The 102,646-nt window shown below is 58.8% G+C and carries 89 protein-coding genes and 4 tRNA genes (1 of these 93 running past the window's edge); 38 read left to right on the plus strand and 55 right to left on the minus strand.

Annotated features, from left to right (window positions below; all coding sequences use genetic code 11):
• Positions 1-386, minus strand: the 5' portion of a protein-coding gene (locus BISA_RS10020; RefSeq protein ID WP_161786507.1) for a response regulator transcription factor. It extends 346 nt beyond the left edge of the window; 386 of the gene's 732 nt are visible here — the first part of the coding sequence; the start codon lies at positions 384-386; the stop codon falls past the left edge of the window.
• A gap of 242 nt (positions 387-628) precedes the next feature.
• Here BISA_RS10020 and BISA_RS10025 point away from each other — a divergent pair, with 242 nt between their 5' ends.
• The 6 genes from BISA_RS10025 to BISA_RS10050 all read left to right on the plus strand — a co-directional run bounded on the left by BISA_RS10025 (position 629) and on the right by BISA_RS10050 (position 7,858).
• Positions 629-1,129, plus strand: coding sequence for a YraN family protein (locus BISA_RS10025; RefSeq protein WP_081890109.1), 501 nt, complete (start codon positions 629-631; stop codon positions 1,127-1,129).
• Positions 1,130-1,140: 11 nt separating this feature from the next.
• Positions 1,141-2,679, plus strand: a complete 1,539-nt coding sequence (locus BISA_RS10030) for a YifB family Mg chelatase-like AAA ATPase (protein ID WP_033891771.1) — start codon at positions 1,141-1,143, stop codon at positions 2,677-2,679.
• A complete protein-coding gene (locus BISA_RS10035; protein ID WP_081890110.1) occupies positions 2,676-4,157 on the plus strand; it encodes a DNA-processing protein DprA in 1,482 nt (493 codons plus the stop codon). The genes BISA_RS10030 and BISA_RS10035 overlap by 4 nt, the downstream gene beginning before the upstream one ends.
• A gap of 94 nt (positions 4,158-4,251) precedes the next feature.
• Positions 4,252-6,120 carry an FAD-dependent oxidoreductase gene (locus BISA_RS10040; protein WP_033891773.1) on the plus strand — a complete coding sequence of 623 codons (1,869 nt, stop codon included), beginning with the start codon at positions 4,252-4,254 and terminating at the stop codon, positions 6,118-6,120.
• Positions 6,121-6,194: 74 nt separating this feature from the next.
• Positions 6,195-7,133 (plus strand): succinate dehydrogenase/fumarate reductase iron-sulfur subunit, encoded by a 939-nt coding sequence (locus BISA_RS10045; RefSeq protein WP_033891774.1) that lies wholly within the window; start codon positions 6,195-6,197, stop codon positions 7,131-7,133.
• A 59-nt stretch (positions 7,134-7,192) separates the two neighbouring features.
• The gene (locus tag BISA_RS10050; protein ID WP_033891775.1) at positions 7,193-7,858 is read left to right on the plus strand and encodes an O-methyltransferase; all 666 of its coding nucleotides are present in this window, start codon (positions 7,193-7,195) and stop codon (positions 7,856-7,858) included.
• Between the two features lie 78 nt (positions 7,859-7,936).
• On the opposite strand, the gene BISA_RS10055 is transcribed toward BISA_RS10050, so the two are convergent.
• The 23 genes from BISA_RS10055 to BISA_RS10165 form a co-directional block, all read right to left on the minus strand.
• Positions 7,937-8,707: an LOG family protein gene (locus BISA_RS10055; protein WP_152597231.1), complete on the minus strand. Its 771-nt coding sequence runs from the start codon at positions 8,705-8,707 to the stop codon at positions 7,937-7,939.
• A 2-nt stretch (positions 8,708-8,709) separates the two neighbouring features.
• Entirely contained in the window at positions 8,710-9,993 is a 1,284-nt protein-coding gene (locus tag BISA_RS10060) for a Na+/H+ antiporter NhaA (protein WP_420308742.1), read from the minus strand.
• 112 nt (positions 9,994-10,105) lie between these two features.
• Positions 10,106-11,308: a MalY/PatB family protein gene (locus BISA_RS10065; protein ID WP_033891777.1), complete on the minus strand. Its 1,203-nt coding sequence runs from the start codon at positions 11,306-11,308 to the stop codon at positions 10,106-10,108.
• A 207-nt stretch (positions 11,309-11,515) separates the two neighbouring features.
• Positions 11,516-11,589, minus strand: a tRNA-Arg gene (locus BISA_RS10070).
• 33 nt (positions 11,590-11,622) lie between these two features.
• Positions 11,623-11,696, minus strand: a tRNA-Arg gene (locus BISA_RS10075).
• Between the two features lie 131 nt (positions 11,697-11,827).
• Entirely contained in the window at positions 11,828-13,144 is a 1,317-nt protein-coding gene (clpX, locus tag BISA_RS10080) for an ATP-dependent Clp protease ATP-binding subunit ClpX (protein WP_033891779.1), read from the minus strand.
• A 99-nt stretch (positions 13,145-13,243) separates the two neighbouring features.
• Positions 13,244-13,948, minus strand: a complete 705-nt coding sequence (locus tag BISA_RS10085) for an ATP-dependent Clp protease proteolytic subunit (protein WP_033891780.1) — start codon at positions 13,946-13,948, stop codon at positions 13,244-13,246.
• Between the two features lie 5 nt (positions 13,949-13,953).
• A complete protein-coding gene (locus BISA_RS10090; protein ID WP_152597232.1) occupies positions 13,954-14,571 on the minus strand; it encodes an ATP-dependent Clp protease proteolytic subunit in 618 nt (205 codons plus the stop codon).
• Positions 14,572-14,676: 105 nt separating this feature from the next.
• Positions 14,677-15,054 carry a hypothetical protein gene (locus BISA_RS10095; protein ID WP_033891781.1) on the minus strand — a complete coding sequence of 126 codons (378 nt, stop codon included), beginning with the start codon at positions 15,052-15,054 and terminating at the stop codon, positions 14,677-14,679.
• Between the two features lie 46 nt (positions 15,055-15,100).
• Entirely contained in the window at positions 15,101-16,498 is a 1,398-nt protein-coding gene (locus tag BISA_RS10100) for a chloride channel protein (protein ID WP_033891783.1), read from the minus strand.
• Between the two features lie 138 nt (positions 16,499-16,636).
• A complete protein-coding gene (tig, locus tag BISA_RS10105) occupies positions 16,637-18,022 on the minus strand; it encodes a trigger factor (protein ID WP_033891784.1) in 1,386 nt (461 codons plus the stop codon).
• A 55-nt stretch (positions 18,023-18,077) separates the two neighbouring features.
• A complete protein-coding gene (locus BISA_RS10110; protein ID WP_033891785.1) occupies positions 18,078-19,382 on the minus strand; it encodes an HRDC domain-containing protein in 1,305 nt (434 codons plus the stop codon).
• Positions 19,379-20,032: a DUF3000 family protein gene (locus BISA_RS10115; protein ID WP_033891786.1), complete on the minus strand. Its 654-nt coding sequence runs from the start codon at positions 20,030-20,032 to the stop codon at positions 19,379-19,381. The genes BISA_RS10110 and BISA_RS10115 overlap by 4 nt, the downstream gene beginning before the upstream one ends.
• Before the next feature lie 147 nt (positions 20,033-20,179).
• Complete coding sequence (pflA, locus tag BISA_RS10120) at positions 20,180-21,061, minus strand: pyruvate formate-lyase-activating protein (protein ID WP_033891787.1); 882 nt, start codon at positions 21,059-21,061, stop codon at positions 20,180-20,182.
• 192 nt (positions 21,062-21,253) lie between these two features.
• Positions 21,254-23,629: a formate C-acetyltransferase gene (gene pflB / locus BISA_RS10125; protein ID WP_033891789.1), complete on the minus strand. Its 2,376-nt coding sequence runs from the start codon at positions 23,627-23,629 to the stop codon at positions 21,254-21,256.
• A 277-nt stretch (positions 23,630-23,906) separates the two neighbouring features.
• The gene (locus BISA_RS10130) at positions 23,907-24,107 is read right to left on the minus strand and encodes a hypothetical protein (protein ID WP_033891790.1); all 201 of its coding nucleotides are present in this window, start codon (positions 24,105-24,107) and stop codon (positions 23,907-23,909) included.
• Between the two features lie 124 nt (positions 24,108-24,231).
• Positions 24,232-25,482, minus strand: coding sequence for a M20 family metallopeptidase (locus BISA_RS10135; RefSeq protein ID WP_051917518.1), 1,251 nt, complete (start codon positions 25,480-25,482; stop codon positions 24,232-24,234).
• 130 nt (positions 25,483-25,612) lie between these two features.
• Positions 25,613-26,578 carry a MetQ/NlpA family ABC transporter substrate-binding protein gene (locus BISA_RS10140; protein WP_033891791.1) on the minus strand — a complete coding sequence of 322 codons (966 nt, stop codon included), beginning with the start codon at positions 26,576-26,578 and terminating at the stop codon, positions 25,613-25,615.
• Between the two features lie 244 nt (positions 26,579-26,822).
• The gene (locus BISA_RS10145; RefSeq protein WP_033891793.1) at positions 26,823-28,520 is read right to left on the minus strand and encodes an NAD+ synthase; all 1,698 of its coding nucleotides are present in this window, start codon (positions 28,518-28,520) and stop codon (positions 26,823-26,825) included.
• Between the two features lie 15 nt (positions 28,521-28,535).
• Positions 28,536-29,687 (minus strand): M20 metallopeptidase family protein, encoded by a 1,152-nt coding sequence (locus BISA_RS10150; RefSeq protein WP_033891794.1) that lies wholly within the window; start codon positions 29,685-29,687, stop codon positions 28,536-28,538.
• A 103-nt stretch (positions 29,688-29,790) separates the two neighbouring features.
• Complete coding sequence (locus BISA_RS10155) at positions 29,791-30,477, minus strand: methionine ABC transporter permease (RefSeq protein WP_033891795.1); 687 nt, start codon at positions 30,475-30,477, stop codon at positions 29,791-29,793.
• The gene (locus BISA_RS10160) at positions 30,477-31,658 is read right to left on the minus strand and encodes a methionine ABC transporter ATP-binding protein (RefSeq protein WP_033891796.1); all 1,182 of its coding nucleotides are present in this window, start codon (positions 31,656-31,658) and stop codon (positions 30,477-30,479) included. The genes BISA_RS10155 and BISA_RS10160 overlap by 1 nt, the downstream gene beginning before the upstream one ends.
• 130 nt (positions 31,659-31,788) lie before the next feature.
• The gene (locus BISA_RS10165) at positions 31,789-32,760 is read right to left on the minus strand and encodes a MetQ/NlpA family ABC transporter substrate-binding protein (RefSeq protein ID WP_033891797.1); all 972 of its coding nucleotides are present in this window, start codon (positions 32,758-32,760) and stop codon (positions 31,789-31,791) included.
• Between the two features lie 245 nt (positions 32,761-33,005).
• On the opposite strand from BISA_RS10165, the gene BISA_RS10170 reads away from it, so the two are divergent.
• Positions 33,006-33,812: a Cof-type HAD-IIB family hydrolase gene (locus tag BISA_RS10170; RefSeq protein ID WP_033891866.1), complete on the plus strand. Its 807-nt coding sequence runs from the start codon at positions 33,006-33,008 to the stop codon at positions 33,810-33,812.
• A gap of 67 nt (positions 33,813-33,879) precedes the next feature.
• Here BISA_RS10170 and BISA_RS10175 read toward each other — a convergent pair.
• The 5 genes from BISA_RS10175 to glmU all read right to left on the minus strand — a co-directional run bounded on the left by BISA_RS10175 (position 33,880) and on the right by glmU (position 36,850).
• Positions 33,880-33,952, minus strand: a tRNA-Ala gene (locus tag BISA_RS10175).
• A gap of 69 nt (positions 33,953-34,021) precedes the next feature.
• A tRNA-Ala gene (locus BISA_RS10180) sits at positions 34,022-34,094 on the minus strand.
• 153 nt (positions 34,095-34,247) lie between these two features.
• Positions 34,248-34,949 (minus strand): histidine phosphatase family protein, encoded by a 702-nt coding sequence (locus BISA_RS10185; RefSeq protein ID WP_033891798.1) that lies wholly within the window; start codon positions 34,947-34,949, stop codon positions 34,248-34,250.
• Between the two features lie 104 nt (positions 34,950-35,053).
• Positions 35,054-35,464, minus strand: a complete 411-nt coding sequence (gene rsfS / locus BISA_RS10190) for a ribosome silencing factor (protein WP_033891800.1) — start codon at positions 35,462-35,464, stop codon at positions 35,054-35,056.
• Positions 35,465-35,467: 3 nt separating this feature from the next.
• Positions 35,468-36,850, minus strand: a complete 1,383-nt coding sequence (gene glmU, locus BISA_RS10195) for a bifunctional UDP-N-acetylglucosamine diphosphorylase/glucosamine-1-phosphate N-acetyltransferase GlmU (RefSeq protein ID WP_033891801.1) — start codon at positions 36,848-36,850, stop codon at positions 35,468-35,470.
• 388 nt (positions 36,851-37,238) lie between these two features.
• Between glmU and BISA_RS10200 the strand changes: the two genes are divergently transcribed.
• Positions 37,239-38,597 carry a tyrosine-type recombinase/integrase gene (locus BISA_RS10200; RefSeq protein ID WP_081890111.1) on the plus strand — a complete coding sequence of 453 codons (1,359 nt, stop codon included), beginning with the start codon at positions 37,239-37,241 and terminating at the stop codon, positions 38,595-38,597.
• A gap of 104 nt (positions 38,598-38,701) precedes the next feature.
• Here the strand turns inward: BISA_RS10200 and BISA_RS12320 are convergent, their stop codons facing one another.
• From BISA_RS12320 to BISA_RS10215, 3 genes are read right to left on the minus strand one after another with little or no spacing between them, the layout of a single operon-like run.
• A complete protein-coding gene (locus BISA_RS12320) occupies positions 38,702-39,631 on the minus strand; it encodes a XamI family restriction endonuclease (RefSeq protein ID WP_051917520.1) in 930 nt (309 codons plus the stop codon).
• Between the two features lie 2 nt (positions 39,632-39,633).
• A complete protein-coding gene (locus BISA_RS10210) occupies positions 39,634-41,178 on the minus strand; it encodes a methyltransferase domain-containing protein (protein ID WP_051917521.1) in 1,545 nt (514 codons plus the stop codon).
• Positions 41,175-41,351: a type II toxin-antitoxin system RelB/DinJ family antitoxin gene (locus tag BISA_RS10215; RefSeq protein WP_033891871.1), complete on the minus strand. Its 177-nt coding sequence runs from the start codon at positions 41,349-41,351 to the stop codon at positions 41,175-41,177. Before BISA_RS10215 ends, BISA_RS10210 begins: the two co-directional genes overlap by 4 nt.
• 357 nt (positions 41,352-41,708) lie before the next feature.
• Between BISA_RS10215 and BISA_RS10220 the strand changes: the two genes are divergently transcribed.
• The 12 genes from BISA_RS10220 to BISA_RS10280 all read left to right on the plus strand — a co-directional run bounded on the left by BISA_RS10220 (position 41,709) and on the right by BISA_RS10280 (position 57,765).
• Positions 41,709-43,133 carry an aggregation-promoting factor C-terminal-like domain-containing protein gene (locus BISA_RS10220; RefSeq protein ID WP_237746139.1) on the plus strand — a complete coding sequence of 475 codons (1,425 nt, stop codon included), beginning with the start codon at positions 41,709-41,711 and terminating at the stop codon, positions 43,131-43,133.
• A 348-nt stretch (positions 43,134-43,481) separates the two neighbouring features.
• Entirely contained in the window at positions 43,482-44,132 is a 651-nt protein-coding gene (locus BISA_RS10225; protein WP_156099602.1) for a hypothetical protein, read from the plus strand.
• Between the two features lie 18 nt (positions 44,133-44,150).
• Complete coding sequence (locus BISA_RS10230; protein WP_033891803.1) at positions 44,151-44,480, plus strand: DUF6112 family protein; 330 nt, start codon at positions 44,151-44,153, stop codon at positions 44,478-44,480.
• Positions 44,481-44,601: 121 nt separating this feature from the next.
• Positions 44,602-46,020: a type IV secretion system protein gene (locus BISA_RS10235; protein ID WP_033891804.1), complete on the plus strand. Its 1,419-nt coding sequence runs from the start codon at positions 44,602-44,604 to the stop codon at positions 46,018-46,020.
• Positions 46,021-46,121: 101 nt separating this feature from the next.
• Positions 46,122-47,588 (plus strand): SCO6880 family protein, encoded by a 1,467-nt coding sequence (locus BISA_RS10240; RefSeq protein ID WP_033891805.1) that lies wholly within the window; start codon positions 46,122-46,124, stop codon positions 47,586-47,588.
• A 1-nt stretch (position 47,589) separates the two neighbouring features.
• A complete protein-coding gene (locus tag BISA_RS10245; protein ID WP_033891807.1) occupies positions 47,590-48,360 on the plus strand; it encodes a hypothetical protein in 771 nt (256 codons plus the stop codon).
• 511 nt (positions 48,361-48,871) lie between these two features.
• A complete protein-coding gene (locus tag BISA_RS10255) occupies positions 48,872-49,144 on the plus strand; it encodes a hypothetical protein (RefSeq protein ID WP_033891810.1) in 273 nt (90 codons plus the stop codon).
• A gap of 331 nt (positions 49,145-49,475) precedes the next feature.
• Positions 49,476-49,763 (plus strand): hypothetical protein, encoded by a 288-nt coding sequence (locus BISA_RS10260; protein WP_051917525.1) that lies wholly within the window; start codon positions 49,476-49,478, stop codon positions 49,761-49,763.
• A gap of 176 nt (positions 49,764-49,939) precedes the next feature.
• Positions 49,940-50,272: a hypothetical protein gene (locus BISA_RS10265; RefSeq protein ID WP_033891811.1), complete on the plus strand. Its 333-nt coding sequence runs from the start codon at positions 49,940-49,942 to the stop codon at positions 50,270-50,272.
• Between the two features lie 129 nt (positions 50,273-50,401).
• Positions 50,402-51,394, plus strand: a complete 993-nt coding sequence (locus BISA_RS10270; RefSeq protein ID WP_237746145.1) for a colicin transporter — start codon at positions 50,402-50,404, stop codon at positions 51,392-51,394.
• A gap of 357 nt (positions 51,395-51,751) precedes the next feature.
• The gene (locus tag BISA_RS10275; protein ID WP_081890113.1) at positions 51,752-55,765 is read left to right on the plus strand and encodes an LPXTG cell wall anchor domain-containing protein; all 4,014 of its coding nucleotides are present in this window, start codon (positions 51,752-51,754) and stop codon (positions 55,763-55,765) included.
• A gap of 233 nt (positions 55,766-55,998) precedes the next feature.
• Positions 55,999-57,765 (plus strand): SpaA isopeptide-forming pilin-related protein, encoded by a 1,767-nt coding sequence (locus tag BISA_RS10280; RefSeq protein ID WP_033891814.1) that lies wholly within the window; start codon positions 55,999-56,001, stop codon positions 57,763-57,765.
• A gap of 351 nt (positions 57,766-58,116) precedes the next feature.
• On the opposite strand, the gene BISA_RS12960 is transcribed toward BISA_RS10280, so the two are convergent.
• Positions 58,117-58,497, minus strand: coding sequence for a hypothetical protein (locus BISA_RS12960; protein WP_156099603.1), 381 nt, complete (start codon positions 58,495-58,497; stop codon positions 58,117-58,119).
• Between the two features lie 225 nt (positions 58,498-58,722).
• Between BISA_RS12960 and BISA_RS12660 the strand changes: the two genes are divergently transcribed.
• The 7 genes from BISA_RS12660 (at position 58,723) to BISA_RS10315 (ending at position 71,448) form a co-directional block, all read left to right on the plus strand.
• Positions 58,723-64,023 carry an InlB B-repeat-containing protein gene (locus tag BISA_RS12660; RefSeq protein ID WP_237746140.1) on the plus strand — a complete coding sequence of 1,767 codons (5,301 nt, stop codon included), beginning with the start codon at positions 58,723-58,725 and terminating at the stop codon, positions 64,021-64,023.
• Positions 64,023-64,985 carry a class C sortase gene (locus BISA_RS10290; protein WP_033891815.1) on the plus strand — a complete coding sequence of 321 codons (963 nt, stop codon included), beginning with the start codon at positions 64,023-64,025 and terminating at the stop codon, positions 64,983-64,985. The genes BISA_RS12660 and BISA_RS10290 overlap by 1 nt, the downstream gene beginning before the upstream one ends.
• On the plus strand, positions 64,982-65,917 hold the full coding sequence (locus BISA_RS10295) for a hypothetical protein (RefSeq protein WP_237746141.1): 936 nt from the start codon (positions 64,982-64,984) through the stop codon (positions 65,915-65,917). Before BISA_RS10290 ends, BISA_RS10295 begins: the two co-directional genes overlap by 4 nt.
• Before the next feature lie 19 nt (positions 65,918-65,936).
• The gene (locus tag BISA_RS10300; protein WP_237746142.1) at positions 65,937-66,830 is read left to right on the plus strand and encodes a hypothetical protein; all 894 of its coding nucleotides are present in this window, start codon (positions 65,937-65,939) and stop codon (positions 66,828-66,830) included.
• 314 nt (positions 66,831-67,144) lie between these two features.
• Positions 67,145-67,762, plus strand: coding sequence for a hypothetical protein (locus BISA_RS12070; protein WP_156099604.1), 618 nt, complete (start codon positions 67,145-67,147; stop codon positions 67,760-67,762).
• A 266-nt stretch (positions 67,763-68,028) separates the two neighbouring features.
• Complete coding sequence (locus BISA_RS10310) at positions 68,029-70,989, plus strand: CAP domain-containing protein (RefSeq protein WP_033891816.1); 2,961 nt, start codon at positions 68,029-68,031, stop codon at positions 70,987-70,989.
• Between the two features lie 138 nt (positions 70,990-71,127).
• Positions 71,128-71,448, plus strand: coding sequence for a HigA family addiction module antitoxin (locus BISA_RS10315; protein WP_033891818.1), 321 nt, complete (start codon positions 71,128-71,130; stop codon positions 71,446-71,448).
• Between the two features lie 45 nt (positions 71,449-71,493).
• Here the strand turns inward: BISA_RS10315 and BISA_RS10320 are convergent, their stop codons facing one another.
• Positions 71,494-72,195 carry a hypothetical protein gene (locus BISA_RS10320; RefSeq protein WP_152597235.1) on the minus strand — a complete coding sequence of 234 codons (702 nt, stop codon included), beginning with the start codon at positions 72,193-72,195 and terminating at the stop codon, positions 71,494-71,496.
• 513 nt (positions 72,196-72,708) lie between these two features.
• Between BISA_RS10320 and BISA_RS10325 the strand changes: the two genes are divergently transcribed.
• Positions 72,709-73,401 (plus strand): hypothetical protein, encoded by a 693-nt coding sequence (locus BISA_RS10325; protein WP_051917530.1) that lies wholly within the window; start codon positions 72,709-72,711, stop codon positions 73,399-73,401.
• Here the strand turns inward: BISA_RS10325 and BISA_RS10330 are convergent.
• The 3 genes from BISA_RS10330 to BISA_RS10340 all read right to left on the minus strand — a co-directional run bounded on the left by BISA_RS10330 (position 73,382) and on the right by BISA_RS10340 (position 75,810).
• Positions 73,382-74,470 carry a DNA-methyltransferase gene (locus BISA_RS10330; protein WP_202806967.1) on the minus strand — a complete coding sequence of 363 codons (1,089 nt, stop codon included), beginning with the start codon at positions 74,468-74,470 and terminating at the stop codon, positions 73,382-73,384. The genes BISA_RS10325 and BISA_RS10330 overlap by 20 nt on opposite strands.
• Positions 74,471-74,562: 92 nt before the next feature.
• Entirely contained in the window at positions 74,563-74,739 is a 177-nt protein-coding gene (locus tag BISA_RS10335) for a type II toxin-antitoxin system RelB/DinJ family antitoxin (protein ID WP_033891820.1), read from the minus strand.
• A 54-nt stretch (positions 74,740-74,793) separates the two neighbouring features.
• Positions 74,794-75,810 (minus strand): IS1595 family transposase, encoded by a 1,017-nt coding sequence (locus BISA_RS10340; protein ID WP_033891821.1) that lies wholly within the window; start codon positions 75,808-75,810, stop codon positions 74,794-74,796.
• A 285-nt stretch (positions 75,811-76,095) separates the two neighbouring features.
• On the opposite strand from BISA_RS10340, the gene BISA_RS10345 reads away from it, so the two are divergent.
• Positions 76,096-76,647: a recombinase family protein gene (locus BISA_RS10345; RefSeq protein WP_033891885.1), complete on the plus strand. Its 552-nt coding sequence runs from the start codon at positions 76,096-76,098 to the stop codon at positions 76,645-76,647.
• 158 nt (positions 76,648-76,805) lie between these two features.
• Here the strand turns inward: BISA_RS10345 and BISA_RS10350 are convergent, their stop codons facing one another.
• The 3 genes from BISA_RS10350 to BISA_RS13385 form a co-directional block, all read right to left on the minus strand.
• Positions 76,806-77,972 carry an HNH endonuclease family protein gene (locus tag BISA_RS10350; RefSeq protein WP_051917532.1) on the minus strand — a complete coding sequence of 389 codons (1,167 nt, stop codon included), beginning with the start codon at positions 77,970-77,972 and terminating at the stop codon, positions 76,806-76,808.
• On the minus strand, positions 77,962-79,200 hold the full coding sequence (locus tag BISA_RS10355; RefSeq protein ID WP_051917533.1) for an adenine-specific methyltransferase EcoRI family protein: 1,239 nt from the start codon (positions 79,198-79,200) through the stop codon (positions 77,962-77,964). The genes BISA_RS10350 and BISA_RS10355 overlap by 11 nt, the downstream gene beginning before the upstream one ends.
• 94 nt (positions 79,201-79,294) lie before the next feature.
• The gene (locus BISA_RS13385; protein WP_237746143.1) at positions 79,295-79,684 is read right to left on the minus strand and encodes a hypothetical protein; all 390 of its coding nucleotides are present in this window, start codon (positions 79,682-79,684) and stop codon (positions 79,295-79,297) included.
• Between the two features lie 184 nt (positions 79,685-79,868).
• Here BISA_RS13385 and BISA_RS10365 point away from each other — a divergent pair, with 184 nt between their 5' ends.
• Together BISA_RS10365 and BISA_RS10370 are read left to right on the plus strand one after the other, a co-directional pair.
• Positions 79,869-80,831: a hypothetical protein gene (locus BISA_RS10365; RefSeq protein ID WP_033891822.1), complete on the plus strand. Its 963-nt coding sequence runs from the start codon at positions 79,869-79,871 to the stop codon at positions 80,829-80,831.
• A 60-nt stretch (positions 80,832-80,891) separates the two neighbouring features.
• Positions 80,892-81,752, plus strand: a complete 861-nt coding sequence (locus BISA_RS10370; protein WP_033891824.1) for a hypothetical protein — start codon at positions 80,892-80,894, stop codon at positions 81,750-81,752.
• Positions 81,753-81,908: 156 nt separating this feature from the next.
• Here BISA_RS10370 and BISA_RS12965 read toward each other — a convergent pair whose 3' ends face one another.
• Positions 81,909-82,727, minus strand: a complete 819-nt coding sequence (locus BISA_RS12965; protein WP_156099605.1) for a hypothetical protein — start codon at positions 82,725-82,727, stop codon at positions 81,909-81,911.
• A gap of 801 nt (positions 82,728-83,528) precedes the next feature.
• On the opposite strand from BISA_RS12965, the gene BISA_RS10390 reads away from it, so the two are divergent.
• Genes BISA_RS10390 through BISA_RS10420 form a run of 7 tightly spaced genes read left to right on the plus strand, consistent with a single transcriptional unit; the run spans position 83,529 to position 91,187 of the window.
• Entirely contained in the window at positions 83,529-83,783 is a 255-nt protein-coding gene (locus tag BISA_RS10390) for a hypothetical protein (RefSeq protein WP_033891828.1), read from the plus strand.
• A gap of 58 nt (positions 83,784-83,841) precedes the next feature.
• Positions 83,842-85,512 carry an ATP-binding protein gene (locus BISA_RS10395; protein WP_237746144.1) on the plus strand — a complete coding sequence of 557 codons (1,671 nt, stop codon included), beginning with the start codon at positions 83,842-83,844 and terminating at the stop codon, positions 85,510-85,512.
• A 50-nt stretch (positions 85,513-85,562) separates the two neighbouring features.
• Entirely contained in the window at positions 85,563-87,515 is a 1,953-nt protein-coding gene (locus BISA_RS10400; protein WP_081890114.1) for a type IV secretory system conjugative DNA transfer family protein, read from the plus strand.
• A complete protein-coding gene (locus BISA_RS10405; protein WP_051917534.1) occupies positions 87,512-88,882 on the plus strand; it encodes a hypothetical protein in 1,371 nt (456 codons plus the stop codon). Before BISA_RS10400 ends, BISA_RS10405 begins: the two co-directional genes overlap by 4 nt.
• Positions 88,879-90,009, plus strand: coding sequence for a hypothetical protein (locus tag BISA_RS10410; RefSeq protein WP_033891829.1), 1,131 nt, complete (start codon positions 88,879-88,881; stop codon positions 90,007-90,009). The genes BISA_RS10405 and BISA_RS10410 overlap by 4 nt, the downstream gene beginning before the upstream one ends.
• Before the next feature lie 21 nt (positions 90,010-90,030).
• A complete protein-coding gene (locus BISA_RS10415) occupies positions 90,031-90,819 on the plus strand; it encodes a hypothetical protein (RefSeq protein ID WP_033891830.1) in 789 nt (262 codons plus the stop codon).
• Positions 90,819-91,187 carry a hypothetical protein gene (locus BISA_RS10420; protein WP_051917535.1) on the plus strand — a complete coding sequence of 123 codons (369 nt, stop codon included), beginning with the start codon at positions 90,819-90,821 and terminating at the stop codon, positions 91,185-91,187. Before BISA_RS10415 ends, BISA_RS10420 begins: the two co-directional genes overlap by 1 nt.
• 125 nt (positions 91,188-91,312) lie before the next feature.
• Here BISA_RS10420 and BISA_RS10425 read toward each other — a convergent pair whose 3' ends face one another.
• From BISA_RS10425 to BISA_RS13115, 14 genes are all read right to left on the minus strand, one after another.
• Positions 91,313-91,633 (minus strand): hypothetical protein, encoded by a 321-nt coding sequence (locus BISA_RS10425; protein ID WP_033891831.1) that lies wholly within the window; start codon positions 91,631-91,633, stop codon positions 91,313-91,315.
• Complete coding sequence (mobF, locus tag BISA_RS10430) at positions 91,576-95,793, minus strand: MobF family relaxase (RefSeq protein ID WP_051917536.1); 4,218 nt, start codon at positions 95,791-95,793, stop codon at positions 91,576-91,578. Before mobF ends, BISA_RS10425 begins: the two co-directional genes overlap by 58 nt.
• A gap of 22 nt (positions 95,794-95,815) precedes the next feature.
• Positions 95,816-96,583, minus strand: coding sequence for a hypothetical protein (locus BISA_RS12970; RefSeq protein ID WP_152597237.1), 768 nt, complete (start codon positions 96,581-96,583; stop codon positions 95,816-95,818).
• Positions 96,580-97,260: a hypothetical protein gene (locus BISA_RS10440; RefSeq protein ID WP_033891834.1), complete on the minus strand. Its 681-nt coding sequence runs from the start codon at positions 97,258-97,260 to the stop codon at positions 96,580-96,582. The genes BISA_RS12970 and BISA_RS10440 overlap by 4 nt, the downstream gene beginning before the upstream one ends.
• A gap of 151 nt (positions 97,261-97,411) precedes the next feature.
• Positions 97,412-98,077, minus strand: a complete 666-nt coding sequence (locus tag BISA_RS12975; protein WP_152597238.1) for a hypothetical protein — start codon at positions 98,075-98,077, stop codon at positions 97,412-97,414.
• Between the two features lie 49 nt (positions 98,078-98,126).
• Positions 98,127-98,294: a hypothetical protein gene (locus tag BISA_RS12980; RefSeq protein WP_156099606.1), complete on the minus strand. Its 168-nt coding sequence runs from the start codon at positions 98,292-98,294 to the stop codon at positions 98,127-98,129.
• 365 nt (positions 98,295-98,659) lie between these two features.
• Positions 98,660-99,181: a single-stranded DNA-binding protein gene (ssb, locus tag BISA_RS10450; RefSeq protein ID WP_033891837.1), complete on the minus strand. Its 522-nt coding sequence runs from the start codon at positions 99,179-99,181 to the stop codon at positions 98,660-98,662.
• Positions 99,182-99,273: 92 nt separating this feature from the next.
• Positions 99,274-99,759, minus strand: a complete 486-nt coding sequence (locus tag BISA_RS10455) for a hypothetical protein (RefSeq protein WP_033891838.1) — start codon at positions 99,757-99,759, stop codon at positions 99,274-99,276.
• Positions 99,760-99,911: 152 nt separating this feature from the next.
• Positions 99,912-100,325, minus strand: a complete 414-nt coding sequence (locus tag BISA_RS10460) for a DUF3846 domain-containing protein (protein ID WP_051917537.1) — start codon at positions 100,323-100,325, stop codon at positions 99,912-99,914.
• A gap of 361 nt (positions 100,326-100,686) precedes the next feature.
• On the minus strand, positions 100,687-100,854 hold the full coding sequence (locus BISA_RS12985) for a hypothetical protein (RefSeq protein WP_156099607.1): 168 nt from the start codon (positions 100,852-100,854) through the stop codon (positions 100,687-100,689).
• Between the two features lie 14 nt (positions 100,855-100,868).
• A complete protein-coding gene (locus BISA_RS10465) occupies positions 100,869-101,294 on the minus strand; it encodes a hypothetical protein (protein ID WP_033891839.1) in 426 nt (141 codons plus the stop codon).
• Positions 101,240-101,968, minus strand: coding sequence for a hypothetical protein (locus BISA_RS12990; RefSeq protein ID WP_156099608.1), 729 nt, complete (start codon positions 101,966-101,968; stop codon positions 101,240-101,242). Before BISA_RS12990 ends, BISA_RS10465 begins: the two co-directional genes overlap by 55 nt.
• A 42-nt stretch (positions 101,969-102,010) precedes the next feature.
• Positions 102,011-102,367 (minus strand): hypothetical protein, encoded by a 357-nt coding sequence (locus tag BISA_RS10475; RefSeq protein WP_033891842.1) that lies wholly within the window; start codon positions 102,365-102,367, stop codon positions 102,011-102,013.
• The coding region (locus BISA_RS13115) for a hypothetical protein (protein WP_162178592.1) at positions 102,364-102,646 on the minus strand (283 nt) is incomplete at its 5' end. The genes BISA_RS10475 and BISA_RS13115, both read right to left, overlap by 4 nt.

Below are 102,646 nucleotides of genomic sequence, written 5' to 3' on the forward strand. Positions count from 1 at the left end.
GCTTCGGCGGCTTTGCTGGAATATACGGCGAGTGAGAACGAGGTGACGGCCAGTATCATGACGCGGGCGGTTTTGATGCGAATGGTTTTGCAGACCACAAGACCGGAAAGCTCGTCCATCGACATGTCCGTCAGCAACACGTTGGGGCTTTGCCTCGGGTCGAGGCAACGGGTGACCGCTTCCCTGCCGGATGTGGTTTTCCAGAGGATACGAGCCTCGAGCATCAATTCGCTGATGGACCGTTCGAGGAATGCCAAAGAGAATGCGTCATTGTCCACTAGACCGATGGTGACGATGGGGCGTACGGATTGCTTCTGCTCCTCGTGCACGTCTGCCTGCAGGCCCGTCTGTATGCCCGTCTGATTGGTTGCTGTTGCATCGCTCATGATGATTTCCCCATCCTCCGGCTTCGCTGCCGACCCCTTATGAGCCACGCTAGCATTGTTGAGCATGCAACATGACCGTTTGTTGTCATCTCACGGATTACATAGCTGCTAAGGGTCTTAACAAACGGTGGATAACCCGTATTCCATCCACACGTTATCCACAACACTCCAAACTGCGTCATAGTATCCACATTTGCCGGTTGCGCTTGTGCAGCGAATGCTTCAGCCTTCACAGTGGATACATGAGCATTTCCATATCACCGCAGATTACGGAAGCCGGCATAGCCGCCGAGCCGCACTACCAACAACCCATGTTGGATTCACCTCTTCATGGTGAAGAACAGCCATTACATCACCTTGCCGTTGCCATGGCTGATTCCGCCCTGTCACCCAAACAATTCGGCAAGCTCGGCGAACAATATGCCACAGCTTGGCTTGAACAGCAAGGATGGCATACGTTAAGCCGCAACTGGCATACCCGGTATGGCGAACTGGACATCGTGATGATGACGCCGGATCGCACCATTGTGTTCGTGGAGGTGAAATCACGGCGCAATGTGCATTACGGCATACCACAGGAGGCGGTGACACGAGCCAAACAGACGAATCTTCGCAGAGCCGCCTGCGAATGGCTAATCGATTCGCGCAATCGCATACCCCATTCGGGAATTCGTTTTGATGTCATCACCATCGTATTGAGCATGGGCTCTCCCACGGTTCATCACATTGCAGGAGCGTTCTGAAAGGAATCACCATGCCTATAGGAAGCACACTGTCAGTGGGGCTGATTGGTTTAAAGGCCTTCATCATCCAAGTGCAGGCATTCGTCAGCCCAGGGTTGCCGTACTTTTCCATTATCGGACTGCCGGATACGTCATTGTCTGAAGCGCGTGAGCGCGTGAAATCCGCATGCCAGGCGAGTGGGTTTTCGTGGCCGCAAATCCGAGTCACCGTGAATATGAGCCCTGCTTCAGTGCCGAAACGTGGCTCCTCACATGATCTGGCCATAGCAGCCAGTGTGTTGTGCGCGTCGAATGCCATCAGCCACGATTGTTTGGAAGACACTATTGTGCTCGGTGAAGTGAATCTCGATGGTTCAGTACTGCCGATCCATGGTTTGCTGCCCATCATGCTGCATGCTAAGGAACGCGGCATCCATAAGCTCATCGTCCCCTATCGCAATCTCGATGAAGCCGAGATGATGGAAGGCTTGGATGTTATCGGCGTGCAGCATGTTGGCGAGCTTATCGAGCTCTTGGGTGGTAATGCCACGTATCGAATACCGGATCTCCCTCAAAACGGTGAAGAAGCCATTGCGGACTCATTACAGATTGCAGACGCGCAATCCTGCGGCGATATGAGTGAAGTGTTAGGCCAGGAATACGCCAAATGGGCGTTGCAGGTAGCGGCGGCAGGCGGTCATAATCTCATCATGACTGGTCCTCCCGGAGCCGGGAAAACCATGCTGGCTTCACGCATGCCCGGCATCATGTGCCCTTTGAGCGAGGACGAGCAACTGGAAGTCGCGTCGATTCGCTCGTTATGCGGCACATTACCCCACTACGGCATCACGGATGTACCGCCTTTTGAAGCGCCGCATCACACTGCCACCACGGCAGCATTGGTGGGAGGTGGCAGTGGCTTAGCCACACCCGGTGCCATTACTCGAGCGCATCGTGGCATTCTCTTCCTCGATGAGGCTCCGGAATTCAGTGCTCGAGCCTTGCAAACCATGCGCGAACCTTTGGAATCCGGATATATAGCATTATCTCGTTCAAAAGGCAGCACGTATTATCCGGCTTCATTTCAACTCATCATGGCCGCGAACCCATGCCCGTGCGGATATTATTACGGCACCGGCGAGCGCTGTACGTGCAAGGAAAAGGACCGTATGCGATATTTCTCCAGACTATCCGGCCCGATTCTCGATCGCGTTGACATTCAACTCTGCGTACCACCCGTCTCGCGTATCGCACAGCAGCATGAACCTCAGGGAGAAACAAGCCAAACTATCCGCAACCGTGTGATTCAAGCTCGGCAAACAGCAATGCGCCGGTTCAAACAGTTCGGCTGGACGTGCAATGCGCAGGCATCGGGAAAATGGCTGCATGCCAATACTTCACTGAAAGCCATGGAATTGGTGAATGCGGCGTTATCGAATCATCAACTCACCTTACGCGGCGCAGACCGAGCTATGAGACTCGCATGGACGCTTGCCGATCTGGATGGAAGAACCAGCCCTACTGAACAGGATGTTCATCAAGGCATTGAATTGAGAACGAGGATGTCATGAGCGAACAACACACTGCAACGATGCCGATACTGTCACGCGATGCCATATTCCGAGCGGCGCTCACGTTCTGCCTTGATGGAGCTGACGCGTCAATGTATGCCTTGTTCAAAAGTGCCAATAGCGCGGAAACCATATGGCGTGTGCTAGCTGAATCTCATCCCAGCAAGCCATCCAATATATGCGCTTCGGCAATGAATGAGCTGGAACGCATGTTTGCCGAAGGACTGGTTCGATGGGGCCGCAAGCCTACTGCAGGCATGATGAAAACATTTCGAACCGCAGTGGCGAATTGGCATAACCGCATGCAGGACTTGCCCGATATGAATCCGCTGGCACTTGCCGACTGGTTTACTGTGGATGGAACCCAATGGATCGTCACGCCAGGCAGTCCCTGCTGGCCCAGCCAATTGGAAGATCTGGCCATTCGATCCGATTGGGCGCCACCATTATGTTTATGGGGCAAAGGCGACCCGCGAGCACTCACCAGCTGCTCCAAACCCTTAGGAATCGTCGGCTCCCGCGACGTAACCGAATACGGTAGATATGTTGCTCATACTCTGGCGGAACAAGCCGCGGCTTCCGGCCATCTCGTGGTTTCGGGAGGAGCCATGGGCACTGATGCGGCAGCCCATTGGGGCGCGCTCAACGCAGTCCATGGGCGCAACCAACTCACCGTCGGACGAACGGTCGCAGTATTCGCCGGAGGCCTCAACCATATGGGTCCGATGCGCAACCGCACATTGTTCGAACGAATCGAAGCCCAGTCAGGCGCGTTAATCAGCGAACTCTGCCCGAATGTGGTGCCTGAAGCAAGACGTTTCCTCTTGCGCAATCGAATTATCGCCGCGCTCTCATCAACACTGGTGGTGGCTCAAGCCCGGTTACGCTCCGGCGCCTTGAATACGGCAGGATGGGCATGCGAACTCATGCGCGAAGTCTATGCCGCACCAGGAGATATCAATCAGCCAGTCAACGCTGGATGCAACAAAATCATCAGCGAACAGAAAGCCGTACTGCTCTGTGCGGCCACCGCCATCGAAGACATATGCCATGAAGCACATCCTCCCATCATGGCTTACGGTGAGTCTGAAGCATCTGCGCAACAAACAACCGAATCATCACGCGCAGCATCATCGACTGCCGGCTTCAGTCATTCGGCGCATACGGAAAACACCACGTATCCATCACAAATGCCAGATTTACGAGCTCCATCGGAAACGAACCGCGTACTCCGACGCGCACCAATACGAATCAGTGATCTGCCGGAAACGCAACGGATGATGGTGTCGCTGATTCGCGAATGCAACAAACGCCATCTTGTTACCACGCCCGACGCATTGCTGCGAGTGGCGCGAACCATCGCAGCTGACGACATTCCCGATATCGCAACCGTATTGGAACTACTGGGAACAATGGAACTCAACGGTATTGTGGAAAGGAAGGCCGATGCCATGGTCTTAAGCGAATTCGTCGCCTGATACTCCTCGCCACACGCCACTTTCCACACGCGCATTGCATGGAAGTAGATCATCCCCACCTGAGCTGTTCGCCGGGTGTGCGAGAATCAAACCCATGAGTCCGAAACGTTTGGAAGATATGTATGATGCGGTGATCATCGGTGCTGGAGCAGCCGGCCTGTCCGCGGCATTAGGGTTGCTGCGCTCCCCCGAAATCACTGATTTGCAGGAGCAAGGCGTAGAGCCAAAAATCCTTGTGGTATCCAAATTGCAGCCGTTGCGCTCGCACACCGGATCTGCGGAAGGTGGCATTGCGGCCAGCCTCGGCAATATTGAATCCGATGATTGGCATTGGCATTATTACGACACGATTAAGGGTGGCGATTGGCTGGTCGATCAGGATGCGGCCAAGCTGCTTGCCGAGTACGCGCCGGAAACCGTTATCAATTTGGAACGTCAGGGTGTGGCCTTCTCTCGTACTGAGGACGGTCATATCGCGCAGCGCCGTTTTGGCGGTCATACGCGTGATTTCGGTGGTGAGCCGGTTAAGCGTGCCGCCTATGCGGCCGACCGCATTGGCCATCAGATTCTGCATACCCTGTGGCAGCAGTGTGTGGCGCAAGGTGTCGAGTTCGCTGAAGAATGGTATGTGACCGATCTGGTGCTCAGTGAGGAAGGAACCAAGGCGGCCGGCATTGTGGCGTTTGACACGCATTCCGGCAAGATCCAGGCTATTCATGCGCGCAATGTGCTGATTGCCACAGGTGGCGCTGGTCGACTGTTCCACACCACTTCCAATTCTTGGGATTTGACTGGCGATGGTATGGCGCTGGCCCTCACCGCTGGTTTGCAGCTTGAAGACATCGAGTTTGTGCAGTTCCACCCCACTGGCCTTGCTCACACGGGTATTCTGCTCTCTGAAGCAGCCCGAGCCGAGGGCGGCATTCTGAGGAATGCAGACGGCGAAGCGTTTATGGAACGCTATGCGCCTGAACATAAGGATTTGGCGGCTCGCGATGTGGTGTCTCGTTCCATCATGGCGGAAATCGATGCCGGTCGCGGTGTGGCTGATCCGAAGGATCCGAATGGTCCGAAGGATTGCGTCTGGCTGGATATGACGGGCATCGACCCGGAACGTATGAAGCAGGTTCTTCCTCAGGTGGTGGAGACCATCGAGCAATACGCGAATCTTGACCCCACCAAGGATTTGGTGCCGATCAAGCCAACCGCGCATTACACCATGGGTGGCTTGCCCATCACGACGGATGGTGAAGTGTACCGTTGGGATGGCGAACACCGTTCTGTGGTCGATGGCCTGTTTGCAGCCGGTGAATGTTCGTGTGTTTCCGTGCATGGTGCCAACCGATTGGGCGGCAATTCCCTGCTTGACGCGTGTCTTTTTGGTACTCGTGCCGGCCGCGCATTGGCTGACCATATTGCGCACAACCCGGTCGACTCCCCCATGTCGGATGATTCTCTTGATGATGATCTGATTGCCGCAGTTGATCAGGCGGCGCATGCACGCACTGACGAGCTCAATACCCTGCTGCAAGGCTCTGATGATGCGGCATCATCGGCTGCCGAAGACGATGTGAATGCCTACGCATTGATGTCTCAGCTTGGCTCGGTTATGGAGCGCGCTCTGGCGGTGCGTTGCAGTGCTGAAACCATTGCAACGGCGCGCGAACAGTTGGAGGAAACCATTACACCTGCGGCTGAATCGCTGGTCGCTCATGACAAAACGGCTGCCTTCAACCAGGAGGTCACGGCCATTTGGGAAACCCGTCATCTCATCGAATTGGCGGAAGCCGTGTTGACCGCTTCCGATGCACGTCAAGAATCTCGCGGTTCGATGCGCAGGCTTGATTTCCCTGAACGTGATGATGAGCATTTCCTGGCTCATTCGATGGTGGACCGTTCCAACGCGGTTACGTTCAAGCCGGTAGTGATTACTGACTACCCGCCAAAGAAGCGCGAATACTGAGCCGCCTAGGGCTTGTGGCACAATAGGTTGGCTGATTAGTCAGATAATGACGCACTGTTTCATGGAGGACAAGCATGGTTGAGGCGAACAACACAACGGTTACCTTGCAGGTGCATCGTTTTACGCCGCGTCCCGAGCGCGCGGAACGTGCGCGCGGAGGCAGCCCGTTCGCCCGTAAGAGTTCCCCGTTCGGCGGCGGCTCAGATAATGCTGCACGCCGCCGCCCGCGCGGCAAGCAATGGGTGCAGGAATATACGATTCCTGCCCGCCCGGAAGATACGGTTCTCGACTGTCTGCTGACCATTAAGCGAACGGTTGACCCCACGCTTGCTTTCCGCTATTCCTGCGGTCATGGCATGTGCGGTTCGGATGCAGTGGCCATTAACGGCACTCCTACCCTATTGTGTACGGCTTCCATTCGCGATTGGGCCAAGCAGCCCGGTGCAATAGCTCAGGTGGATGACGAAGGTTTCCGCCATATCGGCACTGACGAGGATGCCGATACTGGCGAGGAAGCTTCATCGGCGGATGCCAATTCGCTGGGCGTTATCGAACTCGCTCCTCTGCCTGGATTCCCGCCACAGCGCGATCTTATCGCCGATATCGACCCGATGCTCAATCAGATTCGCAAACTCACCCCGTATCTTCAAGCCGATGGCGTACTGGCCACCACTGCTGAAGGTAAGGTGAACGCATTCGAATATCTGCAGCATCCGGAGCAACTGGCCAAGTACGAGACGCTCAGCAACTGCATCGCTTGTGGCGTATGCGAAGGCTCCTGCCCGGTGTTTGCCGGTGGCGACGCATTTATTGGCCCTGCTGCACTGATTTGGTCGTCTCGATTCATCAATGATTCGCGTGATACCAAGGCTATGGAACGTATGGATGCCATCGATACTGCCGATGGTGTTGCAGCATGCCAGTCCGTACGCGCCTGCTCTCGACACTGCCCGCGCGGCATTGATGTCGGCGAGGAAATGTGGCAGATCGTGGCTAAGGTTCGAGAACGGTAAACTGCACATCAGGAATGCAGTAATGCTCACAGTACGAGCACGACTATAGAGGAACGATTATGGATAAAGCGCAGTATACGAATCTCGCCAAAGCATGGGAATATACGGAAGAGCATGCCCGTGAACGTGAGCTGCCATCAATTGCCGCAGTACGTGAACGTGCTGAGCAGTCCAGCCAACCGCAGGGATCGGCAGCACAAGCTCAACTGTTGGCTATGCTCGTGCATATTACTGGTGCTTCGTCGGTGATTGCCGTGGGTACGGGTTCTCTTGTTGAAACCGTGCAACTGGCTCATGCTTTGAACGGCAACGGGCAACTTACTGCCGTTGATTCCACCGCGCAAGGTATTGCCATGATTCGCAAGGTGTTCGCCGAATTGCAGGACACTACTGATATTTCACTGCGTGCGGTGAATGCGCCGGCAAGTGTGTTCCTACCAAGGTTGAATGCCAATGATTACGACATGATTGTTGTGGCCGGTGATGCCGCCAACTATGCCGCCACATTCGCACAGGCATCTCGACTACTGCGCGCGCATGGCATTATCGCTTTTACCGACGTGTTGGCGTTGAGCTCTGATAATGGTGGTGTGCTGGACGCCGCTGATCGCAGCGCTAAGGCGACTGCTATGCGCGAGCTCATTGCCACGGTGGAAGAGAATGACGCATTCGAATCCACGCTGACTCCTGATGGCACGGGTCTGCTGCTTGCAGTCAAGAAGTGAATTCGGTTCCTGCATAATCTACGCAGATTTTTTGCCCTAGAGTTCTCTTTGTCAAGAGAGCTCTAGGGCAAAATCGTATCAGTGAATCGCGCTTGTGGCGATTGCCACAGCCTCATCTGGATCATCGGTGATAGTCACCAGATGCGGGTCGATTGAGGAAATCATGCCGTGTTCTTTCACTGACCCTTCCAGCCAGTCGAAAAGCCCTTGCCAGTAGGACTTATCGAACAAGACGACGGGCATATCCGCCACTTTATGGGTCTGCACCAGTGTCAGAACTTCGAACATTTCATCAAGCGTGCCGAATCCTCCGGGGCAGATGATCACTCCGGAGGAATACTTCACGAACATGAGCTTTCGCACGAAGAAGTAGCGGAAACTCATACCAAGATTCACGTAATCGTTGATCCCCTGCTCATGAGGCAGTTCGATGCCGAGGCCTACGGATTTTCCTCCAGCGAGGAATGCTCCCTTATTCGCGGCTTCCATGACGCCAGGGCCGCCGCCAGTGATGACAGCGATGTTTTTGCGTGCAATCGCTTCCCCCATCCGCACAGCGGCCTCATATTCGGCTGTCTGAGGTTTGATGCGTGCCGAGCCGAACACCGCAACCGCTGGACCGAGTTCAGCAAGCGCCCCAAAGCCGTCCACGAATTCGGATTGAATGCGCAGCACACGCCATGGGTCCATGTGCAGCCAGTCAGTGTCCGCTTCGGCTTTCAGCAGATTCGCTGTGGTGTTATCCGAAGGAATCATCTGTCCACGGAGAATCACCGGTCCACGATGGTATGTGTTTCCTTGCGGAGAGAATTCATCATCTGCTGATGGCGATTGCTGATTCTGCATCATTATTAGTCTTCCTGCGAGGCCATCGCTTGTTCGTATTGTTTGGATTGACGGCTTAATAATATGCCGGAAACCAGTGCGGAGACCAGCGATCCCACCAGCACGCCGAATCGTGCCTCAGCGGACAGTTCCGCATTGCTGTACGCCAAGGATGCGATGAGGAAGGATACGGTGAATCCGATACCGCAAGCGCATGCCGTGGGAATCATGTCCCTGACGCGCAAGCCTTTAGCCATTTTCAGGCCACCGACATGAGTGACAAGCCAAGCCGTAGTAATAATGCCCAAAGGTTTGCCTACGGCGAGCGCCACCACCAGTGCAATCACCAGTGGGGAAAGCATCAATGCCGGGCTTAACTCCTCGAAATGCACGCCGGTGGCGAACAGTGCGAAAATCGGCAACGCCAGTAATGCGGAGAATGGCTGCAGTTTGGTCGCATAGCGTTCTGCTCGTGGCGTGGTCTCACCATACATTTCGCGCGACGGTGTGGACAGTCCCACCACTACGCCAGCCAGTGTGGGATGCACACCAGCTTCAAACATCATGATCCATGCCAAAATACCGACCAATCCCACGGCAATCCACGGCACTCGCCGCATGCGAACCAGGAAGGACCATACCACTGCGCATACAGCGATACCGATGAACCAGTACCACGCGTTCACCGAGGAGAAGAACACTGCGATCAGAATAATCGCCAGCAAATCATCCACGGTAGCGAGCGTCATCAAAAACGCGCGAATCGATCCCGGCAATGCCTTGGCAAACAAGGCGAGCACGGCCAGGGAGAACGCGATATCGGTGGCGGTTGGAACCGCCCAGCCATGCGCCATCTCACCAAAGGGGATGCTGCTTCCTGTTGTGGTGAGAATCAGGCTACCGACTTGGCCTGGCCCGTATTGGGAGAACACGGCGATAGTCGCAATAAATAGCAGCGGCGGAGCCAGCATGCCACCCACGGCGCACAGCATGGGTACAGCCGCCGCCTTGGGATTGGACAGTGAGCCGGTGGTAAGTTCCTGCTTTAATTCAAGGCCAACGGTCAGGAAGAAAATGGTCAGCAAACCATCTTGAGCCCAATGGCCGATAGGCAAATCAATATTGGTATGCGGTATGCCGATATGCGTTTCCGCAATGGTTTCAAACAGATGATATGTCCATGGAAGATTGGCGCATACCAAGCCGATTAATGCAAATCCGAGCATAATGAGGCCAGAGATGCGATCGGATGCGGCAATCCGCTTGATTACGCTCCACACGCTCCGCTTGGTATCTGTTCCAACCATCATTACTCCTCGTCTACAGGCCGCACCATCATGCGGCCAAACCGACTATCCATATTACGGTAAAGCCCGGGAACAGTTCCGCCCCGGGCTGAGTAGTGATGTGTCGAATACTGCGTTAGTGGCGATCAGCTAATGCTTGTTCGATATTGTTCAGTACGCGTTCCAGCAATGCTGTTGGGCATGCCAGATTGACGCGCTCGAAGAAATCGCCGGAATGGCCGAATAACGATCCCTCATCGAACCAGACTCGAGCCTTGCTGCGCAGGAATTCGCACTGCGCTTCCGGAGAGGCAAAACCGAGACCTCGGCAGTCCAACCATGCCAGATAGGTGCCTTCCGGCTCGATAAGACGGATACCGTCCACACGATGGGTGAATTCGCGAACCACATTCACATTGCTCTCGAGCACCTTCAAGAGTTCATCCAACCATGCTTCGGCATGGTTATAGGCAGCTTGGCAGGCCACAAGACCAAAATGGCTGACGGTCAATCCGCCGATGTTTTCAGCGGCAATATCAAAACGACGTTTCAAATCAGGATTGGGAATAATAGCGTTCGAGCACAGCAGGCCAGCCAGGTTGAAGGTTTTAGTCGGTGCGGTGAACTCAAAGAGAATATCCGTGTACTTGCTGCCAAGCGTGCCGAACAGCGTGACCTGGTGCCCTGAATGGGCAAAATCCGCATGAATCTCATCGCACAGCAGATACACGCCATACTTGAGGCAAATATCACCGATTCGCGTCAATTCTTCAGCGGTCCACACGCGGCCTACCGGGTTGTGAGGGTTGCATAGAATCATGGCAGTACAGCGCGGGTCGGAAGCCTTCTCCTCCAGATTGTCAAAGTCGATCTCATATCGCCCGGTTGCCTCATGCAATACCAGTTCGTTGTCCAAAATGGTCAGACCATTGCGTTCAGCAGCAAAAGTGAACGGATAATAGACCGGACGCTGAATGATGACCTTGTCACCGGGATGCGTGACCGCTCGCAGCGCGGTATTGACGGCCGGCATCACGCCGTCAGACAGGCTTACCCAAGATGGATCCACAGTGAAGTGATGGCGGCGCTGCATCCAGCCAACAAGTGCAGCAAAGTAATCATCCGTGGCATAGTCATAGCCAAACACATCGTTCGCAGCAGCCCGAGCTAAAGCTTCCACGATTTCCGGAGCCGGCTTAAACTCCATATCGGCCACGGAAAGCGGAATCACATCCTTGGAGTCGGGACCCATTGCCTCTTCAATCATGTGCCATTTGATTGAGGTAGAGCCATGTCGCTCAAGAACCGTATCGAAATCATATCGAGACTGCTGCGTCACTGCCTGTCCTCCCTAGATTCGTTTGCTATGCACCCGGCACTGCTGCCGGCGTGTGGTTTGGGGCATGCAGTCCGACACACTCAAGGCCGTTCGGCCAAGCTTACGGTCCGGCACCCTGCCCCAAACCTCACAGCTCCTGCGTGCAAAAAGCAAAAGCGTATGAAATTGGAAAAGCCTCGGAAGCATTTCGCTTTCGAGGCTTTATCGTGCGCCAGACAGGATTCGAACCTGCGACCTGCTGATCCGTAGTCAGCTGCTCTAATCCGCTGGGCTACTGGCGCATACCGCTGTTTTGCCTCGTGCGGTGCGAGGTGTGCGCCAGACAGGATTCGAACCTGCGACCTGCTGATCCGTAGTCAGCTGCTCTAATCCGCTGGGCTACTGGCGCATGTTGTCGTTCAGACAACTCGATTTATATTACCCACTCTTTCGATTATCGCAACTCGGCGTGTCGCAGTGCGTGAACTTCTCGAAATCGGCGTTATTTCAAGCTTTTCACACCTGTATCAGCCATATTGCTTATGCTTCACGGCGTTGATTGATTTCTTCGATTTGCACGGCTTGGCGAAGCAGTTTAGGGCTGCTCGCACCGGTGACGCTGGCTTTATCGACAATTACCTGCTTGACATCGTCAAGGCCAGGAATCTGGAACATCGTATCTTGCAGGGTCTTCTCGATAATGGATCGTAATCCGCGAGCACCTATGCCCTGCCCTATAGCAGTTTCAGCAATGGTACGAATCGCCTGGTCGGTGAATTCCAAATCGACGCCGTCCACAGCGAATAACTTACGGTATTGCTTAATCAGCGCATTGGCTGGTCGGGTAAGGACTTCAACCAAATCATCCACGTCAAGATCACGCAGCACACTGGTGACCGGCAGACGACCAATAAATTCCGGCAGTAGACCGAATTCGGATAAATCATCGGCGTTGACCTGCTCCAGTAATTCAGTATCGTTGAGGTCCGCATCATGCCAGTTCGTGCCGAATCCGGTTTCTCGCCGGCCAAGCCGCTTGCGGACAATGTCAGCAAGCCCCACAAAAGCGCCACCGCAGATGAACAGGATGCCACGCGTGTCCATTTGCACCGTGTCTTGATCCTTGTGTTTACGGGTGCCTTCCAACGGTACTGAAGCTATGGTTCCTTCGAGGATTTTCAGCAACGCCTGCTGCACGCCTTCGCCGGAAACATCTCGGGTGATGGATGTATTCTCTCCTGATTTGCGGGCTATTTTATCGATTTCGTCGATGTAGATGATGCCGTGCTGCGCGCTGCTGATATCTCCATCGGCCGCTTCCAGCAACCGTTGCAATACGGTTTCCACATCGTCGCCCACATAACCGGCCTCGGTCAATGTAGTGGCATCAGTAATAACGAACGGCACATTCATGACGCGCGCCAATGATTGCGCCAAATATGTTTTGCCTACACCCGTAGGGCCCAGCAATAAGATATTGGATTTGGCGACTTCAACATCGTCCAGAGCATTGCTTCGAGTATTGTTGCCGTCCAACTGCGCGGCTGCTTCACGCAGCTCCATGTTGACGCGCTTGTAATGGTTGTATACGGCTACAGACAATGTGCGTTTGGCGTCTTCCTGGCCTACCACATACCGGTTCAAATATTCGAAAATCTGTGTTGGCTTAGGTAGGCTCAACGAGTTGACTTCAGCGTCCTTGACTCGTTCCTCGGAAATAATGTCTACGCATAACGCGATGCATTCATCGCAGATGGACGCATTCGGTCCGGCCACTAGTTTCTTGACCTGACGCTCGGTTTTGCCACAAAATGTGCATCGTGGTATGTCATCGTTGTAGCTCACCACACGTCCCATGAATGCCCCTTTGCGCTTGTTTGCATGATCTATTCGCCATGCATATATGAATGCGTGTGGCTCCCTGTTCATTGGGAACCACACGCAATGGAATATCATTTACTGGCGGTGTTCCAGCACCTCATCCACAATGCCGTAATCCTTGGCTTCAGGTGCGGTCAGGAACGTGTCCACCTCGATGTCGCGGCGGATCTTCTCCACGTCCTGGCCGGTGTGCTTAGCCAGCGTGTTCTCCAGCCATTCACGCATGCGCAGCATTTCCTTGGCCTGAATCTCGATTTCCGTGGCCTTGCCGAAGCCCTGATCAATAGCCGGCTGGTGAATGAGCACACGGGCGTTAGGCAGCATCAAGCGCTTGCCCTTAGTGCCGGATGCGAGCAGAATAGCTGCAGCGGAAGCCGCCTGGCCCAGGCACACAGTCTGCACATCGGGCTTGATGTACTGCATGGTGTCGTAGATAGCGGTCATTGCAGTCATCGAGCCGCCAGGAGAGTTGATGTACATCATCACATCACGGTTCGGATCCTGGGATTCCAGCACCAGCAGCTGTGCCATCACATCGTCGGCGGAGGCGTCATCCACCTGAACACCGAGGAAGATGATGCGGTCTTCAAACAGACGAGAGTAGGCATCCTGAGTCTTCATGCCATACGGGGTCTTCTCCACGAACTGCGGCATGATGTAACGGTTGGTCGGCATTTGGGCAGCCTGTGCACGCGCGGCGGCCGGCATGAAACCGACTACGCCCTGGCGGCCGGCCAGTCGGTCGGCGCGGGCGGCGAACTTTGCTTCTTCACTTGCCATATGTCTCACTCCCCCTTATTGCCGATGGTGTCCGGCGTGGTAACGAGCTTGTCCACAAAGCCATATTCCAAGGCTTCCTGAGCGGTGAACCAGTGATCGTATTCGTTATCGCGGTAGATTTCCTCAACGGTATGACCGGTCTGCTCAGCGGTCAGCTCGCTCATGGTCTTCTTCATGTCCATGATGAGCTCAGCGTTGATGCGCACATCAGTTGCCGTGCCGCCGATGCCGCCAGAAGGCTGATGCATCAGCACACGTGCGTGGGAAGTCAGGTAACGCTTGCCCTTGGTACCAGAGCTCAGCAGGAACTGACCCATGGAAGCGCACATACCAAGACCAACAGTTGCCACGTCAGGCTCGATCAGCTGCATGGTGTCGTAGATGGCCATGCCAGCGGTGATGGAACCGCCCGGAGAGTTGATGTACAGCCAGATATCCTTCTTGGGATCTTCCGCAGCCAGCATCAGTAGCTGAGCGCAAATACGGTTGGCCATATCATCCTTGACCTCTTCGCCCATCCAAATGATGCGGTCTTTCAGAAGACGGTTGAAAATCGGGTCGACAGGGCCGGCCGGGACGTCATCGCCCGCCATAACCGGCAAGGTCGCAAAGGTATTGCTCACCTTGAAACTCCTTCTAATAACTCGAACATTGTTCAGACTACCGCCTTGAAGCGACTGACAGCGTATTTTTGCCTGTATTTCGGCGGCTAGCGTAGGCGTTGGCGATTATTCCAGCGTATCGAGGACATCATCTACCAGAAGACGGGTTTGCGGGCCTTCGCCTTTGAGCCTGGGGAAGCGTCGTTCAGCGTTGGCCGGGCTTGCTCCAGCCGCTCTTGCGACATTCGATTTGCTTGCCCCGTGTGCCACTGCTTTTTCCGCAAGCCGGTCCACAAGGGAATCGGAAACCTGACGCATTTGTTCCGCCACCCATAATTGGGCCATTTCTGTGGGAAGATCATAATCTTCGGCTACGTCGCTACTGGCTTCCTGAATGGCCGCCCATAACACCATGAACGGCTTGCGATAATAGGAGATTCGTTCCGGTAACGGTTCCGAAGCCAACGATTGCAAGGCTGCGCGGATTTCGGTGTTTTCAGACATATCCCTCTCCTCGGCTCCCCTCTTCAGAGGGGAGTCAACAGACTACCTACTGACGACTCAGCATCCACTTTGAGACCAGTGCGGATGCGGCCACAGCCAATCCGACCGGCACAAAGAAGGTAATAGGAGCTTCGCATAATTCCATTACCAGGCACATGGCCATCAGCGGTGCTTGTTGAGAGGCTGCCAGCAATGCCGCCGCACCAATTAGTGCACACGCCGTCACTGAGTCGGCAGGAAATGCCAGTATCCACAGCAGTCCCAGCATGGCTCCCAATGTTGAGCCCAAGGCAATACCCGGCTGGAGCACGCCGCCTGAGGCTCCTGAGCGAATGGTCATCAGAGTAACCAGTGCTTTTGCCACAAAGGTTACCGCCAGAACACCGAGCAGCATGCCGATATGTGCCTGAGACAACGGGAATCCTGCGTTCAGCGCCGAGCCGGCCGTGCCGGATACATTGCCGCTGCCAGCAAGCAGCGCCCACGGCGAAGAATCCGACGATACAGCGGATTGCGAGGCGCCAGAGACTGCAGCGGTTTCAGGAATGAACGTACTCAATCCCAGTTGTGCAGCCGCTCGACCATTGCCCATCACCTGGGGCATCATCATCGCCACCGCGCCGGTAATCAAGCCGGCCAGCGGCATTTGCCACAGTATTGCCTTGGACTTGGGTTTATGGGATTCAGCCCATGAGGATCCTTTACGGAACAATGCGCCTGCTACGCCGCAAGCAGCGCCACACAATACAGCGAACAGCATCAGGCTTGGCGTTGATGACGGCTGCATGGCGGTGATGTCATAGAACGTGTGATGGCCTTTAATCGAAGCTGCCACGAATGCGGCAACAGCGGACATGCCAAGGCCGAATGCCACTTTTTCGATTGTCACGTCAACGAGCAGAATCTCCACGGCGAAGAACATACCGGCCAACGGTGCGTTGTAGACGCCACCTAGGCCAGCGCCTGCGGCAACAGCCACCACCATACGGCGGTCAATGCCATCATTGCCCTCAATATGGAACAGATCGCAGAATCGCTGCGCCAACATGGCGCCAAGTTCTCGCGGGGCGACTTCTCGACCGATGGAAGCACCAGAGCCGACGATGAAAATCTGCAGCACCACATGCAACACGGTTTGCCAAATCGGCATGCGCTCCCCTGCCACAGCTTTCTTGACGGAAGGAACCGTAGTGGTTTTGTTGCGCAGAAAATACCAGATAATGCCAGCGATGGTCAGGCCGACAGTCACAGCAATCATGCGCCGGATGGCGGGTACGCCAAATGCACCGGGGATATCGGAGCTTTCAATAAACCCAAGCATCACATGTTCTACGCCATACAGCAATAATGTGAGCAAACCTGCTCCTGCGCCAATCAAAGCACCGAGCACAATAGTCGCAGCTGTAAGCCAACCGAGTCGTTTGGCCGTGATGGTCGATTGCATAGTTATGCCTGCTCTCTTTGAATCAGCAACACTGTAAGCAGTCTTACTCAAAAACTAAAAGTAACGCACATACAAAAGCCCGGAATCGTACACACGATTCCGGGCTTTCATTACGCTATATGCGCCACAGGATTACGCTCACTCAGCGTCAGCAGCCTGGTCCTCATCGGACTTGGACAGCTCGTCAGCCACAGCGGCGGCAGCGGAAGCAGCCTCAACGGACTCAGCTTCTTCGTCCTCAGCGGCATCACCCAGGAAAGCGGAGAGGTCCACGACCTCGCCATCAGCGGTGAACTTGACGGCGCGCATGCCGGCGAGCAGGCCCTTGGAGCGGCCGACTTCCTGCACGGCGGAACCGAGCTGGCCGTTCTTGATGATGGCCTGGATGAAGGCGTTCGGATCCATGCCGTACTGCTGGGCGATGGAAGCGAGGAAGTTGAAGACGTCGGACTGGGAGACCTTGACGTCCAGTTTCTCAGCCAGAGCGTCGAGCACCATCTGATCGCGCAGATCCTTCTCCACGGTCTTCTCGGCTTCGTCCTTCTGCTCCTTGGTGGCCTTCTCCGGATCCGGAGTCATGCCCTTGAGCTGCTCTTCGACCATGTTGGCCTTGACGCCCTTCGGCACCGGAATCTCGAGGCCTTCCTGCAGCTTGGCGATGAAGGCATCGCGAGCCTCGGTGGCCTGACGGCCTTCAGCATCCTGGCCAGCGGCCTTGCGGATGTCAGCCTTGAGCTCTTCGAGAGTATCGAACTCGGAAGCTTCGGAAGCGAACTCGTCGTTCAGCTCCGGCAGCTCTTCAGCCTTGACGGAGTTGACCTTGACCTTGACCTGAGCCTTCTGGCCTTCGTGCTCGCCAGCTTCCAGCGTGCCTTCGAAGGTGGTCTCTTCGCCGGCGGACAGGCCGTCGAGAGCCTCATCCAGGCCGTCGAGCATGGTGTTGGAGCCGAGCTCATAGCTCACGCCTTCCTGGGAGTCAACGACTTCGCCGTCGATCTCAGCGGACAGGTCGATGTTGGCGAAGTCACCCTTGGTGGCCGGGCGATCAACGCCGACCAGGGTGCCGAAGCGCTGGCGCAGAGCTTCCAGACGCTTGTCAACGTCCTCATCCTTGACTTCCGGCTTGGAGATGGCGATTTCCATGCCATCGATTTCCGGCAGCTCGATGACCGGGCGACGCTCAACGGTAGCCACGAACTTCAGCTTGGTCTCATCCTTAGCGGACTGCGGGACTTCCTGCACGTCGAACTCAGGCTGAGCCATCGGGCGAATCTGCTTCTCCTCGAGAGCCTTGGAGTACAGCTCCGGCACTGCGTTGTTCACGGCCTCGCCGGCGACGGCTGCAAAGCCGATGCGCTGGTCGATGATCTTGCCCGGCACGTGGCCCTTACGGAAGCCGGGAACGTTCACCTGCTTAGCGATTTCCTTACGGGCCTCATCCAGGAACGGGTTGAGCTCTTCCGGTTCAACAGTGACGGTGAGCTTCACCTTGGTGGGCTCGAGGTTACGAACGCTGATCTTCACGCTAATGACTCCTCAAAAAAGTCGTTAATTCTTATAATCTGCCGTTAGGCAACCTCTACATGATAACGCCACTTACGGACGGTGCAATAAGCTTCACCTGCCAGTTTCGTGCGCCTTGCTCATAGAGGAAGTCCATTACGTCAATCATGCCCGGGTCTTCCACCCAGCAAAGATTGCGTACAATCTGCGGTTTGATAATCATTTCCGATGGCGTGCGCGTATCTTCTGCAATCTGGTTGATGACTTTGCGCACACGCTGCAAACGCTCGTATCGATCCGGGTGGCGCTGCTGCCATAGTTTCATTGACCGCGGCGCATTGACAACACCATTATCATCCGATTGTTCAGGAACCGGCATTGCCGGCCATTCGGATGGTTTGAGCGCAAGAGCTCTATCGATGGCGCCTTTCCATACCTTCGGTTTCACAATGCGCTGAATCGGAGCGTATCGTTCGAACATTTTGTCTTGTTCGGTACCGGTATGCATGCGCACACGCTCATTCAACGAACGCAGCATACGGAATTGTGCCGCATTGTGCGGTTTATGAGTGGCTGCTTCAATGATTGACGAGTCAGCCAGCAGCAACGATGATGAAATATCGTATTGCTTGGCGAGTCGATCGCGTTCTTCCCATAGTGATTTGGCAACCGCCAATCCTTGCGGGTCTTTGCTCAACTGTGTGATGCGTGAAATACGCAGCCATGGCACAGGATGCGGCTTTCGGGGAGCAAGCCCCTTATGCAATGCATAGGAGAATTCCTCTTCCGCCCACTCATCCTTGCCTGCGGCTTTGAGATCGCGGCGCATCAAAGTTTCAAGCTCGATAAGCACTTCAACATCCAAAGCGGCATAATTACGCCAATCCCTCGGCAATGGGCGGTACGACCAATCAGCTGCGGAATGTTCTTTGGCCAACGTAATGCCGAGATAATGCTCGGTAACCGCAGCCAAACCGAAGCGATGAAGTCCCAACAGTCGGGCGGCAATCTCCGTATCGAACAGTGATTGAGGTTTCAATCCGATATCTGCAAAACCCGGTAAATCCATCAATGAGTCATGCAAAATCCAGGTAGCATCTCCCACGGCCTCATTGAATTCATTCCAATCCGCACCAGCCGCAGTCAACGCAATAGGATCAAGCAGCACAATGCCAGCGCCCTCGCGTTTGAACTGAATCAGCCAATCCTCATGACCATAGCGGAATCCGGATGCACGTTCGGCATCTGCGGCCAAAGAACCGTTCGCCTCAGCTAGCGCTTCACAGGCTCGATGGTATTCCTCGAGTGTCGCGGTGACATTAGGCACTCCCCCACGAGGTTCTTTCAATAGCCGTGGTTGGGTGTCGCGGACGTCACTCACCTGTCGTCAGCCTCCTCAAAGCGAACAGCGGATGTTATGAATGCGGCCCACGAGTTCACTTGTGCGCCGGCGTCCATAGTACCGTCCGGGCCAGAACCGTCAAGCGGAGTCCAGGAGACACGAATCTCACACCCTGCGCTGGTGGTGCCGGCTAACGTGCCGAATGCCGTGTTCTGATTGACGGTTACTGTGCCGGAAACGGAGTCCGGTTCAACATTGTCGAGATAATCGCACATGTCATCCCAGTACATGCCGGGAGTCAGGGAATCATTTTCTTGAGCTTCAAGCGGCAACCTGGCGAACGCCACGCATCGCCATCGCGATCCCCAATCGGGGCGAGGTGTATTGCAATACAGCACCATAAGCCAGCCTGTAGCTGAGCGCATGGCTGCATAATCCATTGCATTGATGTCTCGGCTTGCGCCTTCGTGATGTGCTGAACTATCTGAATTATCCGCTTCAAGTTCCACGCCAATGCCATAATCCGCCAAGGTGGAAGGCACTGGAATTTCGCGATAGCGCACGCCGGCGATTTTGGTAATACCGCTTACTGATTCGACTGCAGCCCAGAGCTCATCCGGCACACCTTGAGGGCGCAAGGGCTGCCCTTCGTTGGGCACACCCACAGGAAATGCGTAGATGTCAGCCATATCTCTAGGCTACGAGCGAACTGAGAAAAACGCGGTATTGACGCGTGTGGCGCGCATAAATTTACGGAATGCTACGGCTCCCCTCCTTTTGGAGGGGAGCCGGATATGCAACTGCACCAAATGCACAATACTTCGTCAGCGCACGGTTTAATACACAGTGAAACCGTGGTCCTTGAATTGGTTCGCCACACGTTCGCGGGTGGCGGCATTCGGACCCTTCTGATTCTCCAGCGGGTATGGAATGCGCAACTCGTGCCACTTCGGACGACCCAACTGATGGAAGCCAAGCACATCGATATGTTCTACGGCGTCACCAAAGGTCTCACAGATCCTAGCTACGTTTTCCACATTCTCCTCAGAATCCGTAAGGCCTGGAACCAGAACAAAACGGACCCAAATTTTCTTGCCAGCCTTCGCCAATCGTTGACCGAAATCAATAGTGGGCTGCAGCAGGCCGCCGGTCACCTTATGGTAGGTTGCCTCATCGCCTGATTTGACATCCAACAGGCACAAATCGATGTCTTCCAACATTTCGTCAGTGTAGTTGGTGTTGAGGAAGCCGGAAGTATCAAGGCAAGTATGCACGCCCATTTCCTTAGCGGCGTGGAATACTCGCGACACGAAGGCCGGCTGCATCATCGATTCTCCACCGGAGAAGGTGATACCGCCATGCGTGGCTTTGAACAGGTCCTTGTAACGGTCGACTTTTTTAATCATCGCATCCAGATACACCGGCTTGCCGTCACGCATTTTCCATGTATCCGGGTTCTGGCAATACTGGCAACGCAATGGGCATCCGGACATGAATACGGTCATACGAGTTCCCGGACCGTCCACGGATGTGTTGATATCCCAGGAGTGCACGAATCCGATGTCGCCGGATTTCAGCGCCGCGATACGGTCTCGCCGGTCAAGACCGATAGGTGATTCAAAGCCGGAAAGGCCACCCATCAATGTCTGGGATGCATAAGTCTTGGATTCGCGCAGCATGTGGCGCGTAGTGGTACGGAACTGGTCGTCGGGCATCATTGTCCTCCTGTTCCTGCAAGTGATGCTATTTGCCCTGTGGTTGTTCGGCCAGAGCTCAACCTTCCCCTCAATCATGTTGTGCTGATTCTTCTTTGGTGAGGGAAACCAAAAATGAATCTCATAAGGAAGGGGTGGGACTTGCCCACCCCTTCATCGTTCTACCGTTTCACACGGTTGGTGTCATTCGACGAATCAGTCGGTGACAGCGCCCTGGTGGAAGGTACGGGAGATCACGTCGAGCTGCTGCTCCTTGGTGAGCTTGACGAAGTTCACCGCGTAGCCGGAGACGCGCACGGTCAGGTGCGGGTACTTCTCCGGGTGCTCGACTGCATCCTCCATGGTTTCCTTGCGCAGCACGTTGATGTTGGCGTGGTAGAGGCCGTGGCCGTTGCCGGCGTCCAGGATGCCGACCAGGTTGCCGATACGCTCTTCTTCATCGCGGCCCAGGCCATCAGGGGTGATGGTGTTGGTCAGCGAGATGCCGTCGAGAGCATCGTTGTAGTCGATCTTGCCGACGGAGAACATGGACGGCAGCATGCCGTGGGAATCCATGCCGTTCTCCGGGTTGGCGCCCGGAGCGTACGGGGTGCCCTTCTTGTGGCCGGACGGGAAGGAACCGGTGTTCTTGCCGTACTCCACGTTGGAGGTGATGGTCAGGATGGACTGGGTCGGGACTGCACCGCGGTAGACCGGCAGGCGCTTGACCTGGCCCATAACCGTGGAGACAACCCACTTGGCGATGTCATCAGCGCGATCATCATCGTTGCCGTAGATCGGGAACTCGCCGTCGGTGCGGTAGCCGACGACCAGATCGTCGTCAGCGCCCTCGACGTACTCGTACTCGTGGCCTTCGAGGGTCTTGGCCTCGGCGTTGGTGATCGGGTACACCTTGGCGTACTTGATGGCAGCCAGGGAGTCAGCGGCGATGGACAGACCGGACATACCGCAACCGAGGGTACGGTACACTTCCTTGTCGTGCAGAGCCATCTCGATGGACTCGTAAGCGTACTTATCGTGCATGTAATGGATGATGTTCAGGGCCATGACGTAGGTCTCGGACAGCCATTCGAGAGCCTTCTCATAGTTGTTCTTGACCTTCTCGTAGTCCAGGGAGCCGTCGGCTTCCGGCTTGATCGGGTCGATAACGCCCTTGTCGATGACCTGCATGCCGGTCATCTCATCGCGGCCACCGTTGATGGCGTACAGCAGAGCCTTGGCGGAGTTCACACGAGCTGCGAAGAACTGCATCTGCTTGCCCACGCGCATCGGGGAGACGCAGCATGCGATGGCGGCGTCGTCGCCCCAGTGAGAACGAATTTCCTTGTCGGACTCGTACTGGATGGCGGAGGTGTCGATGGAGATCTTAGCGCAGAAGCGCTTGTAGCCTTCCGGCAGCTTCGGATCCCAGAAGATGGTGATGTTCGGCTCAGGGCCAGGTCCAAGGTGCTCCAGGGTCAGGGTGTTGAGCAGACGGAAGGAGGTCTTGGTGACCAGCGGACGGCCGTCATCGCCGAAGCCAGCGTCGGACCAGGTTGCCCAGTACGGATCGCCGGAGAAGATGGCGTCGTAATCCTTGGTACGCAGAAAGCGCACGATACGCAGCTTCATGACGATGTTGTCGATGAGCTCCTGAGCGTCGGTCTCGGTGATCTTGCCGGCCTTGAGGTCGCGCTCGATGAAGCAGTCGAGGAAGGCGGAGTTACGGCCGAAGGACATTGCTGCGCCGTCCTGGGACTTGATGGAAGCCAGGTAGCCCATGTAGGTCCACTGCACGGCTTCCTGAGCGGTCTGAGCCGGGCGGGTCAGGTCGAGGCCGTACTCGTTGCCGAGGTTGATGAGCTGCTTCAGAGCCTTGATCTGCTCGTCGTGCTCTTCGCGGAAGCGGATCCAGTGCTCGATCTCCGGCTCGGTGAAGTCGTTGCGGTACGGCACGGAGTCCTTGTCGCGCTTCTTGAAAGCGATCAGCTTGTTGACACCGTACAGAGCCACACGACGGTAGTCGCCGATGATACGGCCACGGCCGTAGGCATCCGGCAGACCGGTCAGAATCTTGTTGTGGCGAGCGATCTTGATCTGCTTGGTGTAGACGCCGAAGACGCCATCGTTGTGGGTCTTGCGGTACTTGGTGAAGATCTTCTTGATCTCCGGATCCGGCTCCTTGCCAGCTTCACGGATGGCCTGCTCGACCATACGCCAGCCGCCGTTCGGCATCATGGCGCGCTTGCACGGCACGTCGGTCTGAAGGCCGACAATCACGTTGTCGACTTCCGGGGAATCAATGTAGCCAGCCGGGAAGGCGTCAATGCCGGCCGGGGTGTGGGTATCCACATCGTAGACGCGCTGCTTGCGCTCTACTGCCAGGTAGTTGTCGTCGAGGTACTTCCACAGGTGCTTCGTCTTTTCGGTGGCAGGTGCCAGGAAGGACTCGTCGCCCTCGTACGGGGTGTAGTTCTTCTGGATGAAGTCGCGAACGTCAATATCCTTCTGCCAGTTACCCTCGGTGAAGCCTGCCCACGCCTTTGCGTCGAGCTCCTCCTGGGAGACAGCTGCATTCTCTACTGCGGTCATGTCACTCCTTTAGTGGGGTTGTTGGTCTCGCATCTTCACGGAACCATTGCCACTAAGTGTAGTTTGCACATGCTTGGGAAAAGCTGAAATTGCAAGTGAGCTATATCACATTCGTGTGATTTGCTTGATATTGCAACGTTTTGCGCCGCAGACCATGAGCTACATCACAGTACAACCGTCAATTTTAAACACAAATAATTGAACGTTTTCCCACAATGTGACCGTTAACAACGTTCACATGTGCACAGGCAACCGCACACAGCAAGCCACTGCTATATCAGTGGCGATATCCTTCCCCGTTCCACTGACGGTTCTGTTCCTCCCATTTGGCGTTGCGATCAGCCACGATATCCCACGCGTGTTCGGCATCTTCCTTGCTCTTGTATGGACCCATACGCTGTTCGATTGGAGAAATAGGTCCAAGTTCCGCACGGCCCTTAACCATGTTGAAGTACCACTGCTTATCGTTCTCGCTCATACTTCCGTTCCCCTTCCTTCAATCAATTGAAGAATGCCTGTACGTTGATGGTGACTCGCAGCCGAGACACCATCAACGTACAGGCATCCAATACGCAGCCAATTCACGTGAGCATATATCTGACTCAGACTACAGCGGCCACATCAGCTTCCTGCGTCTTGACGCGTGCGGCATGCTGTTCCTTAATCCGTTCAAGCAACGCAGGGTCAACAATCACATCAAGCGCGGTGTAGGCCAGTGCCTTGGAGGACCAACGGATTGATTCCAAACCGAATGGACTTGCAGCGGCAGCAGCCACCTTCTCATTATGCCCGCCGAGCTTTTCCGGGGAGATGGAGAACATCGGCTGGATGGTGGGCACCACTTGAGAAACATTGCCCACATCGCTGGAGCCGAAGCTCACCTTATCCTGTTCGGTCGGCTCAACCACTTGACCCAAGCTTTCCGCATTACGCTGCCAGACTTCATCGAACAGTGGAGTCGGAATCATATTATCAACTTGATTCTGGTATGGCTTCAACGTTCCGGTTGCTCCCGTAGCGAGCGCGGCACCGGCTACGATATTCTCTACTTTCTTGCGCAACGAGAGCAGTCCTGGTACTGAAGCGGAACGCAAATAGAACTTGGCTTTGGCATAGTCAGGCACCACATTCGGCTGCAAGCCACCGTCGGTGATAATGCCATGGACGCGCACGTCCTTGGGTAGATGCTGGCGAAGCGCATTGATTGAGTTGAATGTTTGAATCACACCATCCAGTGCATTGATGCCTTGCTCAGGCGTCGCCGCAGCGTGAGCGGCCTTGCCATGGAATTCGATGTCAATCGGCTGGCATGCAAGGTTGCGCGAGGACAGATAGTTGCCGCCAGCGTGCGGGTGAGCGCACAGCGCGATATCAACATCGTCGAAGAAACCATCCTTGACGAAGCTGCCTTTGGCGCTACCGTTTTCGCCGCCTTCCTCGCCCGGAGTGCCGTACACACGCAATTCGCCGCCGAATTCGTCGATGACGCGCTTCAATGACGCAGCAGCAAGCGACGAGTTGGGGCCAAAGACACTGTGGCCGCAACCATGCCCCACACCAGGCAGAGCATCATATTCAGCGAGGAATACCACAACCGGGCCTGGCTTACCGGTACGGTAGACGGCTTCGAAACCAGTGCGATGATCGGCAACGCCAAGAGTGACGTCGAATCCTTCTTCCTTGAGCTTGTTCGACAACGTCTCCGAAGCGAAGAATTCGTAGTTGCTGTATTCGGGCTTGTCGTGAATGGCCAAGGAAATACGCTGGTAGTCCGGCAACACCGAATCCACATAGTCGCTGATGCGCTGTTTGGCGTTGGCTACACGGGTTTCGATGGATTCCTGCTCGCTCATAGGTGCTGTACTCCTCGTTGATTGCGATTGATTGAGATTGATTGCGATTGCTGAAGGTTGATTAAGGCGGCTCATATACTGCTGAGCCGCCAGTTCATGAATGGAGATGATGCTTTCGCGTTAGCTTTGCTTACTTGGACAAATCGGATTCGATTTCAGCCAGGAAGCTCTGCAGTTCTTTGGCGCTGTAGTCGGTTGCCAGCACCGAAGTGCCCTTGGAATCTTCCTGTACGGCATCGGTAACGGTCTTGCTCTGGTAGATTTCGACGATCTTCTTGTACACCGGGTTGTTCACGTCGGCCTTGCGGGAGACGAACACGTTGATGTACGGCTTGGCGGAGTCGGCGCTTGGGTCGTCCTGGAAGATAGCGTCCTTCGGGTTAAGACCGGCATCCTTGATGTAGCTGTTGTTGATAATGCCTGCGGTCAGCTGCGGATCGTTGAGCGAGTTGGCGACTTTTTCGGCACCCAACGGCACGACCTTGACCTTGGATGCGGATTCGTCGATGTCGGACGGAGCGGTGACGGCAGTCCACTTGCTCTTCAGCGTTACCAGACCGGCCTTCTGCAGTACGCCAATGGCACGGGCCTGGTTGGTTTCGTCGTTCGGAATGGCGATGGTGTCGCCTTGCTTGATGTCGTCAACGCTCTTGACCTTGCTGGAATAGAGGCCCAGCGGCACGATTACGGTTCCGCCAATAGGCTGCAGGTCCTTGTTGTTCTTGACATTGTAGTTGGCCAGGTACAGCAAGTGCTGGAATTCGTTGAGATCAAGATCACCCTGATCAAGTGCTGGGTTTTCGGAAGTGTAATCCTGGAAGTCCACGATGTCGACGTGGATGCCTTGCTTCAGTGCTTCCTGCTTGAACACCTGCCATGGCTTGTCAGATGCGCCGACCACACCGATCTTGACCGGATTGGCTTCGGAGCCTTTTTCGGCGGTCGCATTGTTGGCGAATGCACGGTAGCCGAAGAAGCTTCCGGCCAGAACCAGTACCACCACCACGGCTGCGATGATGATGTTGCGCAGTGTATGGTTCACCCTCACCGGCTCCTGCGGATTAATGGGTGCCTGAGTCTGAGTTGCTGCGGACATTTCGATTTCCCCTCTGTTGAACGGTCAAGTCATTCCCTCGATGACATGACCCAACGATAGAGGCTGAAAGACGCCCTACTGCCCGTTTAGCCATACGGCCTGCTTATAGCCCGCTACGAGGCATTACGGGTTTTGCGCTTGATAACCGGTTATAAGCCGCCATTTATCTCAATATATGAGAAAAGCACCTCATGACGAGGTGCTTTTCTGCGGTGAAGAATGCGCTTCTAGCACGTAATCACTACTACTCGCGGAAGGCGTTGGTAACCGGCAAGCGGCGATCGCGGCCGAAAGCGAGTGCGGTGACCTTGGGGCCGAGCGGATACTGGCGGCGCTTCCATTCGGCGCGGTCAACCAATCGCATCACCGTATCCACCGTTGATTCATCGAAACCGTCTGCAAGCAAATCAGCACGGCCATGCGCATGTTCGATGTATGCGGCCAGTACCTTGTCGAGCAACGCGTACTCAGGCAGCGAATCGGAATCCTTCTGGCCAGGGCGGAGCTCGGCAGACGGAGCCTTCTCAATGGAAGACACCGGAATCATAATGCCGTCCTTGAGCGGCACTCCTGCATTGCCTTCCTCATTGCCGACGATCTTCAAACCACCGATGCCCACGCCTGCGGCTGCAGCCTTGTTGCGCCAACGGCTAATTTCCCAAACGCGGGTTTTCAACAGGTCCTTGATCGGAGCATAACCGCCGACCGCGTCACCGTAAATCGTGGAATAACCGCAAGCCAGCTCGGACTTGTTTCCGGTGGCCACGGCAAGCAAGCCACGCGAATTGGAGCTGGCCATCACAATCACGCCACGGATGCGGGCCTGCAGGTTCTCCGCGGAAACGCCTTCGAGATGCAATTGCTGCTGATAGGCATTGAACAACGGTTCAATAGGTTGCACCTCGTAATGTGCGCCGATGTTTTGAGCCAAATCAGCGGCATCATCCTTGGAACCGTCCGAGGAATACATGGACGGCATGGAGATACCCCACACGTTCTCTCCCCCGCATGCATCGGCAGCCATGGCAGCCACCAGTGCGGAATCGATACCGCCGGAAAGACCAAGGGTTACACCACGGAAGTGGTTCTTAGCCATGTAATCTTTCAAGCCCAGCACACAGGCCGTGTAGACTTCCTCATCCGGATCAAGCTCCGGAACAATTGTGGCCTTGGCCTGGTGTTCGGCCGTGGTGTCGAAGTCCCAGAAGGTCAGATTTTCCATGAACATCGGGCTGCGTTCCAGCAAAGTGCCATCGGCATCCACGACGAAGCTGCCGCCGTCGAACACCAAATCATCCTGTCCGCCAACCTGGTTGAGGTAAATCACCGGAGCATTGACTTCTGTGGCACGCTTCTGTGCCAGCTCGAAGCGGGTGTTGGTTTTGCCTTCCTCGTATGGCGAACCATTGATGGTAAGCAGCACATCGATATTCTTGTCCGCCAGTTCGGCAACCGGGCCGCCATCCTGCCAGATGTCCTCGCAAATGGCCACACCAATGCGAGCGCCATCAACGTCCAACGTTACGGAACGCTCACCTGCGGAGAAGATGCGGAATTCATCGAACACGCCATAGTTGGGCAGGAAATGCTTGTCATAGCCGGCCCAGACCACGCCTTCATGAAGCACCACGAGACGATTGCGCGGCTTGCTTGTGGCATGGTCGGTTCCAACGGTTCCCACCACAACGAACAGATCGCCAAGTTCTTCGTCGTTCAGCTTCTTGGCGAGTTCGTTGGCTTTTTCCCAAGCGGCTTGGCGGAAGGTGCGGCGCAATGCCAAATCCTCAATAGGGTATCCGGTCAGCGTCATTTCCGGGAAAACCACCACTTGGGCGTTGCCCTGGGCAGCCTTACGGGAGAAGTCAAGAACCTTGGCCGCGTTAGCGTCGAGTGCGCCGACGCAGGTGTCAATCTGGGCGAGTGCAAAACGTAGCTGTGTCATGGCTTCTTAGTGTACTCAGCTTAATTCGTGCAGCACACGCAGAGCGGCGTTGACATAGAAGTTTACGAATGTCGGAATCGATTCATCCAGCCCAACGAAGTGCGGGCTATGCCAGTCGGCGCAGCCTTCCTGACCATTGGAGCCCACGAATGCGAACACCGGCAGCGTCACCTTGGAGAATTCGCAGAAGTCCTCCCCCGCCATCGATGGACGAATCGGTTCAAGCTGCGCGTAATCATGCACATCCGCAGCCACAACTTTGGCCAAGCCGGAGTCTGAAACCAGCGGATCCTGGAAATCATCCCACATCACATCAGCGCTAATGCCATAAGCCTTGGCTGTGTGTTCCACAATCTCCTTGAATCGGCGGCCCACCAGATTGCCGTCTTCCTTATGGAAGTAGCGTACCGTGCCTTGGAAGCCGGCCTCTGCCGGTACCACGTTCCACACATCACCACCGTGCACTTCGGTCACTGACAGCACCAGCGGATGGAATGGAGTCACATTGCGGCTCACGATGGTTTGCAGGCTCATAATCATGCTGGCGAGCGCTTCAATCGGGCTCGTGCCCTTATATGGGTATCCGGCGTGCGAGCCCGAGGCGTGAATGTCAACGCGGAACTTCACACATCCGGCCATCATCGGTTCCACACCGATGGCCAACTGTCCGGGAGCATAGTTCGGATTATTGTGCGTGCCGATGATGGCCTCTACATCGTCCACCAATCCAGCATCAATCATTGCGCGGGCGCCTTGGCCGGTTTCCTCGCTGGGCTGGAACAGAATCTTGATTGAACCGGCGAACTTGTCACGATGCTCGGCAAGCCAGAATGCGGCTCCCAGCAAACCGGTCATATGCAGGTCGTGACCGCAGCCGTGCATCACACCATGGTTGACCGAGGCGAATTCCAAGCCGGTATCTTCCACGATGGGCAGGCCGTCGATATCGGCGCGCAATCCGATGCGCGGCCCGGGGCCGGCTTGCCCTTCGATTAATCCCACGACGCCGGTTTCCATAGGATTCGGCAATACTTCGATGCCGTGCGCCTTGAGCTGGTCGGCCAGGTAAATACTGGTATCGAATTCTTTGAAGCTCCGCTCGGGGTGGGCGTGGAGATAGTGACGGATGGAGATAAGTTCCGGATCGAAATCGATATGTTCACTCATAGTTGGCGATTCTAGTAATGTGTGCGTTTGCTTATGGAAAATCTCTCACTGGAATACATCCAGTGAGAGATTACAACAGATATTGAGCGTTGAATCAGGCAGCTTACTGCTGGCGCTTCAGCAGTTTCTTGGCGATGGCGTTGGCGATGCCCTGCACCACCTGCACCAGCACGATCATGATGATGACAGCTGTCCAGGTGACGGTCTGATCGAACTTCTGATAACCGTAGGCGATGGCGAAGTTACCGAGACCGCCACCGCCGATGTATCCGGCCATGGCGGACATATCAAGTACGCCGATGAACAGGAACGCATAAGCGAGAATCAGCGGAGCAAGTGCTTCAGGAATCAGTACCGTGCGAATAATGGTGAGCTTGCTTGCACCCATGGAGCGCGCGGCCTCAATCATGCCCGGATCAACAGGCACCAGATTCTGTTCGACCAGTCGGGATGTGGCAAAGGTGCACATCACCACCATCGGGAAGATTGCGGCAACGGTACCAATGGATGTACCAACCACGACGATGGTGAGCGGCTGCATGGCAGCAAGGAAGATGATGAATGGGATGGGTCGAACGATATTGACGATGACGTCGAGAATGCGGTACACGATGGCGTTCTCGAACAGGTTGCCCGGACGGGTTCCATACAGTACTACGCCAAGAATCAGGCCCAGCAAACCGCCGACGACCAAGGTGATGAGCACCATGGTGAGCGTCTGCCCGATGGATTCGAACAGCAGCGGACGCAGCACAGTCCAATCGCTATGAGAGTTGGCGAGCGTAATCATCATTCAGCTCCTTCGTTCGTTGCGGCCGGCGTTTCAGCAGACGGTTCAGTCGACAGTTCAACAGGCTGCGACTGCGGCGAATATCCGGAAACCGCTTCGGCATAATCCACCGGCTGTGCAGCAGTACCAAAGTCGACTACGTCACTGTCTTGCGCAAGTTCTTTCAGGAACGGCTCCACATTGGGTCCGCTGAATTCATACGTGATGGCTCCGATGGCCGTGCCGCGAACCGTGTCGATCCCGCCGTACAGCAAGCTGGATTCCACACCATGCTTGGCAATCAATCCGGAAATGTTCTGGCCGGACGCACCAACCGTATGGCCGTGGGAACCGGACACATCCTTCTGACGAATCAGCACGGTGACGATACGGCCTGACCATTCTTGATGCAGCCGATCGACGCGTTCCTCTTCCGGAAGGCCGGACAGTGCGGTAGCGATGAAGCGCTTGGTGACCGGCTGCTGAGGTGCTGCGAATACGTCGTAGACATCGCCCGCTTCCACCACACGGCCGGAGCTCATAACGGCCACACGGCCAGCGATCTGCTGGACCACGTTCATCTGATGGGTAATCAGCACGATGGTGATGCCGAATTCCTCATTGACTCGCTTGAGTAGGTTCAGCACTTCGGTAGTGGTTTCTGGGTCAAGAGCGCTGGTAGCCTCATCGGCAAGCAGAATCTCCGGGTTCGTGGCTAATGCGCGGGCAATGCCGACGCGCTGCTTCTGGCCACCGGAAAGCTGCGACGGGTACTTGTCGGCATGTTCGGAAAGACCCACGAAGTCCAGCAACTCCGCCACACGGCGATCCTGATAATCCTTGCGCCAATGGTCCAGTTGCAGCGGGTATGCGATGTTCTGCGCCACGGTTTTGGTGGAGAACAGATTGAACTGCTGGAAAATCATGCCGATTTTCTGGCGAATCGGACGCAATTTTGCTTCGCTCAGTTTGGTGATATCGGTACCGAGCACCGTCACACTGCCCGAAGTTGGGCGTTCAAGGGCGTTAATCAGGCGCACCAGTGTGGACTTGCCAGCACCTGAATATCCGATGATGCCGAAAATGTCACCACGGTTGATAGCCAGGCTTACGTCATCCACAGCTCGAGTGGCGGCACCACCGTGCCCACGTGTCTTGAATTCCTTGACCACATGGTCGAAGGTGATGATTGGCTCGCTCATGGTCCTCCCTGATTGTGCCTGTGTTCCTGAAATGTAATCGGCTATGCCGAGTGAGGTTACTATCACGACTGGTCGTGGCAGATTCCCTCACCCGGCATGAGCGATTGCGAATACTGATCGTGCTTTAGGCTTACTGAGCCTTGGCGTCCTTTTCAATGTCTGCCAGGAAGCCCTGCAGCTCCTTGCCGGTGAACTTGTCGGCAAAGACAGCGGTACCACCGGACTTCTCCTGGAGCGCGTCCAGCACATCCTGCTCGTGGAAGATGTCCACCAGCTTCTTGTAGGTCTCGTTGTTGACGTCATCCTTGCGGGCCACCCACACGTTGATGTACGGGCGGGCTTCCTCAGATTCAGCGTTGTCCTGGTAGATGGCGTCCTTCGGGTCAAGACCGGCATCAGCCACGTAATCGTTGTTAATCACGCCTGCGGCAATGGTCGGATCCTTCAGCGTGGTTGCCACCTGTTCAGCCTTCAACGGAGTGACCTTGACCTTGCTCTTGGCCTCATCGATATCAGCCGGAGTGGAGAATGCGGTCCAGTCGCTCTTCAGCGTAACGAGACCGGCAGCCTTAAGAACACCGATAGCACGAGCCTGGTTGGTCTCATCGTTTGGAATGGTCACCGTAGCGCCCTGCTGGATATCCTTGATGTCCTTGACCTTGGTGGAGTAGACGCCCAGCGGGTAGATGGCGGTGCCGCCGATGGGCTGCAGGTCCTTGTTGTTGCTCACGTTGTAGTTGGCCAGGTACAGCAGGTGCTGGAACTCGTTCAGGTCGAGCTCGCCGGAGTCAAGAGCCGGGTTTTCGGAAGTGTAGTCCTGGAAGTCCACGATATCGACGTAGATGCCGGCCTTCTCTGCCTTCTGCTTGAACAGCACCCATTCCGGATCGGTTGCGCCGACCACACCGATCTTGACCGGATTATCCTTGGAACCCTTCACGGCTTCCTGGTTGGCGTTGGAATAAGCGCGGAAGCCGAAGAATGCGGCTACGGCGATAATGGCGACGACTACAATGGCGATGATGATGTTGCGCGGCGTATTGTTCACGCGCACCGGCTCATTGTTGTTGGCCGGAGTAGCTGGTTGGTTTGCTGCGGTCATGGTCTTTCTTTCCTCTTCTTCTTAGCGTTCATTCGCGCTATCGCCATGTCTTGAACGTACACGGCTTTCGCTGATGGACGTGTTACACAATAGCGGCTGAACTGCGCTGAATACACCGAAAATGGCGAATTGCCGTATAGGTGTTGTTTATGACCGGTATGAGATTCCGCACAACACTGCGGTTTTTCGAAGTAATGGCGGCGTGGCGCTACGTATTCGTATGGACGTTTACGGACAATGAAAGCATGACCAACAACGACATCAAGGCCGTGTTTTTTGACATTGACGGCACACTGACCAGCTTTGCCACGCATAAGGTTCCCGATTCCACCGTGAAGGCGATTCATCAGCTTCAAAGCAAGGGCATCAAAGTGCTTATCTGCACCGGCCGTGCTCCTTCGCAGATGAATGTGGTGCTGGATACTATGCCGGTTTCTTTCGATGGCATTGTGGCATTCAACGGGCAGTACTGTTTCGATGATTCCGGCTTCTTTGCTTCTCAGTCCATTGAGCCGGCTGATATTCAGGTGATTCTCGATTGGCTGGATAAGCACCCGGATGTGGTAGCTAATTTCGGTGAACAAGATTACGTGTATTTCAATCAAACCAATGAGGCGCTGCGAGCCACGTGGGCACAACTTGGCAAAACAGCACCTACACGGTATTTCGATGACCCTCATCAGCGTGCGTTAACGCATGAGACGTTCCAGATCAGCCCGTTTATTGGCCCTGATGAGGAGGCCGATTTAGTGGGACTGTGCGGCAATGTGCGCGGCGTGCGCTGGCATCCTGATTTCACTGATTTGATTCCGGCCGATGGTGGCAAACCTCGCGGTATTCAACGTTTTATGCAGCATTACGGTATTGCGCGAGAACAGACCATGGCTTTTGGCGATGGCGGCAATGATACGGATATGCTCGCCTACGCTGGCATTGGCGTGGCAATGGGTAACGCCACTGACACACCTAAAGCCGCTGCTGATTATGTGACCGACGATGTGGATCATGATGGCGTGTTGAATGCGCTGAAGCATTTCGAGATATTGTCCTGAAACTTTGCAGGATAGACAACGGATGAACAACGCAAAAGGCCGGCGCTTACTGCACCGGCCTTGTTTGTGGAGCTAAGGGGATTCGAACCCCTGACCCTCTCCATGCCATGGAGATGCGCTACCAGCTGCGCTATAGCCCCAAATGGGTTGATTCACAATCATATGAATCATGAGGAAGCTATCAATGCTGACTATCAATAACCTCTTTGTGGAGCTAAGGGGATTCGAACCCCTGACCCTCTCCATGCCATGGAGATGCGCTACCAGCTGCGCTATAGCCCCGTTTTCAGTTGTTGGCCCGTCGTTCGGACCTCGTATACATTACGACGGAATGAACGATAGGGCAAATCGGCGTGTCGCCAAATCACATGCACGTGATTTGGCAGATGTTCAGTAGGGATAACAAGCGCCGTTATCCCTACTGAACATTGCGATTCAGCGTTCTTTCTCCCACTCATCCGTATCGGCAATGGCGGGTCCGTGGTTGTAATCCAGCAATCGCCAACGAGTTGGCTCACCTTCAATATCCATCGGAATCAAGCGCACCCAATGCGCGTTGCGCATCGACAGCAGGGACGCGAATGTGGAATCAACCTTGCTGAGGCCCAACAGCGTTTGCAAAGTTTGAGAGATCCACGCGCCATGGGAGAACACGAACAAATCAGTATCCATGCCGGCGCGCGTGGACCAATCCTCCAATGCTTCAACGCCACGCTTGCCTACATCTTCCTTGGCTTCGGCATGGTATTTCATCTCGCCACCGCGATGTTCCATCCATGAGCGGAAGTCCTCCGGATAGCGTTGGGCGAGTTCAGAGACAGCATGACCATCCCAGTCGCCAAAACTCCGTTCGCGCACGCGTACGTCATCATGAACAGGCGCTCCACCCAAAGCATCAGCAAAGGCTTGTGCTGTGGCATGCGCACGGACCAAATCAGAGCAGACAATAAGTCGATGATCGGTTTCCGGCCTGCGGTCCACATACAGATCTTTGAGTGCGGCAGCGGTTTGCTTCACCTGCCACTGCCCTACTGCGTCCAGCGGAATATCCACTTGCCCTTGCAGCTTGTGTGCCGCGTTGTATGACGTACGGCCATGACGAACCAAAAAAATAGAACGGACATGCTGAAGTGCCATAAAACAGTCCTTAGCTCTGGTACCAACAGAAACAACAGATGATTGCAGAATGCGTGTGGCGGCAAGGTTATGTCCACTGCCGCCACACGCATTGCTATCGCTTGCTAGTCAGCCAAATCGGCAGTCGATTCACGAACTACCGTTTCCGGATGCTCAAGCTGTAGATCAATGGATTCGCAATCCTTCCACAGTCGCTCTAAACCATAGAATTCGCGAGCTTCATCATGCATAACGTGAACGACGAAGTCGCCATAGTCAAGCAGCACCCACTGGCCTTCGGTTAATCCCTCACGCGAGCGAGGCTCACGGCCCTCGCATTTGAGATACAAATCCTTTTCGATTTCCTCGGCCACTGCCAGTACCTGACGTTCATTCGAAGCGCCGGCAATCATCATAATGTCAGTGATACCAAGCAAATCGGCAACATCGAAAGCCACGATATCCGTAGCTTTGATGCGGTCAGCAGCTGCAGCCGCCACACGAACGGCATTAATGGAGTCCTGAAGCGCCGGCATTGATCAGCGCTCCCAGGCGGGCTTCCAGCCCTCAACGTTGTGCTGCGTGTTTTCGGAATAGACCATCGTGTCATCGGGCACGGTATGGCGAATCACGGAACCGGCACCGGTGGTCACATTGTCTCCCACCTGAACCGGAGCCACGAACAGGTTGCCTGCTCCCACATGGCAGCCGGAACCGATGGTGGTGCGGTTCTTGTGCACGCCGTCATAGTTGGCGGTGATAGTGCCGCCACCGATGTTGGTGTGATCGCCAAGCTGGGCATCGCCCACGTAGCTCAGGTGCGGCACCTTCGTACCGTTGCCGATATGGGCCTTCTTCATTTCCACGAAGGCGCCGGCCTTGGCGTCCTCGCCGAACTCGTTGCCCGGGCGCAGATAGGTCCATGGGCCGATGTTCGTGCGTGCGCCAATGTAAGATTCCTGCACGCGGGAGCGCTCAACCACTGCCTCAGCATCGACCGTGGCGTCAATCAGCGTGGTGTATGGGCCCACCACAGCATCCTCACCAATTACCGTATGTCCCTGAAGGAAGGAGCCAGGCAGAATGGTGGCGTCGCGGCCGATTTCCACGTCGTCTTCAATCCATGTGGTTTCCGGATCGAGAATGGTCACGCCGTCGCGCATCCAACGCTCGCAGACGCGGCGGTTATAGGTCTTGGACAGAGCAGCCAACTGTACGCGGTCGTTGACACCTTCCACAGTGAGCGGATCAGGAGCTGCGAAAGCGCCGACCTTGCCGGAAGCCTTGGCGGTTTCCAAAGCATCAGTCAAGTAGAACTCACCTTGAGCGTTATTGGACTTCAGTCCGGCGATGGCCTCAGACAGTACGGATGCTTCGAACACGTACACGGACGTGTTCACTTCCTGCACGGCAAGTTCGCTACGGTTAGCGTCCTTCTGCTCCACAATGCGCAATACGTTGCCTTCACGGTCGCGAATAATTCGACCGTAGCCGGTTGGATCGTCCAGAATCGTGGTGAGCACAGTGGCACCGTTGCCGGAAGCGTTATGGAATTCCACCAGCTTGCGCAGGGTTTCGCTATCAAGCAGCGGCATATCAGACGCGGCAATCAGTACCGGCCCATTGAGTTCACCAGCCTCAGTCAGCTGAGCCATGGCGCACTGCACGGCGCGGCCAGTGCCGGGGATATCGTCCTGGTTGACGATGGTCACGTTTTCATCGTATGAGCGTGCAGCTTCGGCCACGCGCTCAGCTTGGAAGTGCACGACCACTGCGAGCGTATCGGGGTCCAGTGCCGCTACAGAGTTCATCACCCTGTTCAGGAAAGTCTTGCCGGCAAAGGTGTGCAGCACCTTCGGCTTGTTGGAACGCATACGAGTGCCCTCGCCTGCGGCGAGGATGATGGCTGCGGATAATGCCATAAGTGACGTATTCCCTTCGATTCGGAATAACTTGTGCTATTGCAAACAATCTAAAAGAATAGACGGAAAAACAAATAACGGCCACTCGAATGTCGAGCGGCCGTTATTGTGGGCTCCCCCACCTGGACTCGGAATTAATCCTTCTTCTTGCCCTTCTGATCCTGATTTCAGGTTCGGATATCCGTGACTCTGATTCTCGAAAGCTTGCCGCTGCTTGTGTTCTTCTTTCTTCTGGCAGATTCTAGAAAATGGTGTCCATGTCTTTTCGTCATTCAATAGTTGTTTACCCCCTGGTTGATTCGGTTGTTCAGGTGCATTTTCAGGTGCATATCTGATATCTTATGAGCCGCTTCCTTCCAGGGTTTGATCCCGGAAGGAAGTGGTTGGGATGGGTGCACGAAGTAGTGTTGACGGTCACCGTCGTTTTGGTTCGGTGGTTGCCCGGCGTCGTAGTGATGGCAGCGTCTCGGCATGGTTGGCGAGATATTCGAACCCGTTGGAGCCTTCCAAGCGGGTGCAGCGCGCATTCGGGTCGGATGATCATGCGGCCGCGGAGGATTGGCTGCGCAGCGAGTCCTTGCTGGTGGATCTGCATCGTAGAGGCGTTCAGGAGTGGGTCCACCCGAAGATCAGGAATCGTCGTCGCAAGGCAGCCGCGATGCGATTCAACGAGTTGGCCGACTGGTATATAGAGAATCACCGTAAGCCCGATGGGAGCGCGTTGCGGGGTGCCGCGAAGAGGAACCTGAAGACTGATGTAGGTCATTTGAAGGATGTGTTCGGCGATCGGTTGCTTACGGATATCACTCCCGAGGTTATTTCCAAATGGTATTTCGGCCCCCATGACGAGGGTGCGTGGGTTTTCCCGCGTATGTGTCAGCGGTTGAACGCGATTCTTTCCATTGCTTGTTCCGATTCGTTCGGCGGGGATATGCCGTTGCTTGAGTCGAATCCTTTTACGTTGCCGATGCCGCCCGATCCGGAGCCTAAGTCTTGGGATGTTCCTCCGTTGACTCCTACGCAGCTGCGTGGTTTGTATGAGAATATGCCTGAGTACACACGTCTTTCGGTTCTTCTTGCCGTATGGGCGGGAGGGATGCGTATCGGTGAGGTGTGCGCTCTGCGGGTCGAGGATCTTGACTTGGATATGCGCCTGATGCGTGTGGAGCATTCGGTGTGCCGTGATGAGAACGATCTTGGTTCGGTGATTTTGGGTCCGGTGAAGTCGAAGCATTCCCGGAGGGTGTGTGTTCTTCCCGAGGTTCTTATTCCTTTAATTAGGAGTCATGTGGAGAAGTACTGCGATCCGTCTGATCCGATGCTGTTCCAGGCGCGGCGTGGGAAGATGTTGTGCCGGAACACGTTGGCTACCCAGTTCCGCAATGCGCGTGTGAAGGCGGGGTGCCCCCAGGCGACGTTCCGTACTTTGCGGGTCACGCATACGACGCAGTTGCTGCAGTATGGCGGCACTGTTCGTGAGGCCATGGACAGTATCGGGGATTCGACGCAGGAGGTGGTCATGCGTCATTACACTCGAACCATTCCGGAGCATCAGAAGGACGTTGTCAACAAGATGGCGGATTCCATGGCGGCGAAGGACGATTCGCTTATGCGCTTGCTTGGCATTGTCTCCGAGGGACGGACGGAGGAGTTGGCGTTCGTGGGCGATGCAACCAGTCTGCAGGAGATAATGAGCAGGTTCCAGGAGCTGTTCAGCATGATTGGTTCACTGGTACCCTCCGCTTGACACCGCTCCATGGTTGAAGAAGAATAAGTCTTTTGAACTGGAATCGACGTGTCGGAGCTGTTCTGTGGTTGAGGGGGGGGGGGAAGCAGCTCCGACATGGGATTCTATTGTTTGGTGTTTAGTGCGTAATCCGTGAGTTCTTGCAGGCTTGCCGACCAGAAGATGGCGACTCCGGCCTGTTGTGCTGATAGAAGATTATCCACGGCGAACACGCCTTGGAGCACACATCCGCCCACGATTCCATTGCTGCCGAACATGTTGTTCCATTTGACGATCTTGTCTACGGTCTCATGGTTTAGTCTCTTGTAGGAGTTCACGGCGGTGTTCGAGCCCTTGCACTCCAATGCCATGATTCGGCCGTCATACAGACCGAAGACGACATCGGCCTTGACACCGTCAATGGACGTTTCCTTGTGGAACACCTCTCCCGGCTTCGGTCCCTGGGTGATCATCCGGAAGTCATGGGCTTTGACCATTGTGAATCCGGCGTCGCGAATCAGAGCTTCTCGTACCGCTTCTTCCTGCGTGTGCGATTGTCTGTTACGCAGCATCGTCTTGGTTTTCTGATCGGCCACCAGCGCCGCCACTGCATGTTTCGCCGCGTTCAAGTCGCTATCCGTCGGGGCTGCTCCTCTATCGAACCATGGAAAGATCCGCGTGTTCAGATTGCGGAGAAGATACTCCATGGCCAGAGCCGCATTTTCGGGTTGGCTGAGTTTGCTTCTCGCGTCCGTATTCGTTGCCGAGAGTTTCTTGAAATCGTCGGCGCTGAGCGTCGGTCGTTCCATGTAGCGCAGGGTGTCCAGATACCCGTCACCGAATAATCGCGCCGCCATGCTTTCAAAGTCCTGCAACTGGTTGGTGGATGCGAGAATGTGTTCTATTTCGTCATACGCATGGTCGAATACGGAATTGTAGTAATCGGCGATGTCGGATTCCGCCTCGGTGCGCGTTCGTTTGAAATGATCGCCCGCAAGGGATGCTGCTTCTTCAAGCTCCTCGCGCGTGAATTTCTTTGGTTTGTTGAACAGCATGCTTATGCCTCCAATTCCTCCAATGCCGGAACCATGATGGATTCCGCTTCTCGTGGCTCGAATTTGACCAGGCCTCCGCAATAGGTTCGACCCGAAGCGGTATCGACCGACTCGTTCAGGAAGGAAGTGAGTCTATCGATGGCTTTTGGTGTCATATCCACTTTGGGATACAGGCCGTGCACGACGTTCAGCATGGGCAGTTTCTGGCGGTTCACCACAAAAGTGGGCTTTCCACGGCCCATGTATGTCATGAGTATGGCTGGGGGTTGAGGTGGGCGGATGGACCACCACCTGCGCCTGTGTCGGGCCACGTATCCGGCATCGACTCCGTAGGATTCTCCTTGCTTGATGATGCGCATTGCCGCTTCGTAGGAGTTGCCCGCCAAGCCATTGGTGTCTTCAGGCAGGACGATCAGACGGCTGAGTGATTCCGGGGAGGACTGGGCCACGCATTCTCCCATGATTTCCTTGGCGTGGGATACCACGGGAACGGTGAGTTCCTCGGGGATGCCGTCCAGGGCCGGGCCTTTGCGAACCCAGAACCCGTTGTTGCCGGTGACTACGCCTCGATGGACGCGTGCGATGGTTCCCAGCGGAACCATGCCGCCGGATCGCGCCCCGGAATCATGGCGCGTATTCGACTGTTTGGATTCGACCAGCTGTGTCCATCGTCCACTGTTTCGGAAATCCGAAAGAGGCATGATTTTCCCATCGCCGTCGGAAGATCGAACGTGGACCTTGTCGGCGTGCCCTCCGAATCCGATGATGACCGCTGTGGTATCCGCCGTCTCGAACACTTGACTGGTTCTGTCGAAGAGTCGCAGTTCATCCAGCCCGAGCCTGTCCGCCAATAGTTCACGGGCGAAGACTCCGTAATTGACGTCCATCCATTCGGAACTGGTCACAAGCACACCGTAATCGCCGGCTTGCCACTGGCGGGCGATGGCGGCGAGGAAATGCACATGGAGGCCGGCAAGGCCGCTGGCCTTCAATCCCAGTTGTTCGGCAACGGTTTTGAACCGTTTCTTGGCCTCGGGGGCGATGTCATGATGTCTGACGTAGGGTGGATTGCCGATCCATAGAACGGGTCCGTCGTCGGGGCGTTCTATCTCATACTCCGTGAAATCGGCCTGAACGACTTCGATCCTTGCAGACAGGCCGGAGGCGGCGACGTTGGCCCTGCACATGGAGACCGCCTCCCGTGAATTATCCAAGGCCAATACTTTGGAATCCGGGAACGCCGTCGCACAGGCCAATGAGTATCTTCCGCTGCCGCATCCGCAATCGACTATCAGGGAGGGTTGTATGCGTTTAAGCGCCATATCGACCATTTCCTCGATGATGGGTCGTGGCGTATATGTGCTGCCGCTTGCCCTGCGCTCCTCGGCGGTGTTGCAAATCATGTAGGCGTCGCCGAGCAAGTCCCTGCCGACCGCAAGGGCGGCGGACAGTTCGTCCGCTGGAACGGCCCCTGAAAGAATGGATTCGGCGGCTCGAAGAATATCCTCGTTGCTGCTCATGCTCGTTTTCGCAAGGGAAGCACTCATTGGCGAGCCTCCTTGTTCCTCACGTCGAACGGCAGACCGTTCTCCCTTACCACCGCTTTGAGGAAGATGGTGACGGCTCCGGTCATGTTCAATCCCAATGGTTCGAGCACCTTCATGGCCTCGTCCTTCAATTCTGGGTCGAGGCGCATGGTGGTGGTTGGAGTGTTCGCCATGCCCGTCTCTCCTTCCTGTGCGACGTCGCCGATATGTACAGCGCTCTTGCAGCCGCTATACAGCATCCGCGAGCCTCATAGCCTTCACTGCCAATAATGTAATCTCACTGTAGTTACAGTATTGGACGTGCGTCCCATGATCACGGCGCTTCCGGTTCGACGGAGGCTTTTCATCCTCCTTTCTCGTCTGCGCGATGGATGATCCGTCTGGTGGGATCACGGTTTTCTTTGCATGTGTGTTCGCCGTGCCTGGCTCTCTTTTCCGTCGTGTGGGTCTCGTTATCGTTTTTGTTTCCGTCCGGGCCGGTGTGACTTGCTGGAATGTGTTCATGTTTCACTGCCGGGGATGGTGGTTTCGTGGCGGACGATGGTTCCGATAAGGGCAAGGGCGGTTTGGCGGCGAAGGCTGCCGTGGTGTTGGGCGGCGGCGTGGTCGCGTTGCTTGTCGCGGCGGTCGTTGTCCTGGTTTGTTTGGTGGTGTTAATCGTTGCGGTTCTCCAGTCCGATTATGGTTGGGCGAATTGCACGGCCGGCGGCACGTCATGGGTCGAGTGGGCGAAGAGCATCGCCAAGGATGATTCGCATGGTTATTCCCAACGTCGGCGTGATGGTAATCCGGATTACGATTGCTCCAGTCTGGTCTGGTATGCGTTGAGGAACGCCGGTTTTGATGTGGGTTCCGTTGCGTTCGCCACGGGAGGTATGGATTCCATGCTCACGAAGGCCGGGTTCACGCGAATGGATTATAAGGACGTCTCTTCGTTGCAGACCGGTGACATCGTGTGGGCCACCGGGCATACGGAGATCTATGTGGGTGATGGCATGTTCGTCGGCGCGCATCATGACGAGAACGGTGGTATCGAGGGTTCCGAGGCCGGTGATCAGACCGGTGATGAGATCAGTGTGACCGCTTCTCTCTCGGCCGCGTATTCGCGTGTCTATAGGGCTCCTTCCGGCGCGGGGACCCAGGCGGTTTCGGGTGGAACGTCGGATTCCGGCTGGGAGGGCATGACCGTGGCGGATGCCCGTAGCAGGTGGAAGGATGTGGATTATACGGTGTGCGACTCGTATCCGCCGGGCCAGTGCACGTGGGGTGCGTGCGTGCGCGCCTATCATCTGGGTTGGAAGCAGATCGGCAGGCATTGGGGCAATGGCGGTGATTGGGCGAGGTCGGCTGCTGCTGCCGGCTATCAGGTGACGTCCACGGCTCCCGTTGCCGGTGCTATCGCGAGTTTCCCTCCTGGTGTGCAGGGTGCCGCCGCCGTGTACGGGCATGTCGCCGTGGTCGAGTCCGTGGACACGGCTGCCGGCAAGGTGACCATCAGCGAGATGAACGTGAAGGGCGCTTTGTATTCGAAGCGTGTGCTGCCGATCGTTTCGGGCGCTTCGTACATCCTTCCGAAGGATGTCATCTCCGGCGCGGCATCCTCCGCCACGTGCACGGCGAACGAGTCCGACGGTGACAGGGCTTCGGTCGAGGACGCCAAGAGCATAGCCCGTCGTAAGGTCAAGGAGCATGGCTGGGATGACACCCAGGCCGAATGCCTGGTGGAGCTTTGGGATCACGAGTCCGGTTGGAGGTGGGATGCCGAGAATCCGTCATCGGGCGCGTATGGCATTCCGCAGGCGTTGCCGGGCAGCAAGATGGCGTCTTCCGGCCAGGATTGGAAGACGAACGCGGCCACGCAGATCGACTGGGGTTTGCAGTACATCCAGCAGCGGTATCAGACTCCTTGCGGGGCATGGGGCGTCTGGCAGTCCCGGAGCCCTCATTGGTACTGACCTTTTGTTTCGAGCCGGTCGTGGCCTCGATGGGATGCCGTGACTCGTGACGATTTCTTCAGACCTGTTTCGGTCGTGTTATCGGCCGTTTGATGGGTGGATGGTTTGGAACGGAGCTATCAATACTCTCTCTGCAATAATCTCCCTCCGTTTCCCTCTGTCGGTGGCGCCCGTCATCCCGTTGGTTTCCGGGATGGCGGGCGTTCGCCTTTCCCGGGGTTCGCATTATCAGGTGCGACATGATGTCGCACCTGATAATGCGCGTGTTCTCGGTTCGTATGGTTTCCGTTATCCGTCTGGTTTCCTGTTTCGGCCGTGTGGTGTGCCGGGATGTGTTTCCGTTTCGAGATGATGGGAGGCTGGGTCATGGGTGGCATGGCTGTGGTTGTGTTGGCTGATGAGCGGTTGAAGGGGCTGGTCCCCGATCCCGGGTGGGATGTGCAGGGTGTGAGGGATTTCGTTGGCGGCGTGATCGCGGTCTGCCTGTATCTCGCGGTGGCGATGGTGATCATCGGCATTCTGACCCTGCTTCCCGGGTTGATTACGAACAATATGATGGAGCGTGCGTTTTCGTGGAAGCGGCTGCTGTGCGCGGTGATGATTCCGATGACGATAGGAGCGGCCACGTCGGGGTTGTCCTGGTCGTATCTTTCGTTCGGTTCCGATGGTTTGGAGGCGAATTCCTCATATCAGCGGGAATCGGGTTCTCCGGACTGGTCCGGGGTCGATGCGAAGTCTGAGTCGAGGAGCGATGATCTTTCCGGCCTGGTGTCCCAGTTGGGTCAGGATATCGCTGATCGGATCGGCAAGGCTGCCGGCAGCGCGGTGTCGAAGGCGTTGGAGGCTGGCAGCGGTCTTTGGGATTTCCTGTCGGGCGGTGACGGCCAGGGCAATGTATTCGAGAAGATCGGTGACGGGCTGAGTGGCTTGTATTCGTGGCTTACGGGTTCCGGGTATGCCGTTATCGCTATCGGGTACGGGCCTCCGCTGGTGTTGTGAGGGTGAAAGGAGGGCGATATGTCAATTCACCCAAACAATGCGACCGGTCTTATCCTCGCCCTGGAGGATGGGGATCTGTCCAGCTTCAGTGTGGCGCCGAACTATGATTTCTTCCCGTTCCTTGATCTGGTGAGGAACATCGTGGGAGGCCTGTGGGCTGTGGGCCTGTATGCGGCCGTGGGCGCGTGGATCGTCAGCGCGGTCGCGTGGATCATTTCGAAGGCGATCGGCAATAGTGCGATGCAGCAGTATTCCGGCATCGTGTTCGTGTGGATCGCGTTGGGCACGATGCTGCTTGGTTCGGCCATGGCGATCGTGAAGTTCTTCGCCACGCAGGCCTTGTTCTGACGTTTCACGCGGCGTCCCCGTGCTGCTTGTCTCCGGGGTTCCTCGTTCCGGGCCGTCGCCGTATTCACGCGGCGGCGGCCTTCCCTTTTCCGTTCCTGTTTTGCTTGTGGGGAGGCCTGCGTTGGGTGAGATAGTCGAGGCCGTGCTGGATCAGCTGATCCCGTGGATGCTGGATCCGATGGGCGTCTCGTTGAGGGGCATGATGGTCGGCGCGTTCACGCAGAACGCGGCCGGCATCAGCGTTTCCGAGTGGAACGTGGCGATCACGGCCGCGAACCGCATCGGCTGGATCATGGGTTTCATCAACATGGCGGTATGCGTCGCGGGCGCGGTTCATGCGAGCATGAAGGCCAGTGTCGCGGACGCGTTGAAGTCGTTCGCCATGAGCGTGCTTGCCTGGCCGTTGACCGCCATCTGCGTGAGTGTGATGATCACGGCGGAGGGTGTACTGAGCCTGATCACGGCGAAGATGCTGATGGTGGGCGCGGTCGATAATTCGGAGCGTGGCGCGGCTGATATCGCGTCGGCGTTTTTCAAGAAGATCCTTGATCAGGCGAACGTGCTGGGCACGTTCCTGATGCTGCTCGTGTATCTCGTTTTGTTCGTGGGCGTGTTCCTGTTGTGCTGCATGCTGGCCGCGAGGAGCCTGGTCCTGATCCTGCTGGCGGCGATCGCTCCTGTTCCCGTGATGCTGGGCGGCTGGAGCGCGACGAGGCCGGCCGCGCGTCGGTGGCTTTCGGCTGTGGTGGGCGTGCTACTTGCGAAACCGTTGGCTGCGTTGGTGATCGTCGTGGGTTCCGCGTTGATGACCAGGCAGACCACGTCCTCATTGCAGGATGGGAGTTTCTGGGATCTGTTCGTGGGTATCGCCTGCATTTTCATGGCGTGCTATTCACCGAAGCTGATCATGCCGGTGGTGCATTTCCTGGGTGATGATCGCAGCCAGAACATGCAGCAGGCCGCCAGTCAGACGGGGAAGAACGCCATCACGACCGCCGTCGCGATCACCAAGGATGTGGTCACCAAGGCCGCGACCATGGGTTCCGGTTTCGCTTCCGGCGGCGGGGCGCAGTTGGGTTCCGGCGCTCAGGCGGGATTGCATATGCTTTCCGGACAGTTCGGCCTGGCGGGTGCGAAGCTCGCCGATATGGCCAATGATTCCGGTGAAACCGTTTCCGGTTCCGATTCCGATAGCGGGTCCGCTGATTCGGGCTCCACGCCCGTCTCCCCTACGGCTTCCGTTCCGGTGGCGGATGATGCTTCTTCGGCTGATGTCCCGCAGCCGCCTTCCCCGGATGGTTCGCCGGTTCCGGTTCCGCCTGTGGATCGAACGGTGCCGGCTTCCGCTCCTTCGGGTGGTGACGGTGGTGATGGTGCGCGTGGCCGTGACGGTCGTGACGGGGTTGATGGTTCCGATGCCCGTGGCGGTGACGGCGGCATGGGCGGCGCCGGTTCTCCGGGTGTTCCGGGCGAGGCCGGCCGTGATGGCCTGGATGGCAGGGATGGAGCGGATTCGTCTCGAGGCCCTGTTCTGGCCTGACTACTGGTGTTATCCGCGGCCGGCGTGGGTGGTTTCCCCGTGCCGGCCGTGATGGTTCGCCGGCTGGTTTTCCGTTTTGCTTCTCTCTCTGGGGGTGTTGTATGGTTTCGGGTTCCAATGGTGACGGGGTTCGTGTTCCGTCCGCTTCGTTCAGCCGTTTGAGCGCCACGAACGTGTTGTTCGGCTGGACCTGGCCGCAGCTTGCCGTCGGCGGGGTTGGTCTCGTCCTCCTCGTCATCGGCGGCGCGGCCGGGTTCAATCTTCCGGTCATGCTGGTGGGCGTGCTGGTCATGGCGTATGGTCTGGTTCGTTTTCAGGGGTTGAGTCTGCTCGCGTGGACGTATGTGTGGTTCACTTGGCGTTCCAGGTTGCGAGAGGGGTCGAATGTGTGGAGTTCCTCCCCGTTGGAGACGGGCCGTACCGTGGGCGTGCTGGGTGTGTGGAGCCAGGTGGAGGATCGCGCCCAGGTCGTGGAGGGCGAGTCTGTTGATGTGGTGGGCACGCCGTGGCGCGATGCCTGTTATCTGTATGATCCGGACAAGCGTCAGGCGACGGCGGTTCTGACGTTGAAGGTCGAGGAGTGGAGTCTGAGCACGAACGCGCGCAAGCGTGACCGTGCCATGGCGTTGAACAATCTGACCATGACGTTGGCTTCCACGCCGGGTGTGGTCGAGTTGAAGGAGACGAGTCTGCTGATGCCGACGTCGGCTCCGGTTCCCCCGGATCTTGACGATCCGGACATGCCGTCGTGGGCGAGGGGCGATCTGGCCGAATTGTGGGCGATGCCTGAGATCGCCACGCCGTTGGCGAATGTGAGCTGGGTTTCGGTGAGTGTGAACGTGGATCGGCTTTCGACCCGTTCGAGGAATATGGATCGGCTCACGGAACGCAACCGTGTGGGCGTGCTGTTGGGTGACATCGTGCAGAACGTGGTGGCTCCGGCCTTGGTGGAGTGCGGTGGGCAGCATGGTTCGATCCGCTGGTGCAGTGTCGACGAGTTGCGGGATATGATCCGCTGCGTTTCCGATCCGGCGCATGCGTCGTCGCAGCGCAAGGTCCGGCGTGGCGAGCCCACGCTCTCGTATTGCGAGGAGAGCGCCGACGGCGAGTATGTGACGTTGGAGTCGTGCGTGGCGCGTTCCTGGTGGGTGACCCAGTGGCCCGATCGTCCCGTTCCGGCCGGTTGGACGCGCGATATCCTCCAGGGCGATCGGATGATCGCGTTGACCCATATCTGGCGCCCCTTGTCGATGGCGGAAAGCGAGAAGGATCTCGCCAACAAGCAGTCGAGTATGCTGCAGCGCAGCCGTCTCGCGGATCAGAAGAGACTGTCCCGTGACGAGAGGCGTGAACGACGCGAGCAGGCGCAACGCGAGGCGGAGCAGGATGCGAATTGGCCCGATACCGATCATCAGGGGTATATCACCCTGTTCGCGCCGGACAAGTCAAGGCTGGATGACCTGGAACGCGGGTTGAGGATGGAGACCGGCAAATACCATCTGACGTTGAATGGGTTGACGGGCCAGCAGCGCAAGGCGTTGGCCACCGTGCTGCCGTTGGGGGTGTGACATGGGTTCGCCTCATGATCGTGACGATGATGGATACGGTGTTTTCATGGATGATGGCGGGAGAGCGGGAACCGGTTCGCTTTGGCATATCGTCTCATGGCTTTCAGCTCGTACCCCGCAGGGGTTGAAGGGTTCGGTCGTTGTTCTGCTGGCCGTGTCGGGTGTGTGCGTCCTGCTGGGCGTCGGCATGCTCGCCGCGAATCACAACGCTTCTGACGTGCATGCCCGGGCCTACACGTCCTGCAGGTCCGCGGTGGAATCGTATGAGAGCGAGGCCGGCAGATTCCGCCGTACCGTGGATCGGGTCATGGCGGGGATAGACATGGACGCCTTGGAATCGTCCGCGCCCGTGCAGGCGGAACGGCTTCGCACGCTTTCCGTGGATCCCGACTCCCCCGCGTCGTGCGATGACGGCATGGGAACGGCCGAACTGGATGAGACGGCCCGGAAGACGGCCGAGGAGCTGAAGACGCTCAAATCCAGGAGTGGACGGTTGGAGACGCTGGCCTCCACGGTGAAGCGTTCGGCTCAGGCCGATACGAAGGCAGCCGCACGCCGGAGGCTTGAATCGGCTTTGACCCAGGCCGAGGAGACGTTGGAGAACACCGAGGACGAGGAGCTGAGGGTCCCCTATCTACGTCGGCGTCTCACGGATCTGACCGGTCAGGCCCGCACGATGCTGGATGACGATGATGCGCGCGCCGATGACATGGATCGTCTCGCGGCGAGCCTGTCAACCATCGAGGAATCGTTGCTCACCGGCATCCGATGACGTATGCCGGTGATGGTTTTTCGGTTGTCCGGCTGCTCTTATCGGGCTTTTCCGGGGTGAAGGGACCATGGTTCGCTTCCCCGTCAGAAAGGTTCTGGAATGAATGCAAGAAGAAAGGGTGCCGTCGTTTCTCGAGGCCCTGAGACCTCGGAGCATGTCTCGTTGTTCGACCAGGAGGCCATGAGGCTGATCCAGTCCCGACCCGTGATTCATCCGGTCATATCGCCGGTGGAACGGCCCGCAACGTCTCGACGGGTTTTCCGTTTCGGCCGGCTGCGGGAACTGGCGGCCTGGGTGAGGGGCGTCGGCCGGTGAGCGTGGACATGGATGGGCTGCTCGTTTGGGTCGAGGATTCGCTCCGGTCCGTCGAGGAGCGTTCCGGGAACGCCCACGCGGAGCATATGCATGTGACGGCGGCTCGATACGAGGGCATGGCGGACGCGTTCCGATTGGTGCGGGAGCGGCTTGCCTCGTGTGATGCGGTTTCACCCGAGTCGGAGGAGGTGCGGGGTTGACCGTCAGGATGGTGGACGAGCATGCGGTGGTCATCGAGGCCCCCTCGCTGCCGGGTGGGGTGCTGTCATGCCGTATGATCCGTGACGCGCAGGGGCGTAGGGTCTGTTACGTGTCGGCCGTGGGCAGCTTGGAATTGCAGGAGCGTCTGGTTGACGTTTCGGGCAATCCGGTCGCGGCCACCGGTTTGGATGAGCAGTCGATGAGGGGATTGCGTGATTGGCTTTCCTCCCAGTTGGATGACGGGATGGATGGTGTTTCCCGTGTGTGATTTCCTCGCGTGGCCTTTGAACCGGTATGTGGAGTATTGTCGTAGCGGCGCGCCCCAGCGCGCCAGGCTGAAACGGTTGGAGGAGTTGAGGCGGTCCCGTCTGTGCGAACGCTGCGGCAGGTACATGGCGAGGAAGGGCAGCCGTTGGTGCGGTCATTGCCTGCATTGGATGGGATTGCCCGAATGCGCCCGTTGCGGGGGGAAACGTTCCCGGGAGTCTCCCGACGGGTTGTGTTCCAACTGCAGGGACGTCGTATCCAAACGGCTTGATCCCAGGATGAAGAAGGTGTCCGGCGGGCCATGCGTCGGATGAGGTCGAAAGGAGCGGGACGTGAATCTGTTGGATGTGTTCGAGGTCGTCTGCTATCTCACCGGTGTCGGGCTCTGCTGCCGTCTGCTGCAGACCACGTCGGATGGTCCCATGGAGCCGTTCCGTGGCGTTTGGAAACTGCTGCTCGTCCTGTTCGCGCTGCAGACCGGCGTCGGCTGCCTCGCGTTCCGTGAGCCGTGGGGCGCTCCGGTGTCGTTCGTGCAGATTCTCAACGTCATGCTCGCGGTTTTCGCCGATCTGCTGCTGGCATACCGTCTGTTCGGCGGTGCCGGGCGGACCGGACGCTGACGGGAAGCGGTGATTCCGGTTTCATGGTTTGGATTGCCTCCATCCCCTTGTCCCCCGTTGTCACCCGTTATCGGTGTGGTTAAGGGTGATTGTCCCGTCAGGGATTTGGACGCTGGAACGCCGGATGGGCCGGCTCGTGATGTGATGGCGCGTCTCTCCCGGGAAGGTGGCATCCGATGGGTGTATTGGATGATGAGCTGGATGAACGGTATCCGATCGAGTCGGAGCGGCTGATCGTCCCGTTGACCCGCATGCAGACGGCGTTGATGAGCCGTAAGGCGTATGCGGAGGGACGGTTGGCGTCTCCTACGGAGCGTGAGATCGATGCGGCGGCCCGCGCGTTGTACGAGGATCGAATGCACGTGACGATGGGGGACGCGTTCCATCTCGTGTTCGCCGAACTGCCGCAGCAGGTGCGTGGCCCGTATGAGCATGAGGCCCGCGTCGTGTTGGAGGCGGCACGTCTCGCCGTCCGCGGGGATGACGCCGCCGGATCGAGGATTGCATGAGGATGGTTCCGGTGCGGTGGGCACTGTATTCTATGACTGTCGTTTTTGCGGAAGGAGAGAGTGATCATGTCGAATGAGAGCGTTGACCCTGTGAAGGCCGGCCTGGTCGATGATGCGGGTACGGTTCCCATGCCGCCCGTGATTCCACCGGAACCCGAGACGGGTTCCACCGAATCGTCCGGCGGGAAAAAGCCGAAGTGGCTTATACCCGCGATCGCGGCCGGCTGCGCGGTCGTACTGGCGGGTGCCGGTTTCGTCGGCTACCGGGCATGGTCTGATCATGAGCTGGACATTGCGAAGGCGGCTTGCGCCACGGCTTCGGAGAAGGTGCGGGAATCGGCGAACGAGTACAACATGCTGCTCAACGGGGACGCCGCCGACATGTCCGCGGTCAAGGCGAATCAGGTGAAGGACGCGAAGACCGTCGACGCGTTGGCCAAGGAGCTGAAGGCGACGACCCCGGAATACTCGGGCTGCGTCGCCGATGATGCGAAGGGTCTGGATGCCGCCGCCGACGTGCTGGACTCGCAGGCCGAATGGTATGGATCCCATACGAAGTCGCTGTCGAAGGCGGTGAAGGCCGTGAACGAATCCAGGGCGGCGAAGACGTTGGAGACCGCGAAATCGAACCTCTCCTCGAAGTTGGAGGAGGCCTCCCAGCTTCTCTCCGACAGTGATGGCAAGGTCGCCGACAACGCGACCCGTGACAATCTATCCAAGGCGATCGATGCGGGCAACGGATTGAAGGGTGGCAACGATCCGGCCAGGATCGACGAGGCTCGCAAGAGCATCGAGGATGCGATGAAGGCCGTGAACGATTCCGTGCAGGCGAAGGCGGATGCGGATGCGCAGGCCGCTGCGGAAGCCGCGGCCGCCCAGGCCGCGCAGCAGGCGCAGGCGTCGCGTTCCTCTTCCTCCTCCTCGTCCAGGTACTCGTATTCCGGCACCTCTTCGAACCGGTATTCCGGCTCCTCCTCGTCCTCGTCCGGTTCCAGTGGATCGATCGGCGGTTTCCCGGATGCCGACCCCAACTATCATGGATCCGCTCAAGGCTGTGGAAACAGCTGCACGGGATATGTAGGTGCATGCGATCCTGTCACTGGGCGATGCGGCATCGGCTGATCCGCCGCCATCTTCCTCCTTCCGGCCTCGTACCGTTCTGACGGTGCGGGGCCTTTTTCATGCCCGTTATCATGCTCCTGCGCGGGTGGAGGGGGAAGTGGCCGGTGTTTTTCCGTTCCGGGACGGTGTCGTCACTCTCGCCGGCCACCCTTCCCTGTATCCCCGGCTTTCACGCGTCCTTCCTTGCGTGGCTCCTTTTCCTGTTTCATGGCCGGCTCCGTCGTTATCGCCCGGTTATCGGCCCCTGTCGGGGTGTATGGCGTGGATTCCCTCGCGGCCTGCGGGCCGTGGGGTGTTCCGAAGGATAACGAGGGGCGGGAGAGGCCCGTCCTGTTGATCAACAACCAGGAGGAACCTATGGGGTTCAACAATGGTGCACTGGGGTCGCGGAGTCATGAACCGTCGGCTTCCGTGAACGGGAAAAGGAACGGGGTGCGCAGGACGCTGGCCGCGGCGGCCGCAGTGGCGACGCTCGCATCCGGCGGATTGGTCGCGGCGACCGCGTATGCGGGCGGTGGCGGCGGCAACGCCGGCGGCGGCGGTGTTACCGCCGATGGAAACTTCAACATCACGTGGCAGTATTCCGACAACGATAACGGCGGGTTCGGCCCGGCTTCGGACTGGCATTCCACGGAGAACGCGGTGAAGCTCGACTGGTATACGCTGGGCGGCAACGCCGAGACGCTCATCGAGCAGGCCACCACCGAGGCGAACGACAACTGCCTGGCTCGTTTCGACGAATCCCATCCTGACCAGAAGGGTCAGGGCCAGTGCCGTGTGGTCGGCGTCGGCGTGGTCGGAGCCGCGAACACGCGCACGTGGAACGGCATCGGCGGCGCGACCCACAAGCTGTGGATGAAGTACTGGCATCAGGTCGTGGATAACGTGAATTTCTCCAACAACGGCTCAATCTATACCACGGCTACGGAGTTCACCGATCAGGCCGGCTGGAACGTGGATAAGATCGCGGACACGTACGCTCCCGATTACAAGAACGACGCGTCCACCGGTTCCATCGTCGTGATCGCGTTGAACCAGTACGAGCCACGGGGCGAGCAGCCGCCATCTCCGCCGTCGAAGACCATCGAGAAGGGCACTTCCGCGGATTCGATGGCGAACGAGACGGTGATCTCCACCGGGACCGGTCGTCTCGGCACGAAGATGACCATCAGCGACACGATCGATCCGAACGGCATGGCGTACACGGTCACCGGGCAGAAGGTCATCGACACCACCGACGGCAACAAGGATGTGAGCGGCCAGTTCACGTTCAACACGAAGGATGGCGAGGCCGCGCCGGATAATGTGGCGACGGCCACGTGGAACGGCGGCGATCTGCCGGACTCCCACACGTTCGAGTATCATCTGACGATCACCGTCTCCCAGCCTTCCACGTCGAAGGTCGTGGATACGCCGTCGGTCACGTGGAACGACAAGGGAACGGGTGACGTGGATTCGCATGAGTTCCCGACCTGGGAGCCGAATCCCGATAAGAGCTGGATCAAGTACTCGGATGGGAAGTGGCAGGCCGTCATCGATCCGGACGAGACCAACGCCACCGGCGCGGACAACGTGAAGCTGCTTGACGGCGACATCGTCGGCAGCGCGGTCAACGCGACCGTCGACGGTGGTCTGAAGGAGGCTCCGAAGAGCCTGACCATCACGGATGATTGGACGAACGCCGATTACCTGGTCGACCGCAAGGGCGATATCAAGGTGTATGCGGCGGCCGCCGAACCGGATACCACCGAGACCGTCGAAGGCGTGACCGTGAAGCATATGACGAAGACCAGCGTCGCCGACATCGCCAACAAGGGGCTTGACGTCACCTCGAGCTTCGACATCACGGAGAACGGCACGGTCGTGACCGCCAGCGCGAAGAAGGCCTATCTGGCCAAGCTGAAGGGCATGAGCGGTCCGATCCAGTTGACCGTGATCGTCCCGTTCGTCGCCAACTTCGCCAACGGCAAGGGCGCGGAGCAGGTGCGTGAGGACTTCGGCAAGCAGCCGGGTGACGAGCTCACGTTCTGCACGAACCCGACCGACGCGAAGGATGAGTCCGGCCAGGCCCTGACGAACAAGGGCGCCGAGACGGTGAACGACCAGACCGTGCCGACCAACGAGCCGAAGATCTGCGGCTACGTGCCGAAGGTGGAGAAGGATGTGGTCGCCGAATCCTCGCAGGGCGGTGACCAGGATTCCGTGGACGGCAAGACCGTGTATCCGGGCCAGAAGGTCGAATACCAGCTGGACACGCAGCCGAACCTGCCGGCCGATCTCGCCTACCTGGTGAAGAACGTCGTGTTCACCGACACGTACGACCAGTACCTCACGCCGGACAAGCAGACCGTCGAGATGATGGACCTCGCCACCGGCAAGGTCGTGTCCAAGAAGAAGTACGAGACCAAGTGGGATGAGGAGAACCACCTCTTCCAGCTGACCGTCACCGACCAGGATCTGATCGGCCAGTGGAAGGCCGGCGCGAATCCGCGCATCCAGATCCGTTTCGAGGGCACCGTGGCCGAGGACGCCCCGACCGACCACAAGGTGAACAACAGGTGGATGCTCACGTTGAACAATTCACTGACCCCGTCGAACGAGGTGTTCAACCTGCCGCCCGACTTCACCCCGAAGAAGGACGTCACCCAGTCCGCCGAACAGGGTGATCCGACCATCTCGATCGATGGGAAGACCCTGCTGCTCGGTGACACCGGCTACTACAAGGTCAGCATCGACGCCACGCGGAAAGACAATGCGTACAAGGTGTGGAGGCTCGGCGCGGTCGATGACTACGACGAGAAGTATCTGACCGTGGACCCGTCCAGGATCGAGATCATCGGAGCCGACGGCAAGGACTACACCAAGGCCTTCAACATCCAGTTGCAGGATGGAATCGTGTACGCGTTCGCCAGGACCGTGGACACGGAGATCCCCGCCACCGGCGAGACCGTGAAGGGCGACCCGCAGCCGGCCGATCTGAAGGCCTACTCGGAGATGACCGACAAGGATTACGATCCGCTCAAGGACCCGAGCATCGACCAGTCGCTGCTCGGCCAGGAGTACACGCTGACCATCCCCTACACCGTCTCAAAGGTGGATGACGGCTACGTGGTGAAGAACACCGCCACGCAGATCGTCAACAACGTGAAGAAGGAGACCAACACGGTGTCCAATCCGTTGAAGCCGATCAACCCGGTGAAGGATGTGACCGTGAAGGTCGGCGGCGAAAGCGTGGATGGCAAGAGCATCTACCTGGATTCCACGTTCCTCTACCAGCTTGACAGCTCCGTCATCCCGGCCGACCGCGCCTACCAGCAGGTCGCCAACTGGGGTGTGGACGACCAGTTGGATCCCGCGTACGACGAGCTGACCGGCCAGTGGGCCGTTTACGCGGCACGCGACCTGTACCAGGATGGCAACGTGATCGCGAAGAAGGGTGAAAGGATCGCCGGCAGCGGCTTCGACAGCTCGAAGCTCGGCGGGGACCTGTTCACCGCCACGCTCGACAAGACGACCGGCAAGGTGACGATCACCGCCACCCAGACGTATCTGGATCTCGTCTCCAAGGACACCGCTCATGAGCAGGCATGGCGCGCCTACCTGCAGGTCAAGCGCGTCAAGGTCACGGACCGTCACGAGAACGTGTTCACCGAGCATTACAACGGCAAGGCCCTCGTGAGCAACATCGTGTGGACCCGCACCCCGGATCTCACCCCGAGCCTGAATATCGAGAAGTGGGACAAGAAGAGCGGCTTCCCGGCCGGCGACCGCGACGATTCCAAGGACGCGCTGAAGGGCGCCAAGGACGGTGACGTGATCGTGTTCACCATCACCAACACGTCCAAGGACGAGGATGGTCACGGCGCATGGTTCAAGGCATCCGATCTGAAGCTCACGGATCAGACGATCGTCGGTGACGGCACCGTCACCGACCTGAAGTACCCGTCGAACTGGGACACGCTCGTGCTGAAGCCCGGCGACCATGTGGACGTGGAAGGCACCCTCACCGGGTTCACCTCCGCGAACCATACTGATCGTGCCAAGGTGACCGGCACCCCGCTCGTCTCCTGCCCCGCCACCGACGCCAACCCGTTCGGCGGCCAGTCCGATGATTCCACCGGTTCCGCCGGGGAGACCACCGGGTTGAAGCAGGTGACCATCGACGGTCAGACCCGTTGCGAGGACACGAAGGTCGAATCCAACACGGATGACTGGAACGGCGTCAACGGATTCCTGTCCACCACCGGTGCGGGCATCCTGCCGGTCGTGATCGCGGCCATCGCCCTGCTCGTCGCAGGTGGCGTCGGCCTCGTTCTGACACAGCGTCGCGGCATGGCCGAATCCTGCCAGCCGGCGCATTCCGCCAAGTGACATCAAGCCCCGGGCCCTCGGCCCGGGGCCGTTCCGGCATTTTGATGCCATAACAGACACCGCTGGTCCTCTCCTTGCTCATGCACTCGGAGAGGACCAGCGGTGACCCGTTTTGCCGCATCCGGGCGACGATCCAAGAGGTTCGACCCCTCTGAACGGGACGCACAGGGAAGTGACGAACTGTCATTCCACGTCACCTTCCTCAAATCCAGGAATGAAAGGAGACAGGGATTATGCCTATCGGTACGAAACGGCTCATGGCGACGGCCTGCATGGCGGCCATGATGCTCACGGGAATCGGAGTCGTTTCCGGCAGCGCGTATGCGGCTTCGGAGACGATCACCCTGCAGGGTGCGGATGGGGCCTCGTTGGCGGGTCACACGTTCAACGTCTATCAGATCGGCTCGTATACGGGCGTCGAACTGGATGGGAGCACGATCAGCGGGCTCGGCGTCACGGGTTCGGACGCGTCGAACGCGTGGGCCGCGGACGCGATCAGGATCGCGAACGCGTATACGACGGACACGTCGGATGACATCAGGGATGTGGCGGGCTATGATTCCGCGGGCGACATCGCCGCGATCCGCATGGATGAGACCAGCCAACTGTCGAACATCCAGGCCGCGTTGAACGCGTCCGGCAAGAAACCCTCGCCGATCACGGGCGGCGCGGATCTGACCGGCAATGACGCGACCCTGGAGGTCACGGTGCCGGAGGCCGGATTGTATTACGTCACGGATTCGGCCGGCATGCCTTTGATCGTCGGCACGAAGGCGGGTGCTGGCGAGCATATGAAGGATCAGGCGGATCGTGCTTTGGGCGTGGCCGTCATCAAATCCAAGTCCGTGGACACGGACAAGAAGGTCGTCCTGGAGCGTGACGGCAAGCAGGTCGTCAGGCAGGGCGACACCGCGGATCCGGCGTCCGCCACCCTGGGCGACACGGTGACGCACACGATCGATACGACGGTCCCGACCACGGCCGTCAAGTTCAAGCTCACCGACACGCCGTCGGGCGAAACCTATGTGAAAGGCAGCCTGAAGGTCGTGTTGGCGAAGGATTCCACTGATGTGACGAAATCCGTGACCCTGTATGACGGTTCCACGCAGAACAACGCGACCATACTGCCGGGCGACAATACGATGCTTCAGGCGGATGGCACGGCCGCCGACCCGGATATCACGGTGCCGGCCGGCGGTTGGGCGATGGATCTGACCCCGTTGATCGCGTCGAACGGCGGCGCGAAGATCACCGTCTCCTACCAGAGCGTCATCAGCGGGAACGCGGACGGGAAGCCGGCGGAGAACACGGTCGTGTCGCACGGCGTGTTCCAGGACGGCAACCAGTACACGATCGTCGACTCGGATGACAAGGTGGACGTGGAATCCTACGGGTTCACGCTGGCGAAGACCGACGCGGAATCCACCGTCAACATCCCCCCGCAGGCCGCGAATGCGACGGATACGGCCAACTATCTGAACGGCGCCGGATTCCAGATCCAGGACGGCGACGGCGACTGGCTGACCCGGGACAAGACCACCGGCGCATGGTCGAAGGCCAAGGATCAGCAGACGGCCACCACGTTCGTCACCGGCGACACCAACATGGATGGCACGGTCGACTCCACGGATGATGCGGCCGGCAAGGGCCTGATCGAATTCACCGGCCTGGGGGCCGGCACGTACACGGTCACCGAAACCAAGGCGCCGAAGGGGTACGCGTCCTGGGCGATGCCGTCCCTGACGGTCACGATCGACGACGCGGGCACCATCACCTACCAGGGCAAGGACCAGCCCGGATTGACCAGCACGGTATCCAACGATGAGGTGCAGGTGAAGAACATCGCCAACCTCACCCAACTGCCGCAGACCGGCGGCGCATTGGCCGCCATGTTCTGGATCGTCGTATCCGCCCCCGTGTGGGGTGCGGGTCTCACGCTCACGGTGAAGGCGTTGAAGGATCGTCGCGATCTGGCCGCCGCGGGCGGGATCCGCGCCTGATCCAGCGGATCCGCACCAGGGGTGCGGGTGTTTCCGTGAAGGGGTTTCGGAAAGCCCCGCACCCCGTTTTTCATCCGTTTGTTGTAGGGGAATCTCTCAAGGAGAAGCAATGAGGAGACCATTAACACGATTGGCCGCCGGAGTCGCGTCCGTCGCGATCCTGCTGACGGGCGGCATGATCGCCGCGGGCACGGCGAACGCGGACGAGCCGAGCCTGCAGGCCGTGAAACAGATGGCCGACACGCTCACGGGCCGGGTGAGGGAGGCCGCCGCGCAGGCCGTGTCAGCCACGCGCGCGACCGCGGATTCGACCGTGGCGTATCCGCGGTCGCTGGTGAACGGGGGCTTCGACTATCTGCCGACGGCGGCTGGGATACGATCAGCCCGCATGCGGGCGACGGCGGCGGCAAGTACACGAGCATCGACCCGATCAACGGCCAGTACATGTACGATACGTTCAACGATGCGCGCGCATGGCGCGACTGGACCGGTTTCAACGCCTCCAGGTTCGGGTGGACGTCCGATCAGGAGGGAGGACAGCCGCAGGGCAACGGCCTGACCGACCATAAGGGCAGCGTCGAACTGCAGCGGGATTCCGCGACCGGCAACACGTACGCGGAAATCGTGGGCAGCGAAATCAACAAGAGCATCCTGCAGAGGATCGACACGCGGAACAATACGGACGCGGTGTACACGATCCGGTTCGACCACGCCGCGTTGAGCAGCGAGCATGCGGATTCGATGCAGGCTTTGGTCAACGGGAAGCCGGTCGAGGTGACGCGCGTCACCAGCAACCTGGCCGGCGATCCGACCGGCTGGAGGGGCACGGACATCGTCACGCACGCGACGAACGGCAACCGTTTCCACCACGACGGCCAGTGGGCGACCTATGAGGGGCAGGTCACGATCCCCGCGAACACGCCCGTCAGCACGTTCAGCTTCAAAGCCCTGAACAACGTGGACCCGTCGAAGGGCAACCTGATCGACAACCTGACGTTCACCATCGCCTACAAGCTCGACTACGATGCGAACGGCGGCGCAAAGAGCGACGCGAGCCGGATCAGCTCGAAGACCACCGGCGAATCCGCCGAGACCACGGGCAAGGTGAAGACCATCCAGGATTCCTCCAGCCTCCCGGCGAACGCGGTGGCCGTGGCGGATGCGGGGCATGAGAACCTGGTCAATGGGGACTTCGAATATCCGGCGGACGCGGCCAAGGGCGTCGACAACCCGGTGTGGACGGCGATCACGCCCGACGGGAAACGGTATACGGGCTGCGTCACCGACCAATGGCAGCCGATCAGCGGATTCGACAAGTCGAGGTTCGGCTGGTCGAGCAGCCAGACCAGCGGCTCCTACCAGGGGTGCGGCGTCAACCAGCGTGCCGCGGGAGCCGTGGAACTCCAGGTCGACAATGACGGAAACCAGTATGCGGAACTGACCGCCGCGCAGGCGGGCACCGCGATCTACCAGGATGTTGCCACCACGCCGGGCGTCGCCTACACGTGGACGCTGAAGCACGCGAGCCTGACCGGCGAGCATGCGGACAGCATGCAGGTGCTCATCGGCCAGCCCGGCCATGAGACCGCGCAGGAGGCGGAACGCGTCACGTCGAACGGGCACGGGGATACGACCGGCCCGGTCGGCACCACGATCACCACCAAGACCACGAACACGGATTCATTGGATCACGCGGACCAGTGGGAGACGTACACGGGCACCTACGTGGCCACGTCCACCACCACCCGGTTCACGTTCAAGAGCCTGTCCGACTGGAGCCAGGTGAAAGGCAACCTGCTGGACGATGTGAGCTTCAAGACCGCCTACAAGCTGAACTATCAGGGCAACGGCGGTGAAGGCGAGACCCCGTCCTCCTCGAAGGCGGATTCCACGCAACCCGCCGCATTCAAGTCCGCGAACGCGAAGACCAACGGCACCGTGAAGCCGATCGCCGACAAGACCGTGAAGGTTCCCTCCTATGATCTGGAGACGTCGGATGTTCCGGGCCAGTATCGTGATTTCATCCTCGACACCACCAAGGTCAAGCTCAGCGACGTGAAGTTCGCTTCCGGCCAATGGCTGGAGACCACGTATCAGGGTCATGATGCGTACTGGCCGCTGACCGGGGATGCGTACCTGACCATCCCGAACGTGGGATCATGGACGAATCCGCAGGGAGCCTCCCACACGATCGACGCGACCGTCAGCCTCGCCTCATGGAACGGCGGCTATGTCGGCGATTGGAACGGTCATGATTTCTGGCTGTTCGCCGAACAGCGTTCCGATGACATCCCCTCCAAGGTGACGAAGGCGTTGGGCGGTGTCGACACGTCGAAGCGTTCCGGCAATTCTTGGACCGTGAGGTTCACCTACTCGGATGGCACGCCGGTACCCGACACGTTCAAGGGCGTCACCGGTTTCAACGACCTCGACGGGCAGGACGCGAATCCGAGCATTCCGTTCGAGGGAGTGGAACTGCTCTCCGGTTTCGACGGGGCCTACAAGACCCGTGACGCGGAATTGGTCTCCTACGGGACGAACGGCTACGCGGGCTACAAGCGTGATGCGGGCGACGAATCGAACCTTGACGGCGAGATCCAGGTCAGGCATCGTCTGGCCGCCACGTGGACCGGAGCGTCGTTCACGTTCGGCTACAACATGGATGCGAGCTACCACGGCAACGCGAAGACCACGTTCGGCGTTCCCGTGACCCGCACCCAGGTGCTCACCTACAACGGCAACGGAGGTACGGGCAAGGTCCCGTCGCACACGGATTCGGATATGGTCGAAACCGCGAACGCGAAGACCAATGGCACCGTGAGGCTCGCTGCCGATTCGACCGGCAAGGTTCCGGTCTATGATCTCGAATCCACGGATGTTCCGGGCCAGTATCGTGATTTCATCCTCGACACGACGAAGACCAGGCTCGCGGATGCGCGGTTCGATTCGGATTGGGTGACGTCCAAGGACGAAAGCGGCGGAAACCTGTACTGGCCGACCAGGCTGGGCGCGTCCGTCACCCTGCCTGATGTGGGTTCGTGGACGGATCCGCAGGGCGTGAGCCACCGGATCAATGCGACTCTTGCGTTGAAGGAGTGGAACGGCGGCAACATCGGCCAGTTGAACAGTTTCGACGCGAACAACAAGATCGTGGGCGACGGCCTGTTCTGGATCAACGTCGTCTACCGGAACGATGACGTGCCCGCCCAGGTGCGCAGGAGTCTGGGCGGCATCGACATGTCACGGCGCGTCGGCTGCCAGTGGACCGTCAGCTTCACCTACGAGGACGGCACCAGCGTACCGGATTCGTTCCATGGCGTCACCGGGTTCAACGACCTGGACGGCTGGGATGCGCAGCCGGATCTCGCGTTCGAGGGCGTGCAACTGGTCGGCGGGTTCGACGGCGCGTACAAGACCCGGGATGCGGAATTGGCCGCCTACGGGACGAACGGCTGGGCCGGCATCACGCGGTCGGTTGACGAGTCCGATCTGAACGGCGAACAGCAGGTGAAACACCGGTTGGCCGCCACCTGGACCGGAGCGTCGTTCACGTTCTCCTATGATCTGAAGAACCCGGCCGGCCGTACGGACGGCGTGCATATGACGTTCGGCGCGCCCGTCACCCGCAGCCAGGTGCTCACCTACAAGGCGAACGGGGGCACGGGGAAGCTGCCTTCGCACACCACGGCGGATTCGGTCGAACCCGCCGCCTCCACGACCGTCGGCACGGTGAAGCCGATCGCCGGCAAGTCCGTTTCGGAGACTCCCATGGCGCTCTACGATTCGACCACCGAGCAAGCCGATGGCTCGCGTCAAAGGACCATCACCCGTTCGGATGGTTCGGTGCGTGTGGAGACAATCGACGCGTCCACCGACACGGTGGCCGGCTGCCAGGTCTACTATCCGGCCGGCACCAAAATCACGTTGGCGACCATGGAGAAGGACTCCGACTGCTGGGATTCCAGCATGATCTCGAAGGATCATCGCACGTTCTACGGATGGTCGGCGAACACGGATGCGAACGACCAGGACGTTCCCGTCACGGACACCATGGATCGTGCCACATTGGACGCGAATAAGGCGACCGAGATCACCATGCCGGCCCGCGCGAAGACCGTGTACGCGTTGTGGGCGATCGACCCGACCCTCACCTACGACGTGAACGCCCCGACCGGCACGACCGCGCCGAAGGCGCCGGAACCGCAGGAGGTCGCCTATGATACGGCCGCGGCGAACGCGAGCGGCTGGAGCGAGGGCGAGACGACCCGGATCCCCGGCTACCGGTTCGACGGCTGGTATACGAGCGTTGATGGGAACACGAAATACGATTTCGCGTCCAAACTCACCTCGGATACGACCATATACGCGCATTGGACGCCGATCGGCTACACCGTGCACTACGAGCCGAACGGCGGCACCGGAACCATGAGCGACCAACCGTTCACGTTCGACGTGCCGCAGAACCTCACCGCGAACGCGTTCACGCGTGATGGTTGGACGTTCGCCGGCTGGAAACGCCAGGACACGAAGGACTCGTATACGGACGGCCAGCAGGTCACGAACCTGACCACCACCCCGGATGACACCGTCACCATGCTCGCCCAATGGACGGCGAACCCGGCCGGCATCCACTACGAGGCGAACCCGCCGGCCGGCAACACGGCGAACGGCGAGGGAACCCCGGACTGGACCGGCGTGACCGGTGACACGCCGAGCATCGGCGCGATCGGCTGGACGACCGACGGGTACACGTTCACCGGCTGGAACACGAGCCCGGACGGCAAGGGCGATTCGTACGCGCCGGGCACCACGTGGAACGCGTCGGGCACGCTCACCCTGTACGCGCAATGGTCGGCCGGCGAAGCGTCGCTTTCCTACGACGGCAACGGGGCGACCGGTGGCGGCACCGCCGCCCAGACCGGCAGGACGGATGAGAAGGTCAAGGTCCAGGCCAACGGGTTCACTCGCGATGGCTGGACGTTCACCGGCTGGAACACGAGCGCGGACGGCAAGGGCACGAAGGTGGCCGAGGGTGCGGATTGGACGCTGAAGGGCCATGCGACCCTGTACGCACAATGGACCGCGATGAAACAGACCCTCACGTATGACGGCAACGGTGCCACCAGTGGTGACACCCAACCTCAGAACGGTGTTACCGGTCAGACCATCACCACGCGAAGCAACGGATTCACACGTGACGGATACTCGTTCGTCCGCTGGGACACCGGCAAGGATGGCGACGGGACCGGCTACAAGGAGAACGCCGACTACGTGATGCAGCCCGCGAACAACGTGCTGTACGCGATCTGGCAGGCCGACCCCGCAAGCATCGTCTACAAGCCATGCCCCACAACCGGCGTCGACGGCGGCACGCCCGACACGACGGGCGTGACCGGCCAGAGCGTGCAGCTCGCCGAGAACGGGTTCACCCGGGCCGGCTACACGTTCCAGGGCTGGACCACCAAATGCGAGGCCGGAAACCCCACGAGTCCGGATGCGATCGTGCCACCGGGCACGAAACTGATCCTGACGCCCGGCGAAACCCCCTACTATCCGGTATGGAAGGCCAACCCCGCGCACCTCGTCTACCAGCCCAACGGCGGCAGCGGGGACGCGAAGACCGTCGACGGGGTCGTGGACCAGACGGTGACCACGATCGCGAACCCCTACCAGCGGACCGGATACACGTTCACCGGCTGGAACACGAGCGCGGACGGCAAGGGCACGCAAATCGGCGAGAACGCGGATTACACGCTCACCGCCGACGAGAAGGCCGTTCCCGCGAACACGCACGTCCTGTACGCGCAGTGGACGATCAACACCACCACGCTCCACTTCGACCCGAACGGCGGCGTGGGCATCGGATTGGAGGATCTGACCGGCGACGCGCTCACCACGCTCACCATCCCCGCCGACTACGGGAAGGGGAAGGTGACGAGGCCCGGATTCCGGTTCACCGGCTGGAGCCTCGAAAAGACGCCCGCCGATGATACGGATCTGCTGCAGCCGGGCGAAGGGCAGGTGAACCTGCCAGCCGAAGGCACCGTCACCGTGTACGCGCAGTGGACACCCGAGCTCACCACCCTGCCCTACACGGGCGGCCGGGTGAGGATACCGACCATCGGATTGTGGATCACCGGCATGGGCCTGATCCTCATGCTCGGAGCCCTCACCCCGCTCATGCGGCTGCATGCCACGGCTTCGCGCCGACGCAACGGAAGGCACACGCCGAACACGGGTGGAAGGCACGCGGCCTGATGACCACGATGATGATGGAGGGTTGGGCGGATCTGATCGTCCGTCCGGCCCGCATGCAGGCGGCGCACGACATGCTGCTGCGCCGCCTGCACCGGCGCTACCGGCTCACCGCCCTGGCCGCGATCCTCTGCCTGATCCTGGGATCATTGCTCACCATGGCCCCGTATCTGATCCAGATGTGGGGGCAACGGGAGGTGGAGGCGCACGCCAGAGCGGTCACGGAGACCGCAAGCATGTTCCCCGAAGCATCCAGGGAGTCGGCCGTCGAGCAAGCGGTCGCCTGGAATCGACGCCTCTACGAGTCCGGCCAGCCGATCATCGGCGAACCCGTGTTCGACGGGAAAACCGCCGGCGGCTTCCAGGGCGACGCGGAATACCAGCGTCAACTGTCCGTGAACGGGTTGGATGCGATGGGCGAGCTGCTCATCCCCGTGATCGGCGTGGACATGCCCATCATGCACGGCGCCGGCCAGCAGGTGTTGGAGCATGCGGCCGGCCACCTGCCCGGCACGTCGCTGCCGGTCGGCGGGAACAACACGCGCACCGTGATCACCGGGCATTCGAACCTGAAAACGGCGACCCTGTTCACCCGGTTGGGCGAACTGAAACCGGACGACAGGTTCTACATCCGCGTCATGGGGCACACGCTCGCCTACCGGGTCACGTCGAAACAGGTGATCCGCCCCGACCAGACCCGTGCGCTGCGCATCCGGAAGAACCGGGATATGGCGACCCTGCTGACCTGCACGGGAGCGGGAAACACGATGCGGCTCATCGTCAACGGGATACGCGACGACGATCCCAGCCACATGGACCCCGGCATGGAACCCCGCGACCGGCTGAACGCCATGATCACGGGCATCACCGCCGGCCTGACCATCCTCGCCGTCGGCATCCCCCTCGCCGTGAGACGGGAGCCGACCGGCATGCATATCGGCTATCAAAGGAAAGGAAACCAATGATGAAACACACCGAAACCACCCCCGACGCGATACGTAGGGGGGTGGCGCTCCTGACCGTCGTTCTCACGCTCATCCCGTTGACGGCATGCGCGTCCGCCGGCACGACGGGCATGAGCGCGCAAACCCCAATGAACGCGTCGACCATCGCGAACGCCACGTTGCCGGATCACATCGTCAACGGGGATTTCGAAGCCTACACATGGCGGCAGCTGACCGGCGGCCAGCAGGAACCCGGCCTGGGCAACTGGACCAGCATCGACCCGGCCACGGGAGCATCCTACGTATCCTCCAACAACAACCACTGGTCGTGGAAGGTCACTGATTGGGACAACAACCGGTTCGCATGGGCGAGCACTCAGGTGAAAGGCGCCAGCGCCGAACAACGTGCCGGCGCGGTCGAACTCCAAAAGGAGGACGACACCAATAACATCTACGCGGAGATCACCGCCGCGCAGGCGGGCACCGCCATCTACCAGGACATTAATACGGCCAGTGACACTCCGGTCGTCTACCGTGTGAGGCTCGACCATGCGAGCATCAGCCGCACCTGGCTGGACAAGATGCAGGTGCTCGTCGGCAAACCCGGCGAGGAGCAAGCCGTGCCCATGACCCGCACCAGTTCGAACGGGAACGGCGACCAGACCGGCGAGACCAGCGACGTCATCGCCACCACGGTCTCCAACCAGCCACAGGGATGCCATTCTGACGGAGTCATATGCTCGGCCCGCAACCACAAAGGCCAATGGGAGACCTATGAAGGCCAGGTGACGATCCCGGCCGGTCAGCAGGTCACCCGGTTCACGTTCCTCAACAAATCCAGCAGCAGTAACAACAGCGGCAACCTGGTCGACAACATCGTGTTCGAGAAAGCCTACCCGCTCAACTACGACGCGAACGGCGGCACCCTCACCCAGACACCCGGCAGCAAGTAGACAAGGAGAGCGAAGCATCATGAAGACATCAAACCGAAAAAAGGCGATGGCCCTGCTCGGCGTCACCGTCCTGATCGCATCATTGGCTGGGTGCGGAGCATCATCCGCCAGCCAGGCCGCCACAACCATGACCTATCCCAATGCCGTCTCGACCGCCTCCACCACGTATCCGGACCATCTGGTCAACGGCGACTTCGAATACATGGCCGCGCAGGTGATGTCACGGCCGAACGGCACCGGAGACCCCACGGATTTCACGTTCATCGACCCGGCTGCCGGCCAGCGCCTCGCCTACCCCAGCACCCTGGGCAGGCAGACATGGAAGAGCATCCCCGGATTCGACAAAACCAGATTCGCGTGGACAAGCACCCAGACCAATAATCCGAACGAGATCGCCCACCATGCGGGGGTCGTGGAACTCCAACTCGACCTGGACGGCAACACGTACGCGGAACTCGCGGCAAGCCAGTCGGGCACCGCGATCTACCAGAAGATCGGCACCACGCCGGGCGTCGCCTACCGGGTGCGGTTGAAGCATACGAGCCAATCAGCCTCATACCTGGATTCCATGCGCGTGCTCATCGGCCCCGAAAACGATTTGCAGCCCGTCTCCATGACCCGTACCACATCCAACAAGGCAGGCGACAAGATAGGCGAAACCTCCACCACGATCGCCACGCACGCCACCAACACGGACGGCATCACGAACCGCAACCACCATGGGCAATGGGCCACCTACGAGGGCACGTACATCGCCACCAGCGATGTGACCGTGTTCACGTTCGAAAACGTCACCAGCTACAACAAGGACACCGGCAACCTGTTGGACGACATCAGCTTCGAGGAAGCCTACCCGCTCGACTACCAGGGCAACGGGAGCACGAACGGCAGCACACCACAGGAAAACAAATGAAAGGAACAACCATGAAAACCATCACCCCCCCCCGCAGGTGTTCGTAGAATCCCCGCCCTGATCGCGATCCTGGGCATGCTCGTCCCCTTGGCCGCATGCTCGAACAACACGGCGGACGCGATACCGTCACCAACCCCGATGACGGTATCCGCCGCCGACACGACGACCGGATCGGAACATATCATCAACGGGGACTTCGAATACCCGGGAGCCAAGGCGTTCAACTTCGCGCACACGAAGGATCTGACCATCGGCCAGGATTGGACCGGAGTCGAACGCAACAGCGGCCAATACCTCGACCTCATAAACGCCGCATGGAAATGGCGGAAAATCAACGGCAGCTTCGACAAAACCAAATTCGGCTGGACAGTACGGAAACCGACGACCCCACCTCGACCAACGCTCAACGCAAAGCCAACGAGGTGGAACTCCAATACGATCTGGACGGGAACATCTACGCGGAACTCTGCGCCAACCAGGCCGACACCGCGATCTACCAGAAAATCGCAACCACGCCGGGAGCCGCCTACACGGTGAGTCTCAAGCATACGAGCCTCGACACTCGAAACAACGACAGCATGCGCGTGGTCATGATCGCAAAAGACGGGTCCAGGAAAACCGTCCCCATGACCCGCATCACGTCCAACAAGGCAGGCGACAAGGTCGGCGAAACCAGTGAAACAATCCTCACCCACGCCACCAACAGCACAGATTCACGCGACCACGCCGGACAATGGGCCACCTACCAGGGAACCTACATCGCCACCAGCGACACAACCACATTCACGTTCGAAAGCGTAGGAGCCAGAGCCTACAACTTTGGCAACCTGTTGGACGATGTGAGCTTCAAAACCGCATACCCACTCACCTACAACGGCAACGGAAACACGAAAGGCACCACACCACAACAGAAAAACCAAGCAAAGCAGTAGAAGGGAAAAAATATTCCCTTCTTGATATTCGCAATTACGATTAAGTTCATCACGCTGATGGCGTCGTTATCGGGGTTTGATGACGTGAGTTGAGCAACGGTCTGCTCGCTGACCTGAAGAAATATCGACATGCTATGTATTACTAATACTTGATATTAGTAATACATAGCATTACTATTGGATTTGCGATCAAAGGGTTGCAGCAATCGAAGGCTGCAACATCTTGGATGGCAAGTGCAATCCAGACAGAGGAAAGAGGATTAATCATGTCAAACGGAATCATGAAGGGTACGGTTGCTTCCGCTGCCGTGCTGGCCACGTTGGCAGCACCGGCTGTGGCTATGGCTGATGAGACTGCGTCCTCGCAGTCGGATGCGGCGAATCAGGCGATCAGCCAGGCCAGCGAGGCCGTGCAGACGGCGTCGGAGAGCGTTCAGGCCGCTTCGCAGGCTGCGCCGTCCGGTGTGACGGAGGCCAAGGCGAAGGCGGATGCGGCCGCGGCCGCCTTAGATTCGGCGAAGCAGAATCTGGATGCGGCGCAGTCCGCGCAGCAGCAGGCCGCGCAGGCTCAGACGAACGCGCAGAACACGGTTGATACGGCGCAGAAGGCCATGGATGACGCCCAGCAGGATGCGGATGACGCTCCGGCCAGGATCGATGCCGCGCAGCAGGCCGTCAAGGATGCGCAGACCGCGATCCAGCAGTCCACGGATGCGATGAAGCAGGCCGAAACGGACAGGAACGACGCCCAAGCGGAGAAGACCACGGCCGGATCCACGCTGCAGCAGGCGCAGACGGAGTCCGCGCAGCATCAGAACGAGGCCGATGCGGCGCAGAAGGACATCGACACCGCCGTGAAGGCCGAGTCGGATGCGCAGGCGAAGTCCGATCAGGCGGATACGGATGCGTCATCCGCCCAGAAGAAGGCCGATAATGCGAACAAGGCATTGGCCCAGGCCCAGCAGGATAAGACCGCGGCCGAGAAGGCTCTGGCTGACGCGAAGGCCGTACAGCAGACCGCGAACGGGGATCGGACCGTCGCCGACCAGGCCGTCAAGGATGCGCAGGCCAGGCTGGCGGCGGCCAAGCAGGCCGAAGCGGATGCGAAGGCCGCGAAGGAGAAAGCGGATGCGAAGGTCGAGCAGCTGTCCAAGGAGGATGGCGGCCTATCCGATCTGGCGGCCCAGTTGAAGGCCGCGCAGCAGGCCGCCGAAGACGCGAAGACGGCGCAGGCTAAGGCCGACGCCGCAGCCAAGGCCGCGAACGACACGGTGAACGCGACCAGCGCGGACGCGGCCACGAAGCAGCAGACCGCAGCCGATCTGAAGGCGAAGGCCGATGCCGCGAAACAGTTGGCGGATGAGGCCCAGTCGAAGCTCAGCCAGGGTGCGGTCGCCTACTTCGGCGACAAGGGTGCCGCAGATGCGGTCCGGGTGCTGACCGACCCGGCGGTGACTCATTACCTGTCGTATGTGAAGGTCGGTGACGAGAAGGATGCGACGAGCCTGGACAACATGATCACCGCGGTCAAGTATCTGCAGGAGGCGAACGAGCTGCGCGTCAAGGAGGGGTTGCAGCCGGTGCAGGTGTCCGACACGTTGATGGCCATCGGTATGGCCGACGCCGACTACGCGACCGGCAACGTGGAGCATCCGCTCCAGTTCGGATCCTCCGAGAACCTGGCTTGGGGGTACAAGGACAGCCCCTATCAGGGTTGGTACACGCAGGAGAAGGCCAACTACGAGGCCTACCAGCAGGGCAAGTGGACGCTCAACGATCCGTCCGCATGCCCCTATCCCACCAAGATGGGTGGCGTCATCTACTGCCAGACCGGTCATTACACGAACATCGTCAATCCGAACTGGACGGTAGGTGGTTTCGGCTTCAGCCAGAACGGCGGTGTGGGATACGGTTCGAACGTGCACGCGCTCGAATACGCGAAGGGCTCCTACGTGAGCGCCTACCCGACCGACGGGAACACCCGAGTCCAGCTCGGCTTCGGCCGAACCATGGGCGTGGACGAGTATCTCAATGATCTGACCGCCTACCGTGATTCCCTGACGAACGCCGACGGCAACTACCGGGATGCGTTGGCGAAATCCGAGCAGGCGTTGAAGGACGCGCAGGCCGCCGCCGACAAGCTGGCCGAGGCGAAGACCGCCGCCCAGAAGGCGGCCGCCGAGGCCAAGGCCGCGCAGGAGAAGGCTGACCGGTTGGCGCAGGCCGCGAAGGATGCGCAGGCCGCGTACGATGAGGCCGTCAAGGCCCAGGGCGACAAGGCCCAGGCGTTGGAGCAGGCCCGCAAGGAGCAGGATACGGCCAACAGCGCGTACGCGGCCGCGAAGCAGGATACCGCGGATGCGCAATCCGCGGTCGATACGGCGGTGAACGCCCGGTCGGATGCGCAGGCGAAACTGGATGCGGCCGGCAAGGCCGTGGAGGATGCGCAGCAGGCCGTCGACACGGCCGGCGCGAACATCACGCAGGCCCAGGCCGATAAGACGGCCGCGGAATCCGAGATCACGGACGCGCAGGCCGTGAAGGCCCAGGCCGCGAAGGATCTGCAGGCGGCGAAGGATGCCAAGGCGAAGGCCGAAGCATCCAAGCAGGATGCTTTGACGGCGAAGTCCGTGTCCGACCAGACCGTGAACACGGCCCGGGAGGCGGTCGCCGCAGCGAAGGCCAAGCTCGACAAGGCCCAGCAGGCGTATGATGTGGCGAAGGCCACGTACGACAAGGCCGTGAAGGCGAAGTCGGACGCGGAGAACACGATCGCCTGGTACGAGGCGGCTCCCGATCGCCTCGCCCAAGCCACCACCGACCTGGAGAACGCCAAGAAGGCTCTGGCCGCCGCCGACACGGCCAAGCAGGAGGCCGCCGCCAAGTACGAGACCGCTAAAGCCACGTACGATGCGGCCAAGAAGGACAAGGATCAGGCCGACGCCGAGCTGACGGCAGCCAAGAAGGCCGAAGCGGAAGCACAGGCGAAGGCCGAGGAGGAGGAGAAGAAGCAGGAGACGGCCCAGCAGAAGGCGGATCAGGCCCGGAAGGATGCCGACGCGGCCAAGCGCAAGCTGGCCGGAGGCGTTGACGGTCTTTCCTCCACCGGTTCGGACACGACCACCATCCTCACCCTGGCCGCACTGCTAGCGGTGGCGGGCGCGGGCTGCGTGCTCACCCGAATCCACACGGTCAGGCACGCCGAGGATTGGAAGCTCGAAGAATAGTCCTCCACCTCACCGCTCTTCGCCCCGTCCGTCGCCGCTTTCCGCTTCAAGGGAGTCGGTGACGGACGGGGCGAACCCGTATTTCTGCAACGCATTAGTATCATGGAACATAAGTATTTGCCTCGAGCTAGGAGCATCATGACCGCATTGGACGAACCCGCCGCACGCATGCCCGGAGACATCCTCCTCCACGACTGGCTGGAACCCAACCGGATAAGCATGTACCGACTCGCCAAAGCCATGCGCGTGCCCCAGGTGTTCGTCAGCGACCTCGTCCACGGCAACAAGCGCATCACCACGCAGGCCGCGTTCAAACTCGCCAAAACCCTAGGAAACACACCCGAATACTGGCTCGACCTGCAAACCAGATGGGACGTCGCCAACTACGATGCCGACAACGTCAGCGAACTCGAACGCATCACCAGCATGCTGACCGATGGTATCGAGCAGAACTCTTAAATGTTCAATCCTCCGCTACATTATGCGTCTCAAAGTACTCGACGTTCATTTAAGTCTGTCACTTTCCGCCTCAATCTCTTCCTTGCACCATTGCAAACGATCCCAATATCGATCACTGAAGTATTGCGCAGACATGCAGCTTAACCCAAGAAGCATTGATAAGAACAATGTCACCGCCATGCCTGCACCGTTCAAAAATGTGAATGCCTCCACCGCTGCCCATGCAGGAACCAGTCCGAACGCGCCTAGAACGACGTTTTTAATTTCTGTTTCCCTATACGCCGGACGTTGTTCAATCCTGTTTTTCAGTGCACGCCGTACGGCAGGACTCCATTCAAGCGCATTGTCGAATGATACGGTTTGCGCCTCATCTTCGGATATGAAATAGCTCCCGACTAGTTCTTCTCTCCATTTGGCAATTGCCATGGAATCCTCAAAGAATCTCCCTTTTCCGCCCGTAAGGATCGCACGCGTGGATAAACGCAGGCATGCCCACAGAGACACTATGGCAATCATCCTTATTGCAACACTTAATTTTCCCTCCATCAATCCAAGTCCCGCTGCCGACGTCATGGTGAGAAACCAGCACATAACAGCCCTGGATATGTTAATCGCACGCATCCCACGCTGCCTTATCGCCGCATTGTAGACACAAATACCGCTAGCGACTGTCACTGACGCCGACCACAGGATCATGCCCATATTCCCGTATGCGGTATCTTTTCCTTTATATAAGGTTGACGCCATGGCTACGCCTATATCCCATGAAAAAATGAGGTCCGCAACGACGAGCCATATGGTCATTCCACGCCCACCGGCCAGACAATCAATAAGCCAGTATGCGGCGCATGCCCCCGCGCCCGCCAACAGCGACGCTAGGACTATATCCGTATAATCCGTTGAAGACCACCAGTAAACAGCTCCAACTATGCATGAAATAAATGTCGCACAGAGGCTACAGAATAGGGGCAAAGCAGTCTTGATGCGTTTCAATATATGAACTCCATTCCAACACAAGAAACTAATTAAAGTATAGTTTCCAGTATTGGTATTTCTTAGGGTTTCCATTTTTCTTTCCGGATTCCGCCGGAGGCGCAATAAGAGTTTTTACATGACCGATTGGCATTCATTTTTGGCTCTGTTAAACCAGAATTGACATACAGCTGAGAGTTTGTTTATTTCGAGAAGAGTTTCAAGGATACTGACCTCTGGACGGTATCATTAGATGGTTGTCGTGATAGGCCAAAGCCAGAGGTGACCATGTCCAATATCAGTGTTCAAGTTGCGGAAGTTAACGACTCGTTCTTCAATCCATGTCTTGCTGACAATCCGTGTGTGAGCAGGTACAACCTCAGAAAAGCGGATTTTGCCAATACTATGACCGACATCTATGAGTTCATGGGTGATCTGAATGCTATGAGTGTTGAACGTGGTTGGGGACGATTCGAGGATATGCTTCAGCTTCAGGCGCTCTCCAATGTCCTCTCAAACCTGCTTAACAGCACCATGGCGAAGCATTCGCGCGAACTCGTGGTCAACACTCTTCCGAATGGGCATCCCGATCTTATCCGAACCGGCATCTATCAGAACAACCTCGTGGCCGAAGCCGAAGATGGGGTTGAGATGAAGGCCACCAGAAACACCGGAGCTGCTGTTGATATGCATAGTGCAAGAGAACAGGATCTCTGCACATTCGTCTATCAGGTTGACGAGCGACGAGACGACCCGGGGGTGCCGATTGCGGATAGGCTCCCTCTTACTTTTACCGGTATTTTTCTTGGTCACGTAACCGAGGATGACTACAGACACAATGAGCGCGGGGAGCGAGGCACGAGGACGGCCACGCTCTCCGCGGAGGGGTTGTCTTCTTACAGGCTTAATTGGGTTTACCTCACCAACGAGCTGCGGGGCAAAACATGGGCAAGGCGTACCCTTAATCTTCCAATGCTGTAAGTCTGGGAATCGCATTGCAGGCAAGATCGTAGTATTCGGGGTCTCGTTCAATTCCCAGACTTGAATACCCCAATGCTTCGGCCGCAGCCAATGTGGAACCCGAGCCTGCGAAGGGGTCGAGCACCGTGCCTTTCCCTAGGGGCAATGCGCCTCTGACTATTTGCCTCATCAGTTTCTGCGGCTTCAAGGAAGGGTGATTCGCTATGGCTCGCTCTTCCTTGCGAGTCGGGGCCGACTTGATGACGTCCCCAAATGGGTGGGCGTCGTCTATGCGACGCCAGCCGCCGGTGCCGTATTCGGCAAGGTTGCGGCCCGTCGTTTCACCCATCGGTTTTCGCATGATTACCCAAGGTTCAAACTGCGAGCGAGGCATCACGCTCACATCCGGGTACTCGGACTCGAATCCTTTCGGACGGTCACCTCCCCTCATGGTCTGAACCAATCGTACAAGCTGTCCTCGCGGCTCCAATCCGGCAGATTCCAAGGCTCCGGCTACCAAATGGCTCACAAGCGGATTAGTGGCCACGACGACATTTGCTCCGGGAACGAGCACGCGGAGGCATTGTTCACCGAATCGGTTGAAGAACTCAACGATTTTCTCGCGGTCGGCATTCGTCAGCGTCGTAAAACGAGGGAGGGGACTTCTCTTCGCTCCGTCAAAAGATGGTGGAATACGCCAAACGCCTCCTCGTCCCTCACGCAGTTTTGATACCTGACTCTTCTTGTATTCGACAAGCCCATAGGGAGGGTCCGTCACTATGGCATGTATCGAGGCTTCTCCGAGGGATGCCATTACCGCGAATGCATCACCTTGAACGAGAGTCGCCTTCCCGTATTCGAATCTATGCGTTGGCCGACTGCTCATGGCATATAACCCACGCGATACGCGAACAATGCCACTGTCCGTCTTCTTAGCCTGAAGGCGCAATGATGAACGAATACTGGATGATTCAATCGGCTCACCAAAGGATTCGATGACGCGCCGCTCCACTTCAGCGACGGTCAGCGGAGTCTCCGACTGCTCCAATACGCTTGCGATGGCATCTCGGACCTGTCCCGGCTTCTGCACTTTACCTCCTCGACGACGTCTAGACGTCATTGTATCACTAAAAGACGTCAATGCACCTCGTGGGAGCGTGAATCAGCAAAAGCAGTTTGATATCAGTCCGTTTGTGATTGGGTCTTGAGTTCAAACGGCAGTCCGTTCTCGCGCACCACTGCTTTGAGGAATATGGTGACGGCTCCGGTCATGTTCAACCCCAACGGTTCGAGGACCTTCATGGCCTCGTCCTTGAGTTCGGGGTCGAGGCGCATGGTCGTGGTTGGTGTGTTCGCCATGCCCTTCCTCCTTCCTGCTCGACATCGTTGATATGTACAGTGTACTTGCAAATGCTATGCGGCCATGCCCCAATACTCCATGTAGGGCGGCATGACGTGATTCCAGTCGCGCGTCACGCCCGGACAAGGCTGCGCGTCCACCTGCCGGACGATGCTATCGCTCCGGTCGTCGCGGAACGAGCGCCGCCACAGGAACCACGTCAGATAGCTTTGCAGATGCTTCGTGGACACGCCCTTGAAGCCGGCGAGGAACCCGTCGAGGTTCGAGTGAAGCGCGTTGATCCGGTTGATGCGATGCGACTTCGCATCAACCCGCTCGAACACGGCACCCAGCGTCTCCATTGCACCGGGGTAGGCTGCGGCCTCGTCCGCCATGACATGCGCTCCTCGTCCGACGCGGCCCCCAAGTGCTTCGATGGCGCGCGGCTTGGATATAACACCGCGTCCACTCAACACGGCGAACGCCGTATCCGAATCGGCCACGCCGGTCATCACGCAGATCTGCTCCTTCGACAGGCCACGCTTATGCAGTGAGCCGCCACGATGACGTGCGGGACGCGGCAGACGGAACTTGCCTTTCGTGTGGTTGCCCTTGAAGCTCTCCCGCAGATACGTCTCGTCCAACTGAACGGACGTTCCCGCTCCGGCTGCGAACTTCGGCAGGTATCGCTCAAGGCACTTCAGCAATCGGCGGCGCATGAGCCATGCGGTGCGCAGCGACACCTTGCAGCGTACGGAGCACTCTCGCAGGGGAAGACAATCCACGAAGCACTCCACATACATCATCCACTTGGCGACCGGCAGCTTCGACCGGCCAATCAGCGTGTCCCGAGTGTTCGAGAACGTGCGCTTGCAGTCCTTGCACTGCCAACGCTGGGACCCGTTCGGATTATGGCCCTTCCTGACGACGGCGATGGAGCCGCAGCGGGGACAGGCAAAATCGTCGTCATGGGCGGTGATGGTCTCGTAGGCGTCCTCGTAGAGGACTTCACGCAGTTCGCGTACCGCGTTCTCACGTTCGACCGGGTTCATGCCCCTGAGCTGTCTGCGTACCGCGTCCGTGAGCCTCATTGCTCTCACCTCCAATATTGTAATCTCAGTGTAACTACAGTATTGGACATGCGTCCCGCAATCACGTCAAAGCTGGTTTAACAGAGCCTTCATTTTTTCATGCTCGATCAGGAATCATTAATCCCATTTTCTTTCGGAATTGTCTCGTTAACGGAGGTTTCCGGACGTTTCCGGCCGAGACTTCCAAGTGTCTCCGAAACGCCGACGGAGCGTGTATCAAAAACCGTCTTGTTATCAATGTCTCATATCTCATGCCGTTTGACGGATTGTGATACGGTTATGCCCATGGGAAAACGATTCGGATACGCGAGGGTCAGCACGGCCGGCCAGACGGCCGACCTGCAGCGGGACGCTTTGGAAAAGGCAGGATGCGACCGCCTGTTCATCGACACCGCCAGCGGCGCGAAAGCCCATCGCCCCGAGCTTGACAGGATGATGGAACTGCTGAGAGAAGGCGACGTGGTGGTCGTGTGGCGTCTCGACCGGCTGGGACGCAGCGTGCAGAATCTCGTGGAGCTCATGAACCGGTTCCAGAAGATGAACGTCGGCTTCGTGAGCCTGAACGAGGCAATCGACACCACCACGCCGGGCGGAATCCTTGTGTTCAACATCTTCGCGGCCCTTGCCCAGTTCGAACGCGATCTCATCCGGGAACGCACCAACGCCGGCTTGGAGGCCGCCAGGGCACGCGGCCGCAAAGGCGGCCGCCCCACGAAACTCGACGCGAAACAGATCTCGGAGATCCGCAGACTCTACGATTCAAGGACGGTGACGGTCAACCAGATAGCCGCCATGATGGGCGTCGGCCGAGCGACCATATACCGGGTGCTGCGATAGACGTACATATTGCGCAGAAACAGTGGTTCCGGTCTTATGATTTGTTCTCCGAAAAAACAAAATCGATGGCATGCGAGTTTTGTTCTTACATGCCACCGATTCCGCGATGCGCGAGTTTTTTCGGGGAGTTAAATCATGACCTGTATGCGGGGCGTCACTCACTGTGGGTCTAGAAAACGGTCAAGGAACCATCCGGCATCGTTTTCATCCATTGATGTTTTCGCGCTCTTCTTGAGATTGCATTCCTTGCAAAGCATCTGACAGTTCATGGGGATAGTCTTGCCTCCCTTTGACCAAGGTACGATATGGTCGCCGTCCATCTTGTCAAAATCGAACTTCCGACTACACATGGCGCATTGATGCTCTTGTTTCTCATAGGCGGCGAGTTTTGTCGTACGGTCGAATTGACGGATGGAGAGGTTCCTTACGTCACCGGTCAGAAGGAATGGGAAGATGCCACGCTTGTTGGTGACGTCCTCGTCTCCCATGAGATCGGCCGTTACCTTCGCCAGTTTTTTACGGTCAAGGTCGGTTCGATCCTTGTTCTCGTTGTAGTAGATTCCCCATGGCAGGCCCTTCATCTCCTTGTAGTATTTAGCGAAGGTTGCGGGGATCCAGTCGATGACGGAGCGGAAGTAGTTCCATAGCGTGACGGCGTTAGCATCATACTGGTGTCGGGCCATGTACTGCTCGATGCTGATGTTTTCGGCCTTGGCGGCCCAGTCGATGGCGGTTTGGAGATAATCCTGACGTATTGCGTCTCCTTTAAGGTAGTTTCCGGCGATCTGGTATGCGGGTCCTTGCGTCTTGCTGAAATACCGTTTCGCGTCGGATACCCATGGTCCCGAGTAGACCGCGTTGCGGAGTTCCTGGTCGGTGAGCTGTTCTCCGGCGATGTTGATGATTTTGAACCAGTCCAGTTTCTCGCTGTCCGTACCGTCGCACACGTATACGAACAGCTCGTAGTCAAGTATCCTGTCCTTCAGATCCTCGGGCAAATTGTCGAAGAAGCGGTCATCAACGCTGAAACTACCGTCCGCATACTCGCAGAGGCTGATGGTGCGCTGCTGACCGTCCAGTACCTCGTAGGTTTCCTCACCGTCATCGTTCACACCGGTCTTGCACCAGTACATCACGTTCAGCGGCAGACCCTTGAGAACGGTACGGATCACCTCGTCACGCTGCTTGTCCTTGTAAACGAACTCACGCTGGTATGGCGGTCGAATGTCTAGACGGTCTAGGTAGCCGCGGACACCCTCCTCGTCATCATTGAAGTAATCGTTCACTACTTCACGGACGGGAACCTTGATAAGGTCAATCTGCATTACTGACTCCCTCGTCGTTGCCGCTGGTTTTATCTGTAAAACAATCGAATGACCCGCGCGGATTCTTGTTACGAATAAGTATGCGCTGATACGACTGAACGTAATACTTGCCATCCACGATGTAATAGGTCTTCCCTGCCGGCGCATCGGAAACCATTAGGGATGGTCCATCGTTCAGTTTGGACACAAGGGACTGCTTACCGTTTCTATCGACCTGTATCTGCTTGCCGTACCGCTTACTTGAGGCTCCGAACCACGTCTTCGTAATGCCAAGAATCTCAAATTGATCCGGGTTGTACTTATCGAGGAAAGTGATAGGAACTCCCATCATTCCAGCGTAATCCTCCGGAATATCCTTCGTCATACTCACGTCTATAGCATTGTAGTTGTCATAGCAAGGGAAATTCTCCTCGCTGCCGGAATAGCGCTTCACAAGAATCATCTCTTCGTGACGTTGCTTCAAATCGAGGTTCGTGTACCACCGGACACCCTTGACCCGAATGAATCTACGTCCGTCATCATCCACCCCGCACCCAGATGCATTCAAAGGATAGTCATCCGGAACATAGAACGCTCTGTCACCGGAATGAATGCTCGCGCCAAGCCACATCCTGTTCTGCATAATGAGCGGAAACACCTCTTTATAGGTGATGGCATTCACGTTTCCGATGATGATGAACTTCTTATCATGCTCCATAAGCTGGGCTACATATTCGCGGAATAAGGAGAAAGGCGGATTGGTCACCACGATGTCGGCCTCATCCAGCAAAGCCGCACATTCCTTCGACCGGAAATCACCGTCCCCCTGAAGCTCGGTGAGCTTGTTCTCTCCGTTCTCGAAAAGCTTCTTCACGTCCAGCATGTCAATGCCACCATCACCGGTAGCGTCATGAACTGTGGTGACTACGGCCTTGTAGGGCTTGTTCTCCTCAGCATCGTTATGTTTTGATTCACCGTCGACCATGTCGCCAATGGATAGCTGTCGGTTGGCGATTGGTGATCCTGCGTAACACGTGGCGATGAGCTTCTTCAGCTTCAGCTTGTTGAAGTTCAACACGAAATACTTGAAGAAGTTGCTTTCAAAAGGATCATCACAGTTACATAGAACCGTCTTGCCTTTGAAATGCCTACGATAGTAGCGCATCTCCTTCTCTATGTCAGCGGACTGCGTGTAGAACTCGTCCTTCTTTGCGCCAATAGCTGCGTTAAGGGCGCTGTTCCCAGCCATCGCTCACCACCTTTTCGACGATACTGCATAATCATTTGTTGTTTCACTGTAGCGCCTGTATACATCACGGTTTTGATTCATTCCCATATTCTCTTCACTCCTCTTCCCTTTTCTCAAACAGATGCATCCATAATCGTGCTGCGGCTTCGGTTTCGTCCAGTATGCCGGTCTTATATTCTTCGAGGATCAGGTCGGTCATGGCGCAGCCTCCCGCCAGACCGTCCCGCAATGCGTTCAGATCCGGATCCGTGGTCTCGTTGACCGTTACCGGCACGTTCAGCAGTTCGAGGTCGCCGATCCCGTCGGGCATCAGACCGTCCGTGTCGTGCACGCGCACGGTCTCCTCGACGCCATCCAGACCGTACAGCCGGCATACGCCGCTCCCGTCCGCCAACCGCTCGTATTCACCCACGTCCGGCTCGCCGTCGAGCGTGAACCGGCAGAGACGCAACACCATATCGTCCATATCCTCCCCATGCGTCATCGCATCATCCTTTCCACCAGACCGGTCTACCACGTTCGACCGTCGGCCCGCATGTCGGCGACGTCGACCCCGGCCGTCGGCCTCCACGGGGCGGGTGGAGGACGGGTGAGGCCTACTCCCGTAAGGGTTTTCGCGACACACGCGACTTGCGTTGAACGTGTTCCGCGAGGTTATGGTGGAGCGTATGGAAACGGAATTCGACATCGATATGAGCGACTGGTTCAAACACTGCCCCGAATGCGGCAAGGAACTGCTGATCACCAGCCTGTACCAGCATTTGAAGAGCCTCCACCATTGGAATGCGGATGATTGGCGGGCCTCGGACCTGCACGCCATCGACTGTCCCGCCTGCGGGAAACCATACGGAGCGGCGGCGATGACGGTCCACGTCTACAACCTGCACATCGACGGCGCGCACCCCGCATTGACCCCACGGCGATACGCGCCGGAACTCACCCTGGACGAGACGATCCGATGCCTGCGCCAGGTGCAGGAGGACCGGACCTTCACGGCGACCGCCGCGCAGATCCGCTCGCTGAAACGGTACGGCCTCATTTCCAACGGCTCACCGACCCACGCCACCACGCTGGGGAGGCGGCTGCTGGAGGATCCCTCCCCCGATGCCCTGCTCGAAGCGTTCATCCACGAGCCTGTGTTCCGTCTCGCCTACCGGATGCACGAGCACGGGCACGCCACGGCGCGGATATTCGCGCATCTGCTGGAACGGCGCGTGATCCTGCGGGAGGGGGCTGCCAGGGAGTACGACCACGTGTTCGACGCGAACCTCGCGCTCCTCGACCGGCCGACCGAACGCCATGAGCCCGCAAAACCCGCATCCAAGCCCGAACCCGAGCCCGTGACGGAGGAGCCTGCCGGAGAGACAGACGGGCTCATGCCGTTCGACACCGTGCTCGTGAACCGGTTCCACGGCGGCTACGCACGCCTGCAGGTGCACGGCAGCATCCCGCCCGACATCATGTCCAGACTCCTCGTGCTGGTGAACAGTTTCAGTCACGAAACCGGGGCCGACGATCCCGCCACGCGACCCGACGACGCTCCCCGGACGGACGCGGCGCAACCCTCCGCAGCCCACGTCCCATCACCCTCACCGGACAGGGTGGACACCGTCCAAACCCTACTCCCGTAAGGGCTTTCGCGACACTCCGAACTTGATTCGCATGCGTTCGTGAGCGTTATGGTGGAAACCATGATTGACGAGGAAAACGAGAAGAAAACCGAGCCGGCCCCAACCGGCGCCGATGAGGAATCCGTGGCGGCCGGCACCGACCCACGGCATCAGGAGCTCCCCACGCATCCGGTCGAAGCCGGGGAAACCGAAGCCGGATCCAGGCCCGCGGAAGCCCCGGATGCCGGAGACACCGGGGACGGGGAGGATGACTGGCATCGCATCTGCCCCGAATGCGGGCAACGGGTGAAGATCACCGCCCTGTACGTTCACGGACAGAGCAAGCACCGGTGGCTGTCGGCGGACTGGCGTGGGCATGGCATGGAGACCATTCCCTGCCCCCTCTGCGGGCAGAACGTATCCGTCGCCAGAATAAGCTCACACGTTCAGGAGGATCGCCTTATGACGGCCATGCTGGCCGAGGCCGACGTGCATACGGACCTGAACGACGCCTCGTGGCAGTGTTCCTGCCCGGTGTGCGGCGCACGGTATAAGGTCACCTCCTTGCACTTGCACGGCGCGAGAACCCATGGGCTCAGGCCGGAGGACTGGCAACGCTACGATATGGCGACGCTCCCCTGCCCCGTGTGCGGCGGGAATCAGCCGATCGCACGACTGGCGGACCATGTCCGGGCCGAACACATGAAACCCATCGCACAGGCATCGCCCCGCATCTCAGCCCCAACGGAATCCACGGAATCCACGGAGGACGCAATGGATGATATCGAATCACTCCGGCGACGACTGGCGTCGAAACGATCCGAGATCAGGGACATCGAACGGCTGCGGGAGCTCGCCAGGGATCAGGAAGCACTGCTCGCCGAACTGATTACAGCGCGAGAACACCTCGAGGCCATGCGGAAAACGGTCGCACGCAATTGACCGTGTGGGTTTGTGTGTGACTGTCTGTGACCGTGTGTGACCGTGTGGGTTTGTGTGATGACCGTCTGCGACTGTCTGTGACCGTGTGTGACCGTGTGGGTTTGTGTGATGACCGTCTGCGACTGTCTGTGACCGTGTGGGTTTGTGTGGCGTCGGTCAGCGCAGACGCATGCGGGCCGTCTCCCCGGCCGCCATCCTCCGCCGCGCGGCCGTGGTGCGCTTCTCCGGCGTCAGCATGAGCCCTGCCAGCTCGTCGGACATGATCCCCTGCAACCGTTCCAGTTCGTCGGACGCACGATCCAACGTCCCCATGTCATCATCCGCAACCGCGCGTTCGATCCGTTCCACCTGCTTCGGCCAGTCATGGTTGCCGCCGAGACGGTGGAGCGCGCGGGCCAACGCCGTCGCATCCTCCAACCGGAGGCAATACCTCGCATACGCGTCCAGCCTATCCCCGAACAGCCACACGTCATCCTCCACATCCATCGCCCCCGCGCCGAGCCGCATACGGGTGAGCGGCCACCATGCGCCGCATTGGGGGCAGCGCAGCTCGCAGAACGGGACACGCCCATACTCGCGCCTCAACGGTCTCAGGCACATGGAGCAGCATCGTTCTCCCAGATAGGAGACGATACAAGGCGTGGGATGCACGCTCCGCATGTGCTCATCCAACAGCATGCCCGGCACCGGCCGTCCGCACACCTCGCACTCGTGCAGCCCGCCGTGTGTGCCGACATGGTTGCCGATGTTGCTGACGGACACGCTTCTCCCGCAGGCGGGGCAGACGAGACGGCCCATATCGTACCGTTCCCAATCCTTCGCGACGAAACCATGCCGACGGACCCCATGGCCGTACAGGCCGGTGACAGGCAGTTCCCAGCCGCATACGGGGCAATCCCGATACCAGAGATCCATCTCCCCTCGCTCGACATGCCTCTCTCCTCCATCAATCATGGTTTCCACCATAACGCTCACGAACGCATGCGAATCAAGTTCGGAGTGTCGCGAAAACCCTTACGGGAGTAGGCACGAGACCGGGCGCAGCGCCCGGACAGGGCGACCATGGTTCCTGTCTCTTCTCCGTGCTCGTAGGGTTCCATCCCAGTCTCGTATCGGAACGATTCCACTGGGATACTGAGTTGATGTGGCCTGCGTCAGGCGCTTCCCGGCGATGGGCGGGCATGGTGGTCATTGGTTTCATAGGCGTATTCGTCTGGCCAGGTTTTCGAGGGCATCCGTTTGATGGGCTATCCACCATTCCGCGAATCGGATCGATCGGATGGTGTTTTCAAGTTCATTGAATGCGTTTTTGTCCCGGCCGCTTGAGTATCGGCCGAGGGTGCGGGCTCTTTCCAGTGCTCGGCGTCGGATTGGTTCGGCTCGGTCGCATTGTTCCTTCGTTCCATGTAGGGGTATGAATCCCTCGATGATGTTCTGTTTCCTGGCATGGCATACCGGGCATTCCGAGGTTTCGATCTTTCGTATCTGCTCCTCGACGGCGAGGAAAGGGCCTTCCACGTCGACCTTTCCCGTATGTCCGCATAGGTGCTCGACCATTCTGAACATCTCGATTCACGCTCCTTTGACAAATCACTGCAATCGAACACATGTTCGATTGCAGGCGGGACATTTTTACGGCTCATGGATGTTCCGCCCTTCGCTCATCTGACCGTTATCGGCGTGTTGTGCGGTGTTTTCCTCGGAAGGCATGGTTTCCGCCCGCTCCTCATGTCTTTCTTCTCGTTCGTATGGGGTCGGGCGTCAAGGAGTGTTTTCATGTCGTATCTTCCGCCGCTGGTTGTCGTGCTTCTCACCGCTGTGGCCGCCACGTTCCTGTATCGCGCCGTGTGGTATCTGGCTGCTCGGGAATCGAGTCGTTATCTGGGCCGTCGCTTCCGCGAGTCGATTTTGTCCCGCAGTCATGGGCAGCGGGTCAAGGCTTTTTGGGGGAATCTGCTGCTCGCATTGGTCTGTGTGGCCTTGATTGTTGTTTTGGGCGCGTACCTGGGTTCGGTCGGTTATTCCATCTGACCGGCTTTCGTACGGTTCTGTTTCGTGTCGGTTTACGTTTTCCGGGAGGTTTCCGGTCATGGTGGAGCGCGATGGCGATCTCCTGTCGGGGGAGCATAGGCTCGGTTCGCCTGGTAGGCGTTGCGTGTTCGCTTTTGGTTTCGTGCCGTCGAAGTCGACGTTGAATCTGCGTGAGGCGATGTGGTTCCAGCGTCGTTTGACTCCTGGATTGGTTGAGGGTTCGTTGCCTTCATACCGGTTCACGCGTAGGGATCGTCGCCTGGTGGAGGATGCGCGTTCCGTGGTTCCGGGTTTGCTGCGGCGCATGGCATCGGAGTCCAAGCGTCGTCGGCGGGAGTTGGCGACCGACGTGGATGGTCGGCTGCCGTTGGCGTCGGTGTCCCCGTTGGATTTGCTGACCCGTGATATGAGTCTTCGTCCTGTGACTGCTTGGCATCAGACGAGTACCGGAAGGGCTGGCGTGTTGACCACGTTGACGGCGGGGTCGGGTTCTCCGGTCATAGATGGCCCCGTCATCGGGGTGGATGTGCTCACCCATGAGCTGTTCCGTTTTGATTCATGGGCCACGTATGACGCTTGGGGTGTGAATGGTCGTCATATGACCACGAGTCCTGATTTGTTCATCTGTGGTTTGAGGGGCAATGGGAAAAGCTATCTGGTGAAGGTTCTCGCGTTGCGTGAGATTGAATGGGGTCGGCGTGTGATTGTGCAGTCGGACAGGAACGGCGAATGGGGCCGTGTGGCGGAGCATGTTGGCGGCCAGGTGGTTTCCCCTGGTGGCGGCAGGTATCTGAATCCTTTCGCGTTGCCGGATCGTCCGCTGGAGGGCATGGATGAGTTGTGGCGTCAGGAGGTGGTGTCCGGCCGCAAGGCCGCGTTCATGAGTCTGGCGGAGGCTTTGCGCGATCCGGGCAAACCTTTTCCGTTGGATACGGCCATGCAGACGGTTGTGGATCGTGTGGTCACGTCGTTCGGGGTCGGGCCGATGACGTTGGAGTCGGCCGTTGACCGGCTTACGGATTTGGAGTGGATCGACCGTGAGTCCCCGTCCATCACCGGGTTCGAGCATGATCCCGATTTGGCTCGGCTGTCCGCGGCTGCGGCGGCGCGCGTGTTCGCTCCCATGGTTCGCGGCGGAACGTTGTCGGGCATGTTCGACAGGGAGTCCACTATCCGTTTGGATCCATCCAGTCCGATGATCGTGTTCGACACGTCCTCCCCCGCGTTGAACGATGAGAAGCTGCGCCGCGTGTATACGGCGGCGGTGAGTTCATGGATCGACCGGCTTCTGCAGGGGCGGGATGGGCTGCGGCGCATCGTGGTCGGCGAGGAGGCTTGGTGGCTGCTTTCGAACGAGAAGCTGGTCGATTCCCTCCAGACGCGGCAGCGTTCCGCGGGGCATTGGGGGTGCGCCACCTGGCTGATCGTGCATGGGGTGAACGATATGACGAAGGTACTGGGTGAGGGGTCCGAGTTGAGGGGCCGGGCCGAGGAGATTCTGAACCAGACGCAGACGAAGATACTGTTCCGTCAGGGCGGGACGAACATCGATCTGTTGAAGGAGCTTATACCGGATCTGAGCGAGGATGAGGAGATGCTGATTCCGGAGCTTGCGCAGGGGCAGGCGATATGGCGTATCGGCAGGGAGCATCCTCGTCTGGTTCGGGGCCTTGCGGGCCCCACGTTGGATCGCCTGTTGGATACGAGCGATCTGCGTTCGGCAGCGTAACCGGTTTTTCATCTTTTCGTTTTGTCTTTTTCGTGTTTGGAGCGTCGCTGATGACTGTGCACGTTGATGGTGGTTCTGACTGGTATGACCGGTTGCGGCCGGATTCCGGGGGTTCGGCTCCCTTGTATGGGAGCGAGGAGATACGTTCGGATTCCCGCCGTAGGGTGATGGCTTGGTGGCGTGGCTGGGAGGATTCGGCTGCGGGTTCGTGGATTGCGGAGCATACGGGGTTGTTGGGCGCGTTGTCCCGTGAGAATTCCCGTTTGGTGAGGCATGCGGTTGTCGGCTTGGTTCTGTTCGGCCTGTTCGGCTTGTTGGTCGTCTATATGCTGGTCGGCGGCGATTTTCCGATCGCGTTCCTGTTGTCCATGCCGCTGCTGGTGGCCGTGTTCTCCGTTTCCATGCTGTTGTGGGTGTTCTGGGATGCGTATCGTGATTCGTCGGAACGATTGGTGGACCGATTGTCCGTTAGGCCTGGCATGGCGACCCGTCGTCAGGTGGCGGAACGGTTGGGGACCCGCGCCGTGCTGCGCACGGTGGTTCCGGCTGTTTTGCCGGGCATGCTTGAGCGTGCGCGCATCGAGGCGGGCCGTCGCGGCGGCAGTCCGGTATGGCCTCATGCCTGGCAGGCCGCGATGCCGGTCGGCTACAGTCATCGGATCGCGGTGTGGCTGTCGGATGAGATGCATGTGTATGTGCTTGGTCCGGCTCGAAGCGGCAAGACGGTGTGCGTCGTGATTCCCGCAGTGGTGGAGGCTCCGGGGTTCTGTCTTGTGACGTCCACGCGAAGCGATGTGGTGTCCGCCACGAGGACGCTCCGAGAGAATGGTGTGGAGGATGCTTCGACTGGTGCGAGGTATGGCGGCGGGAGGGTCCACGTGTTCGACCCGGAGGGGCTTGGAGGCTCCGATCCCGCGACTCGTCACAACATGCATTGGACCCCTCTCATGGGGTGTGACGATCCGACCACGGCGATGCGTCGGGCCCAGACCCTGGTGGGCGTGGGTGGTTTGGGTCAGGGATCCAACAACCGTGAGTGGGGTGTGAGCGCGGGCGGCTATATTCAGGCTCTGCTGTATGCGGCGGCGATTTCGAACCTGCCGGTGTCGAAATGCTATGAATGGTCCCTGAGCCCGCAGAACGCGCGTGAGGCTGCCGACCTGATTCGCATGCATACGCCGGCCGGTGACTCAATATTGCAGTGGGCGGACACGCTTCAGGGTTTGGAGCATATGGATGCGCGCCAGTTGTCGAGCGAGTGGTTCGGCGTACGCAACGCGTTCGCCATTCTCGCCGACCCGAAGGTCCGTCGATGCATGAACCTGCCGCCGCATGATCCCGGTCTCATCGATCCGAAGCGGATGGTCATGGACGGGGACACGGTGTATGTGCTTTCTCGGCCGAAATCGCAGGCCGGTGGAGGCGTCAACGCCGGTTTGTTCGCCGCTCTCCTGTTGGACACGTTCCAGGAGGCATGCCAGGATCTCGCGCTTTCCTCGGCCGCGAAGGGGTCGGGTGGCAATCTTCGTAAGATCGAGCCTCCCGCGAGGTTCGTGTTGGATGAGTTGAGCAACATCGAGACGTGGGGCGGGTTGCGTAACGCGGTCACGCAGGGTGGCGGCAACGGCTATCAGCTGGTCATGGTCGAGCAGGATCGCAATCAGATGATTCGTGATTATGACAGGGAGACCGAGGCGACGATCTGGTCGAACTGCAACCGGATCATGCTCGGGGGTGTCACGGATAGGGATTCCCTTGAATGGTGGGGCATGCAGGTCGGCCGTCATGAGACCACGCGGCGTGAATACTCGTGGAATCCCGGGCAGGGGCCGTTGGGTGGATTCTCGGAGCGTACGCAATCGGAGGAGAGTGTTCTGCCTTACGAGCTGAGCCAGCTGCCGCATGGTTGGATGATCGTGCAGCCGGTCCGCATGCCTCCGGTGCTGGTTCATGCCGTGCATTTCATGGATCGTGGATGGTGGAAGGACAAGGAGGAACGATGACGGACATGACACGAGGAAAAGGCGGGCTTGGCGTGGATGATTATCTGCGGCCGTTCATGGAGGATCATGTGGATGAGGAGACCGGGGAGATACTGCCGGCTTCGCCATCGGCTCCTGTCCCTTCCCCTTCGGCGAACTGGTCGCAGGGGTTGGATGCGGCTTCCGCCACGGCCGTCGATCTGACCGGGCTTTTATCCGCCGCCTACAGGGCCCATCATGGCAAGGATCCGTCCGCGAGCATGGTGAAGGCGTTCGACACGATCGTCAGGAATGTGACGGATGAGCCGCCGCGGGAGCCCGAGTATGGGCCGGGCCTGTGGTCGTCCATGCCGCAGCGCTCGTGGGAGTCGATGGCCTTGGCCCGGCCGTTGGATTGGACCGGCGCCCCGACGCGTATCGAGATCGATCTGATGATGATGCATACGATCAGGTACGGGGAATGGCTGTGCCGTGAGTTCCCGGATTGGGAGCAGACCCTGCCTTCCTGCTGGCCCGAGCATGATGCGATCGTCCAGGAGGTGTTCGCGTTGAAATGCTATGCGGACGTCGTGGCTGGTGAGCCGACCGGAGGCCTGTACGCTCCCTCGCTGATGCAGAACATACGGTCGTCGCTCTCGAGGGTCAAGGAGTATCTGGGCGTTGAGCATGCGGAGCGAATGGATCACGCCCATCACATGTCGTCTTCGGAAGCAGCGCAGCGTAGAAGGAAGCGGGAACGCGAGTATGTGAAATGGTTCGCCCGGAAGGATGGCTGGCATGAGGAGCCGCCTTTCACCGGACAGTTCCATGCCGATCATGATTTCGTATCGTCCACCATGCTCGCGTATGGGGTTCCTCCCCGGGATTCCGCGCAGGATGATTCGCCGGTGCCCGATCGGCTTCGTGCCGCGCTTGGCGAATCGGAGCATGCGTTGGAGGGGTATCTGCGTCGGCGTGATGAGATCGCCTCCATGCCGGATGGTGAGGCGCGTGAGAGCAGCGCGTTGAGTTTGTCCAACGATTCCGCCGATAGTCTCGGCAGGCTCAGCCGCGTGTGGAACGACTATCGTCAGGCCGAGTTGAAGGCGAGGGAACGGTTGGAGCGTGCGGTCGCGGCCGGCGACCGTCGTCTTGCCGACGCCTCACGGCCCATCGCGGATACGCAGGCCGATGGCATCCGCAGGCTGCGTGAGCAGGCGTCCCAACTCATGCGTCATGCCGGTGATCCGAATTGGGATGGGGATTCCTATCGTCCGGCGCCGGTGGAACGGGAGCTTTCCATGGCGCGTGACCTTGAACGGCTTTCCCAGGATGACAGTCTCGATTCCCTTGAACGGCTTGCCCGTCTCATACCCGAGATCAGGGGTTTCATCGGGGGTGAAGCGTGACCGCAGGCAAACCCGATTTGTTCGAACAGCTCAATACCCCTTGGTCTCAGGATGATGACTGGGTCCATCGCCTGCTCTCCGAGAACGATGACAACGAATCCGTTCCACAGGAGCTTCCGCATGACGATGACGAAAATCCGGCTGCTCCGTCCGGGGATTGCGTTGAACGGACCATGACCCTCCCTGTTTTGGAGACGAACGGGTCCGATGCGATGGACGGTGAACTGTCGGAGGTTTCCGACGAACCGGAAACGTCCGATTCCACCGATGCCACGGTACGCCGCACATGGCCTTGGGTGGTGTGCGCGCTCGGTGTCATCACGGCAGTGGCGCTCATCCTCGCGTTCCTTGGCGCGGCGGGCGTCCGGCAGGCCCGTTCCGATGCCGAGCGTACTCTGACGGACCTGTCCACGGTGGATTCGACCGCCGCCGGGCTCCTGAAACGGCATGCGGCGTCTGATCTCGCCGATTCCGCCTTATGGCATGATCTTTCCTCCCGTCATAAGGCCAACTGCGTTCTGCTTGACCATAATCCGCAGTCGTTGGGCATGGATCAGGCTCGTGAACTGTCCGGGGAGGCGGAGAAGGCCGTGGAGTCCACGAGGAGTCTGAACGTGAAGGTGAGGGCGTCGATCCGCGCCAGGAAGGCTTCCCTGTCGTTTGCATCGTTGGGTGAATCGGTTTCCGCCTCACGGTCCCTGCTCGACGGCGCGGTGGAGGACGATGACACCAGGGATGCTATCGCCGCGTTGCGCGCCCTTGTGGACAAGGCGTCGAAGCTCACGGTTTCCGATGGTTCCGCGAGCCTTGACGGGATGCGCGGGAAGGTTGATGACGCCCGTAAGGCTTTGGAGGCCGCGATAGGGGTTCAGGCCCAGCATGCGCAGGAGCAGGCGGAACGGGAACGGCAGCAGGCGCAGCAGGAGGCCCAGCAGCATGCGCAATCCCAGTCGCAGAGTTCTCAATCCCGATCATCGTCCCGCGGTTCGGGTTCCACTGGTTCCGGTTCGTCGAACGGTTCAGGCAGTTCCAATGGTTCCGGCTCCTCCGGAAGCTCCTCGGGAGGATGGAGCGTGCCGGCTCCTGATGACGGGACCGGTATCCCCGGCAACGATCCGACCTTGTAACGGCTTAGGAAAGGAATGATCATGAGGAAACGAGGTAATGGCAACGGTTTGCGCGAACGCATGCGTTCCTGGTGGGGTTCAAGGACCCCGAGACAGCAGGCGGGTCTGCTGGTCTGCCTGGCCGTGGTATCGGTGCTGCTGATGATGGTGTTCAACCCGTTCCACCCGTTCGTATCCGATGCCGCCGGCCAATCGGAGGAGAAGGCCACTCGGTCCGTTTCCGGCGACCGTGGTTCCGATTCCTCCGGTGGGAAAACCACTACGGGATCCGCCGCTGGATCGGATTCCATGTTCTCCGGTGATACCGAGGCCATCGCCGGACAGGTTCGCTCGATTCTGAATTCTCCCGATGATGGGAGCATCGACCCGTTCGGGCAATTGCTGATTCGTTACGGGGACGCCGATCTGGGCAACGCGTCCAGCGTGTTCGAAGCGGTTGGCCGGCAGGAGAAGCCTTCCACGGTGCGTCCATTGGCGGAATCCTGGTATGGGAGCGCGTTGGGGAAGGCGACGGAGTATCGGAGGTCGGATCTCGAGTCCGGTCTGCCGGGCGCGCGCACCGCTCTTTCGAGGCTCGGCTCCCCCGTTCCTTCCGGATGCTCGGATTTGGAGTCCGCTGTTGACGCCGCGTCCAAGACTGCGGCTGATACTACGTCCGATTACGAATCGTTGACGAAGGCGCAGCAGGATCTTACGAAGGCCGTATCCTCCTGCGCGTCGAAGTTGGATCCCGACCGTCTGGCCGACGTGTTCCCCCAGGACGGGCCGTCGGCGACGGTGCCGGATTCCGGGCAGGAAGGAGATGAGTGATGGCCGGGCTTTCCACTGATACGGAGGATACCGCGGCGGTGCTCGCTTTGGGGGAATGCCCGTGTGTGGCGAGGATACTGCCCAACGGTGTTCGGAGCACGCTCATGGCTGATGGCACGAGGATTCGTGTGCTGCGGTGCGTCACGGGCAGCGATGGGCGTGAGACACCGATCGCCTTGCTGCCTGCGAACGGGAGGATCCATAACCTGATGCTCCGTGCGTGCGGCGGGCAGATCGTGAGGTTCACCGGCCGGCCTCGCCTGTGGATGCCTTCGGCCGGCCGGCCGGTTCTCGCGTTCACGGTGACGAATCTCTCGCTTGAGGATACCAGCGAGGCGCGTATGCTTCGCGCCGGCAGCGACCAGTGAAGGTGACTACGGCGTTTCCTGGAATATGTGGCTGACCGTGTTGGCGGGCTGTTTCGTTTGGTGACGGTGGCTTTCATTCGCATGGGTGTGCGGATGAAGCCACCGTCTTTTTCATGGTGATGTGTTTAGCGGATCGGTTCCAGCAGCGGCTTGTGTTCGGCCATGCGTTGCAGGAGTCCGGTGATTTCGGGTATGGGCAGGTATCTGGATGCGATGGTCCATGCCACGGTGAGTGTGAGGAGTGTGAGGATGACGGTGACGGTGATCCAGAGGATCTGACGTGCCAGTCCTTCCCCGGCTATCGCCCGGCCGGTGACTCCGGCCGTCACGGCGAGTATGATCGCGAGGGCGATGAGCAGCGTCGTGTCCCATGAGTCGAGGATGCCGGTCAGATGGATGGCCCATCGTACGAGCTGCTCGGTGATGGTTCTTGCGGTTTGTTCCATGGTTCTCCTCCTTGCATGTGTGCGGTGTCCGGTTTGACGCTTGTCGTTGTCTTCACGCGTGGCTTCGGCGATATGCCGTTCGCCGTATGTGTTCTCCGTGTCTTGTTTCCTCGGCCGGGGTTGACGATTCCGGTTCCTTGGCCGGTGAGCCGGGCCTGTATGTTGCACCAGTGCTGTTCCTGTCGGCCGCTGCCTCCTGCGGGCCGCTCCCCTATGGGATGCTCCTGGTCCTGGATGTTCCACATGCCCCGGTATACGGCTATGTCCCGCATCAGGTTCGGATCGTTGCGCTCCTGTTGGATTCGTCTTGCTTCGACGGCCCAGGGTTGATCGTTCCTCTCGGCCTGCGTGGTGAGCCGTTTCGCCGCCTGTTCGATGAGGTGTTCGTTCTGTTTGACGATGTCGAGCGTCGCCGTGCGTTTGGATGCCTTGATGGGTGGGATGATGCCGGCGATCCAGTCGTCGCGGACCACGCCGTTGGTCCGGTCGAGCAGGCCCGCGCTGAGACGGCCTGCGAGCACGGCGGCGTAGTCGACGTGTCCTTTGGGTGCTTTCGGCGTTCCGATGGGTTTGCCGTATTCGAGTCTGGTCTTCTGGTCGAATTCCTTCCAATCGGTTATCGCCGTAGCGCTTATGGTCTTGTTGTTGATGTGGGTGGCGATGAGCGCGTCGGCCGCCGGAGCGTATTTCCTGTCGAATATGATGCGCGTGGTTTCGCCTGTATCGTTCCGTTCGCTGGTGTGGGGTATTCCGAGCCGGTCGAGCTGGTCGGACACGATGCTTGCCCGTTGGCCTTTGTCGCCGGTTTTGATGGTGATGCCTGTTTTCCCTTGGTCCGCCGCCGCGGGTTCGGGCATGTGTTTGCGTGCCGTGCGCAACGCGTAGGGGGTCGTCTGTTCCAGGCTTGGATGGTTGGCCTTGAGTTCTTTGGGTTTGATGGGCCGGTTGATGATGGCCAATGCTCGACGATGGTCGGTCATGTAGGCTCTTGCCCATGTGGCGCGCAGCCATTCGTAGCTGGGGGAGGTCTCGATCATGCGGATCTCCCCGTTGTTGTGGTTGCGGCGGAGTTGTGCGATGAGGTGCGGTCCCGCGATCAGGCCGCCTGCGAATGCGTGTTCGTCGATGAGTCGTTTGATGCCGTATCGGTCCGCGTTTTCGTCATGCAAGGTCTCGGTTGCCGTCCGGTTGTCGGGATGGGTGAGGAGCGTGTTGAGCATTCGTTCGCGTGCGATGAGGTGCGGGTCGGTTTCCGTGCCGTAGAGCTCATGGTCGAGTCGCCGGTCCTCCTCGTTTTTGCAGGCGTAGAAGAGGTGGTTCTCCTCGCGTCCTCGCGTAGCGGCCACGTAGAGCAGGTTGAGGGGTGTGCGTGCGTTGCTGGGGATGACCACCGCGCATTTGTCGACGGTCATGCCTTGGGTGCGGTGGATGGTGGTCGCGTATCCGGCTTCGCATGCCTCCTCGGCCCATGCTCGTGGGATGTTCCATGTCATGCCGTTCTCGTCTCTGCAGACGAGTGTGCGGGCTTCGACCTGTTCGACGGTGAACGTCATGCCGTTCTCGATTTTTCTTCCTTCCGGACTGGTGACGTCCTTGTTGGGTCGTCGGTTGACGATGCGGTCGCCTTTGCCGATGTCGAGTCCGTCGGAGAGTCGAGCCCACCGGTTCGGGTCGGCGTCGGAGAGTCCTTGGATGCGGCGTTCGAGGATGGTTCGACGGTTGAGGTCCCTGACCTGTTCGTTGGTGCCGGCGACCAGGAGTGTGCTCTTGCCGAGTTTCTGCCAGCGGATGGTGTTGCGGTAGGCGTCGGTCTCGCATTGGTCGTCTTCTCCCCAATGGAGTCGGCCGTGCTGTTCGTATGCGTCGATGAGGTTGCGGCAGTCGGCTATGGACGCCGGATTGTCGCGTTGTCCTCCTTCCCTGAGCCGGAGGGTGTTCGCTCCTTCTTCGGGCCACCGGTTTTTCAGGCCTTCCGCGTCTCCTTTCCAGAGTTCCGGATCGGATCGGAATCTCCAGATGCTGGTGAGTGTCGCGTTGCGGCCTGTGCGTTCGGCCCATGCGAGCAGCCCCGTCGGCCCTTCTGGCGCGTCGAGCTGTTTGGGGTCTCCGGAGAGGATGAGTCGCGCCCCGGCTTGTTCGCAGAGTCTGCCTATCTCGTGGAGGTCCCGTGTGTTGACCATGCCGGCTTCATCCACGATGACGAGCTGGCCTGCGTGGATGCGTCCGGATTGCGTGGCCACGTCGAATGCGGTGATGCTTCGGCGGATGCGGTCCCTGGCTTCCGGCGTGGGGGCCGCTGCGAGCCTGCATGCGAGTTCCCGTCGTGTGTCGTTGATTCGGATGGTGTTTTCCGGGCTCATGTTCACTCGGAGTTGGGCGATGGTGATCGCGTTCGATTCGATGCTGTCGGCGAGTTCGTCCCTGGCTCTTGCGGACAGGCAGAGTCCCAGCACGTCGCCTCCCGTGGTTTTCCATGCCCGGGTGACGGCGCGCATGGTGGTGGTTTTTCCGGTGCCGGCGGGACCGATGAGCGCGGTTATCCGTCCGTTGTTCTCGAGCAGGTGGATGGCGGCTTTCATCTGGTCGTCGGAGAGCGGCCTGTCCTGGTCCTGCACTGTTTCGAGGGTGCTGCGGCTCGAGTCCTTGCGCCATGCGAGTGGATCCTCATGGTCGAACATGTTCATCATGTGCCGTTCCATGTCGAGTGTTTGCTGGCTGGTGTAGCGGTCGAGGTTGGGGTCGTCGAACACGCTATGGCCTTGTTCGATGACGAGGGCCGGGTCTTGGAGTGTTTCCGCGACCCGGTAGCGGGTCGGGGTGATTTTGACGCAGTGTTCCATGGCGAGGTCGGCTATCCGGTTGACGGCCTGTTCTCGTTGGGCCGGGTCGAGCCGGATTCCCGCGAGGAGGCGCTGCGCTTCGGCTCGGATGTTGCTTCGGCTCCACGTGGTTTTAGCCGCGGATATGGTCTCGTATGCCTGTGCCGCGAGTTTTTCCTGATCATAGGATTCGAATGGCTGCTGGTGGTCGGCGAGCTGGTTGGTGAGGCGGATGGTCGCCGATTGGCCGGTGGTGTTGTCGAGGTGGCTGATGATTGCGCGGTGGGAGTTGACGGAATCCCACATGGCCTGGATGCTCTGTCCCGGGGCTTCGGTGGCGAGTTTCCTTTCCCAGTGTGCGTGCTTGTCGGCGAGGCTGGGTTGGACGTCGGGTTTTTCCTTCCGCGTCTCGAACCAGACCTGCTTGTCGATTTCCGCTCTTCTTCTCCAATCCACCGGTTGACCGGTGCGTTGTTCCTCTTCCTGCACACGACGCCTGGTTTCGTTTGCTATTTCCCCATGACGGCTGCTGAACAGGTCGATGAGTTCATCTGGCACTCCTTCGACCTCCATGACCACGCTTTTGGTGCCGTTGGTGTTCGGCGTCTCATGCCAGGCCCAGCCGAGGCGTTGGGTGAGCAGGTCGCGTACGAGGTTGCTGTTGTATTCGGCCAGTTCCACGGTGCTGGCGTATATCTTCCGTCCGTCGAGCGCGGTCCATTGCTGGTCGGAGGAGCGGCGGACCCGGTTGCTGATGAACATGTGCGTATGCGGGTGGGGGTCGCCGTCTCTGGAGTCGTAGTGGTCGAACGCGAAGCCCGCGACTCCGTCGCATTTGACGGATGCGACGCCTCCCTGTCCCGCGCGGGTGGATGCGTATTCGCGTTCGAAGTAGTTGATGGTCATTCTGCTTGCCTCGTGGAGGCATTCCTCGATGGTGGTTCTGGTGGAGGGGTCGGCGAACGCCCAGAGTATGGCGACGCTTTTTGGCACGGTTTGGGTGAGGTCGTATCCGGCGTTGGGTTCCTGTCCGTTGTCCCCTGCCTGCATGTCGGATTGCATGAGCGATGCTCCGGTTTCCGGGTTGCGGCGTTCGTTGATGAGCAGGCGCACGGTGTCGGCTCCTGCTTCCTGTCCTTCCTCTCCTCCGAGGAGCCGGCTGGCGGATCCGATCCATCGTCCTGGCGGGTTGCCTTCCGCGGTGTAGTATGCGGCGGGGTTTGCTCCCGTTGTTTTGGTGGGCATGTCCTCGTCGGCTATCATGCCATCCGCCTGCAGCGGGTCGCGTGCCGTTGCGAGTGTGTATTCTGCGCTGCTGATTTTGGTCATGCTGATCGTCATGATTGTTCCTTTCCGTGTCGGCTTATTCGATTTCCTGTTGTGGGATTGCGTTGTGTGTGAGGGTTTTGGCTGCGGTTCCCGGGGCCGTGTGCCGGTCGCAGAGGATGGCGAGCCGTGCGATGAATCCGTTCGGTGTTCTTTTTTGGATGCTGCCGGGGTCGTGGCGTGCGGCCATGGCGAGCATGCGGACGAGCATGGTTCCGGTCTCCGTCCTGCAACGTTCCTCGTTCCTTGCGAGCTGGTCGGACTCCTGCCGGACGCGTTCCGTTCGGTCTTGCAGGTCATCGGCCTGGAGTGTGAGTTTCCTGTGGTGCGTCGTGTTGGCCGCTTTGATGATTGAGTTCCGTTGCCTGGCGGCTTTGTTGCGGTGCCTGTCGGCGCACTTCTGTGAGCAGTATTCGGGGTCCGGTCCTCGCTTGCCCAGCGGTATGGGTTTGCCGCATTCTCCGCATTTTTGGCCTGTTCCGTTCATGCCGTGGATTTTGTTCCATCGGTTGCGGCATTGGCGGGAGCAGAAGTCCGGTGTGGGGCCGCTTGCCGGTTTGCGGATCGGTTTGCCGCATTGCCTGCAGTATGCGGCCGGCACTTGGTCGGGGTGCGTCTTGCGCGCCTGTCTGCGGCATCGGCTCGAGCAGAATCCGTCATCCCATAGCCTGGTGTATCCGTTCGGGCAGTGTTCCCATCTGCAGTATCCGTCATGGTTTTTCGTTTTCCGGTCGGATTGGCCCTCCGGCTCGGTGTGGCCCACCGGTTTGTTCCTGGTCTCGTTATCGGTTGGCTGCCGGTTCATCGTGGGTCCTTGTTCTCGAGGCTCCACCAGCCGTGGTCGGAGCGGTTCGTGCCGTGGTGGTCCTCGTTCCAGATGCGGTCCACGAGCCTGACCATGTCGATGGCTCTCCCCTGATTGCCCATGTGGTCCAGGTCGGCGGTGTAGCCGATCCAATCGTCTGGACCGATATCGGGCCATGGGGCCACGAGACGGGCCGTTCCCTCCGAGCCGATATCGGGATCGAGGAGCCATGGTCTGGCGTCTTTCCAACCGGTCAGGTCCGCGATGCGTCCCATGCCGTTCGACCCGATATCGCGGGCGAGGGCCACGATCCACTCCTCCCGGTATCCGACCAGATCCATCGGGGTCAGGCTCATGACCCCGATCATGAGCCTGACGCGCCAGTAGCATTCCTCGACCATGGCCTGGTTGGCCCGCCGTACGGTCCGGTTGCGTTCCTCGACGGCGCGTATCAATGCCCTGGCCGAACGGTCCACCCGGCTTCGCGCGTCCAGCAGCTCAGCCTCCGCACGCATCCTCCTACCATGCTCGCGTTCGTGCTCGCGGCGGTGCGTGTCCTTTCTCTCGCAGACCCCGTGCGCGTGCTTGTATCCCGGTTTCCTCCGGTAGCGTTCAGTCACCGGCAGGCCGCACACCGGGCAGATCGGAGGCATTTCCATGCTGTTTTCATCATCCATGGAAACCCCACCCGGTCTCGGCCGGAACCGTGGTCGATATCAAAACGTCCGATATCGGGGTGGAAACTCACGAGGGACGCTAATTTCGTTGCTATTCCGCCGAAAGGCGGTGCCCGCAAGGGCATGGGTGCAAGAAGTGCATCTCTTTTTTTTATTGGGTATGGTTTGGTGTTTTTCTTTGGTTTTTGCTTGGTTCTTTGTTTGGTTTGGTGTTTTGTTGTTTTTCTTCTTTGGTTGTGGTTTCTTCTTGGCTTTGGTTGTTTGGTGTTTTGTTGGTTGTGGTTTGTTCTTGCTTTTTGTTGTTCGTTCGCCTGGATTGCGTGGTTCGGGTTGCGCTGGCTCGTTGCTGCTCCGTTCGTCGCGTTGGACTGGTTTTCTCGTTCTTTTTCCGTTTTGCCTGTTTGCTTTTTCGTGCATCGGATGCGTCGTTGGCTGGAGTGCGGGTGCGTTGTGTGGGTTCCGATATCGGTTTCTTTTTGATTGGCCCGTTATCGGTGTAATGGGCCGGAGGTGTTGCAATCGATATCGATGGGCCCGTGAGGGGATGTTCCGCCCGATATTTTTTAGGCCCGTGTTGATTCCGTCCTTGCGATATCGGTTTTCGAGAGGTCTTGCCGATATTCGTTTGGCTCCGTTGCCTTTCCGATATCGTTTCTTTTTCGTCTTCGATGCATGGGTTTCCGATATCGGTGGAAACCGTATGGCGCTTGTTGGACCATACGGGTCCGGCCCATTGGCTCTTTCGTCTTGGACCGGTGTCTCTTGCTCGCTGGCCCGGTATGGCTGCGTGGACCGCTGTTGGCTCTTGCTGGTCCATTGGTTGTTTGGGAATGGTCCGGCCGGTGGCCCGGCCGGACCGGTTGGCTCTAGTCTTGTGGAGCCCAGGGGTCAATGCAGATTCGTTCCGGTGCGACAGGCTCCCCTTCAGGTAACGTTCCGGTGTTCTTCAGGTAGTTGAGGATTTCGGTCGCGGTAGGTTTCGTTGGGGCCCAGGGGTCGAATGTTGCGGTGGTCTGGTTGTTGTCGTTCTTCATGGTTTCGTTCCTTTCTGGTTGATGACGGGAACAGCGGGCCATGGGTCTTGGATGTGCGCAACCGAGACATGGCCGGGCGAAGCCCGCGGCGTGGATCGGTTGCGCACATCCAAGACCCATGGCATGATGCGGACGGCATCAATCAGACAGGAACGAAACCATGAACGGCCACGGCCTGCTCCCCTACCGCATTCCCGGACCGCAGCAGTATGGATGCGACGGCACCCGAGTCACCTGGTTCGTTGAGACGCGCACCCTGTTTTCCGAACCGGCTCCCCTCCCGCCGTCGTTGTCGCCTGTTTTGGGCATGGAAAAGGGGATGCCATCGTTGACGGCATCCCCTGCGTATCGGTTTTGACGATAGGTCAGATGGTGGGCTGTTGCGGGTTGGCGGGCGCGAATCCATCGGTGTATGTGGGCTGGGTGGTCTGCTGCGGCTGCGGTGCCGGCTGGCTCCATGCGTTGCCGGCGGGCATGGCCGTCTGGATTTGGCTGCGTCCCGTGAAGCCTTGGGCGGTCTGGGTCTTGGTGACGGTGGCGGTGGCGTATCGTACGGAGGCTGCGACGTCTTCGGCGTGCAGCTCGTAGGTGGTGCGTTTGGCTCCGTTCTGGTCCTGGTAGTCGCGCTGCTGGTAGGTGCCGGTGACGACGAGGCGGGTTCCTTTGGTGAAGCCGCTGGCGCGCATGTGTTCGGCGAGGGGGCCGGCGGCGGTGCAGCGGATCCAGGTGGTGGCGCCGTCCTCCCATTGGCCGGTCTGCTGGTTCTGGACGCGTGCGTTCTGGGCGATGCTGAAGCTGGCGAAGGTGGTGCCTTCGCGGTTGGTGCGGTATTCGATTTGGCCGGCGTTTCCCGTGACGGTCATGTGGATGAGGTTGATGGTTGCCATGGTGGTTCTCCTTTGTGTGGTTGTGTCGTCTTGTTTCCCGGCTGTGCGTCGGTTGGTTGGTTCACGGCTTTCCGGCGTTGATATTCGTGCGGTCAGTCGTTGATGGCGAGGTTGATGGTGATGATGGGGTTGGTGATGTCGGGGATGCTTTGCTCGGGTGGCCAGTCGTCGATGCCGGCGGCCTGCATGATGCCGGTGAGGCAGCTGCTGTGGGGGCTGGCGAGCTCCCATTGCCAGCATTGGCGGTTGGAGAGGGTCATGATGCGGTCCCAGAGGCGGTAGCCGTTGGGGTCGAGCGCCGGGGCCGGCGCGTTGAGCAGGTCGATGAGCTGTTTGACCTGGGTGCGCAGGCGCCGCTGTTCGCGGTGGCGGATGGCGTCGACCTGCTTCCAGATGTTCGCGGGGTTCTCCTGCGCGTCCATGCCCTCCCATGCCTGGTTCCTGAGTTCGGCTTCCTCGGCGGTGGCGGTCGGGTCGAGGGTGATGCTCTTGCGCCAGGCGAGGCTCATCTGCCATGCGCCTGCGTCGGTGGCGTCGGTGTCCTTCGCCATGGTGACGGTGATGCGGTATTGGGTCATGTCCGTCTCCTTCCGAGGGTTTCACCCTCCTTGTTTACACCCCCAAGTATAGCATACTTTTTTTATATTGTGCTACTTGAGAAAGCGTCTTTTTTTTGTTTTGTTTTGGTTTCCGGCGCCTTCCCTCCGGGGTTCGGAGGGAAGGGCGTGTGTCAGAGGACGTGTACGGGGATCATGCCGATTCTGCCTGTCGGCGTGCGGTAGATGGCTTCGGGGTCGTGGAACCGTTGTTCCCATCGGTCGGCTTGCTGCTTGGTGAGGCTGGTCTCGTGGCCTTCTCCGTCGTATCCGGTGATGACGAATGTGCCGCAGATGATGTCGGTGATTTCTTCTTTGCGTCCGTATGGTCCGTCTTCGAGGAATCGGATCGCGCGGTTGGGTGCGAGTCCGTTGATTTTGCCTTCCTCGTTGCACCAGCCGTCGACTTCGGGGTCTCCGAGGTCGATTCTTTCGATGAGGCCGCCGACTGCATGCTGGAGGCTTTCGAGCGTGTTGGGTATCGTCGCCCTGCGTGGGTTTTTCATGGGTTCGATGATGAGCACGTCGATGGTGTCGTTCCTTGCCATGGTGGTTCTCCTTGTCTTGGTCGCCTGATTTTTGTTTTTGACCTTCTTCGGTCAGCGGATGCGTACCCCGCCAAAGCCGGGTTCTGTCATAAGACGACGCTCCGGATCCCCGTAAGGGGATCCGCATGTGCGTCGGCGTTGACAGAACCCGGCGACGCGGGTATCGTCATCGCCCGCCGAAGAAGGTCGAACGGGAGGATGGCGAGCCGTGCGAGCTCCTTCCTCTGATAGGGCTTGGCCCGTTTCGTCCTCCGCCGTTTTTGCGGCGGAGGACGCGGGGTTTCCCAAGGGGCGGTTCGAGCCCCTTGGGCTGCCGGAGGCCGCCGTTCCACCCCATGAGCCAGGGGTGGAACGGCTCCGGTCATATGGTTGCGGTGGCCGTCCGGTATCGTTTAATGGTTTCGTGGTCTGCGAGCATGAGTCTGACGAGTTCGGGGTCCTCTCTGGTGGTGTGTGGTTCGTGTGTTTTTCGTCTGGTTCGCCGGATGGTGGTGATGCGGCTGGCGTGGGTGAAGTTCGGTCTTTTCATGGGTTTTCCTTTTCTCACCATTCCTCGCCGTCGGGGAAGGTGGGCCATGCGATTTCGGTTGTGCAGGTGTCGGTGGTGATGGTGAGGCGTTCGTAGTCGGGTTCGCCGCTTTCGTCGCTGTGACGGTAGACGGCGCCTTCGCTGTTGATGCCTTGCAGTTTGAGTTTTTCTCGTAGCTGGTCGATGTCTTCGCGCCAGTCGTACCAGGTTTCCTCATAGTCGGGTTCGATCTGGATGACCGTTTTGCATGGGTTCTTCCATCGGTGGGTGGCTTTGGTTTCCAACGGGTCGATGCTGACCCGTGTGATGCCGTGGTCCGGGTCCATCCATCCGCCGGTGATGGTTCTGAGTGTGTCGATGGCTGTCTGTTCGAGTTGTTCGGCGCTCATGGTGGGGTGGTTGATGCGGATGATGCCGTTGTAGAAGCTTCGGTATGACATGGTTCTTGTTCCTTTCCCGTGGTGTTCATTGGATGCCGTAGAGGTGGCGGATGAGTGGGCCGAGTGGTTCGCTCATCCGTTGGATGGCGTTGTATCCGGTGTGTTGGTTGATGCGGGCGCGGTTTGAGCTGCCGGTAGGTGCAGGTGTTGGTGCCGTCGTGGTGGATGCCGGTGTATCTGAGATCGTCGTTCTCGTCGATGCTCCAGTCGTCGATGTCCATGTCGTTCCACGGGGCTTGGCGGAGGATGTCTCCGAGGGTGTCGAAGCGGAGGATGCTGCACATGGTTCTCGTGCCTTGCCAGACTCCCGCCTTGCCGGTGATGGCGATCGGGCGTTCGAGTCGGATGGCGTCGAGGTTGGTTATCTCGTCGTGCCGGTATTCGTTGTTGTATTCGGCGACGGCTCGGCCGAGTCGTGGATCGGCCCATGGGTCGATCCCGGCGAGGGCGTTGCGGAGGTCCTCGGCCTGCAGCGGCTGCCATGGGGTTGCGGCTGCTGCGGAGTGGAGTCCTGTTTCGAGGATGGCGTTGACGAGCCAGTCGTGTTCGGGGTCGGTTCCGTGGCGGTTGATGGTTTCCTCGGCTAGGGTCATGGCTTCGGCGCGCGCGTCGTCCATGATGGCGTCGAGTGTGGCCGTGTCGTTGTTCCAGATGGGGATGGTCGTGGTTTTCATTGTTGTGTCTCCTGTGTATGGGGTCGGCGGATTCGCTGTTGGTCAGTCGTTGACGTTGAGGAGTCGGCGGACGATGATGCCGAGGACCGCGTTGTAGCGGTCGTCTTCGCTGCCTGCGGCCCCGTAGCGGCGGAGGACTTCGGCGTCGGCTTGTTCGATGGTGATGCCGTTTTCCGTGATGAGTCGTTCGAGGGTCTGCGGTTCGGGCCTGTTGCCGTCCGGCATTCCTCCCGTGGCTCCTTCGAGGATGTCGCCCAGTGCGATGTCGGCGATGAGTTGCGGCAGGGTTCCGGGGGTGGAGAGTTCGAACGCGTATAGGTCGGGGTCTTTTGCCAGGGTGCGGGTCGCAGCCGCGATGAGGTCCAGGGCGATTCGGTCGAGGCGGGTTGGGGTTTTCATTGTTGTGTCTCCTGTGTGGAATGAAGGTCTTTTGTTTTTTTGACCTTTTCGGTCAGCGAAGGCGCACCCGCGTTCAAGCCGGTGAGGTCATAAGACGACGCTCCGGGCCCCGCAGGGGCCCGTTGTGCGTCGGCGTTGACGGAGCCGGCGGCGCGGGTACGGTTGAGCAGGCCGAAAAGAGTCGAAAACACCTGTGTTTTCCTGATGGCGCAGCCGCGCGTGTCCCCGCCGTGCCCGTGTGGCATGATGGCCGCGAAGCGGCCCTGCCATACGGGCAYG

This window comes from Bifidobacterium saguini DSM 23967 (assembly GCF_000741715.1).
Classification (GTDB): domain Bacteria; phylum Actinomycetota; class Actinomycetes; order Actinomycetales; family Bifidobacteriaceae; genus Bifidobacterium; species Bifidobacterium saguini.

Bases quoted from the DNA above. Each gene is read 5' to 3' on its own strand.
- BISA_RS10240 (WP_033891805.1), top strand. From the start codon at position 46,122: ATGGTTTCGGGTTCCAATGGTGACGGGGTTCGTGTTCCGTCCGCTTCG.
- BISA_RS10095 (WP_033891781.1), bottom strand. From the start codon at position 15,054: ATGTCTGAAAACACCGAAATCCGCGCAGCCTTGCAATCGTTGGCTTCG.
- BISA_RS10030 (WP_033891771.1), top strand. From the start codon at position 1,141: ATGCCTATAGGAAGCACACTGTCAGTGGGGCTGATTGGTTTAAAGGCC.
- BISA_RS10310 (WP_033891816.1), top strand. From the start codon at position 68,029: ATGTCAAACGGAATCATGAAGGGTACGGTTGCTTCCGCTGCCGTGCTG.
- BISA_RS10130 (WP_033891790.1), bottom strand. From the start codon at position 24,107: ATGAGCGAGAACGATAAGCAGTGGTACTTCAACATGGTTAAGGGCCGT.
- glmU (WP_033891801.1), bottom strand. From the start codon at position 36,850: ATGGCATTATCCGCAGCCATCATCCTCGCCGCAGGCGAGGGCACTCGT.
- BISA_RS10060 (WP_420308742.1), bottom strand. From the start codon at position 9,993: ATGATGGTTGGAACAGATACCAAGCGGAGCGTGTGGAGCGTAATCAAG.
- BISA_RS10100 (WP_033891783.1), bottom strand. From the start codon at position 16,498: ATGCAATCGACCATCACGGCCAAACGACTCGGTTGGCTTACAGCTGCG.
- BISA_RS10150 (WP_033891794.1), bottom strand. From the start codon at position 29,687: ATGAGTGAACATATCGATTTCGATCCGGAACTTATCTCCATCCGTCAC.
- clpX (WP_033891779.1), bottom strand. From the start codon at position 13,144: ATGGGACGTGTGGTGAGCTACAACGATGACATACCACGATGCACATTT.
- BISA_RS10455 (WP_033891838.1), bottom strand. From the start codon at position 99,759: ATGACCCAATACCGCATCACCGTCACCATGGCGAAGGACACCGACGCC.
- BISA_RS10270 (WP_237746145.1), top strand. From the start codon at position 50,402: ATGCCGCCCGTGATTCCACCGGAACCCGAGACGGGTTCCACCGAATCG.
- BISA_RS10415 (WP_033891830.1), top strand. From the start codon at position 90,031: ATGAGGAAACGAGGTAATGGCAACGGTTTGCGCGAACGCATGCGTTCC.
- BISA_RS10035 (WP_081890110.1), top strand. From the start codon at position 2,676: ATGAGCGAACAACACACTGCAACGATGCCGATACTGTCACGCGATGCC.
- BISA_RS10280 (WP_033891814.1), top strand. From the start codon at position 55,999: ATGCCTATCGGTACGAAACGGCTCATGGCGACGGCCTGCATGGCGGCC.
- BISA_RS10335 (WP_033891820.1), bottom strand. From the start codon at position 74,739: ATGGCGAACACACCAACCACGACCATGCGCCTCGACCCCGAACTCAAG.
- BISA_RS12985 (WP_156099607.1), bottom strand. From the start codon at position 100,854: ATGAAAAGACCGAACTTCACCCACGCCAGCCGCATCACCACCATCCGG.
- BISA_RS10420 (WP_051917535.1), top strand. From the start codon at position 90,819: ATGGCCGGGCTTTCCACTGATACGGAGGATACCGCGGCGGTGCTCGCT.
- BISA_RS10245 (WP_033891807.1), top strand. From the start codon at position 47,590: ATGGGTTCGCCTCATGATCGTGACGATGATGGATACGGTGTTTTCATG.
- BISA_RS10045 (WP_033891774.1), top strand. From the start codon at position 6,195: ATGGTTGAGGCGAACAACACAACGGTTACCTTGCAGGTGCATCGTTTT.
- BISA_RS10170 (WP_033891866.1), top strand. From the start codon at position 33,006: ATGACCAACAACGACATCAAGGCCGTGTTTTTTGACATTGACGGCACA.
- BISA_RS12070 (WP_156099604.1), top strand. From the start codon at position 67,145: ATGGAAATGGCGGAAAATCAACGGCAGCTTCGACAAAACCAAATTCGG.
- BISA_RS10055 (WP_152597231.1), bottom strand. From the start codon at position 8,707: ATGATGCAGAATCAGCAATCGCCATCAGCAGATGATGAATTCTCTCCG.
- BISA_RS10185 (WP_033891798.1), bottom strand. From the start codon at position 34,949: ATGGCACTTCAGCATGTCCGTTCTATTTTTTTGGTTCGTCATGGCCGT.
- mobF (WP_051917536.1), bottom strand. From the start codon at position 95,793: ATGACGATCAGCATGACCAAAATCAGCAGCGCAGAATACACACTCGCA.
- rsfS (WP_033891800.1), bottom strand. From the start codon at position 35,464: ATGCCGGCGCTTCAGGACTCCATTAATGCCGTTCGTGTGGCGGCTGCA.
- BISA_RS12990 (WP_156099608.1), bottom strand. From the start codon at position 101,968: ATGAAAACCACGACCATCCCCATCTGGAACAACGACACGGCCACACTC.
- BISA_RS10440 (WP_033891834.1), bottom strand. From the start codon at position 97,260: ATGGATGATGAAAACAGCATGGAAATGCCTCCGATCTGCCCGGTGTGC.
- BISA_RS10355 (WP_051917533.1), bottom strand. From the start codon at position 79,200: ATGGCTGGGAACAGCGCCCTTAACGCAGCTATTGGCGCAAAGAAGGAC.
- BISA_RS10400 (WP_081890114.1), top strand. From the start codon at position 85,563: ATGACTGTGCACGTTGATGGTGGTTCTGACTGGTATGACCGGTTGCGG.
- BISA_RS10370 (WP_033891824.1), top strand. From the start codon at position 80,892: ATGATTGACGAGGAAAACGAGAAGAAAACCGAGCCGGCCCCAACCGGC.
- pflA (WP_033891787.1), bottom strand. From the start codon at position 21,061: ATGATGCCCGACGACCAGTTCCGTACCACTACGCGCCACATGCTGCGC.
- BISA_RS10050 (WP_033891775.1), top strand. From the start codon at position 7,193: ATGGATAAAGCGCAGTATACGAATCTCGCCAAAGCATGGGAATATACG.
- BISA_RS10320 (WP_152597235.1), bottom strand. From the start codon at position 72,195: ATGGCGTCAACCTTATATAAAGGAAAAGATACCGCATACGGGAATATG.
- BISA_RS10210 (WP_051917521.1), bottom strand. From the start codon at position 41,178: ATGAGTGCTTCCCTTGCGAAAACGAGCATGAGCAGCAACGAGGATATT.
- BISA_RS10155 (WP_033891795.1), bottom strand. From the start codon at position 30,477: ATGATTACGCTCGCCAACTCTCATAGCGATTGGACTGTGCTGCGTCCG.
- BISA_RS10350 (WP_051917532.1), bottom strand. From the start codon at position 77,972: ATGCAGATTGACCTTATCAAGGTTCCCGTCCGTGAAGTAGTGAACGAT.
- BISA_RS10405 (WP_051917534.1), top strand. From the start codon at position 87,512: ATGACGGACATGACACGAGGAAAAGGCGGGCTTGGCGTGGATGATTAT.
- BISA_RS10340 (WP_033891821.1), bottom strand. From the start codon at position 75,810: ATGAGGCTCACGGACGCGGTACGCAGACAGCTCAGGGGCATGAACCCG.
- BISA_RS10230 (WP_033891803.1), top strand. From the start codon at position 44,151: ATGTCAATTCACCCAAACAATGCGACCGGTCTTATCCTCGCCCTGGAG.
- BISA_RS10315 (WP_033891818.1), top strand. From the start codon at position 71,128: ATGACCGCATTGGACGAACCCGCCGCACGCATGCCCGGAGACATCCTC.
- BISA_RS10215 (WP_033891871.1), bottom strand. From the start codon at position 41,351: ATGGCGAACACTCCAACCACCACCATGCGCCTCGACCCAGAATTGAAG.
- BISA_RS10290 (WP_033891815.1), top strand. From the start codon at position 64,023: ATGACCACGATGATGATGGAGGGTTGGGCGGATCTGATCGTCCGTCCG.
- BISA_RS10265 (WP_033891811.1), top strand. From the start codon at position 49,940: ATGGGTGTATTGGATGATGAGCTGGATGAACGGTATCCGATCGAGTCG.
- BISA_RS13385 (WP_237746143.1), bottom strand. From the start codon at position 79,684: ATGACGCATGGGGAGGATATGGACGATATGGTGTTGCGTCTCTGCCGG.
- BISA_RS10395 (WP_237746144.1), top strand. From the start codon at position 83,842: ATGGTGGAGCGCGATGGCGATCTCCTGTCGGGGGAGCATAGGCTCGGT.
- BISA_RS10135 (WP_051917518.1), bottom strand. From the start codon at position 25,482: ATGAGCGAGCAGGAATCCATCGAAACCCGTGTAGCCAACGCCAAACAG.
- BISA_RS12960 (WP_156099603.1), bottom strand. From the start codon at position 58,497: ATGCTCGCTGCTCAACGCGGCGTGGTCGAACCGGATCGTGTACACCGC.
- BISA_RS10345 (WP_033891885.1), top strand. From the start codon at position 76,096: ATGGGAAAACGATTCGGATACGCGAGGGTCAGCACGGCCGGCCAGACG.
- BISA_RS10115 (WP_033891786.1), bottom strand. From the start codon at position 20,032: ATGGCTGACATCTACGCATTTCCTGTGGGTGTGCCCAACGAAGGGCAG.
- ssb (WP_033891837.1), bottom strand. From the start codon at position 99,181: ATGGCAACCATCAACCTCATCCACATGACCGTCACGGGAAACGCCGGC.
- BISA_RS10465 (WP_033891839.1), bottom strand. From the start codon at position 101,294: ATGTCATACCGAAGCTTCTACAACGGCATCATCCGCATCAACCACCCC.
- BISA_RS10145 (WP_033891793.1), bottom strand. From the start codon at position 28,520: ATGACACAGCTACGTTTTGCACTCGCCCAGATTGACACCTGCGTCGGC.
- BISA_RS12970 (WP_152597237.1), bottom strand. From the start codon at position 96,583: ATGAACCGGCAGCCAACCGATAACGAGACCAGGAACAAACCGGTGGGC.
- BISA_RS10200 (WP_081890111.1), top strand. From the start codon at position 37,239: ATGGGTGCACGAAGTAGTGTTGACGGTCACCGTCGTTTTGGTTCGGTG.
- BISA_RS10160 (WP_033891796.1), bottom strand. From the start codon at position 31,658: ATGAGCGAGCCAATCATCACCTTCGACCATGTGGTCAAGGAATTCAAG.
- BISA_RS10275 (WP_081890113.1), top strand. From the start codon at position 51,752: ATGGGGTTCAACAATGGTGCACTGGGGTCGCGGAGTCATGAACCGTCG.
- BISA_RS12975 (WP_152597238.1), bottom strand. From the start codon at position 98,077: ATGGACCAGCAAGAGCCAACAGCGGTCCACGCAGCCATACCGGGCCAG.
- BISA_RS10425 (WP_033891831.1), bottom strand. From the start codon at position 91,633: ATGGAACAAACCGCAAGAACCATCACCGAGCAGCTCGTACGATGGGCC.
- BISA_RS10475 (WP_033891842.1), bottom strand. From the start codon at position 102,367: ATGAAAACCCCAACCCGCCTCGACCGAATCGCCCTGGACCTCATCGCG.
- BISA_RS10140 (WP_033891791.1), bottom strand. From the start codon at position 26,578: ATGTCCGCAGCAACTCAGACTCAGGCACCCATTAATCCGCAGGAGCCG.
- BISA_RS10165 (WP_033891797.1), bottom strand. From the start codon at position 32,760: ATGACCGCAGCAAACCAACCAGCTACTCCGGCCAACAACAATGAGCCG.
- pflB (WP_033891789.1), bottom strand. From the start codon at position 23,629: ATGACCGCAGTAGAGAATGCAGCTGTCTCCCAGGAGGAGCTCGACGCA.
- BISA_RS12980 (WP_156099606.1), bottom strand. From the start codon at position 98,294: ATGAAGAACGACAACAACCAGACCACCGCAACATTCGACCCCTGGGCC.
- BISA_RS10365 (WP_033891822.1), top strand. From the start codon at position 79,869: ATGGAAACGGAATTCGACATCGATATGAGCGACTGGTTCAAACACTGC.
- BISA_RS10025 (WP_081890109.1), top strand. From the start codon at position 629: ATGAGCATTTCCATATCACCGCAGATTACGGAAGCCGGCATAGCCGCC.
- BISA_RS10460 (WP_051917537.1), bottom strand. From the start codon at position 100,325: ATGGCAAGGAACGACACCATCGACGTGCTCATCATCGAACCCATGAAA.
- BISA_RS10040 (WP_033891773.1), top strand. From the start codon at position 4,252: ATGAGTCCGAAACGTTTGGAAGATATGTATGATGCGGTGATCATCGGT.
- BISA_RS10225 (WP_156099602.1), top strand. From the start codon at position 43,482: ATGATGGGAGGCTGGGTCATGGGTGGCATGGCTGTGGTTGTGTTGGCT.
- BISA_RS10390 (WP_033891828.1), top strand. From the start codon at position 83,529: ATGTCGTATCTTCCGCCGCTGGTTGTCGTGCTTCTCACCGCTGTGGCC.
- BISA_RS10325 (WP_051917530.1), top strand. From the start codon at position 72,709: ATGTCCAATATCAGTGTTCAAGTTGCGGAAGTTAACGACTCGTTCTTC.
- BISA_RS10085 (WP_033891780.1), bottom strand. From the start codon at position 13,948: ATGGCAAGTGAAGAAGCAAAGTTCGCCGCCCGCGCCGACCGACTGGCC.
- BISA_RS12320 (WP_051917520.1), bottom strand. From the start codon at position 39,631: ATGCTGTTCAACAAACCAAAGAAATTCACGCGCGAGGAGCTTGAAGAA.
- BISA_RS10295 (WP_237746141.1), top strand. From the start codon at position 64,982: ATGATGAAACACACCGAAACCACCCCCGACGCGATACGTAGGGGGGTG.
- BISA_RS10300 (WP_237746142.1), top strand. From the start codon at position 65,937: ATGAAGACATCAAACCGAAAAAAGGCGATGGCCCTGCTCGGCGTCACC.